The organism is Paenibacillus sp. FW101-FHT12H11, from assembly GCF_058790355.1.
The window spans coordinates 256,212-343,011 of record NZ_JBYTCO010000011.1 but is presented as its reverse complement, the minus strand read 5'-3'; the positions used below and the strand labels follow the sequence as shown (position 1 = coordinate 343,011).

At 47.8% G+C, this 86,800-nt stretch carries 82 protein-coding genes, 3 tRNA genes, 1 other RNA gene and 1 riboswitch (1 of these 87 running past the window's edge); of the genes, 66 read left to right on the top strand and 20 right to left on the bottom strand.

Annotation, left to right across the window (positions count from 1 at the left end; translation table 11 throughout):
* Together AC3WTJ_RS31585 and AC3WTJ_RS31580 are read left to right on the top strand one after the other, a co-directional pair.
* A tRNA-Tyr gene (locus tag AC3WTJ_RS31585) sits at window positions 1-74 on the top strand.
* Window positions 75-83: 9 nt separating this feature from the next.
* Window positions 84-156 (top strand) — tRNA-Lys (locus AC3WTJ_RS31580).
* Window positions 157-267: 111 nt separating this feature from the next.
* Here AC3WTJ_RS31580 and AC3WTJ_RS31575 read toward each other — a convergent pair.
* The 4 genes from AC3WTJ_RS31575 to AC3WTJ_RS31560 form a co-directional block, all read right to left on the bottom strand.
* Window positions 268-570 carry an MTH1187 family thiamine-binding protein gene (locus AC3WTJ_RS31575; protein ID WP_127458386.1) on the bottom strand — a complete coding sequence of 101 codons (303 nt, stop codon included), beginning with the start codon at window positions 568-570 and terminating at the stop codon, window positions 268-270.
* 93 nt (window positions 571-663) lie between these two features.
* Window positions 664-2,226, bottom strand: a complete 1,563-nt coding sequence (locus tag AC3WTJ_RS31570; RefSeq protein ID WP_492525051.1) for a GMC family oxidoreductase — start codon at window positions 2,224-2,226, stop codon at window positions 664-666.
* Complete coding sequence (locus tag AC3WTJ_RS31565; protein WP_492525050.1) at window positions 2,223-2,819, bottom strand: gluconate 2-dehydrogenase subunit 3 family protein; 597 nt, start codon at window positions 2,817-2,819, stop codon at window positions 2,223-2,225. The genes AC3WTJ_RS31570 and AC3WTJ_RS31565 overlap by 4 nt, the downstream gene beginning before the upstream one ends.
* A 6-nt stretch (window positions 2,820-2,825) precedes the next feature.
* Window positions 2,826-3,218, bottom strand: a complete 393-nt coding sequence (locus AC3WTJ_RS31560) for a hypothetical protein (protein ID WP_492525049.1) — start codon at window positions 3,216-3,218, stop codon at window positions 2,826-2,828.
* 235 nt (window positions 3,219-3,453) lie between these two features.
* Here AC3WTJ_RS31560 and AC3WTJ_RS31555 point away from each other — a divergent pair, with 235 nt between their 5' ends.
* The 24 genes from AC3WTJ_RS31555 (at window position 3,454) to AC3WTJ_RS31440 (ending at window position 27,367) form a co-directional block, all read left to right on the top strand.
* Window positions 3,454-4,305 carry a C40 family peptidase gene (locus AC3WTJ_RS31555; RefSeq protein WP_492525048.1) on the top strand — a complete coding sequence of 284 codons (852 nt, stop codon included), beginning with the start codon at window positions 3,454-3,456 and terminating at the stop codon, window positions 4,303-4,305.
* Window positions 4,306-4,435: 130 nt separating this feature from the next.
* Entirely contained in the window at window positions 4,436-5,551 is a 1,116-nt protein-coding gene (locus AC3WTJ_RS31550) for a PucR family transcriptional regulator (protein ID WP_315955110.1), read from the top strand.
* A gap of 113 nt (window positions 5,552-5,664) precedes the next feature.
* Window positions 5,665-6,786 (top strand): ABC transporter ATP-binding protein, encoded by a 1,122-nt coding sequence (locus AC3WTJ_RS31545; RefSeq protein WP_157323753.1) that lies wholly within the window; start codon window positions 5,665-5,667, stop codon window positions 6,784-6,786.
* A 192-nt stretch (window positions 6,787-6,978) separates the two neighbouring features.
* Complete coding sequence (gene hprK, locus AC3WTJ_RS31540) at window positions 6,979-7,920, top strand: HPr(Ser) kinase/phosphatase (RefSeq protein ID WP_145668175.1); 942 nt, start codon at window positions 6,979-6,981, stop codon at window positions 7,918-7,920.
* Window positions 7,921-7,962: 42 nt separating this feature from the next.
* On the top strand, window positions 7,963-8,940 hold the full coding sequence (lgt, locus tag AC3WTJ_RS31535; protein WP_407870208.1) for a prolipoprotein diacylglyceryl transferase: 978 nt from the start codon (window positions 7,963-7,965) through the stop codon (window positions 8,938-8,940).
* Window positions 8,918-9,577: a pyrophosphatase PpaX gene (gene ppaX / locus AC3WTJ_RS31530; RefSeq protein ID WP_492525047.1), complete on the top strand. Its 660-nt coding sequence runs from the start codon at window positions 8,918-8,920 to the stop codon at window positions 9,575-9,577. The genes lgt and ppaX overlap by 23 nt, the downstream gene beginning before the upstream one ends.
* A complete protein-coding gene (locus tag AC3WTJ_RS31525; protein WP_127458376.1) occupies window positions 9,574-10,050 on the top strand; it encodes an acyltransferase in 477 nt (158 codons plus the stop codon). The genes ppaX and AC3WTJ_RS31525 overlap by 4 nt, the downstream gene beginning before the upstream one ends.
* Before the next feature lie 232 nt (window positions 10,051-10,282).
* Window positions 10,283-11,494 carry an ATP phosphoribosyltransferase regulatory subunit gene (locus AC3WTJ_RS31520; protein ID WP_492525046.1) on the top strand — a complete coding sequence of 404 codons (1,212 nt, stop codon included), beginning with the start codon at window positions 10,283-10,285 and terminating at the stop codon, window positions 11,492-11,494.
* Window positions 11,495-11,567: 73 nt separating this feature from the next.
* Complete coding sequence (gene hisG, locus AC3WTJ_RS31515; RefSeq protein ID WP_492525045.1) at window positions 11,568-12,206, top strand: ATP phosphoribosyltransferase; 639 nt, start codon at window positions 11,568-11,570, stop codon at window positions 12,204-12,206.
* Window positions 12,207-12,224: 18 nt separating this feature from the next.
* On the top strand, window positions 12,225-13,511 hold the full coding sequence (hisD, locus tag AC3WTJ_RS31510; RefSeq protein WP_492525044.1) for a histidinol dehydrogenase: 1,287 nt from the start codon (window positions 12,225-12,227) through the stop codon (window positions 13,509-13,511).
* On the top strand, window positions 13,512-14,120 hold the full coding sequence (hisB, locus tag AC3WTJ_RS31505) for an imidazoleglycerol-phosphate dehydratase HisB (protein ID WP_492525043.1): 609 nt from the start codon (window positions 13,512-13,514) through the stop codon (window positions 14,118-14,120).
* Between the two features lies 1 nt (window position 14,121).
* Complete coding sequence (hisH, locus tag AC3WTJ_RS31500; RefSeq protein WP_492525042.1) at window positions 14,122-14,727, top strand: imidazole glycerol phosphate synthase subunit HisH; 606 nt, start codon at window positions 14,122-14,124, stop codon at window positions 14,725-14,727.
* A gap of 48 nt (window positions 14,728-14,775) precedes the next feature.
* On the top strand, window positions 14,776-15,534 hold the full coding sequence (gene hisF / locus AC3WTJ_RS31495; RefSeq protein ID WP_492525041.1) for an imidazole glycerol phosphate synthase subunit HisF: 759 nt from the start codon (window positions 14,776-14,778) through the stop codon (window positions 15,532-15,534).
* A complete protein-coding gene (hisIE, locus tag AC3WTJ_RS31490) occupies window positions 15,531-16,187 on the top strand; it encodes a bifunctional phosphoribosyl-AMP cyclohydrolase/phosphoribosyl-ATP diphosphatase HisIE (RefSeq protein ID WP_492525040.1) in 657 nt (218 codons plus the stop codon). The genes hisF and hisIE overlap by 4 nt, the downstream gene beginning before the upstream one ends.
* Before the next feature lie 26 nt (window positions 16,188-16,213).
* Window positions 16,214-17,020, top strand: coding sequence for a histidinol-phosphatase HisJ (hisJ, locus tag AC3WTJ_RS31485; protein ID WP_492525039.1), 807 nt, complete (start codon window positions 16,214-16,216; stop codon window positions 17,018-17,020).
* Window positions 17,021-17,095: 75 nt separating this feature from the next.
* Complete coding sequence (locus tag AC3WTJ_RS31480) at window positions 17,096-18,046, top strand: ribose-phosphate diphosphokinase (protein WP_127458367.1); 951 nt, start codon at window positions 17,096-17,098, stop codon at window positions 18,044-18,046.
* 103 nt (window positions 18,047-18,149) lie between these two features.
* Window positions 18,150-19,886 (top strand): tetratricopeptide repeat protein, encoded by a 1,737-nt coding sequence (locus AC3WTJ_RS31475; RefSeq protein WP_157323741.1) that lies wholly within the window; start codon window positions 18,150-18,152, stop codon window positions 19,884-19,886.
* Between the two features lie 101 nt (window positions 19,887-19,987).
* Window positions 19,988-20,935: a thioredoxin-disulfide reductase gene (gene trxB / locus AC3WTJ_RS31470; protein ID WP_492525038.1), complete on the top strand. Its 948-nt coding sequence runs from the start codon at window positions 19,988-19,990 to the stop codon at window positions 20,933-20,935.
* Window positions 20,936-21,089: 154 nt separating this feature from the next.
* Complete coding sequence (locus AC3WTJ_RS31465; RefSeq protein ID WP_157323796.1) at window positions 21,090-22,037, top strand: ROK family glucokinase; 948 nt, start codon at window positions 21,090-21,092, stop codon at window positions 22,035-22,037.
* Window positions 22,038-22,120: 83 nt separating this feature from the next.
* The gene (gene rapZ / locus AC3WTJ_RS31460; protein ID WP_127458363.1) at window positions 22,121-23,008 is read left to right on the top strand and encodes an RNase adapter RapZ; all 888 of its coding nucleotides are present in this window, start codon (window positions 22,121-22,123) and stop codon (window positions 23,006-23,008) included.
* A gap of 31 nt (window positions 23,009-23,039) precedes the next feature.
* On the top strand, window positions 23,040-24,023 hold the full coding sequence (locus tag AC3WTJ_RS31455; protein ID WP_127458362.1) for a gluconeogenesis factor YvcK family protein: 984 nt from the start codon (window positions 23,040-23,042) through the stop codon (window positions 24,021-24,023).
* 5 nt (window positions 24,024-24,028) lie between these two features.
* Window positions 24,029-24,961 carry a DNA-binding protein WhiA gene (whiA, locus tag AC3WTJ_RS31450; protein ID WP_127458361.1) on the top strand — a complete coding sequence of 311 codons (933 nt, stop codon included), beginning with the start codon at window positions 24,029-24,031 and terminating at the stop codon, window positions 24,959-24,961.
* Window positions 24,962-25,109: 148 nt separating this feature from the next.
* Window positions 25,110-25,379, top strand: a complete 270-nt coding sequence (locus tag AC3WTJ_RS31445) for an HPr family phosphocarrier protein (protein WP_028555561.1) — start codon at window positions 25,110-25,112, stop codon at window positions 25,377-25,379.
* Between the two features lie 218 nt (window positions 25,380-25,597).
* On the top strand, window positions 25,598-27,367 hold the full coding sequence (locus AC3WTJ_RS31440) for a stalk domain-containing protein (RefSeq protein WP_492525037.1): 1,770 nt from the start codon (window positions 25,598-25,600) through the stop codon (window positions 27,365-27,367).
* Window positions 27,368-27,803: 436 nt separating this feature from the next.
* Here the strand turns inward: AC3WTJ_RS31440 and clpP are convergent, their stop codons facing one another.
* Window positions 27,804-28,385, bottom strand: coding sequence for an ATP-dependent Clp endopeptidase proteolytic subunit ClpP (gene clpP, locus AC3WTJ_RS31435; RefSeq protein ID WP_157323735.1), 582 nt, complete (start codon window positions 28,383-28,385; stop codon window positions 27,804-27,806).
* 224 nt (window positions 28,386-28,609) lie between these two features.
* Window positions 28,610-28,681: transfer RNA gene (locus AC3WTJ_RS31430), tRNA-Arg, on the bottom strand.
* A gap of 234 nt (window positions 28,682-28,915) precedes the next feature.
* On the opposite strand from AC3WTJ_RS31430, the gene AC3WTJ_RS31425 reads away from it, so the two are divergent.
* The 20 genes from AC3WTJ_RS31425 (at window position 28,916) to AC3WTJ_RS31330 (ending at window position 52,059) form a co-directional block, all read left to right on the top strand.
* Complete coding sequence (locus tag AC3WTJ_RS31425) at window positions 28,916-29,938, top strand: sugar-binding transcriptional regulator (protein ID WP_407870216.1); 1,023 nt, start codon at window positions 28,916-28,918, stop codon at window positions 29,936-29,938.
* A gap of 78 nt (window positions 29,939-30,016) precedes the next feature.
* The gene (gene gap / locus AC3WTJ_RS31420) at window positions 30,017-31,021 is read left to right on the top strand and encodes a type I glyceraldehyde-3-phosphate dehydrogenase (protein ID WP_127457105.1); all 1,005 of its coding nucleotides are present in this window, start codon (window positions 30,017-30,019) and stop codon (window positions 31,019-31,021) included.
* Between the two features lie 136 nt (window positions 31,022-31,157).
* Entirely contained in the window at window positions 31,158-32,339 is a 1,182-nt protein-coding gene (locus tag AC3WTJ_RS31415; protein WP_492525036.1) for a phosphoglycerate kinase, read from the top strand.
* A gap of 27 nt (window positions 32,340-32,366) precedes the next feature.
* Window positions 32,367-33,119 carry a triose-phosphate isomerase gene (gene tpiA, locus AC3WTJ_RS31410; RefSeq protein WP_492525035.1) on the top strand — a complete coding sequence of 251 codons (753 nt, stop codon included), beginning with the start codon at window positions 32,367-32,369 and terminating at the stop codon, window positions 33,117-33,119.
* Between the two features lies 1 nt (window position 33,120).
* A complete protein-coding gene (gene gpmI / locus AC3WTJ_RS31405) occupies window positions 33,121-34,659 on the top strand; it encodes a 2,3-bisphosphoglycerate-independent phosphoglycerate mutase (RefSeq protein ID WP_492525034.1) in 1,539 nt (512 codons plus the stop codon).
* A 37-nt stretch (window positions 34,660-34,696) separates the two neighbouring features.
* Complete coding sequence (gene eno / locus AC3WTJ_RS31400) at window positions 34,697-35,989, top strand: phosphopyruvate hydratase (RefSeq protein ID WP_127457101.1); 1,293 nt, start codon at window positions 34,697-34,699, stop codon at window positions 35,987-35,989.
* Window positions 35,990-36,077: 88 nt separating this feature from the next.
* The gene (locus tag AC3WTJ_RS31395; protein ID WP_492525033.1) at window positions 36,078-36,794 is read left to right on the top strand and encodes a M50 family metallopeptidase; all 717 of its coding nucleotides are present in this window, start codon (window positions 36,078-36,080) and stop codon (window positions 36,792-36,794) included.
* Window positions 36,795-36,906: 112 nt separating this feature from the next.
* Window positions 36,907-37,143 carry a preprotein translocase subunit SecG gene (gene secG, locus AC3WTJ_RS31390; protein ID WP_029196004.1) on the top strand — a complete coding sequence of 79 codons (237 nt, stop codon included), beginning with the start codon at window positions 36,907-36,909 and terminating at the stop codon, window positions 37,141-37,143.
* 75 nt (window positions 37,144-37,218) lie between these two features.
* Window positions 37,219-38,016, top strand: a complete 798-nt coding sequence (locus AC3WTJ_RS31385; protein ID WP_492525032.1) for an alpha/beta hydrolase — start codon at window positions 37,219-37,221, stop codon at window positions 38,014-38,016.
* Between the two features lie 44 nt (window positions 38,017-38,060).
* Window positions 38,061-41,009, top strand: coding sequence for a ribonuclease R (gene rnr, locus AC3WTJ_RS31380; protein ID WP_492525031.1), 2,949 nt, complete (start codon window positions 38,061-38,063; stop codon window positions 41,007-41,009).
* A gap of 94 nt (window positions 41,010-41,103) precedes the next feature.
* Window positions 41,104-41,586 carry an SsrA-binding protein SmpB gene (smpB, locus tag AC3WTJ_RS31375; RefSeq protein ID WP_127457097.1) on the top strand — a complete coding sequence of 161 codons (483 nt, stop codon included), beginning with the start codon at window positions 41,104-41,106 and terminating at the stop codon, window positions 41,584-41,586.
* A 171-nt stretch (window positions 41,587-41,757) separates the two neighbouring features.
* Window positions 41,758-42,122, top strand: a transfer-messenger RNA (tmRNA) gene (ssrA, locus tag AC3WTJ_RS31370).
* A 653-nt stretch (window positions 42,123-42,775) separates the two neighbouring features.
* Window positions 42,776-43,477, top strand: a complete 702-nt coding sequence (locus tag AC3WTJ_RS31365) for a DUF2711 family protein (RefSeq protein ID WP_492525030.1) — start codon at window positions 42,776-42,778, stop codon at window positions 43,475-43,477.
* Window positions 43,478-44,273: 796 nt separating this feature from the next.
* Window positions 44,274-44,376: riboswitch (purine riboswitch) on the top strand.
* A gap of 218 nt (window positions 44,377-44,594) precedes the next feature.
* Window positions 44,595-45,407 (top strand): 5'-methylthioadenosine/S-adenosylhomocysteine nucleosidase, encoded by an 813-nt coding sequence (locus tag AC3WTJ_RS31360; RefSeq protein WP_492525061.1) that lies wholly within the window; start codon window positions 44,595-44,597, stop codon window positions 45,405-45,407.
* 259 nt (window positions 45,408-45,666) lie between these two features.
* On the top strand, window positions 45,667-46,416 hold the full coding sequence (locus AC3WTJ_RS31355; RefSeq protein ID WP_492525029.1) for a hypothetical protein: 750 nt from the start codon (window positions 45,667-45,669) through the stop codon (window positions 46,414-46,416).
* 160 nt (window positions 46,417-46,576) lie between these two features.
* Entirely contained in the window at window positions 46,577-48,319 is a 1,743-nt protein-coding gene (locus AC3WTJ_RS31350; protein WP_492525028.1) for an SWIM zinc finger family protein, read from the top strand.
* A 31-nt stretch (window positions 48,320-48,350) separates the two neighbouring features.
* The gene (locus tag AC3WTJ_RS31345; RefSeq protein WP_492525027.1) at window positions 48,351-49,163 is read left to right on the top strand and encodes a helix-turn-helix transcriptional regulator; all 813 of its coding nucleotides are present in this window, start codon (window positions 48,351-48,353) and stop codon (window positions 49,161-49,163) included.
* A 120-nt stretch (window positions 49,164-49,283) separates the two neighbouring features.
* Entirely contained in the window at window positions 49,284-50,297 is a 1,014-nt protein-coding gene (locus tag AC3WTJ_RS31340) for an ABC transporter substrate-binding protein (protein ID WP_492525026.1), read from the top strand.
* A 171-nt stretch (window positions 50,298-50,468) separates the two neighbouring features.
* Complete coding sequence (locus AC3WTJ_RS31335; protein ID WP_492525025.1) at window positions 50,469-51,455, top strand: hypothetical protein; 987 nt, start codon at window positions 50,469-50,471, stop codon at window positions 51,453-51,455.
* Between the two features lie 70 nt (window positions 51,456-51,525).
* Window positions 51,526-52,059: a DUF3231 family protein gene (locus AC3WTJ_RS31330; protein WP_492525024.1), complete on the top strand. Its 534-nt coding sequence runs from the start codon at window positions 51,526-51,528 to the stop codon at window positions 52,057-52,059.
* A gap of 81 nt (window positions 52,060-52,140) precedes the next feature.
* Here the strand turns inward: AC3WTJ_RS31330 and AC3WTJ_RS31325 are convergent, their stop codons facing one another.
* From AC3WTJ_RS31325 to AC3WTJ_RS31315, 3 genes are all read right to left on the bottom strand, one after another.
* Window positions 52,141-53,004: a DNA-primase RepB domain-containing protein gene (locus AC3WTJ_RS31325; RefSeq protein WP_492525023.1), complete on the bottom strand. Its 864-nt coding sequence runs from the start codon at window positions 53,002-53,004 to the stop codon at window positions 52,141-52,143.
* Between the two features lie 217 nt (window positions 53,005-53,221).
* Entirely contained in the window at window positions 53,222-53,620 is a 399-nt protein-coding gene (locus AC3WTJ_RS31320; RefSeq protein ID WP_281282282.1) for a CHRD domain-containing protein, read from the bottom strand.
* Between the two features lie 336 nt (window positions 53,621-53,956).
* Window positions 53,957-55,225 carry an MDR family MFS transporter gene (locus AC3WTJ_RS31315; protein ID WP_492525022.1) on the bottom strand — a complete coding sequence of 423 codons (1,269 nt, stop codon included), beginning with the start codon at window positions 55,223-55,225 and terminating at the stop codon, window positions 53,957-53,959.
* A gap of 233 nt (window positions 55,226-55,458) precedes the next feature.
* Between AC3WTJ_RS31315 and AC3WTJ_RS31310 the strand changes: the two genes are divergently transcribed.
* From AC3WTJ_RS31310 to AC3WTJ_RS31290, 5 genes are all read left to right on the top strand, one after another.
* Window positions 55,459-55,950, top strand: coding sequence for a CcdC protein domain-containing protein (locus AC3WTJ_RS31310; RefSeq protein WP_492525021.1), 492 nt, complete (start codon window positions 55,459-55,461; stop codon window positions 55,948-55,950).
* A gap of 177 nt (window positions 55,951-56,127) precedes the next feature.
* The gene (locus tag AC3WTJ_RS31305; RefSeq protein WP_492525020.1) at window positions 56,128-58,782 is read left to right on the top strand and encodes a hybrid sensor histidine kinase/response regulator; all 2,655 of its coding nucleotides are present in this window, start codon (window positions 56,128-56,130) and stop codon (window positions 58,780-58,782) included.
* Window positions 58,783-58,866: 84 nt separating this feature from the next.
* Window positions 58,867-59,841: an ornithine cyclodeaminase family protein gene (locus AC3WTJ_RS31300; protein WP_492525019.1), complete on the top strand. Its 975-nt coding sequence runs from the start codon at window positions 58,867-58,869 to the stop codon at window positions 59,839-59,841.
* Window positions 59,842-59,853: 12 nt separating this feature from the next.
* The gene (locus AC3WTJ_RS31295) at window positions 59,854-61,020 is read left to right on the top strand and encodes a dipeptidase (protein ID WP_492525018.1); all 1,167 of its coding nucleotides are present in this window, start codon (window positions 59,854-59,856) and stop codon (window positions 61,018-61,020) included.
* 12 nt (window positions 61,021-61,032) lie between these two features.
* Window positions 61,033-63,195 carry a CocE/NonD family hydrolase gene (locus tag AC3WTJ_RS31290; RefSeq protein ID WP_492525017.1) on the top strand — a complete coding sequence of 721 codons (2,163 nt, stop codon included), beginning with the start codon at window positions 61,033-61,035 and terminating at the stop codon, window positions 63,193-63,195.
* Between the two features lie 92 nt (window positions 63,196-63,287).
* Here the strand turns inward: AC3WTJ_RS31290 and AC3WTJ_RS31285 are convergent, their stop codons facing one another.
* On the bottom strand, window positions 63,288-64,097 hold the full coding sequence (locus AC3WTJ_RS31285) for an MBL fold metallo-hydrolase (RefSeq protein ID WP_492525016.1): 810 nt from the start codon (window positions 64,095-64,097) through the stop codon (window positions 63,288-63,290).
* A 203-nt stretch (window positions 64,098-64,300) separates the two neighbouring features.
* On the opposite strand from AC3WTJ_RS31285, the gene AC3WTJ_RS31280 reads away from it, so the two are divergent.
* A complete protein-coding gene (locus AC3WTJ_RS31280; RefSeq protein WP_407870235.1) occupies window positions 64,301-65,590 on the top strand; it encodes an NCS2 family permease in 1,290 nt (429 codons plus the stop codon).
* Between the two features lie 40 nt (window positions 65,591-65,630).
* Here the strand turns inward: AC3WTJ_RS31280 and AC3WTJ_RS31275 are convergent, their stop codons facing one another.
* A complete protein-coding gene (locus tag AC3WTJ_RS31275) occupies window positions 65,631-66,434 on the bottom strand; it encodes a hypothetical protein (RefSeq protein ID WP_492525015.1) in 804 nt (267 codons plus the stop codon).
* A gap of 228 nt (window positions 66,435-66,662) precedes the next feature.
* On the opposite strand from AC3WTJ_RS31275, the gene AC3WTJ_RS31270 reads away from it, so the two are divergent.
* From AC3WTJ_RS31270 to AC3WTJ_RS31260, 3 genes are all read left to right on the top strand, one after another.
* Window positions 66,663-67,427 carry a GTP pyrophosphokinase gene (locus AC3WTJ_RS31270; protein WP_492525014.1) on the top strand — a complete coding sequence of 255 codons (765 nt, stop codon included), beginning with the start codon at window positions 66,663-66,665 and terminating at the stop codon, window positions 67,425-67,427.
* A gap of 84 nt (window positions 67,428-67,511) precedes the next feature.
* A complete protein-coding gene (locus tag AC3WTJ_RS31265) occupies window positions 67,512-67,739 on the top strand; it encodes a DNA-binding protein (RefSeq protein WP_127457084.1) in 228 nt (75 codons plus the stop codon).
* Window positions 67,736-68,176 carry a DUF6526 family protein gene (locus AC3WTJ_RS31260; protein ID WP_492525013.1) on the top strand — a complete coding sequence of 147 codons (441 nt, stop codon included), beginning with the start codon at window positions 67,736-67,738 and terminating at the stop codon, window positions 68,174-68,176. Before AC3WTJ_RS31265 ends, AC3WTJ_RS31260 begins: the two co-directional genes overlap by 4 nt.
* A 59-nt stretch (window positions 68,177-68,235) precedes the next feature.
* On the opposite strand, the gene AC3WTJ_RS31255 is transcribed toward AC3WTJ_RS31260, so the two are convergent.
* The 5 genes from AC3WTJ_RS31255 to AC3WTJ_RS31235 all read right to left on the bottom strand — a co-directional run bounded on the left by AC3WTJ_RS31255 (window position 68,236) and on the right by AC3WTJ_RS31235 (window position 72,636).
* Complete coding sequence (locus AC3WTJ_RS31255) at window positions 68,236-69,177, bottom strand: FecCD family ABC transporter permease (protein WP_492525060.1); 942 nt, start codon at window positions 69,175-69,177, stop codon at window positions 68,236-68,238.
* Between the two features lie 50 nt (window positions 69,178-69,227).
* Window positions 69,228-70,241: a FecCD family ABC transporter permease gene (locus AC3WTJ_RS31250; protein WP_492525012.1), complete on the bottom strand. Its 1,014-nt coding sequence runs from the start codon at window positions 70,239-70,241 to the stop codon at window positions 69,228-69,230.
* A 4-nt stretch (window positions 70,242-70,245) separates the two neighbouring features.
* Window positions 70,246-71,223: an ABC transporter substrate-binding protein gene (locus tag AC3WTJ_RS31245; protein ID WP_407870240.1), complete on the bottom strand. Its 978-nt coding sequence runs from the start codon at window positions 71,221-71,223 to the stop codon at window positions 70,246-70,248.
* Window positions 71,224-71,332: 109 nt separating this feature from the next.
* Window positions 71,333-72,130 carry an AraC family transcriptional regulator gene (locus tag AC3WTJ_RS31240; protein ID WP_492525011.1) on the bottom strand — a complete coding sequence of 266 codons (798 nt, stop codon included), beginning with the start codon at window positions 72,128-72,130 and terminating at the stop codon, window positions 71,333-71,335.
* Between the two features lie 227 nt (window positions 72,131-72,357).
* On the bottom strand, window positions 72,358-72,636 hold the full coding sequence (locus tag AC3WTJ_RS31235) for a hypothetical protein (RefSeq protein WP_127457079.1): 279 nt from the start codon (window positions 72,634-72,636) through the stop codon (window positions 72,358-72,360).
* A 516-nt stretch (window positions 72,637-73,152) separates the two neighbouring features.
* On the opposite strand from AC3WTJ_RS31235, the gene AC3WTJ_RS31230 reads away from it, so the two are divergent.
* The 4 genes from AC3WTJ_RS31230 to lepB all read left to right on the top strand — a co-directional run bounded on the left by AC3WTJ_RS31230 (window position 73,153) and on the right by lepB (window position 75,803).
* Window positions 73,153-73,614 carry a hypothetical protein gene (locus AC3WTJ_RS31230; RefSeq protein ID WP_492525010.1) on the top strand — a complete coding sequence of 154 codons (462 nt, stop codon included), beginning with the start codon at window positions 73,153-73,155 and terminating at the stop codon, window positions 73,612-73,614.
* Window positions 73,615-73,673: 59 nt separating this feature from the next.
* On the top strand, window positions 73,674-74,444 hold the full coding sequence (locus tag AC3WTJ_RS31225) for a hypothetical protein (RefSeq protein WP_492525009.1): 771 nt from the start codon (window positions 73,674-73,676) through the stop codon (window positions 74,442-74,444).
* A gap of 71 nt (window positions 74,445-74,515) precedes the next feature.
* On the top strand, window positions 74,516-75,169 hold the full coding sequence (locus AC3WTJ_RS31220; protein ID WP_492525008.1) for a hypothetical protein: 654 nt from the start codon (window positions 74,516-74,518) through the stop codon (window positions 75,167-75,169).
* Window positions 75,170-75,242: 73 nt separating this feature from the next.
* Window positions 75,243-75,803, top strand: a complete 561-nt coding sequence (gene lepB / locus AC3WTJ_RS31215) for a signal peptidase I (RefSeq protein WP_407870247.1) — start codon at window positions 75,243-75,245, stop codon at window positions 75,801-75,803.
* Window positions 75,804-75,860: 57 nt separating this feature from the next.
* Here lepB and AC3WTJ_RS31210 read toward each other — a convergent pair whose 3' ends face one another.
* Window positions 75,861-76,502, bottom strand: coding sequence for a response regulator (locus AC3WTJ_RS31210; RefSeq protein WP_492525007.1), 642 nt, complete (start codon window positions 76,500-76,502; stop codon window positions 75,861-75,863).
* 158 nt (window positions 76,503-76,660) lie between these two features.
* On the opposite strand from AC3WTJ_RS31210, the gene AC3WTJ_RS31205 reads away from it, so the two are divergent.
* The 4 genes from AC3WTJ_RS31205 to pdaA all read left to right on the top strand — a co-directional run bounded on the left by AC3WTJ_RS31205 (window position 76,661) and on the right by pdaA (window position 80,639).
* Window positions 76,661-78,214: a sensor histidine kinase gene (locus AC3WTJ_RS31205; protein WP_492525006.1), complete on the top strand. Its 1,554-nt coding sequence runs from the start codon at window positions 76,661-76,663 to the stop codon at window positions 78,212-78,214.
* Complete coding sequence (locus AC3WTJ_RS31200) at window positions 78,207-78,635, top strand: response regulator (protein ID WP_492525005.1); 429 nt, start codon at window positions 78,207-78,209, stop codon at window positions 78,633-78,635. Before AC3WTJ_RS31205 ends, AC3WTJ_RS31200 begins: the two co-directional genes overlap by 8 nt.
* Window positions 78,632-79,750, top strand: a complete 1,119-nt coding sequence (locus AC3WTJ_RS31195; protein WP_492525004.1) for an HD-GYP domain-containing protein — start codon at window positions 78,632-78,634, stop codon at window positions 79,748-79,750. The genes AC3WTJ_RS31200 and AC3WTJ_RS31195 overlap by 4 nt, the downstream gene beginning before the upstream one ends.
* Window positions 79,751-79,898: 148 nt before the next feature.
* Window positions 79,899-80,639, top strand: coding sequence for a delta-lactam-biosynthetic de-N-acetylase (pdaA, locus tag AC3WTJ_RS31190; protein WP_157323793.1), 741 nt, complete (start codon window positions 79,899-79,901; stop codon window positions 80,637-80,639).
* Window positions 80,640-80,737: 98 nt separating this feature from the next.
* Here pdaA and AC3WTJ_RS31185 read toward each other — a convergent pair whose 3' ends face one another.
* Window positions 80,738-81,667 (bottom strand): peptidyl-prolyl cis-trans isomerase, encoded by a 930-nt coding sequence (locus AC3WTJ_RS31185; protein WP_492525003.1) that lies wholly within the window; start codon window positions 81,665-81,667, stop codon window positions 80,738-80,740.
* 352 nt (window positions 81,668-82,019) lie between these two features.
* Between AC3WTJ_RS31185 and trxB (AC3WTJ_RS31180) the strand changes: the two genes are divergently transcribed.
* The 3 genes from trxB (AC3WTJ_RS31180) (at window position 82,020) to tpx (ending at window position 83,918) form a co-directional block, all read left to right on the top strand.
* Window positions 82,020-82,967 (top strand): thioredoxin-disulfide reductase, encoded by a 948-nt coding sequence (gene trxB, locus AC3WTJ_RS31180; protein ID WP_492525002.1) that lies wholly within the window; start codon window positions 82,020-82,022, stop codon window positions 82,965-82,967.
* Window positions 82,968-83,020: 53 nt separating this feature from the next.
* A complete protein-coding gene (trxA, locus tag AC3WTJ_RS31175; RefSeq protein WP_315955058.1) occupies window positions 83,021-83,332 on the top strand; it encodes a thioredoxin in 312 nt (103 codons plus the stop codon).
* 61 nt (window positions 83,333-83,393) lie between these two features.
* Complete coding sequence (gene tpx / locus AC3WTJ_RS31170) at window positions 83,394-83,918, top strand: thiol peroxidase (protein ID WP_492525001.1); 525 nt, start codon at window positions 83,394-83,396, stop codon at window positions 83,916-83,918.
* Between the two features lie 433 nt (window positions 83,919-84,351).
* Here tpx and AC3WTJ_RS31165 read toward each other — a convergent pair whose 3' ends face one another.
* Both AC3WTJ_RS31165 and AC3WTJ_RS31160 read right to left on the bottom strand, forming a co-directional pair.
* Window positions 84,352-85,254, bottom strand: a complete 903-nt coding sequence (locus AC3WTJ_RS31165) for a manganese catalase family protein (protein ID WP_492525000.1) — start codon at window positions 85,252-85,254, stop codon at window positions 84,352-84,354.
* An 83-nt stretch (window positions 85,255-85,337) separates the two neighbouring features.
* Window positions 85,338-86,800 carry the 3' portion of a UvrD-helicase domain-containing protein gene (locus AC3WTJ_RS31160; RefSeq protein WP_492524999.1) on the bottom strand. The gene runs 847 nt beyond the window's last position, so the window shows 1,463 of its 2,310 coding nt (coding positions 848-2,310); its start codon lies off the right edge, out of view — the gene reads right to left on this strand; its stop codon occupies window positions 85,338-85,340.

Genomic DNA, 86,800 nt, shown 5'->3' with positions numbered 1-86,800 from the left:
AGTGAAGTGGCTAAACACGGCAGACTGTAAATCTGCTCTCTCCGAGTTCGGTGGTTCGAATCCATCAGCCTCCATTTCCCTAAGAGCCATTAGCTCAGTTGGTAGAGCACCTGACTTTTAATCAGGGTGTCGTAGGTTCGAGTCCTACATGGCTCACTTTTATAAGTAAACACATAAGGCCGCAAGGGTCTTTTTTTGTTTTTATAATACCGATTACTTTTAACTGCTCTTAATACAAAGAAGCATCCCTGGCGAGGGATGCTTCTTTTATTTCAACTTTTCAGCAACCGACTGCATTTTTTGAGACATGGAGGCCGCTTTATCACGGCGATCGTCGATTTTAATGGAGGTGGATACACGCTGTGCGCCATTCGTGAAAGGAACCTCATGTACAGCGCGAATTACCTCTAGAATTCGATCTAAGGAGCCTTCCAGAATAGTTCCCATGGGTGTCATTTCGAAGGTAATATCCGCGTGTTTTTCTAGTTCTTTGTGAAGATCAGCCACGTATCCGCTAAGACTTGTTGTAGCTGTCCCGATTGGGATAATCGTGAATTCTGCAATAGCCATGTATGTTGATGCGCTCCTTTCGTCTTACCTGCTATGTTCTATTGTAGATGTTGGAATATAGGAGATGCAACTAAACGATAGAGCACCGCTGCCTCAAATGCTTGCAAGTTCAATAATATAATCTGCAGTCCTTGCAGCAAGGGCCATAACCGTGTTGGTCGGATTGCAGCCGCTGGAGGTCACGAAGAGACTTGCATCGCAAATGAAAAGGTTCGGTATATCATGGCTTTGGCCGAACGTGTTGACGACGGATGTAGCCGGGTTATTTCCCATGCGGCATCCGCCCATGAAATGCTGCGTATCCGGTACAATGAAGGCAATTTCGCCTCCAGCTGCTTTGAGGATCAGCTGCATGTTGTCTACGGCGTGATCAATGAGTTTGCAATCATTATCTCCGTAATTAAAGGTGACAGCGGCACGTGGCATGCCGTAGTCATCTTTTTCGTCAGATAAGGAGATATGGTTGTCCCATTGAGGAAGAACCTCCCCAACCATCGTGAGCCGTCCGTAGTGATTGTAGTTAAGCATAGCTTGTCTTAGCCCTGATCCCCAAAGAGGATCTTGTGTCGATTTGCTGATCCCTTCGGCCATATCTATAGGTCTGGAACCATGAGAATGAATCGTATAGCCGCGAGCATAACCACGCCGAGGATCCGTCTCATAGAAATCCTGAGTAGATGCTAGCACTGGAGTGCCTTTGTATAAACGAACCTCTTGCTCAAATTTGGCATACACATCGTTGCTGCTATGCGTCATAATTGCACGGCCTACCCATCCGCTAGAATTAGCTAGACCGTCTGGAAATTGCGGCGACGCGGAATGAAGCAGCAGACGAGGCGTTTCGACGGCATGTGCGCATAAAATAACCGTTTTGGCACGCTGCCGGTACTCCGTTCCCTGATGGACGAAGAGCACACCGCTGGCATGACCGTTTGCGTCAACTTCAATCTGAGTGACCATGCAATCGGGAAGAACCTCTGCCCCGGCTTTCACAGCTTTGGGGATGTGTACGGTCAAGGTGCTGAATTTGGCATTCGGCATGCAGCCCTGGATGCAGAAACCGCGGTTGATGCAGGGAGGACGACCATCAAAGGGAGCAGATAGAATGGCAAGCGGAGTAACAGCGGATTGAATGCCGAGTGCTTCACAGCCCTTTTGAAACAGATAGGCGTTGGGACTTAAAGGGTCTCGCTCCGGATAGGGATAAGGCCCCCGAAAGTTGCCCCATGGAAAGTGTTTAGGTCCGGAAACAGCAATTTCTTTTTCAATCCGATTATAGTAAGGTTCAAGATCTTTGTAATGAATGGGCCAGTCTTCTCCTACACCATCGATGGATTTGGTTTTGAAATCCGATTCATGAAACCGTAAGAAAACGCCCGTAAAGTTTTGCGTTCCCCCGCCGACTCCCCGTCCCGAGTTAGAGTAACCCATGCCTAGTGGAACTGTCCCGTCTACAAGCCGGGTATCTTCCCAACCCAACTGCCGCATGCTCAACTCGTCACTGGCAAAGTTCCTCTGAGGATCTCGCCAAGGTCCGGCATCCAATACAACGACACTGAGACCGGCTTCACTCAGTTCTTTGGCCAGAACGCCGCCAGCGGCGCCTGCTCCCACGATTAAGATATCAACCTCGTCTTGCTCGTATCTCCTTTTCATTGCTCCTTCACAGCCTCCCAGGGGTCAAGCTGGCCTGTTTCTGCGCGAACATAACCACGCGGATAGGCAGGACCGCCAAACCCGATCTCCGACCATACCAAAGGATGAGAATAATAAGCCTCGACACTAAGCTTCAGCAGTTTTTGAAACAAAGCTTTCTGCGGGACGCCGTCCCAATTTTCTGTCAGAGGGTAACTGCCGCTGCTGATTTGCAACATAATGTGTCGCTGTGACGTCTCATCCAGTTGAAAAAAAGGTTTGCTGCTGTCAATCCAGCCAGTTTCATCAATGGCTTTAAGCCCTTGACGTAAAAGCGTGCGCGAAGGGGGGACATTGATTTTTCGCTGCCCCTCGCCTTTGTCCTGTGTGAGAACCTCGTCGATATGACAGAGGACGTACTGAATGACTTCACCTCGATTATCATCCATAAGCAGCGAACACCAAGACCGCAATGTTTCTGCCTCTACCTGTGTGAGGAATTGATACATGGTTTCACGCTGTAAACGTGCATTTACGATAGCCCGAGTGTTGGCATCCCATTCCTTTTGCTCATCCATGACGTTATAAGTCGGATAATAGCTATAATTTGTCATCGTCAATCAACCTCCATAAATGGCAGTAAGGCCAAGAATACTTAAAAAAGAAAATAGTAGAGGCATCAGCACCGGCGGTCCTGTGAGAAAATTTCGTAAAGCAAAGCCGCCTACTCTTTTACTTACACCACTTAGATGAAAAGCAAAGCCGATTAATCCTTGAAGGACCCCAAGCCAAAAGATGAGATGCACAGCCGTATACCAACCATGGCGATTGACCAGCGTGCACAGAATGGAGACAAAACTGATAAGAAAAGACAGAATGACTGGACTCCACATTATTTTCTTATGAAAGTTTTGACGATAGTGCGATAAAGTCACTTGAATCCATAAGAGGAGATAGGCGACCCCGATCAAGAGTATAATGACTCGGTCCAAAGACCATTGCGTCCAAACCATATGTAGTACCTCCCTATAGGACGAATATCCCTTGTACAATTATTTCCAAAAAAACGAAGTTTATGAGCATGTTGTCCTTAATGAAGTACGGATGAAAGATTTGTTAGCATTACCAATCATGTGTGTGTAAGGAAACATTTTAGGAATGAAAGTCTTTTCATAGACATGGTAATCTTGTACTAGATTAAATGGACTTTTCCATATCTACTAACAAATACGTACTGGAGGATTTAAGATGATAAAGATTCTTGCAAGACGCACAGTTGGAATAACGGCAGCGGTAACGATTGCACTGTCAGCAACAACAGCTATTTCCGCATACGCCGCTAATGATGATATGGATGCAGTTTCACTAGCGAAGAAAATGGTAGGAGTCGACTATTCCAAAGGTAGCGAAACGCCTGGTGCGGGGTTTGATTCCTCGGGCTTGATTTATTATGTCTATCAAACGCTGGAATACTCGATTCCAAGAACGCTTGCGGATCAATTTAAATTGAATAAAAAGACAATCACGGATATGTCCAAAGCGGAACCAGGTGACGTCTTGTTCTTTGGCAGTGGTAAGAATCCATCTTTTGCTGGAATCTATGTCGGTCAAGGGAAAATGGTTATGTCTTCCCAAAGCAAAGACGAAGTCGTCACTCGTAGCGTAAATGACTATAAGAGCAGTTTCATTGGCGGGAAAAGTATTCTTTCCTCCAAGGATCGGTTGAAAGCTGAACTTATTTTGACCGCTCAGAAATACTTGGGTACACCTTACGTTTTTGGTGCGAAATATGGACAAACCAAAACGATGGATTGCTCGTCATTTGTGAAAACCGTATTTGCTGAGTACGACATCACGCTGCCGCGGGTATCTCGCGATCAAGCAAAAGAAGGTAAGTTTGTCAGCAAAAGCGATTTGCAGACCGGCGACTTAGTTTTCTTTACAACTGTGGATTCAGGTAAAAATATTGGACATGTCGGGATTTATGTAGGGGATGGCATGATGATCCATACGTATGGTGAAGGCGGCGTGAAATTCACCTCGATTAACAAAGAGTGGTGGGCGGATCATTATGTGACGGCACGTCGGGTTTTAAACTAGAAGAATAGCTACAATCAATGGAACCCTTATGCAGCCTAGTTGCAGAAGGGTTCTTTTCCATGAAACCTGCCAGATATGGTACAATAGGGAGATAGAGATAGAAGAAAGCTAGGACTAAGGAGAGACGCAGATGGATTGGGAGCGCATAAAAGAACGTTTGGAAGCGGTTTTACAGACACCTATGCACATTGGTTTGATCTCTGAAGCAGATTGGTTGCACTTATCCGAAGAACAAGCCGAACACCCGGCGAGCTTTTGTCGAAGTATTGAACGTGGGCAAGATGTGTTGTTTTATTTAGCTAAGGAACATAAGGATATACGCGTTTTACAGATAGCTGGAGCCAAGCTGACGGCATCTGAGCGCAAACTCGTTGAAATGACAGTTGAGTCCAAACAAACACAGGAAAAGAAACAACGTGGCATTTATCTGTCTGAAGATGAAAGAAGAGCTCATCAGTTAAGGGATTGGCTGCTACAGCAGATGGAACTCGGTTCGACTTATGCGGAGCTTCCAGATGCGCTTGCTTCACAATCCTCTCTGTATTCAACGAAAATTCCGCTGCTTTTATACGGGGATTACTCTCAAAGCCAGAGCGTTTCTTACGCGGAGCTAAAGAAGCTGCTGGAATCTTTCTTTGAATCGGAGATTATTCTGATTCCTCTCATGGATAAAGAATGGCTGATTCTAGCGCCGGAAGGTTTGCTAGCTAGCGGAAGCGAGGAGCGCGAGGGTGACGAAGAAGAAAGTGTAGAACAAATTCTAGATGCCCTGGGTTCAGGTTTATATGAAATGCTCGCGAATGAGTGGGTGGGAGAATGCCATCTAGCCATCGATTATCCGGTGAAACCCGCGAAATCGTTGTTTGCTACGATTCTCAAACTAAGGGAAACGATCATGCTGGGCCGCTCTTTCCACGTAGGCAGCTTCATTCATCTTCGTTGGGAGCTTCGTTTGGAAAAGCTGCTGCACCTTATTGAGGAAGAGGAGAAAGCGGAATTCCTGGAGCAGGTGCTGCGCGGCACCGACCATGCGTTGGACGCAGAGACGGTTACAACCCTTGAGCATTTCTTCACACTAGACTGCAATGTTAGTGAAACCGCGAAGAAGCTTTATATTCATAGGAACACGCTATTATATCGATTGGACAAGTTCAAAAATGAGACCGGACTGGATGTCCGAACGTTTAATCATGCGGTATTAGTGAGACTTGCACTATTATTGTACAAAGTAACGAAAAGAAAGTGATTTTTTTGTAGGTATTGTGCATAGTCAGTCCGGGCTTCGTGGGGTAAGATGAGTATAGTCAAAAGTTGATGAACAAGTAGTGTACATCGATAAACCGTAGGGGGAATGAACACATGGCAGGCGTACGTTTAAATCATATCGTTAAAAGATATTCTGGTGCAGAAGAATCTACAGTTAAAGATTTCCATCTTGAAATTGCAGATAAAGAGTTCGTCGTATTGGTTGGAGCTTCCGGTTGCGGAAAATCCACAACTCTTCGTATGATCGCAGGATTAGAGGAAATCACTGAGGGTGAACTTTACATCGGAGACCGCCTAGTTAATGATGTCGCTCCTAAAGACCGCGATATCGCGATGGTTTTCCAATCCTATGCCCTTTACCCGCATATGACTGTTTATCAAAACATGGCATTCGGTTTGAAACTTCGTAAATTCAAAAAAGCTGATATCGATGCTCGCGTTCGCGAAGCAGCGAAAATCTTGGATATCGTTCACTTGTTGGACCGCAAACCAAAAGCTCTTTCCGGTGGTCAACGCCAACGTGTTGCCTTGGGTCGTGCGATCGTTCGTGAGCCACAAGTATTCTTAATGGATGAGCCGCTTTCCAACTTGGATGCGAAACTTCGCGTACAAATGCGTGCGGAAATCACAAAATTAACAAAACGTCTTGGTGTTACGACAATCTACGTAACGCATGACCAAATCGAAGCAATGACAATGGGCGATCGCATCGTTGTTATGGATAAAGGTATCATTCAACAAGCAGCTACACCTGAAGAAATCTACAACTTCCCAGTGAATATCTTCGTTGCGGGCTTCATCGGATCCCCATCCATGAACTTCATGACAGGCACACTGTCGCAAGAAGGAAGCGGAATCTTCTTCAAAGCAGGTTCTGTTAACGTTGAAGTACCAGCTGGTAAAGCTCAAGTACTGAAAGACAAAGGATATGTTGGGAAAGAAGTGATTCTGGGAGTTCGTCCAGAAGACATTCACGAAGAGCCAGTATTCTTGGAAGCTTCCCCTAACACAGTATTCAACGTAAACGTTGAATTGACTGAGAACTTGGGTCACGAAATGTACTTGTACCTGAACGGTATCGGCGCTAACACAGTTATCGCACGTGTAGATGGCCGTTCCGGAATCAAAGAAGGCACAAACGTGAAATTAGCTTTGGATATGAACAAAGTTCATTTCTTCGATAAAGAATCCACTTTGTCCATCTTAGCGAAATAAGTTGGATCTGAAGGAACTGAAAGGCCAGCCCTAATCGGCTGGCTTTTTTGCTGTTTGGGGAGAAACAGGAAGTTTGCGAACACTTTAGTTGATTTCATTTTCGTATTCCTTTACGATGAAACTATTGGATAGAAATGAGTATGAGCAGATGAAGCAGGTTTTGCTCAGGCAAAACGCAGAGGAGATAGGACGATGGCCAAAAAGGTGAAGGTTTCCGAGTTAGTGGAACAACTCCATATGGAGGTTCTTGCAGGTGAATCTGGGCTCAAACGTGCGATAACAACCGGAGATTTGTACCGTCCGGGTCTCGAGATGGCGGGTTATTTCAATTATCATCCGAGAGAACGTATCCAAATGCTAGGGAAGACAGAAATCACCTTCATGGAGATGTTAACGACAGGTGTTCGCAGAAACCGGGTAGAGCAGCTATGCGCTCCGGAGGAAACACCTTGCATCATCGTGACACGGGGGCTGGATATTCCAACGGAGCTGTTGGAAGAAGCGACAAAACGTGATCTTCCCGTGCTTCGCAGTCAAATGTCGACAACCATTTTCGCAAGCCGATTAACAGGTTTTTTAGAAAATAAATTAGCGCCAAGCACGACGATTCATGGCGTTCTTGTCGATGTCTATGGGATCGGTATGCTGATTACAGGCAGCAGCGGGATCGGAAAAAGCGAAACAGCGCTTGAGCTTGTAAAACGAGGGCATCGCTTAATTGCTGATGATGCCGTTGAAATACGCCAAAACGGAGATAAAGTGCTGACAGGAAACGCGCCGGAATTGATCCGGCATTTGCTCGAAATCCGCGGAGTCGGTATTATCAATGTGATGACATTGTTCGGAGCTGGGGCGGTTCGTAATGTGAAGAAAATATCTGTCGTGGTCAAATTGGAGAATTGGCAGCAGGACAAGCAGTATGATCGGTTAGGCTTAGATGAGGAGCTCACACGCATTATTGACACCGATTTGCCGCTCGTAACGATTCCAGTACGACCAGGACGAAATTTAGCGGTTATCGTAGAAGTGGCAGCGATGAACTATCGTTTGAAGCGAATGGGATACAACGCGGCGCTGCAGTTTACGAATAAACTGACGGAATCGCTGAACGAAGATTATGAGGATTTTGATTGAGATCTGGCTAGAAAGATAGTTAACATCTGAAGGAGTGAAACTATGTTAGAAAGCGTTGCGTTCTCCCTTGGACCGATTCATGTCCGATGGTATGGCATTATTTTAGGTACAGCAGCATTAATCGGGCTACTATTGGCCATTCAAGAAGGAAAACGATTCAAGATTATTCCTGATTTTTTCATGGATTTGTTGCTGATTGGCGTGCCTTCTGCCATTGTTGGGGCAAGAATATATTATGTGGCCTTCCAGTGGTCGGATTATAAGAATAACTTGGCTGAAATTTTCATGATCTGGCACGGTGGGATCGCCATCTACGGGGCGTTAATCGGCGCCATTATCGGTGTGTATTTCTACGTTAGAGCAAAAGGCTACGGTTTCTTGCGGATTGCAGATATTTGCGCGCCAGGTTTAATCGTTGGCCAAGCGATTGGGCGTTGGGGCAATTTCATGAATCAGGAAGCACATGGGGGCCCTGTTTCGGAGTCATTCCTGCGCGACACGCTGCATTTGCCTAATTTTATTGTGAATCAAATGAACATTGAAGGCACGTTTTATCACCCGGCGTTTCTGTATGAATCTTTGTGGAACATTGTAGGATTGTGTGTGCTTCTATGGCTTCGCCGCAGACCATTCTTACGGGCTGGAGAGCTCTTCTTCGGTTACTTCATCTGGTACTCCATAGGAAGATTCTTCATTGAGGGCTTGCGCACGGATAGTTTGGATTTCACAGGTCCTGCATGGCTGGCTTCCTTTGTTAATGCACTTTGGTCTCCGATGAAAGTTGTCTTTGAGCCGGGTGTAATGACGTATGGCGGCAATGTGAGATTCTCGCAGCTGTTAGCGCTTTTGCTTGTCGTAGGAATGGCCATTTTAATTATCGTTAGAAGGAAAAAAGGGTATGCCACTGTTCGTTACGCGGACCCGATTGTTTCCTCAAAAATAGTAGATAAAAATAGCGTAGTGCAAGATCAAGAGCAGCGAGATAAAGGAGCAGATTATGATTCAAACCGTACTGTTTGACCTGGATGGCACCATTGTGGATACTAATGAACTGATTGTGCAATCCTTTTTGCATAGTTTGGAAGGCGAGACGCCAGAACCCGTAGGCCGGGAGTTAATCATTCCGAATATGGGGCGGCCGCTTGTCGAGCAAATGGAGTTTTTTACAGGAAGAAAAGAAGTGGAAGAGCTAATCAAGAAATATCGAACATTCAACCTGTCCAAACATGATGAGCTTGTTAGAGAGTTCCCTAACGTGAGAGCGGTTATGAAGAAATTGCATGAGAATGGGATCAAGATCGGCATTGTAACAAGCAAAATCAGACAAACCACGCTAATGGGCCTGAAATTGTGCGGACTAGACGAGTTCGTGAGCACGATCGTAACAGTAGAAGATGTGAAGGAAGCGAAACCGCACCCGGAAGGCATTCTCGCTGCACTTAAGGTGCTGGGAGGAACGCCGGATAAAGCCGTGATGGTGGGAGACAGCCATTATGACATTGAAGCCGCGAAAAATGCGGGTGTCATATCAGTTGGCGTGACATGGTCATGGAAAGGCCGCTCTTACTTGGAGGAATATAGTCCGGATCACCTGATTGACGATATGTTCGATCTGCTGCCTATCGTGGGTCTCGCGTCGGATGTGGATGCTCATTGAGAAAAACGGACAGGTACCCGGTAGAGGGTCCTAATGCTTTGTGGCAAATCTATCATACCGTCAGCAAATGGAAGGCGATTCGCAATTTCGTATTCATCCAGATTACGCGATATTCGCCTTCGCTGCGGATGAAAAACTGGATCTATCGGCATATCCTTGGGATGACGGTAGGGGAACACACAGCATTTGCCTTGATGGTCATGGTGGATGTGTTTTTTCCAGAGAAGATACATATTGGCAATAATACGATTATTGGCTATAACACGACGATATTGGCTCATGAATATTTGACTAAGGAATATAGGCTTGGCGATGTTCATATTGGGTCCCATGTGATGGTGGGGGCGAATACGACGATTCTACCAGGTGTAACGATTGGGGACTACGCAATCATTGGCGCAGGTTCGGTCGTGCACAAAGATGTAGCCCCGCATAGTTTTGTCGCAGGAAATCCGTTGCAAACCATACGTTAATTTCAAATTGAGAAATAAGAGTTGTGAGCTATTGAGCTGTACAGCTCTTTTTCTTTGCCAACGTAAAGAACTTGTAAATGTAGGGAACTAGTGAAAGAGGCAATTGACGGTCCTAGGGTTACGTGATAAAATAGCCGTACATTCTTTATTTTGGTAGTATGGTAGCACGTTAACGCGATAAAGTAACGAGAAAGAAAAATAGAACTGAATTTATAGATGTTGAGGTGAGACGGTGTCAAAGCCAAAAGTATTTGAAAAGCCGTTAGGGGTCAAGGATTACTTGCCCGAAGCGGTCACGAAGCTGCGCAACATAGAATACCGTGTACTGGCTTGTATGGAACGCTGGGGATATAACCAAATCCTAACGCCTACACTTGAATATTACGATACCGTTGGGGTGGCAAGCTCCACGGAAGATAAGAAGCTTTTTAAACTGTTAGATCGCAAAGGTCAAACGCTGGTATTGCGTTCTGAACTGACAGCTCCTATTGCACGTGTAGCTTCATCTCTATTGAAGGAACATGCGTTCCCATTGCGTTTATCCTATCATTCGAACGTGTTTCGCGCGATAGAGGAGGAAGCAGGACGGGATTCCGAGTTTTACCAAACAGGTGTTGAACTCATCGGGGATGCTTCGTCAGAGGCTGACGCCGAGGTTGTGGCCTTGGCGGTTGCTTCGCTGCAAGCGGCTGGGGTTGGAACATTCAAAATTGCGCTCGGCCATGTAGGTTTCTTGAATGGATTGTTCCAGGAAACACTGGAAGGCCGCAGTGATGCTCAGCTGAGCTTGAAGGAACATTTGCTCGCTCGTGATTATGTCGGATATCGTGAAGCCATCAAGTCACTTGCCCTTACGCCAGAGGTGGAGCGGGAGCTAATCGGCGTGTTAAGGCTTAGAGGCGGAGATGAAATTTGCGAGCAAGCTCGGATGGTCTCTCAGCACCCTATCGCGCAGGATGCGATTCGACACCTATGTGAAGTGTGGGATGTTCTGAAAGCTTATGGTGTAAGCGAACACGTTGTTATCGATTTAACGATGATTGGAGATTTCTCCTACTATACAGGCATGACATTTGAAGGATATGCAGCAGACCTTGGCTTCCCTGTGTGCAGCGGTGGCAGATACGATAATCTGCTGAGCCAGTTCGGGCGGCCTGCGCCTGCGACGGGTTTTGCGCTGAAGACGAACCGCATTCTGGAAGTGAACGGCGGAGAAGCTGTAGCGACACCTAAGCGCGTGTTGATTGCTTACGATGCTGAGCATCGTGAAGAAGCGCTCCAACTAGCCAAAGCTAAGCGGGGCAGCGAGGAGACGGCTGTGGTAATTACGCAGCTGGTGGACGATCCAGCAGCTTGGTCGAAGGCACGACTTGCGAAAGAAGACGGTACTTATGAGGTGCGTGGCATCGCATATCAGGAAGTCATAGCGCTGTTAGCGCAATAAGGCAAACAAAAAGCAGGAAGGAGAGCGCAGATTAAGCGTTTTTCCTCCGGCGATCGGAAGGTAGGTTGGAACGGTGGATGAAATACTTAAAGTAGCGATGCCGAAAGGCCGTATTTATAAACAGGCAGCGAAGCTTTTTCATAAAGCGGGGCTGCCGATTCCGGAGGATTTGGAAGAAGGACGCCGGTTAATTATTCCCGTACATGAAGCGAAAATGGAATTCATTTTGGCTAAACCTGTGGATGTCCCGACCTATGTCGAATATGGGGTAGCGGATATCGGGGTTGTCGGCAAGGATGTGTTAATGGAGGAAAACCGTAACGTTTACGAGCTGCTGGATCTGGGGATTGCACGCTGCCGCATGTCGGTGATCGGGCTGCCGGATTGGAAGCAAGTCATCAATCCAAGAGTGGCGACGAAGTATCCGAACGTGGCATCACAATATTTCCGCGAGCAAGGGCAGCAGGTAGAGGTCATTAAGTTGAACGGCTCCATCGAGCTGGCGCCGCTCATCGGTCTTGCTGACCGTATTGTGGACATGGTGGAGACGGGACAGACGCTCAAAGAGAACGGACTCGTGGAGCAAGAAGAGATTTTTCAAATTACGAGCCGCTTAATTGCGAATCGGGTTAGCTACCGCATGAAGAACGAATCCATTCAGCGGTTGTGTGATATGCTGCAGGCGGTACTTCCTGCGCTGACGAAGATTTAGAAAGAAAGGGAGATAGCTATGCGGATACTACCCGCCTCGGAATTTGAATTGAAACGCGAGGTCGAATACGGTTCACCGGAGCAAAATGAAACCGTCCGCCGCATCATCGATGAGGTGCGTCAGGACGGCGACGCCGCGCTGCGGCGCATGGCGCGCGAGTTTGACCGCGTCGAAGTCGCTGAGCTGCGTGTCAGCGACGAAGAGATCCAGGCGGCGTACGCACAGGTCGACGCCGAGTTCTTGGCGGCGCTGCGTCAAGCGGCCGCTAATATTCGTGCGTTTCATGAGAAGCAGAAACGCACGTCATGGATGGACCTGCAGCCGGACGGCAGCCTGCTGGGCCAAATCATCCGACCGCTGAAGCGGGTCGGCTTGTATGTACCCGGAGGGAAGGCGGCGTACCCGTCCTCCGTGCTGATGAATGCCATCCCCGCGATCGTGGCGGGGGTGCCGGAAATTGCGATGGTGACGCCTCCGGCCACCGCTGGGGAAGAGGGCATCAACCCGCATATCCTCGTGGCCGCAGCCGAAGCGGGTGTGAAAGAGATCTACCGCGCCGGCGGGGCGCAGGCAGTAGCCGCGCTGGCCTACGGCACGGAATCGATCCAGCCGGTCGATAAAATCGTCGGCCCCGGCAACATCTACGTCGCGCTGGCGAAGCGCTTCGTGTTCGGCGTCGTCGATATCGACATGATCGCCGGGCCAACGGACATCGTCGTGCTGGCGGATGAGCACGCCGATCCTGAATACGTGGCGGCGGATTTGCTGGCGCAAGCCGAGCATGATGAGATGTCACCGGCCATTCTGGTGACACCGTCGCAGGAGCTAGCCGAATCGGTTCGGCTAGAGCTATGGCGGCAGCTGGACGTGCTGCCGAAGAAAGCGATCGCTGCCGTTTCCACGGCGACCAGAGGAGCCATTCTCCTCGTGGACAGCTTGGACGAGGGCGTTGACGTTGTCAACCGTTTGGCGCCAGAGCATTGCGAGCTGTTGGTGCAGGAGCCTTTTAACCTGCTACCGCGCATTGAGAATGCTGGTGCTATCTTCTTGGGCGCGTACAGCACAGAGCCTGTCGGCGATTATTTCGCCGGGCCGAACCACGTGCTGCCGACGAACGGTACAGCCCGTTTCTCATCCCCGTTGAATGTGGATGATTTTCTGAAAAAATCAAGCGTTATTCACTATAGCAAGGAAGCGCTCATCGCGAACGGCGATATGATTATGACTTTGGCCCGCAATGAGGGGCTGGAAGGTCATGCAAGAGCGGTGGAAGTACGACTCAAGAAGGAAGGGAAGTTGAAATAAATGGCTGAACAGGATAATGGGAAGGGCCGCTCGGCAAGTGTAGCCCGCAAAACGAATGAAACGGATATCAAACTATCGTTCCAAGTGGATGGGACAGGGATCTCGGAAATTCAAACGGACGTTCCTTTCTTGAATCATATGTTGGATTTGTTCACGAAGCATGGACATTTCGATCTGAACGTTGACGCTAAAGGCGATATCGAAATCGACGATCATCACACGGTCGAGGATATCGGGATTTGCTTAGGCCAAACGTTACGAGAAGCGTTAGGTGATAAAAGAGGGATCAAACGTTATGCAAGCGTATTTGTCCCTATGGATGAGGCGCTCGCGCAGGTCGTTATTGATATCAGCAACCGACCGCATTTTGAGTATCGCGCTCAGTATCCTACGGCCAACGTGGGCAGCTTTGAAACGCAGCTTGTTCATGAGTTTCTATGGAAGCTGGCGCTGGAAGCTCGCATCACGCTTCATGTCATCGTACATTACGGGCACAACACTCACCACATGATTGAAGCGGTGTTTAAAGCGCTAGGTCGCGCAATCGATGAAGCGACAACGATTGATCCTCGCGTTCAGGGGGTTCCTTCGACGAAGGGAGTGCTGTAGAATGATCGTGATTATCGATTATGGCATGGGGAATTTACATAGCGTCAGCAAAGCCGTTGAGCGGCTTGGTTATGAAGCTGTGGTTACAGGTGATACGGAACGGATTCTTGCTGCTGAGGGAGCGATTCTGCCAGGAGTAGGAGCGTTCGGCGATGCGATGGAGCAACTTCGCGAGTCCGGTCTGGGCGACGTGGTGAAACGGTATGCGGAGTCCGGCAAGCCGCTGCTCGGCATTTGCCTTGGCATGCAGCTGCTGTTCGCTTCCAGCGAGGAGCATGGGGATCACGAAGGGCTGGGTCTTCTGCCCGGTTCGGTTGTGCGCTTTCGCGGCGACTATAAGGTGCCGCATATGGGTTGGAACAAGCTGAGCTACAAGCAAAGCGCGAGTCCGATTTTCCAAGGGATTGAAGAAGGACACGTGTACTTTGTGCACTCTTATCACGCGAAGCCGGAGCGCGAAAGCGACCTACTGGCAGTGACGGACTATTATCAGCCGGTGACGGCGATTGTGGGTAGAGACAACGTGTACGGCATGCAGTTCCACCCCGAGAAGAGCGGAGATATCGGCATGCAGCTATTGAAAAATTTTCTGGCGATGTGCAAGTAGGCGGATAGGTTTTCTTTCTTTCTGCTAAGTCAAGAAGGAGGTGCCATCATGTTAGCCAAAAGAATTATTCCTTGCCTCGACGTCAAGGATGGCCGGGTGGTCAAAGGCGTAAATTTTGTGAATTTACGTGATGCGGGCGATCCCGTGGAGCTAGCAGCGATTTATGATAAAGAAGGAGCGGATGAGCTCGTTTTCCTCGACATTTCGGCTTCCGTCGAAGGAAGAGCAACGATGGTGGAGGTTGTCCGGCAAACGGCGGGGGAAATCACGATTCCTTTCACGGTTGGAGGAGGCATCTCCAGCGTAGATGATATGAAACGCCTGCTTCGGGCAGGAGCGGATAAAATCGGGATCAACACGGCGGCGGTTCGCAATCCTCAGCTAGTGTCCGATGGAGCGCGCAAATTCGGCTCCCAGTGTATCGTCGTGGCGATTGATGCGAAGTTCAACGCGGAGTGGGGCGAGTGGGAAGTGTTCACACACGGCGGCCGCAATGCTACTGGCATTAAGACGCTGGAGTGGGCGAAGCGCATGGAAGAGCTTGGCGCCGGCGAAATCCTGCTGACGAGCATGGATGCGGACGGTACGAAGGACGGGTTCGACTTGAAGCTGACACGCGCTGTTTCCGAGCTGCTCACCGTTCCTGTCATTGCTTCCGGCGGAGCGGGCAGAACGGAACATTTCTACGACGTATTCACCGAAGGCAAAGCCGATGCAGGGCTCGCTGCTACAATTTTTCACTATAAAGAGCTATCGATTCAAGGGGTCAAAGCTGACCTGAAAGGTAAAGGGGTTGAAATTCGATGACATTTTCACTGGAACAGATTAAATATGATGCACACGGACTGGTACCTGCCATTGTACAGGATGCCGTCAGCAAAGAGGTTCTTATGCTGGCCTATATGAACAGCGAATCTTTGCAACGTACGATTCAAACCGGAGACACTTGGTTCTGGAGCCGCTCCCGTGAGGAGCTTTGGAACAAAGGCGCTACTTCGGGTCATACGCAAAAAGTGAAGGCTCTGCGCTATGACTGCGATGCGGATACGCTGCTAGTGCTCGTAGAGCAAGTAGGACCGGCTTGCCACAACGGCACTTACACTTGCTTCACGGAAAGCATTCCGGTCGAAGGGACGGCGCAAGAAGGAACGGAGCCTGCGGTATCCGGAGATCGATTTGCCATCCTTGGCGAGCTGGAAGCCGTTATTGCTTCACGTGATGCTGAGCGTCCGGAAGGCGCTTATACGACCTACCTTTTCGAAAAAGGCGTTGATAAGATCCTCAAAAAAGTAGGCGAAGAAACGGCGGAAGTCATTATTGCAGCCAAAAATAAAGACAACGACGAGCTTCGCTATGAAGCTAGCGATCTCATTTTTCACTTAATGGTTCTTTTACGTAATAATAAACTGCCATTGGATGATATTATGAAAGAGCTTGCGAATCGGCATGTTAAAAAATAAATAAGACGACCTGGAGTGATATCACGATGTTGATTGATTATCATACACATCATGTGCGCTGCGGTCACGCCTCTGGGGAACTAGAGGAATACGTCAAACGCGGCATCGAGATCGGGCTCACGCAATTAGGGCTGTCTGATCATATGCCGCTTTTGCATGTGGATCCGCAGACCTATTGGCCAGAGATGGCTATGCCAATGGAGGAACTGCCTCGCTATGTCGAGGAGTGCCTGCATCTGAAAGAGAAGTACAAGGATCTAATTGATATTCGTGTCGGTCTCGAAGGCGATTATATTGAAGGTTATGAGTCAGAAATAGCGGCCATTATTAAAGCGTATCCATGGGATTACGTGATTGGCTCCGTCCATTTTTTAGGCGAGTGGGATATTTCTGATTTTCGTCAGATCGCTGGTTGGGAAGGTAAGGATATTTATGAGGTTTATACCCAATACTACGAGGCAGTGAAGAAAGCAGCCCGTACAGGACTGTATGATTACCTGGGTCATCTCGATATGATCAAGCGGTTTGGTTATGTGCCGGATCGCGATACATGGGAGTTGGAGAAAGCCGCGCTGGACACGGTGAAGGAGTGTGGGCTTGCGATTGAGTTGAATGCATCCGGGCTGCGTCATCCTTGCAAAGAGATGTTTCCTAGCCGCCGCATGCTGGAATATTGCCATAAGGTGGGAATCCCGGTGACGCTTGGATCGGATGCTCATCAGCCGGAGCGGTTAGGCCAATATTTGGATGAAGCAAGATCGCTGCTCAAAATGATTGGATTTAACGAAATAGCCACATTTCATGCACGAAATCGACAACTTGTGACTTTTTAAATTCGACACCTTTCATGTATAATGAGTAGGGCGTGAACAATCTATTTAATGAACCTTCGGAGGTAACCATTAACCATGCATAGCGACAATGTTAAAATTTTTTCCGGATCTTCGAATCCGAAGCTTGCGGAACGTATTTGTAAAGAGCTCGGCCAGCCGCTTGGACAAATCAAATTATCCCGTTTTAAAAGCGGAGAAATCTACTGTCTCTACGAAGAAACGATTCGTAACTGTGACGTATTCCTGGTACAAACCTTCTCCCATCCGATTAATGAACATATGATGGAACTCTTGGTCATGATGGATGCGGCAAAAAGAGCTTCTGCAAAAACGATCAACCTTGTCATCCCATATTATGGTTACTCTCGTCAAGAACGCAAGGCTGCTCCGCGTGAGCCGATTTCTGCTAAATTAGTCGCTGACTTGTTCAGTGCGGCAGGCGCACACCGTGTTGTTACGATTGACCTGCATGCACCGGCGATTCAAGGCTTCTTCAATATTCCAGTTGACCATCTGACGGCACTTGACGTTATTAGTGATTGCATTAAAAAGAAAAATCTGCATAACCCGATCATCGTATCTCCAGATGCAGGCCGTGCAACAACGGCTGAGAAAATGGCGAACATCCTGGATGCACCTTTCGCGATGATGATCAAGAAACGACCGGAACACAATGAGTCCGTGATTACTCACGTCATTGGTGATGTTGTCGGCCGTACACCGATTATTATCGAGGATCTGATTGATACAGGAACGACGATTGTTAACGTTGTAGAAAGCTTGAAAGAAAGAGGCGCGCACGACGTTTACATCTGTGCAACGCATCCTGTTTTCTCAGGGCCAGCTCTGCAGCGCTTGGATCACCCGAACATCAAAGAAGTGATCATTACGGACTCCATCGCGATTCCGGAAGGACACTCCGATAAATTTAATGTGCTTTCCGTAGCTCCATTGTTATCCGATGCAATCCGCATTATTAATGATGGCGGTTCCTTGTCTTCCTTGTTTAAATACGGCGGCGTATAAGGAATTTGTGTAGACCAGATCTTACCTTCGGATAATGTTTTTGGCTTCCAAGCGATCTATGGTATAATTTGAGTTGTAATCAAATTGCCGGAGGTGTCTTGCTATGGAAAAGATTAAGCGTGTGTCCGATGCGCCAAAACCTAAAGTAATCTCAATAAATATGGATGCCGCATTCTTTTTCGAGAGAGCGGTTCAATCTTTGGATCGGTTTCATTATGATAAGGCATTGAAATATTTCCGGCGGGCTGCGGAGTATGAGCAGGATAACCCTGTGAATCACTGCAACCTCGCGGGAGTTCTCTCCGAAATGGGCAATTACGACGAGTCGAACCAAATTTTGCAGCATATCCTTGAAACGATCGATCCCGAGATGACGGAATGTCACTTTTATATGGCGAACAACTACGCCAATATGGAAAATTTCGAGCAGGCAGAACAAGCATTAGTTCGGTATTTAGAAACGGACCCAACAGGTCAGTTTATGGACGAATCCGAAGAAATGATGGAAATGCTGAGCTACGAGCTTGAACGGCCCGCCCCTCTCACTAGCATCAAGAGTCGAGAAGGGCTCTTCGAGCATGATAAAGCCCGCGCTCTTCTGGAAGAAGGGAAATTCGCCGAGGCCGTGAGGCAGCTGGAGAAGCTGGTGAAGAATCAGCCTGAATTCACGGCAGCACGGAACAACTTGGCCCTCGCCTATTATTATATGGGCCAATTCGATAAGGCGATGGAAACCATCCGCGCGGTGCTCGAAATTGATGCTGGGAATTTGCATGCCCTGTGTAACATGGCCATCTTCCATCAGCATTTCGGTAATAAGAAAGAGCTGGCGGAGTTAACGGAGCTCTTATGCAAAACGTATCCGTTTCAGCAGGATCATGTCTTTAAGCTTGCTACGACGATGGGGATTCTTTCTCAACATGAGAAAGCGTACCATCTGTTCAAGCGTCTGCTGAAAGCTGGTGACGGTGCAGCAGATCCCTGCTTGTACCACTATGCAGCGGTAGCGGCTTGTCATCTGGGGCGGTTCGATGAAGCCTATCGGTACTGGAAGCAAACACAGAAGCTGGATCCCGGCGCTGAGATCTCCAAGTTTTACTTGGATCAACTGCGTACAAGAGAGAAGGCAGAAGGTCCATTAACTTGGAGCTATCATTACCATCTACCCTTTGAAGAGCAATTCCGTGTGTTGGAGAAATCCTCGCAAGGCATTCCTGATCAGTTGAAGAAAGATCCGCTTGTGCGCTCCTCCTTCTTCTGGGCATTACGTCATGGAGATATCGAAACGAAGCTGCAGGTTATTCAAGCCTTTGGTCTGATTGCCGACGGTGAAGTGAGAGATGCGCTGCAGGACTTCATTCTGGATCGCCATGAAGATGACTATTTGAAGAAAGTAGCCATTTTTGTTCTTCGCAGCATGGGAATTAGGGAGTCCATTCCTGCTTTTCTTGAAAATGAAGAAATTATGGTGGAGGCTTCTCCCTACTCGCCGCACTTGCCTATTTGGGATGTCAAATGGCAAAGCGTCATGGAAACAGCGCTTTCCCACATGCATAAGCGCTACGATATGGTGCAACAGTATGATTTAGAAATCCTGTGGGTGGAATTTCTGACGAAGATGTATCCGTCTGTGCCCAAAATTCAGAAATCGGAAGGCTGGGCAGCGGCGTTAGAATATTTGATTGCCAAGATGCATCGCCGCGCAATTTCGTATCAAGAGGTCTCTGCGCGTTATGGCGTGACGGTCTCAACAGTCAGCCGCAATGTGAAACTGATTGATGATACTTGCGGCCTACGCGAGAAGATGGAAGCTATTTTCGACAAATTTACGAGCATTTGATAGCTGGGTTTTTGCCGTGTCGTGAGACCCGGCTTTCATACATAGATGTATGCATACTAAAGATAGCTTTCTTGGTGGAAAGCAACTAGGAGGGAAACCAAATGTACAAATCAGTCGTCGTAGGAACAGGACCATCCGGTCTAACAGCAGCCATTTATCTAGCTCGTGCTAACCTTAGCCCACTTGTTATTGAGGGTCCGGAGCCAGGCGGGCAATTGACCACTACCACCGAGGTAGAGAATTTCCCAGGTTTCCCTGAAGGCATCATGGGTCCTGAATTAATGGAGAACATGCGCAAACAAGCGGAACGCTTTGGCGCTGAATTCAAAACAGGTTGGGTCAATTCCGTTGAACTAACCAATCGTCCATTCAAATTGCAAGTTGAAGGTCTGGGCGAGATTGAAACAGAAACATTGATCATTTCCACCGGCGCTTCCGCTAAATTGCTCGGGATCGGCAATGAGAAGGAAAATATCGGACGCGGCGTAAGTACTTGCGCAACGTGTGACGGCTTCTTTTTCCGCGGCAAAAAGATTATCGTCGTGGGCGGCGGAGACTCCGCTATGGAAGAGGCGAACTTCTTGACTCGCTTTGCTTCCGAGGTACGCTTGGTTCATCGTCGCGATGAGCTACGCGCTTCCAAAATCATGCAAGATCGCGCGCGCGGTAACGAGAAAGTGAAATGGGCGCTGAACAATACACCGCTTGAAGTTGTATCCGGCGAGAAGGGTGTTACAGGTCTGAAAGTGAAAAATAATACCACTGGCGAAGAAGAAATTATCGAAACAGATGGTATTTTCGTAGCGATCGGTCATACACCGAATACGAAGTTCCTAGGTGGACAAATTGATACCGATGAGCTTGGCTACATCATTGTGAAGCCAGGCACGATGGAAACGAATATTCCTGGCGTTTTCGCTTGCGGCGACGTACAAGATACCAAATATCGCCAAGCGATCACAGCAGCGGGAAGTGGCTGTGCAGCAGCCCTTGAAGCTGAGAAATTCCTTGAAGGCCATATCGTACACGATTGGAGTCAATCGCTGTAAGAGGGTACAGAAAACGTGGAAGGCTATGCTTTCCACGTTTTCTCATTTCATTGGGGAATAGTTGAATCTTGACCTGTATACAGGGTTGTCTTATAGTTTAAACAGGAGCATATGCCCGAAAATTTTAATGATTATTCATGAGGTGACCTTGCAAATGTCAAATCAGATTTATATCGGTGTAGATTTAGGCGGTACCAACATTAAAGTCGGTATCTGCGACGAGCAGGGGAAGCTGCTGCAAACGTTAGAAGGGCCTACAGGCGCAGAGAATGGCGCTGAGTCAGTCATTGGTCGAATTGCGGCGCAAGTGCGACAAATTGTCGAAGAATCCCCTTATGAGTGGGAGCAAGTTGCGGGTATCGGCGCGGGGTTAGCCGGATTCATGGATATTCCGGAAGGATTCGTCAAATTCTCTCCAAATTTGAATTGGCATAATGTCCCTGCCAAGAAAATGTTGGAAACGCTTCTGGGCAAAACCGTGAAAATCGACAACGATGCCAACGTGGCAGCGTTAGGCGAAGCATGGGCTGGAGCAGGTGCGGGGATTCCGAATGTAGTTTGCTATACGTTGGGAACAGGTGTTGGCGGCGGTATTATTATTAACGGTAAAATCTATCAAGGTTCTGCGGGTATGGCTGGCGAGCTTGGACACATGTCGGTTGTGCCGGATATCGAAGCGATTCAATGTGGATGCGGACAAATGGGTTGTTTGGAGACGGTATCCTCAGCAACAGGTATCGTTCGTATGGCCAAAGAAGCGGTTGAACGCGGAGAGCGTACTTCTCTTGCGCTTCATGAGAAAATTGAAGCGAAGCATGTCTTCGACGCTGCAAAAAGCGGAGACGAAGTGTCTCTTCGCATCGTGAACCGTGCTGCTTACTATCTTGGACGCTCTATGGCGGCACTCGCTGTCGTTGTTAACCCGAAACGTTTCATCATCGGCGGTGGCGTATCCAAAGCAGGCGAAATTCTGTTCCAACCAATCCGCGATACATTCAAGAAATACACACCGGAAGCGGCCGCTGAAGGCGTAGAGATTGTTGCCGCTACACTTGGTAATGACGCTGGTGTCGTAGGCGCTGCCGGTTTGAACTTGCGTTAGAATGCTAGACTGACAAGTACGGTTCGCATGGCTGATGGCAGGGACTTCGGCCTGCGAAAGCACTCCAAAGGAAGGTGTCATTCATGGAAGAGAACCACCCTTTAGCGAAACTGGTCATTATTACAGGAATGTCGGGTGCTGGAAAGACAATTGCGGTGCAGAGCCTCGAGGATCTCGGATTCTTCTGCGTCGATAATTTACCGCCTGTCCTTATTCCGAAATTCGCTGAGTTGATCGTACAGTCGATGGGGAAAATCGGCAAAGTCGCACTGGTGATTGATTTGCGGGGGCGTGAATTTTTCACTGCACTTCAGGAGTCGCTTCGATATATCCATGAGAATTACACGCTAAGTTATGAAATTCTTTTCTTAGATGCTACCGATGCGACACTTGTTCAACGCTACAAAGAGAGCCGACGCCGGCATCCGCTTGCGCCCGAAGGTGCACCACTCGAAGGCATTGGGCTTGAACGCAAGTTGCTGGAGGAGCTCAAAGGTCTGGCTACACAGGTTATTGACACCAGTACTTTGAAACCAGTGCAGCTCAAAGAAAGAATTATTTCCCGGTTTACCAATTTGGAAACCAACCGCATATCTATAAATGTAATCTCTTTCGGATTTAAGTATGGTGTACCCATTGATGCTGATTTAATCTTCGATGTTCGCTTCTTGCCGAATCCCCATTATGTGGAACAGCTTCGCCCGCAGACAGGTCAAGACCCCGATGTGTACGACTACGTGATGAAATGGACCGAGACGCAAGAGTTCCTGACAAAATTGCTTGATATGCTGAACTTCTTAATGCCTCAATACAAGAAAGAAGGCAAAAGCCAGGTGGTTGTGGGGATAGGCTGTACAGGAGGGAAACATCGTTCCGTAGCCATTACCGAATACCTGGGTAAGGTTCTGGGGAACAGTGAAACGGAAGCTGTGCGTTTGAGTCATCGAGATGCCGAGCGGGACCGGGTATAGGCGTCCTAACGATTAAGAGGGTGAATGAAGGATGAAATATGAAAAATCACAGCGCACTCCCAGAATAGTCGTAATCGGCGGCGGCACAGGTCTTTCCGTAATGCTTAGAGGTTTGAAGGAAAAGCCAGTTGATATTACTGCTATCGTTACGGTAGCGGACGACGGAGGAAGCTCCGGCATTCTCCGCAATGAGATGCAGATGCCCCCTCCAGGGGATATTCGCAACGTATTGACCTCACTTGCTGATGTCGAGCCGCTGCTGTCTTTAATGCTGCAGTATCGTTTTCAGGTGGGAACAGGTTTAGCTGGGCACAGTCTGGGAAATCTAATATTAGCGGCGCTCACTGACATTACCGGTGATTTCGTAACGGCCGTGCAAGAGATGAACCGGGTATTCGCGGTTCGGGGGCGTGTTATTCCGGCTTCCAACCAAGCGATCGTGTTGAAAGCGATAATGGAAGATGGTACTTTAGTCATAGGGGAATCCAAAATTCCCAAAGCGGAAGGGCGCATTAAGCAAGTGTTCATAGAACCAGCGAACGTGACGCCGCTGGCGGACGCAATTCTGGCTATCCGCGATGCGGATGCGATTCTTTGCGGCCCAGGCAGTCTATACACCAGTTTGCTGCCGAATCTGCTTGTTCCGGGTATTGCGGAGGAGATCGCCAAATCGAAAGCAGTGAAAATGTTCATTTGCAATGTCATGACGCAGCCTGGGGAAACCGATGACTACTCCGTCAGCGATCACCTTGATGCGGTATATGATCATCTCAAGCGGCATTTGTTCGATTATGTGATCGTAAACAATGGCGAAATACCACCGCAAGTTCAGGCGAGATATGCCGAAAAAGGTTCAAAAGCGGTTCACTTGGATTTGGATGAAGTCACGAAAAGAGGGTATCGGGTCATTGCTGACCGCCTCGTGCTATTCCGCACGTACCTTCGACATGACGCTGAGAAATTGAGTGACCATATTTATCAGCTTGTCGAAAGCTGGATGTCAAGGAAGAAGTGAGTCTCATGTCCTTTGCGGCAACAACCAAAAAAGAATTGACCTTAATAACCGAAGCGGAAGCGTGTTGTGAAAAAGCGGAGTTATCTGCTTTAATTCGCATGAATGGATCGGTTCAGTTAACGAACCAGCGCGTTGTTCTCGATATCTCTACCGAAAACGCTGCTATCGCCAGACGTATATACTCCCTCATCAAAAAGACGTACAAACTGCACACCGAACTGCTCGTGCGCAAGAAAATGCGTTTGAAGAAGAATAATGTATATATTGTTCGAGTACCTGGTCAAGTGCAAGAGCTGCTCAGTGATCTGAAAATCGTTTCTGAAGGATTTATCTTTACGACAGGAATCAACAAAGAGATTATTAAGGGCAACTGCTGCAAACGCGCTTATCTCCGCGGAGCTTTCATGGCCGGCGGCTCGGTGAATAATCCCGAAGGATCTTCCTATCATCTTGAGATTGCCTCGATCTATGAGGAGCATTGCAAGGCGCTGGCGCACCTAGCCAACAAATTCGACTTGAATGCCCGCTTTATCGAGCGTAAGAAAGGGTTCGTCCTGTACATCAAGGAAGGCGAGAAGATTATTGAGTTTCTCAGTATCATTGGGGCTCATCAAGCGCTGCTGCGCTTCGAGGATGTCCGGATCATGAAGGATATGCGGAACTCGGTGAATCGGATTGTTAATTGTGAAACAGCGAATCTGAACAAGACGATCGGAGCGGCGGTGAGGCAGATCGAGAACATTCGGCTTTTGCAAAGAGAGGTTGGACTTGACAGTTTGCCAGAGAAATTGAGAGAGGTTGCCGAAATCAGACTTCAGCATCCTGATCTGAATCTCAAGGAAGTTGGCGATATGCTCAAGGGCAATGTCAGTAAATCCGGCGTCAATCATCGCCTGCGAAAAATTGACGAATTGGCTGAAAAACAGCGGAATTCTTAGTTTTTACGGGACTGAACACGATGTAAATAAGTTTTTCTCATTTTTTCTAGTGTACTTGAGGGAAAAATGGTATAATGTTATAACATAAGGAATAGCACTGTTATCAGTAGTAATTCATATAAGCGCCACACTAGGGGGAATTAGTTCCATGTCCAGACGTCCAGTCGTTGTGAAGTTGAGAACAGGACTTCATGCCAGACCTGCGGCATTGTTTGTTCAAGAGGCGAATAAGTTTTCATCTGAGATCTTCGTTGAGAAAGATGAGAAGAAAGTGAATGCCAAGAGCATCATGGGAATTATGAGTCTCGCGATCAGCACAGGGACCGAAGTCTTCATAAGTGCAGAAGGTTCGGATGCAGAGCAGGCTGTAAACGCTTTAGTCACGTTAGTTAGCAAGGAAGAATTGGAAAACCAATAATCCTTCAAAAGCTTCCTTTCGAGGAGGCTTTTTTGCAATTGACCGCTGCTTTTGGCAGTTACGGTCAATAAGTGTCAATCTTGTTAACATTTGAATAGACTAGCAACCTTTTTCTCTTGGCGGCGTCTAATGAACGTGGTCAATGAAGGAAAGGGCTATTTGCTTTGCCCTCTATCTCGCATACCTCGCATACTAAGGCAAAAGGAGTTAGAGAAAGAATGAAATGGAATGCTTTAAGGAAAGAGATTACTGTTATGCTCGCTTTACTAGTGTTTCTGGCTAGTGCGATTTCAGCACCAGCAGCGCATGCCGTATCGGCGAGTTCGTCCTTTATTTTACTTTATATCGATAAGTCAGAAGCTTTCGTGAATGAGGATCAGATTCATTTGGAGTCGCCAGCTACGATTATCAACGGCAGTACTTTTGTTCCTGCCAAGTTCTTGGGCGATACCATGGGCTTCAAAGTGGAGTGGAATAATGATTCCCGGACGATTCAAATGACACCTCCAGGCTACAACATCGTGTTGGATGCTGACCATAAGACAGTTACGACCAATGGCGTGGATACGCCTTTTAACTCGGTTGCTGCGATTGTGAACGGGAAGCTTCTGGTCAAGCTGACATGGCTTGCGGATTACATGGGCGCGAAGTACACGTACAACAGTGAATTGCGTCGCGTAGAGATTGTCCATTTTAAGACACCTGAGGGCATCTATATTGATCAAGACAGCAATTCCCGACCTGTAGCCAAGTTTGCAACTGCGAAGCCTACTTACCGCCTTGGAGAGCCTGTGAAGTATGTGGATTTGAGCTACGATCCAGATGCGGAAGGTATTGCATCCTATGATTGGGTTGGCAAAGAAGAAGCGTTCTTCAAACCAGGCAAATATCCGGTCACTTTGACCGTGAAGGATCGCCATGGACACGAAAGTAAATTATTCAAAAGTTATGTAACGGTTGAAGACGTGCCTTATTTGAGCCAAGTGGAGTACCCGATTTATACAGCTCCTGTGGGCAGTTTCATCAAATCGGACTGGGGTACCATTTGGTCCCATTTCAACGAGCTGCCGATGCTTCCTAAGAAAGTAACGGAGCTTACTGACCGCACATTGCTGGTAAGCGATAGTCCCGAAGAGTTTACGGAAAAAGGAATTCTGTATCAGGACAAAATCAATGGGAAAGCGCGTTTGTATGCTGACCATATCAACGGTACGAAACAAATCATGACAATGGCGATTTTCGCCACGAATAATACGGATAAACCGGTAACCATCAAGACGACGAATAAAGGTGAGGTTTACCCTTCCGTTTACGCTAACTTGATCGGCAGCGAAGCTTCTGTAGACTTCTTGTTGAACAATGTGTACACAGATACAATGACGGTTGCTCCTCATGAGACTTATGTCTATGCGAAGCTTCCAGACTTTTATCCAGGGCAAGGCGTGAACTTGTTCTATGATGTCGAAACAGATGGCGAGTTACAAATGTCTTTCGCTGTTACGGATCAAAGGTTAACGTCGAATACTGTGAAGGAACTTCCTTTGTTGGCTTTCAATGGTCATGTGAGGGGGACTTTCCCGGTATCCGAAATCAAGTGGGATATTGATGCGGCGAGTTTCGCCAAAACATCGGTGTTGACGATAGGCGATAATAAGACCGACCCATTCGTCAAAGGTTATGACGTGATGCGCAAGGAGAACGTAGAGAACGGTGGAAACTATGGTGTGGTTTATAAAATCCATTCGGATAAGCCGCGCAAAATGGCTGTTATGATTATGGCTAGAGGCGGCGTGTTCAAAGGGCCGTTCAAAATTAACGGCGAGATCATTCCGGTTCCGAGCTCCGGTGTTATTACCGCGTTTGACGGCATGGAAGTGCTGGCTCGCACGACGGGCAAGGAAGACGCGCTGGATATCGAGTTCACGCCTCCGGCGGGCTCAGCGTTCCCGATTGACCTTATTTTCTACCCATTGGATGAGAAAAAGTAAGTGATTGTTAAGAGCCTTGGAGATTCTATTGCTTCGCTTGGAAAATCTGCAGATTTTCGGGTGGATAGGAGCCTCTGGGGCTCTTTTTTTGCTTTGCAGCAGGGTAACGGGCGGCGGCTTGCTTGCAGCTGGTAGCGGTAGTCGAACGCGGGGCGCGGCAAGAAGTATCGATGTGTAACGGACTCACGGGCCGTTATTCTTTGCTATTTGCCAGCAGCTAGACAGCTAACGGACTGTGGTGACGTTATTTAACAGGTTTTCTCCGTTGCTGGGCTATTTATGGAAATTAACGGCTCTGGTGTCCGTTAAATTGAATTTGGAGCCTAAAATCGATAAATAGAGGTTGTGAAGTCCGTTAAAGAGCAACCAGCCCACCAACAAAAAAACCAGCCGCAAGGCCGCTCAGAAGAGCAGTCATGCAAGCTGGTTTTTTGTATTAGACGCGCTCGATTACTTTATCGATGAGTCCGTAGTCGGCTGCTTCAGCAGCACTCATGAAGTTGTCGCGGTCTGTATCTTTTTCGATGCGTTCGAACGTTTGTCCTGTGCGCTCTGCAAGGATTTTGTTCAGGTTGTCTCGCATTTTCAAAATGCGCTTCGCGCGAATTTCGATGTCGGAGGCTTGGCCTTCAGCGCCGCCAAGCGGCTGGTGAATCATGACTTCGCTGTTCGGAAGCGCGTAACGCTTGCCTTTGGCGCCAGCTGTCAGAAGGAATGCGCCCATCGAAGCAGCCATACCGACGCAGATCGTGGAGACATCCGGCTTGATGAACTGCATCGTGTCGTAGATCGCCATACCGGCTGTGATAGAACCGCCAGGGCTGTTAATGTATAGCGAGATATCTTTATCAGGATCTTGTGCGGCCAAGAATAGTAACTGAGCAATGATGGAGTTTGCCACAACATCGTTGACACCCGTGCCTAAGAAAATGATGCGGTCTTTCAGCAAGCGAGAGTAGATGTCATATCCTCTTTCACCGCGTGCGTCCTGTTCGACGACCATAGGGATAAAACTCATGAGAATGACCTCCTTGGGGTGGGTAGATGGTTTTAAAATTGGTGCCTGGGGCCAATGTCATGCTATGAGTTATGAAATTGATCTCCCGCGTACATACTATTTACAGTATCTACAAGTATGATAACGAAAAAACCTTCGAAGGTCAAGAAAGGTCAAACTAACAATAAAAAAAATCAGTCAACCGACTGATTTCTCTAATGTTTCTCTTATTTCCATGTCATTTACGCGCCCGAAAGGAATCGAACCTTTATCTCAGGCTTCGGAGGCCTACGTCATATCCATTGGACCACGGGCGCATGTTTCAAAAAAAGCGAAGCAAGGGTTATTATATGTCACCTCCGCGCAAAAAGCAATACCGTAAGCCCTTACAGCACATTTTGTTGAAATTGTTTGAACAATTGTTGAATGTTCAAACGTTATTGGTTATAATAAACGTGTAAGGCCATTTTTTTTCACCCGGGTGGGACGCAAAATGTATACCCGGGACATAAAACGTCCATCACTGGATCAGGAGCGTCGAACGTCGTTATATGAGAGAAATTCTAGACATTCAGAAAAAGCTCTTGCCGGATCTCATGGACATCATGAAGAAGCGATATTCGATTCTGCATCATATCTTAATCTCTGGTGTTGTCGGACGTAGAACGCTAGCTTCTTCGCTCGATATGACGGAGCGGGTGCTCCGCGGAGAAGTAGACTTCCTTAAGGAGCATGGGCTTTTGGAATCGGACGCCTCTGGGATGAAGATCACGGAGTCCGGCCGTCAATTGCTCGAGGATATGCTGCCGATCATTAAGATCGCTTTTGGATTGACGGATTTGGAAGAAAGCATCGCGAAAGCGTACGGTCTCTCGCAAGTCATTGTGGTTCCTGGCGATACGGACACTTCGGTCTTCACGAAGAAGGAGCTTGGACGCGCCGGCGCAGCGGCACTGCGCAAATATGTGGCCAAGGGCGACATTATTGCAGTAACCGGCGGCTCAACAATGGCGCAGATTGCGAATAACCTGACGATTTCCTCTTCCATGAAAGGCAATTGGTTCGTACCGGCTCGCGGTGGACTCGGCGAAAGCGTGGATATGCAGGCAAATACGATCGCGTCTATTATGGCCAAGAAGACAGGCGGGAAATACAGGCTGCTTCATGTGCCGGATCATTTAGGCGAGGAAGCGTATCAGACGCTTATCCAAGATCCGCAGATTCAGGAAGTTGTTGACGCTGTTCGCAGTTGTCGCATCGTAGTTCACGGTATCGGAGATGCTATGGTCATGGCTCGAAGGCGCAAGGTGGACGCCGAAACGACTCGCAGCTTGCAGGACGATGGGGCTCTGGCAGAGGCATTCGGGTACTATTTTGACCGCCAAGGAAATGTCGTGCACAAGATGCCTACAGTCGGGCTTCGTCTGGAGGATCTGCATCGGACAGAGGTCGTGATTGGTGTAGCAGGCGGTAAAAGCAAGGGTGAAGCGATCGCTTCCGTTCTAAGGCACGGGCAAGAAGATGTGTTGGTCACGGATGAAGCGGCGGCACTTGAAATTATGAAACATGTGTAATTGGACATCATAACGTGGGCTTGTACCAGCTGCGTTTTGAAATAAATAAATCTTTTTTAATCTTAGGAGGAATTCGCTATGGTAAAAGTAGGTATTAACGGTTTCGGACGTATTGGTCGTAACGTGTTTCGCGCAGCTTTGAACAGCTCAGAAGTACAAATCGTTGCAGTAAATGATTTGACTGACGTTAAAACACTGGCTCACTTGCTTAAATATGACACAACTCATGGTAAACTAGACGCAACAGTTGAAGCTGGCGAAGGCGAATTGATCGTTAACGGTCGTTCCATCAAAGTTTTTGCTGAGCGTGACCCTGGGAACCTGCCATGGGCATCTGTAGGCGCAGAAATCGTTGTTGAATCCACTGGTATCTTCACAGCGAAAGAAAAAGCATCCCTTCACTTGAAAGGTGGAGCTAAGAAAGTTATCATCTCCGCTCCTGCTTCCGACGAAGATATCACAATCGTACTTGGCGTAAACGAAGACAAATACGATCCAGCAGCTCACACAATCATCTCCAACGCATCTTGTACAACAAACTGCTTGGCTCCTTTCGCGAAAGTTATCAACGATAGCTTCGGAATCGTAAAAGGTATGATGACAACTGTTCACTCTTACACAAATGACCAATCCGTGCTTGACGTTCCTCACAAAGACCTTCGTCGTGCTCGTGCAGCAGCTGAGAACATCATTCCTTCCAGCACTGGCGCAGCAAAAGCAATCGGTCTTGTTCTTCCAGAACTTAAAGGCAAATTGAACGGTATGGCTATGCGTGTTCCTACACCTAACGTATCCGTAACTGATTTGGTTGTTGAGCTTAAAGTTAACGTAACGGTTGACGAAGTAAACGCAGCTCTGAAACAAGCTTCCGAAGGCCCTCTTAAAGGCATTCTGAACTACACAGAAGAGCCGCTTGTATCCAGCGACTTCAATGGTGACCCAGCATCTTCCACAGTAGATGCATTGTCCACAATGGTAGTTGGCGACAACATGCTGAAAGTAGTTTCCTGGTACGACAACGAGTGGGGTTACTCCAACCGTGTAGTTGACTTGGCTGCTTTCATCGCTAAAAAAGGTCTGTAATTTCATATAACACACACTAACAACCACATGAAGAGGAGAAGCGATTCTCCTCTTTATGTGCGATTGTTGCCTATATAAGTTGATCGGAAACAGGAAGTACGGAAGTAAACCATATACGTTCAGGAGGCTTTAACTTATGAGTAAGAAAAGTGTTCGCGATGTTGAAGTAGCTGGTAAAAGAGTATTCGTTCGCGTTGATTTCAACGTACCTGTAGAGAATGGTCAAATCACGGACGATACACGTATCAGAGAAACGATCCCTACGATTAAATACTTGGTAGAGCAAGGCGCTAAAGTTATTCTTGCTGCGCATTTTGGCCGTCCAAACGGACAAGTGGTCGAAGAGCTTCGTTTAACACCGGTGGCTGTAAAATTGGCTGAGCTTCTTGGCCAAAACGTGATCAAAGCGGATCAATCCGTTGGTGAAATCGTGAAAGCACAAGTGGATGCGCTTGAAAATGGCGACGTTCTTTTGCTTGAAAACGTTCGTTTCAACGAAGGCGAAGAGAAAAATGATCCTGAATTGGCAAAAGCTTTCGCTGATCTGGCTGATCTGTTCGTCAATGATGCATTCGGTGCAGCTCACCGTGCACATGCTTCAACTTCAGGCATTGCTGCGTACATACCGGCTGTTTCCGGTCTTTTGATGGAAAAAGAGCTTGATGTTCTAGGCAAAGCACTGAATAACCCTGAGCGTCCTTTCACAGCGATCGTCGGCGGTTCCAAAGTAAAAGACAAAATCGCAGTCATCGAAAACCTCCTGAACATTGCAGACAACGTCTTGATCGGCGGCGGTCTGTCCTATACATTCTTGAAAGCACAAGGCTACGAAATCGGTAAATCACTTCTGGACAACTCGAAGCTTGATTTGGCGCTTAGCTTTATTGCAAAAGCCAAAGAAAAAGGTGTTAACTTCCTGCTTCCTGTAGATATCGTTGTTACGGATAAATTCAGCGCAGACGCGAACACGCAAATCGTTGATATTGACAGCATTCCTGCGGATTGGGAAGGCATTGACATCGGACCTAAAACACGTGCACTTTATGCTGACGTTATCGCGAAATCCAAACTGGTTGTTTGGAACGGACCGATGGGCGTATTTGAAATCGAGCCTTTCTCCCATGGTACACGTGCAGTTGCTGAGGCTTGCGCAAAAACAGAAGGCTACACAGTAATTGGCGGCGGCGATTCTGCTGCAGCAACGGAGAAATTCCACTTGGCTGAACAAATGAACCACATGTCCACAGGCGGCGGAGCTTCCTTGGAGTTCATGGAAGGTAAAGCATTGCCAGGCGTTGTAGCTTTGAACGATAAATAATTTATTATCAAAGGAGAGCATATCCGAATGAGCAGAAAACCGATTATCGCGGGTAACTGGAAAATGTTCAAAACTGTTTCCGAAGCTGTTAGCTTTGTAAACGAAGTAAAAGGCAGCACGGTAGAAGGTGTAGAAAGCGTAATTTGTTCTCCATTCACAAACCTGCCTGCATTGGTTGAAGCAGTAAAAGGCACAGACGTGCACGTAGGCGCACAAAACCTGCATTTCGAAGACAATGGCGCGTTCACAGGCGAAATCTCCGGCGTTATGCTGAAAGATCTTGGTGTGGAGTATGTCATTATCGGTCACTCCGAGCGTAGAGCTTACTTCGCTGAGACGGACGAAATCGTAAACAAGAAAGTCGCTGCGGCTTTCAAACACGGCTTGAAACCGATCCTGTGCGTAGGCGAGAAGCTGGAAGAGCGCGAAGCGGGCCAAACCAAAGATGTTTGCAAAGTGCAAACAGAAGCAGCTTTTGCTGGCCTTAGCGCAGAGCAAGCAGCACAAGTGGTTATCGCTTACGAGCCAATCTGGGCGATCGGCACTGGCAAATCCTCCACAGCTGCTGATGCACAAGACGTTATCGGCTACATCCGTGAACTTGTGAGCGGCCTTTACGGCGCTTCCGTAGCAGACGCGGTTCGTATCCAATACGGCGGAAGCGTGAAGCCTAACAACATTGCTGAATACATGGCGCAACCTGATATCGATGGCGCACTTGTTGGCGGAGCAAGCTTAGAGTCTGCTTCGTACATCCAACTCGTCCAGGGGGCGAAGTAATATGTCCAGACCGAAACCGGTAGCACTCATTATTCTCGATGGCTTCGGACTTCGTTCGGAAGAGCAGGGGAACGCCGTTGCTCATGCCAAAAAGCCGAACTATGACCGTTACTGGTCAAGTTATCCACATACAACTCTAACAGCTTGCGGTGAAGCTGTAGGTTTGCCTGAAGGCCAGATGGGGAATTCTGAAGTAGGACACCTGAATATCGGCGCAGGCCGTATCGTTTATCAGGATCTGACGCGGATTTCCAAATCGATTCGTGACGGCGAATTTTACGACAATGAAACAATCGTAGGCGCTGTACGTCATGCCAAAGAGAACGGCAAAAAGCTGCACCTTTACGGGCTGCTTTCCGATGGCGGCGTGCACAGCCACATTGAGCATTTGTTCGCTTTGCTGGACCTAGCTAAAAAAGAAGATTTCCATGAAGTGTATATCCATGCGTTCCTCGACGGCCGCGACGTAGCTCCAGATTCTGCGAAGAGCTACATGGAGCGCCTTCTGAAGAAAATCGCTGAAGTTGGCGTAGGTAAAATTGCGACCGTTCAAGGACGCTATTATGCAATGGATCGCGACAAACGTTGGGAGCGTACGGAGAAATCCTACCGCGCCATGGTTTACGGTGAAGGTCCAGCCTACACCGATCCGATGAAAGCTATTGTTGAATCTTACGAAAAATCCATCTTCGACGAGTTCGTTATGCCAACGGTTATCGTAGGCGAGGATGGCAAACCTGTAGGTCTTGTTGAATCCGGCGATGCCGTTATCTTCTTCAACTTCCGTCCGGACCGTGCGATCCAGCTTTCGCAAGTCTTCACGAATGAAGACTTCCGTGGTTTTGACCGTGGTCCTAAAGTGGCTAAAAACTTGTACTACGTATGTCTGACGTTGTTCAGCGAGTCTGTTGACGGTTTCGTAGCTTACAAACCGAAGGATCTCGACAACACGCTTGGCGAGGTGCTGGCTCAGAACGGCTTGAAGCAGCTTCGTGCAGCTGAAACCGAGAAGTATCCGCACGTAACGTTCTTCTTTAGTGGCGGACGCGACGCGGAACTACCAGGCGAAACTCGCTTGCTTATTCCTTCGCCGAAAGTTGCGACCTATGACCTGAAGCCAGAGATGAGCGCTTATGAACTGGCTGATGCTGTTGTTAAAGAGATTGAAGCGGAACGTCATGACGCGATCATCCTGAACTTCGCAAACCCTGACATGGTTGGCCATTCCGGCTTGCTGGAGCCGACGGTGAAAGCGATCGAAGCGACAGACGAGTGTCTGGGCAAAGTGGTGGAAGCGGTTCTTGCCAAAGGCGGAGTTGTCTGCATCACAGCCGATCACGGGAACGCCGATGTCGTCACGAATGCGGACGGTACACGCAATACGGCGCATACAACAAATCCGGTCCCTTTTATTGTTACGGACAAATCTGTTACACTAAGAGACGGCGGAATTTTGGCAGATATTGCCCCAACATTGCTGGACTTCTTAGAGGTTAAACAACCGGAACAAATGACCGGGACTACAATCCTTAAGAAATAGCAACCAAATTAATTATATAAAAGGAGTGTTTTCTACAATGACTATTATTTCTGATGTTTATGCACGCGAAGTATTGGATTCCCGCGGTAACCCAACGGTTGAAGTTGAAGTCTATCTAGAGTCCGGCGCATTTGGCCGCGCTATCGTTCCATCTGGCGCATCCACAGGCGCGTACGAGGCTGTTGAGCTTCGTGACGGTGACAAAGGCCGTTACCTTGGTAAAGGCGTTCTGAAAGCCGTTGACAACGTTAACGAAATCATCGCTCCTGAAATCATTGGCTTGGATGCACTTGATCAAGTTGGTATCGATACTAAAATGATCGAGCTAGACGGTACTCCGAACAAAGCAAAATTAGGCGCTAACGCAATCCTGGCTGTTTCCATGGCTGTAGCTCGCGCTGCTGCTGACGCTTTGGATGTTCCTTTGTACACATACCTTGGTGGATTCAATGCCAAAACACTTCCAGTTCCAATGATGAACATCATCAACGGTGGGGCGCATGCCGACAACAACGTTGACGTTCAAGAGTTCATGGTTCTACCAGTTGGCGCACCTACTTTCAAAGAAGCTCTTCGCATTGGCGCAGAGATTTTCCATAGCTTGAAATCCGTATTGAAAGACAAAGGCCTTAACACAGCTGTTGGCGACGAAGGCGGATTCGCTCCTAACTTCACGTCCAACGAAGAAGCGATCACAACTATTCTTACAGCGATTGAAAAAGCTGGTTACAAACCAGGTGTTGACGTATTCTTGGGTATGGACGTTGCTTCCACAGAGTTCTTCAAAGACGGTAAATACGTACTTGAAGGCGAAGGCAAAACATTCACATCCGCTGAGTGGGTTGACTTCCTTGCTGCATGGGTTGATAAATACCCAATCATCACAGTTGAAGACGGCTGCTCCGAAGATGACTGGGAAGGTTGGAAATTGCTTACTGAGAAATTGGGTAACAAAGTTCAACTCGTTGGTGACGATCTGTTCGTTACGAACACTGAGCGTCTTTCCACAGGTATCGAGCAAAACATCGGTAACTCCATCTTGGTAAAAGTAAACCAAATCGGTACGCTTACTGAGACTTTTGATGCGATCGAAATGGCAAAACGCGCTGGTTACACAGCGGTTATCTCCCACCGTTCCGGTGAGAGCGAAGACAGCACAATCGCTGACATCGCGGTTGCTACAAATGCCGGTCAAATCAAAACAGGTGCTCCTTCCCGTACAGACCGCGTTGCGAAGTACAACCAACTTCTTCGTATCGAAGACGAGTTGTTCAGCGTAGCTCAATATGCGGGTAAAAAAGCTTTCTACAACTTGAGAAACTTTAAATAAGTTGCTTCGTAGTAAATAACTAAATAACAGCAGAGCCGGATAGTGACTTGTGTCATTATCTGGCTGTGCGACCGAGGGGGTCATTGTATTGAGCAATTGGGTGAAGACTATTTTATTTCTGATAGGTTCTGCCTTGCTTACACATTGGATCCCCTCATCTTTTTTTCGTAACCTGGATACAATGGTTCACGAGTTTGGGCATGCGGTGGTAACGTTGGCGCTGTCTGGTCAAGTGCAGCGAATTGAGCTGTACGCCAACCACAGCGGTGTCACGCTTTCGGCGATTTCCCAAGCCAGATCGTGGTCGATTATTCCTGTAGCTTTGGCCGGATATACGACAGCTTCCGTATTTGCTTGGTTCCTGTTCTCAGCCTTTGCCAGAGGGAAGCAGCAGGTCGGTTTTCTGGTCATGATTGCGATATCCGCCATTTCCTTGCTCTTATTCGTTCGGAATGGCTTCGGGATCATGTTCTTAATCGGTTTTATTGCGTTGACGATCATTATGATGGCTATTCCACTGAAATGGCTGCGCAATTTTTATTACTTGCTGCTCGCTTTTCTATGCTTGGAGGAGTCCGTATTTGGACCGATTTACTTGATCCAAGCTGCGTCGCGAGATGCACGGCAAGCTGGGGATGCCACGAATTTAGCGCTTCATACAGGGGTTCCGACCATGGTGTGGGCGATTATCTTTACACTCTTCGCGTTGTGGTGTGCGAAGCAAGCGGTTCAGGCTTTTCTTGGGCGAAATAAGAGATCAAGAAGCGCCAATCGCCAATCATCGGCCTATTCCTACCGTGATTAAAACGTAGCAAAACGTCCAAACACCTCTTTTGTTGTTTTCTAGGACGAACTGTGTTAAAATACTCATGCTAGTCATATAAGCAAAAGTACAGGCAATTGGGGTGCTAATAAACATGGTAATCTTTATGAAAATTTTGTTGATCATAGCTTCAGTCGGATTAATTGCGATTGTTCTTCTACAAAAAGGTAAAAGCGCAGGGTTGTCCGGTGCCATCTCCGGTGGTGCGGAGCACTTATTTGGTAAACAAAAAGCACGAGGTTTAGAACTTTTCTTGTCCCGTTTCACGATGGGGCTTGCTGCTGCATTTTTCATTCTTTCCATTGTCGTAGCATACGTAGTGAAGGCCTAACACACATAAAACGATAACAGCAGGGGAAATCTACTCCTGCTGTTTTTTCATTTTAAACGGGCCTATAGGTAGGAGATGTTTACCATCGAAAGCAGAGTTTACAAATCCACGGAGCCTTTTTTCTGGACAGGCAAAGGGACGAAGCAAACAACAGGCATATTAATGATTCACGGGTTCACGGGATCGCCCTCCGAATTTCGACGGATTGGGTATGAGCTGGGGGATGAGGGCTACACGATCCAGGCAGTGAGGCTTCCCGGACATGGAACGTCACCGGAAGATATGCTACGAACCGGATGGACGGATTGGTATGGGCATGTGCTGGAGAATTATGATGAGCTTGCGGCTAAATGCAAAAGTGTCGTCGTGATGGGGCATTCGATGGGCGGACTGTTGGCCCTGAAGCTGGCGGTTGAGCGTCAAGTGGCAGGCGTGATCTCGCTGGCTACGCCGATCTTTCTGACGTCAAGAAAATCGGCGCTGGCGGTCATTATGCAGTATTTTATCAAATACATAAATAAGAAGCCCAAAACACTCTCCACGCTATTAGATGAGTCATGTGCATATACCAAAACGCCGATTCGCTGCGTCGTTAGTTTGCGAAAACTTTTGAAACATGTAAAAGGTTTGCTGCCTCAAGTAAAAGCGCCGATCTGGATCGGGCAGGGGGGCAGGGATGGTGTCGTCCATCAGGGAAGCGCAGCGTTTTTATATGAACGCACTCGCTCTGAAAGCAAAGAGCTTCGTTATTATGCGAAATCATCGCACGGTTTGCTGCTGGATCAAGAGAGAGAGCTTGTTTATGCCGATATTGCGGCGTTTATCCTTTCTCTACAAGTGGCATACTATGGAGTAAAGGAACGGGTACGGTGAGTGTAGGACGAAGCTCAACAACAACAAGAAGGTGAAGAGTGTATATGACAACAGATCAAGATATTATTAGTTTGATGCGAGATGAGGCTTATAAGCCTATGTCTTATAAAGAGCTCGAAAAGCATTTCAGGATTGCAGGAGCGGAAGAGTTCAAGGAGTTTATTAAATTATTAAATCGTTTAGAGGAAACCGGTCACGTGGTTCGAGGCGGGAATGACCGTTATGGCGTGCCGGAGCGCATGAACTTGGTAAGAGGAAGACTGCAAGCCCATGCGAAAGGCTTCGCGTTCTTGATTCCGGAAGACCGGGAGCACCCGGATGTGTACATCAATGCACATGATTTGAATACGGCTATGAACGGTGACATTGTTTTCGTGAAAATAACGTCCAGAAGCCAAGGCGGGGGCCGCTTGGAAGGCGAAGTTGTGCGGGTCATTACTCGCGCCAATACGCAGATTGTGGGCGTTTTTCAGGGACAGGATACGTATGCTTTCGTTATTGCTGACGATAAGCGGATGACGAGAGATATTTTCATTCCTCAGCATGCTTTTAATGGCGCAGTGACGGGGCAGAAGGTTGTAGTCAAGATTGTGAACTACCCAGAAGGTCGCTCTGCGGCTGAAGGGGAAGTTATTGAGATCCTTGGCCATAAGGACGATCCAGGTGTTGATATTCTGGCGATTGTGCGCAAGTTCCAGCTGCCGGAGGCTTTCAAAGAGGAAGTGCTGGAAGAAGCAGATGCAGCACCGGATTCGATTACGGAAGATGAGATTGTTAGCCAGGGGCGCCGCGATCTTCGCTCGAAGCGGATCGTCACCATTGATGGTGAAGATGCCAAGGATTTGGACGATGCGGTTAATGTAGAGCTTTTGGAGAATGGCCATTATAAATTAGGCGTTCACATCGCCGATGTAAGTTACTATGTTCGGGAAGGCACGGCGCTGGATATTGAGGCTTATAACCGCGGGTGCTCCGTTTATTTGACGGATCGTGTGATTCCTATGCTTCCGCATCGCTTGTCGAACGGGATTTGTTCGCTTAACCCCAAAGTAGACCGCTTGACGATGTCTTGTGAAATGGAATTCGATGAGAATCTTAAGGTTGTTAATCATGAGATTTTTACGAGTGTAATTAAGACTAGCGAGCGAATGACCTATACGAATGTGCGTAAGCTTTTGACGGGTGAGGCTGAGCCTGAGCTTGTGGAGCGTTACGCGTATTTGATGGAAGATTTTAAGCGGATGGAAGAGCTGGCAGCTAGACTTCGCGGCAGACGGATGAAGCGCGGTGCGATTGATTTTGATTTTGAAGAGTCTAAAATTCTGGTAGATGCAGACGGTAAACCGACCGATATCGTGAAAAGAGAGCGCTCTGTCGCGGAAATGATGATCGAAGAGTTCATGCTGGCTGCGAATGAAACGGTTGCTGAGCATTTTTCGTGGATGAAAGTACCTTTCTTATACCGTGTTCATGAAGATCCTGATGCTGAGAAGTTGATGAATTTCATGGAGTTCGTGACGAACTTCGGGTATTCAGTCAAAGGGAAGGGCAATTCCGTACATCCACGTGCGCTGCAAAGCTTACTCGAAGACATTAAGGGGACGCCAGAAGAGACTGTTCTTAGCAAAATTATGCTTCGCTCGATGAAACAGGCTCGTTATGATGCTCAAAGTTTGGGGCATTTTGGCTTGGCGGCGGAATTTTATTCCCACTTTACCTCTCCGATTCGTCGTTATCCCGATCTAATCATTCACAGGGTCATTCGCGAAGTGTTGGAAAACGGTACTTTGTCTGATGCCCGCCATGAATATTTGGCTTCCCGCATGAGCGATATTGCGCAGCAATCATCGGAACGCGAGCGTGTAGCTGTAGATGCAGAGCGTGAAACAGAGGCACTCAAGAAAGCTCAATATATGCTGGATAAAGTGGGCGAAGAGTTCGAGGGCATTATTTCGAGTGTAACCGGCTTCGGGATGTTCGTTGAATTGGACAATACCGTTGAGGGCTTGATCCGTTTGAGCGATTTGACCGATGATTACTATAACTTCCATGAGAGACAGTTTGCTCTCGTTGGAGAGCGCACATCCAAGATCTACCGGATTGGCGATGAAATTAAAGTCCGTGTAGCTCGCGTAAATATGGAAGAGCATACGATTGATTTTGAGTTGCTGGATATGAAGCCTCGCAAAGAAGGTAGTTATAGCCGAGGCGGTGGAGGCGGCAAGCCGTTCAAAGGAGCGGCAGGCTTCAAGGGCTTCCGTGGCGGCAAAGGCAAGCCGGAGAAGGGCAAGGGCGGCTATACGAAAGGTAAAGGTGGCTTCTCTAAGTCTCAGGGTGAGAGTGCGGGGCGGAGACGCAACGATGGAGGTCTTGTGGGTACGGCTGATGGAGCTCGTGTAGGAGCGGGTCGTGGTCGAGGAGAAGGTAGTGCTGTTGGTGCAACTGATGGGGCGCGTGCGGGCCGTGATGGTGGGGCTGCTGGGCGTGTGAGATCGGGTCAAGAACGTATAGAAGGCGCGGCTAGACGTGTGAAAGAAGGTCAAGAGCGAAGTGAAGGCGCAGGTCGTGCGAGAGCAGGTCAAGAGCGAGGCGAAGGTGCTGGTCGTGCGAGAGCAGGTCAAGAGCGGGAAGGCGCTGGGCAGGGCAAATCGCGCCGCGGGAAAGGTGGTAACACGCCGTGGAGCGAAAACCGCGGCAAAGCCGGCGGTGGTCGCGGGAAGGCGCGTGGTCCTAAGCTGAGCGAAGGCGGCAGCTTGAGCTCAAGGCTCGAATCTGTCGGCGCAGGCCGGACAGACAGCGGTGCTGGCCGCGGCGAGAGCAAGCGCGGCCGCGGAGGTATTGCGCTTGGGGGCGAAGCCCAAGCGGGCGGTGGCTCTGCTGCTGATCGCAGCAGCGGCGGCAGTGATTGGGCGAGCGGCGTGAACGCGCTCGCCAAGGGTGGTCGTCGCCGGAGTGACGGCGACGGTGGCGGTAGCAAGAAGCGGCGGAGATAACGCCGCTTCTTGCATTTCGGGCTTGATCTTGCTACAATAGGATGCACATTGTAGCAGTATTTACCTGCAGGAAATTGCGGGAGGAGGATCTCACGTGGCAACGAAGAAGGCAGATGGCAAGGTGCTTGCCCAGAATAAAAAGGCTTCACACGATTACTTTATTGAAGAAACGTACGAAGCAGGTCTTGTCTTGACCGGCACGGAGATCAAATCCTTACGGGCAGGTAAAGCGAACATTGGCGATAGCTTTTCGACGATTCGTAATGGGGAAGCTTTTGTCCATAATATGCACATTAGCCCTTTTGAGCAAGGTAACCGAAGTAATCCAGACGATCCGACACGGACGCGGAAGCTGCTTTTGAAAAAGGTGCAGATCGCCAAGATGTTGGGCCAGGCAAAGCAAGAAGGTTACACCCTTGTGCCGTTGAAGGTGTATATCCGCAATGGATATGCTAAGCTTTTAGTCGGCATCGGTAAAGGGAAGAAGCAGTACGACAAGCGTGAATCGGCAGCGAAAAAAGATGCACAACGCGACATTCAACGTGCGCTGCGCGAGAAGCAGAAGATTGCCAGGTAACGTGGCAAGGGTATTGGTAAGCAGCACCTTGGCTTCCACAAACCTGAGCGTTCATTTTTGCACAGCTTGTGTTATACTAGGTCTACAGCAATTGATTCAGTTTCAAAGAGCAATTTCGCTCTGACAGCTCGTCTTTTACCTTCTCCGCTCTAGCGGAAATGAAGGCAATCCGGGGGTGTTCTTGGATTCGACGGGGATAGTTCGAGCGCGGGTTGCGGGTAGTGGGGACGCGTCCGCTTTAACAACGCTAAAGCCTATTAAATGGCAAACAAAACAACAACTTAGCTTTCGCAGCTTAATAACCTGTGAGCTAGCTCCTCCCTCGCATCGCCCATGTGCTAGGATAGGGGCCCAACCTTAGTGGGATACGACGTTTGGTCTCCGCCTGGGGTCGGACGTAGGAAGACAATCAGGCTGACCCAACGCAGAGCGGGTTACGGCGCGCTGCTCGGGTGACATCAAAACTGTGACTACACCCGTAGATGCCTGTGTGGCGATATTTTCGGACAGGGGTTCGACTCCCCTCACCTCCATACAAAAGAAAGAAGAAAGAAGCACCCGTGAGGGTGCTTTTTCTTTTGTATTAGGAGGTACGGGGGTAGAACCCCTAGTGGGTTCGCCCGCGCGGACTGGAGCGTGAGCGGAGGGAGCACGGCATTGAAATGTACGGCTAATGTAGTCGTCGTTGAGTGTGCTTCGTTAGCAAATTAGATGGACATTTCAATACTCCCTTCACCTCCATACTAGGAACCCGCTCAGTAAGCGGGTTTTTACCTGTCTAAGGGTGGAATTGTAGACGGATAGTAGACATGAAGTGTTAAAATTGCAAATCGATTGTAATTTGTAGACGAGATGTCTACAGAGAAAAGTTTGAGATTTAAGATTTCTCATTAACTCTAGCGTGTCGTATGCAGAGCAAGCAGTTGTTGAAAATATGTCATTGAAAGAAACAATTTTCTTATTACTACCGATACGATAGCTAATTGAAAAGATGAAAGCCTTTATTAAGGGGCTATTTTTACGTTAACCAGCAATATGTCTTGTCATTCACAAAAGAGTTCTATCAATATCCTTAATTTGTAAGCTGATGATATAATAAGAAGGTAGCGAAAGGTAGCTATACGTTGTTAAGAAAAGAATGATTTTATCGAGACAAATTTTAACTGAAAATAAGGGTGATGATAATTTGGTGAGCAAAACAAAGGTACTACCTGAGCCACATAAATATGCAGTTTGTTGTCCAGCAGATATGCCGATAAAAACTTTCTATAAGGGGATTTTTGAAGAAGTTTTTATTTTTTTTCACCCTTTTATCAAACCTGTCACAATTGATATAGAATCGTTTTTCAATGACACATATCCTTGTAAAAATGAGGTTATCAGAACATGCGATTTGGTTACATGGTCAGAATTTTTAAAACTATCTGGACTTGGTGACTTTAACCACTTAGATATAGGATTACGAACGTTGATTTTGGGGTTAAACAAGCAATTTGCAAATGAAAACTTAGCTAGAGTGCTTAAAGATACTTGTGAACTAAAAAAATTAGTTACTCCAATAGAAGGCTGTTTCCCTGAATTGTTGACAAATAAATTCTTGCAAGCAATAAAGAATGAGGGGCATGACTGGATTTGGGTTGGAGATGAATTTTGTACTGAACGAAAGTTAGAATACATCGATGATTTGGTTAATGATAAAAATCCTTTTGGCACTCAACATCTAAACCTATTTACTCACAACAATAACATTTTGTTTACTACTCATTGGGATAGTCATTTTTCAATGGTATGTTCTGACAGAAATACAATAGACAGAATTGTTACTTTCAGCAACTTGGAAGGATTTTATTGTAATGACCAAACAGAGATTTATTGGAGTTTAGGTAATTAATAAATAAGTGCCTAAATGAAAGCACGATTTGATTGAAAAGGGGGTTCGTAAGACTATCCTCAATATGAAAATGGATAATATGCCCTTGCTGTGGTTTTCAGTCAGGTTTTGATGATGATGCAATGGACAAACCTGAAACAATAGAAGAATATAGGGTTCGTTGGGTAAAAGCAGATGCTGTCTGGTTTGCATCAAATCCAAAGCAACCGACGGACTTTAATCTTAGGCTACAGTTAAGAAATATTGATTTAAAGTTGGAGGATTTTCAGTAAAAGAGCAATTTTATAAGTTAGGTGGTCATAGATGTAATGGTTCGCTGCTTTTTCCACTGGTATAGATATAACCAAAGCTGATTTGCCAAACGTAATAATTGAGTTGCGACAAATCAAAGAATGGGCAGTATCAAATCTAAATGAGGAACAGTGAAGTCATATTTTTGAAAGAATTGATCTGTTACTTAAAAAATTGCCGTTAGCATTTCAAAGAGAAGATGCCGTTGTATTTATTGGATAATCATTCATATAAAATATGGATTTTATTGTTTTTATAAAATGGGGAGTAAGTAGTTTTTAGCAAAGGGGTTTTTAAAGTGAAGTTATTATGGATACAAATTACCTGTTAGACTTTTATAGATAGGTATGTGGTAGAAATGCTTATCATTGAAAAACCGGTAGTTTTTCATATGGTCTCTATTTTCTCACTTAAATTTGATTTCATTTACGAACATTTAACAAATGTAATCAAATATCATTCGTCTTTCCCTTGAGATTCCTCTGTGAGTTTGCTATACTTTCAACATAATAAAAAATGGATAACTCGTATATGCTCGGTAATATGGTCTGAGCGTCTCTACCCAGCTCCCTAGAATGAGCTGGACTTCGAGTTAAAGTATAGGGTATTTGGTTTGTGACCAACGCATCATTGAATTTGGCAAAACTTTATTTTGCTTTATTTTATACTTTTGCTCTCTAAGTCTAGCTCCCGTTCCGGGTCTAGTGTAGAGGGCATTTTTTATTTGTAGATTTTTGTTGGGCTTAATTCATCGAGTGTATCGAACATCAAGGGGGAAATTAATTTGTTTAAGAAGTTTGGGTTGTTAGGAGTAGTTGGCACATTACTGGTAACAGGAGCTGTAGGCTGTAGCTCTGCTCAAAAGACTAGCGCACAAAAACCTATTATTATTGAGGGTCCAATGCCAATTGAAGCTGAGAAGTTTGCTAAAAGATTGGAAAATGTTACGGAAGAAAAATCGGGAAGTTTTGTATTTTATAAAGGGACTGTAGATAATTATCCTGTTATCGTTGCAAAAACAGGCAAAGGAATGGAAAATACGGCTGCTGCTACGGCATTGGCTATTGAAAAATATAACCCTATAGCTATTGTTAACCAAGGAACATCAGGGGGACATGATCCAAATTTAAATGTTTTTGACATCGTTCTAGGACAAAGAACAACCAACATCGGTTCATTTAAAGCGGCAGACAAGGGTGTAAATCAGGGCATTGATCCAACATTATGGAAACCTATGGATTTGATGGCCTCTGAAGGAAGTGCAGGGGAAGATCCGAACGCCGAAAAACCTCGTTTTTATGAGGGAGATAAAAATCTATTGGCAGCAGCCAATGCCGTCAAAGATAAGTATACGAAAGGAAAGGTCGTTGAGGGTACAATTGGTTCAGGGGACTTCTGGAATAACGAGGTTGATCGAATTAAATGGCTGCATGACAAATTTGGCACGTCCGTGGAGGAAATGGAAGGTGCCTCGGCAGCGCAAATTGCTAATTCGTATAGTGTGCCATTCCTGGGGATCAGGGTTCTCTCTAACAATAAGACAAACGGTGGAAAATATGATCCAACTACAGCAGAGGGATGTCAGGAATATGTGTATGAAGTGGTCAAAAAATACATTTCCACATTGCCGAAGAAATAATAGAGCGGTGCTGAAGGAAAGCAGTTGAAGAATTGGAAAACGCCATTCTCGGATATGAAGTTGGAGGGATTGGTTAAGAGATTATTGCAAAAACCAGGTCTGATTTAAGCGGATAAGAGAAGCCGTTGTGAATAATTGGTTAAATGTGATATGATTTCATTATATAATATCCAATAACACGGAAGCACCGTGCCTGTAGAAGTCAGTTTTCTGCTCGCATGTGTGCTTTTTTTATCTGCAATTTGAGGAGGAAGATATCGTGTATCCGCAAGTTAGCTCACCCCAAAAAGTAACGGAGAGATGGCTTAATCAGGCATTTGCTCCGCTGAGTGATTATTTGGACCGGGAGCACCCGGAAGAGGCCCGCAACATTATGGCTTATATGACATTCATGTGCAATGAAGATCAGCGATTTTATTACAAAAATTGCATATCAAATGATTCTATCGTTCTCAATCAATTAGGGGAGCTGGTTTTCTGCGGCAAGGAAGCACTTCGCTATAAATTCGAGTACCCGGAAAGCATTTGGGTGGATCGTCCGTCAAAAGAAGAGCGTTTTGTTCACCCGAATGTTACTAAATGGATGGCAAAAAGCCTTAATAAAAAGGCTGAGGAGAAATACGGTGAGGAGGTAAGCATTTTTCTTCAGGAGCTGTGGGGACCGATTGTGAACTTTGATTTTAGCGATCTGAAAGTGGGCTATCCTATAAAACGAGCTAAAACGCGTTACTGCCTCTACCTCTACCCCTCTGAATTCCTGACGAAAATTGCCATCCAATTTGTTGGAGACGAAATCGTAGAGAGAAGATGCAGCTACTCGCAATATTCCGAATACGAGAAACAAGTACGTAACCTAAACTATGAGGGATGGCAGGTGATTACTGTCATTCGCGAGTTTCTTGATAGGAATCTCGACCAATTCCGGCTGTATATATCTAAAGCGGTTGAGCTGGCTGAGCCTAGGGATCCGATGTACATGTTAACCGAATTAGGCCGGAGGGAACAATGAAAGTAGCCCGTAAAAATTTTTGATTTTGCGGTAGTGGAGTAAGATGAACAAATCGAGCTTTTCTCTGGAACAGATCCCGGATATATGCATTGGAAACACTTTTGTGGTTTGATATAGTGATTGTAACGGCAATTGTGTTTACCAGGAGGATGATTCACGGATGCATATTCTATCATTTGAAGAGCAAATAAGCAGTGTTATTATAAACCGCGGTTACAATTATTACATGGATGATCTTGTTTCTACTATAGAAGAAATTAATGAGAATCTCTTTGCAGCAACTATTGAGGGAAGTGATGACTATAATGTTATCATCGCCTTGAAGGAAGATGGCGAGATACATTCTCATCATTGCACATGCCCGTTCGAGGGGCCAGTTTGTAAGCATCAGGTTGCTGTGTTTTATGAACTGCGTGCTGTGTGGGAAGAAAATATGTTTGACGGAAAGGAGAGTCAAGTCGAGACGACTTTCTCCAATAAGAGCAAGGATAGTGCTGTAAACGACGGTAAAGATACAAAGGTGAAACGGGATATCAGCTCCATTTTGGCAGAGCAAAGCAAAGAAGACCTGGTTGAATTTATACTCTTGATGATTCAGAAGGATCAGGATATTGCAAAGCAAGTCCAGCTGCACTTTGAGCGTGGTGACGTTAAGACAGAACTATCGACTTGTTATGAGTTGATTCGCAGCCACATCAAGAAGCATGTAGATCGTCACGGGTTTATCGCTTATGGGAAAGTCTCCAAAGCCATTCGTGGTGGTGAACTTGTGCTGGAGCGCGCAATTGATGATTGGCGAGATGACGACCCACTGTCTGCTATTCATTTCTGTTTTTGTGTCGTGCATGAAATGATTGAGCTGCTGCAGGCCGCGGATGATTCGGATGGAGCTATCGGAGGGTTGATTGAGGAGAGCTTGGAGACGGCCACTCGTTTTGATCTCGATGCCATGAGGCCGGACAAACAGGCGGAAATCTTCCGTGTTTTGCTTGCGGAAGCGATGGCATCGCGCTACGACGAGTGGTCCGATTGGCGTCATTCGTTGCTCGACGCTTGTGCGGACTTGTCGCAAACACAGGAATTGCGCGAGGCGCTGAAGCAGGCCATTACGCAACTCGAATTGCGCACAGTTCACTCGCATTACGAATGGTCAGCCAATCATGAGCGTGAGGCGCTCGCTAGACTGCGTTATAAGTTGCTAGATGAGGCGGAGAAAGAGGCTTTCCTTCTCGCGCAATTGGACAAGCCTTCCTTTCGCAAGGAGGCCATACGGCAAGCGATAGATGCGCAACGCTATGAAGATGCCATCCGCTTGGCAGAGCAAGGCGAGCATTCGGATCAGGAGCGAGGTCTGCCAGGGCTTGTGACGAAATGGAAGATGCTGCGCTATGAGGCATGTGCAGCTGCGAGTTACACGGAACAGATGAGAGAACTGGCTTTCGATTTGACGATTGATGGGGATTATACTTACTATCTTGAGCTAAAACAGCTTTATTCGGAGGCGTCCTGGCAAGAGGTGTATGATCGGCTTATGCAGCAACTGGGACAGAAAGATTATAATTTTAATAACGTGTACATTCGAATCATGCAGGATACCAATGATCATGCCCGTCTCCTTAAGTATGTACAGGGGCGACCTTACGAAATTGTGGATTATTACGCCGATTTGGCGGAACATTATCCGGATGAAGTACGTCAACTATTCCGCGGGTATATCGAACTACAAGCGAGTAATGCGAATAATCGTAGTCAATATAAGCGTGTGGCCAAGTTGCTTGTCACATATAAACAAGCCTGCGGACCTGACCATGCAGAAGCGCTGCATCGGCAGTTTTTAAGCGGATATGTACGGAGGACGGCGTTTTGTGAGGAGTTACGGAAGATAACCTCAAAAATCGTGTAAGTTAGGATATGTCCAAGAAAGGGGGATCTGTGTGGGAAATCAATACGATGCGTTAGCCGGATTTTTTCTGCAGGTGCCCATCGACATATTCGGTGTATTTCAAACAAATCTCCAGCATGGCAGGTATCAAGGCCACAAGGCGCAGCCGACTACGAAGGGCGGAGTTCTCATCGCGTTGAAGGGTGAAGCCAATTTTGCCTACGATGGGGTAAGCTATCTGATGAGTCCGGGGAAGGCCATTATCGGCGGGTATAACCGGCACTTTGAAATTGCTGTAAACTCTGCGGAGTTTGAATATTTTCTTGTTCATTTTTTACCGGTGGCTCCTAATGAGGACAAGGCTAATCTGGTGAGAGAGGTATATCTGCTTCATATCGACATGGATGCTGGGCTACTGCAGGTGATGAAGCAATTGAGGCGGTACTCCACTGAACTGGGGCAAATTGAGCTGCTTGAGAAGAAAACATTATTTTACCAGCTAGTGAATAAGACATTGACGTACGAGCGCTACCTGCAAAATAGAGAGAGCCATTCGATGATGGAGCAGACGATTGAGCACATTCGGCAGCATTATATGGAGCCGATCACGCTGGAGGGTTTGGCGGAGCAGCATGGGATGAAGGGGAAATATTTTTCGCATCTGTTTCAAAAATATACAGGAATCGGTCCTATTCATTATTTGATTGAATATCGCATGAAGGTTGCTTATGAACTTCTGGTGACGACCCCTTTTGCTGTGAGGGACATTGCCCGAAATGTGGGGTACCCGGATGCGTATTATTTTAGCAGGCTGTTCAAAAAGCATTACGGCATGTCACCAACCGCGCTGAAAAGGGGTGAATGAGGAATAAATCCATCAGCACATCGGGAAAATCTCCATTTGCGGGAGTCGGTCAGAGTGGTAATATTAGTTCGATAATGATAATCGTTATCACTCACTTGGTTTACGAGAGGAAGATTCCTGATGAAAAAACAGTATATGCCGCTGCTGACAGCGTGCTTGATGATCTTATTTCTTTTACTAGCCAGCGCATGTTCCAGCAGCTCCAGATCTCACACAGCGAGCAGCAGCCCTAGCCCGTCCGCGACACCTGCAGCTAGTACATCGACGGCGAGTGCCAGTTTTCCAAGAACGATAACAAGCGCCAAAGGCGAACAAGTGACGATTGCGAAAAAACCGGAAAAAGTTGCGCTTGTTCATTGGGGATTGACGGAGGATCTATTGAGTTTTGATATCCCATCCATCGGCATAGCGCTTCCATTTGCGGAGAAGCAGTCCCTGCTCAGCATCGACTTGTACAAGCCTTACATGGATAAGCATAAGGAAGTAACGATTGTCGGTGAGAATACGGATGTGAATATGGAAAGACTGCTGCAATATGGTCCTGATCTCATCATCGCAGGTACGGAGACGAATCAAAAGGTTGCGGACCAGTTGTCGAAGATTGCGCCGACGATTTTCATTGATGAAACGAAGACGGATGTTTGGAATGACTGGCCGGGCGTGATGACGAAGTTCGGTGAAATCCTTGGACAAGAAGATATTGCGAAGCAGAATATCGACAAGTTCAACAGTACAGTTACGGAAGCGAAGGGCCAACTGAAAGGTGTGCAAGGTAACGTAGCCTATCTCCAGGTGAGGGATAAAACGATGTGGCTGCAGGGTACCCAATACGCCGGTCATTACTATGAGCCGCTGGGTCTAAAAGCGCCGGAACAAGCGAAAGGCGAAGGTGCAGCGATTACGCTTGAAGGACTGGTTCAGATCAATCCGGATTATATTTTCCTGGGTTACTTTAATTACAGGGATAAATCTCTGCCTGCTCTTGCAGACGAGTGGGAGAAAAGTGATGTTTGGAAATCGCTGAAAGCTGTGAAGGATAATCATGTGTATAAAATTGACGGGGAAGTTGCTTATGGATTTGGTCCGATCAGCAGGATGTTTGGGACGAACGCCATTGTGAAGGCATTGAAGTAACCGCTAAGTCGTAGATTTGAAAAAATGCAAGGAGCTTGTCACTGAAATTCAGTGTAGGGCTCCTTTTTGCGTTTACACGTTGTAATCGTGGCGATCGTCCACATATTCCAATTCCGCCGGTTCATACTAATAAGCGACTGTGTTTGCTTGGAAATGTGGAATGAGAAAGGAATGATGAGCACAATGACGACATCTGGTTTAACGTTCGGGATTTATCCGCTAAGTGTAGCGGGCACACCGACCGGATTAGCTGTTGGACCAAAGGATGATTACGGTAAAATTCAGGTTGCACTCAATGAGCTCCGAGGTTCGAAGCAATTGTTTCCGAGGAACTACCTCGTTTATACCGGGCCCGAATCGGAGCCAGCGTTATTTTCCTTTGCGGACCGACTTCTTCAATTCGGACTGTTAGGTGATCTGACCGCCGGATGTATGCAGGAGTCTGACAACGATATGGCAAGATGGGTCGATTTTATTCGCAAAATCATTAGGAAGTATGGTGCCCGTCTGGCCTCTCTTCAAATTACGAACGAACCGAATTTATCGTTTATGGAAGGTTCAAAGCCTTACGCCATACAAGCGCTTGTGGAAGGGGTAAAGGCAGCCAAACAAGAAGTGCGCGACCAAAGCCTTCAGGTACAGATCGGTTTCGGTTCCGTGCCGGAGGGGCCTATGGCAGTTCCTCATTTCTGGGAAAGCCTCGCTGAGCTTGGAGGGAAGCTGTTCTTGGATTCTCTTGATTTTGTGGGACATAACTTCTATGTCGATGTCTTTGAGGAACCGCTTCATTTGGATGAAATTGCGGCTTCTGTAGAACGCATTTTGCGCAATTTAAGGGAAAGCAGTTTGGTTAAGGCCGGAATACCCGCGTCGATTCCCATTCGCGTTACGGAAAATGGTTGGCCGACGGGACAGAATCCTTTTACACAGAACGAAAGAACGTATGAGCATCAAACGATTGTCCTCGAAAAGGTCATCCAAACCGTCTACCGTCTTCATCCTGAGCTTCATATTACGCATTATGAGTTGTTTGGACTTCGGGATGCCGACAGTTCTAACGTGAACATCTTCTATCAATTTGGCATTTTGCGTGACGATTATTCAGAGAAACCCGCATATACAACTTTCAAGCGTTTGATACTGGAGCTTGGAAGCTAGGAGGACTTCTGTTAGCGCCCTTATAAAATAGATGCCAATGGGTACGCTATAAGCAAAAGGAGCTGGGAATATGAATATTATGGAGGTATTCGGCGATGCGATAAAGCCGTTTCTGGATGGCGAAAAGCCTCCTTTAAATGTCGGAGAAGTCATGAATCTGTGGTTTTATTTCACGGCAACCGATCAAACGATGCGGGGGGAACAGGTCTCTTTTAATATTACGGAGGATCCTGAACTGAAAGAAAAGCTGCAAGAGGTCATTAATGATGTGCATCGGCCAATACTCGACGAGATAACGGCATTTTTGAAAAAGGAAGGTATCCCGATGCCAGAGGCGTCGCCGGATAAGCCGGTTGGCGATTTTCGACATATTCCTGTGGGGTCGAAGTTGTCAGATGAGGAGATAGCAAGTCTGCTCAGCTTTAATTTAGTATTGGGAATCAATTATGGCTGCCGGGGATTGACAGAGGCCGTTCGGCCGGATGTGGCCGCGCTTTTTGCCAAGTTTCAGATGAAAAAGATGATCTTTTCGTTAACGTTTAAGGATTTATTGATGCGAAAAGGGTGGTTGAAGACCCCGCCGTATTTTAGACCGGGAGCATGAGACGATCAGAAACGGTCAGAGAAACCGCGGCCACTGCTTATAAAGAAAGAAGCACCTGTGTAGGGTGCTTTTTTTCAATCCTTATGGTCTTAACATTAGTGTCTGGATAAGCTCCTCTTGTGTGAAAGGCTGCTTCCTTCCTGAATGAATGACCCTGACAAGGTAAGGCTTATCCGGATTTTTCATATGATAAAAGCCAGGAATTCGCATGACCCTCGACAGGTTTGTAATCATCGGATCTGAACCAAATTTGCTGGCTAGGGCCTTTTGAATAGGAACGAATTTGGATATGGATCCGTTTTGAATGACCCAATAGATGTGATAGCCGTTTTTTGTTTCGACGATCATGGCATTTTTAATCTGCGACCAGTGCTTTTTGAGGAAGGTTTTTTTCAATTGAGCAACCTGCTCTTCAGCGCGATGAGCTCTAAGCAGGTATTGCCCTTGTTTCCCTTTTTTAATTGTGATGGATTGGATCCGCTCTAAGGGGTCAGATTTGAGTTGTTTGATTCGTGCTTTTAATTGTTCTTTGGTTTGGAATTGTTCGGATATTTTATTGAGATCGACATCGATAAACTGTGCTCTGATTTCTTTGATTTCGCGGCTCTTTTCATCTCTGCGATTAATTTCCATGAATACGGCGTAGCCTTTGGCATTTTGACTGAGCAAATGAATGGATTTGTTATTTTTAGAGATCAGCTCGATGTGAGGGACTTGTTTTTCCAACAGCAAGAGGGGTTTATGCAGCAGGATGGCTTGTTTGTCGTTGGATGAATTCAAAGAGTGTGCAGAATTAGCGTTAGTTGGCTTTGAGCGTTCAGCATCGTGAACTAAGATAAAATGAAGTTTTTCGTCTCCTTTACGGCAAATTTTATGAAGGAATTGATGCATATGGCTGGAACTGCGTTGAACCAGGGTGGAGTATTGCGTGGGTTTATTTTTCATCTGGCCACATCCCTTTGTCTAGGTTTCCGACACCAAAGTGATTGGTATTCTAAACATTCATATTCTGAAAGGATAAGCCAAGTGTAAACTTTTGAACCTATTTTCATGGGGAGTAGGGATGTTCGCTCATGAAAAGAAAGACACCCGGAGAGGGTGTCTTTTCAGTGACAAACGCGCTCGTCCAAAGGACGACGCAATCGTTTATCCTAGCATAACTTTAAGGCTGTTTGACTTGGCCGCGAATTTCACCTTCCGAATTACGGTTGGTGTGCACGTTGACGTAGGCATTACCGCTTTCGAATTCAGTGATTAAGTCTTTAAGCGTCTTTCCTTGCAGTGGACCGACTAAGTCTTGATTCGTTAAAATGCCGCGAATGGCGCCTCGTCTGACAGAAATGCCAAATTGGTTGGGGCCAAACAGGCATGCAGCAATGGGACCGCCCCGTCCTGGTCGCGCAAGATGAATATGGGCTTGGGTGGCGCGGGACATATTTCGCATGATCAAGGCGAATCTTAACTGGCTGCCGCTGCTGTTCAACTCGAATATGGCATCTCCGGTTGACAAAGTTTGTACGGGGGGCACTTCGTTTTTACCGTTTAGAAAGGCTTTGTATATGGTTGGAATAGGTCTTCACTCTCCTTATCTAGTAATACTTCTATGTATTCATAGATTGAGAGATTTGCTTGTTGATAGGCCTAAATGACAAGAATTTCATCGTGCGATAGGGCGATAGGGGGTGCTTGGGGAACTATAGTCCGTTATTTTGGCGAGAAATGGAGTTCTGGATAAGTCGAGGGAACTGTGTTCCTCTATTTCGCTGTTTTTGCCTGAAATGACGGCTTCAAGCAGAAATAAGGCCCTGCAGTTCCGCTAGAGGAGGAAAGTGCTCGATTTCCTTCAAATAGCGGACTCCAGTTCCGTTAAAAGGACTCACTGCCTGGCGGGTACGATTTAAGCAGCCGTCTGACGGTCATACAAGTTGAACATGATGTTGTACAGGACTGCGGAAATCACAGCTATGCCCGCAAGCAAAATGAACGTCCATGTGAAGCCAATCCACGACGAGATCGGGATGGACAGCGGCGCCAAGGTGCGCCCAAGCGTATACCGCAAGCTGCCTGCGGCAAAATATTGGCCGCGCATATGCTCGGGAGCCAGCCGGGAGACGAAAGCTTGCTGAGGGCCCGCGGACATTAGCTCAGCCAGTGTGAATACGGCAATCGCGAGGGTGAAGCCCCAGAAGGTGGACATGTGGCCGAACAACACAATGCCAAGTGCATAGAAAAGCGCACCGCCGATGAATACGTAGCGGTCACGGTAAGCGAGCATCCATTTGGTTACAAGGACGGTAAAGAGGGCTACGAACAAGCCGTTCTCGGATACAATCAGGCCGAATAACTGCTTGCCGGATAATTGCAAACTCCAGTCTCCGTAGGAGAAGATCGTTGATAACTTCACGGTTTCCTCCATAAAAACGGGGAACAGTAAATCCAGCTGCATGAAGGTTTGAGACAGCAGCACACCGGCTAGGATGAACAGTAAGAAAACACGGTCAGCTGCAATGATTTTGTAGTCGCGCAGCTGCGCGGCGAGGAACCGATACCAGGGTTCACCGGTTGTGGAGCGGTTGCGCTCGGCAAGTTTCTCCGGCAGCGTTTCGTATAAGGTGCGGCTCATCGTCAAAGAGAGGAGAAGACAGAACACCGAAGCCGCGAAAAGCACAATATACGGATTATCATCGTAAGTGATAGACCCGAGAAGCGGGCCGACAACGACCGACACGTTCGCGGCTGTATAGAAGATGGCAAAGACGCTGGAGCGGTGCTCCTCTTTCACAACGTCCGCGACCATCGCTTGGCTGGCAGGCCAATAGATGGAACCGGACATGCTGGCGAAGCTGAACCCGATGAAGCCAAGAACGGGCATCGCGAGCAGAGGCGAAGCGGCAAGCGCGAAAACGCCGTATCCGACGCCTTGTCCGCATGCCGCGAGGACCATCATCCGTTTGCGTCCGAAACGGTCAGCGCAGTAACCGCCCATTAAGTTGGCGAAAACGGACAACGTTTGTGACAAAATCAGGAGGACGCCCGTCCAGCCTTTGCCGAAGGAGTTCGCAAAATAGATCGATAGAAACGGAAAAAAGGTCCAAAAAATAACGTTAAAAGCAGTCTCTCCGCCAAGGCGGATTTTTAAATTAATATCCCAATCTCTCATTCTCATCTGGCTGTTACCTCTAGTTGATAGTGTTTACTTACATACTACCATTCTTGCTACATAAACAAAACGAAGGAAGGACATGCGGATAATCGGATTAGCGAGGCGACAATGAAGGGTTTGATCCGGGAGAACGTATCCGCCTGAAGACCGAGAAGGAATATGACCTGCGTCTGAATGAATTTCGTGATTGATCGTGTATACTGATATAAAAAGCAGCAACAGGAGGAAATTTTATCATGAATGCTGGAACATGGATCGGGTATGGCATTGGCGCAATGGTTATCATACTGGTAATATGGCTCAGAACCCGGGGCAAAACACGTCCGATCAAAAATAAAGGTCTGGGAATATTAATTCCCGTCATCATACTGCCTATTCTATTTGGTTTTTCCATCTATTCGTTAACGAAGATCCCTGATCATCCTTTTCATTTACCTGTGATCTGGGAGATGTTGTGTGCGATGCTGCTGGGCGTCGGGTTAGGCAGTATTATGCTGTATCATACGGGCTACGAGAAGCGGGAAGACGGGTATGTGTACGCAAAGCCAAACAAGAATTTCAAGTATGTCATCATTGCCGTGCTGGTCATTCGTATCGCACTTTCGCAGTATTTCAAAGGGCTGGATTATACGGAATTTACCGTTCTTACGATGTTAATGGCATACTTATATATTTCAGTTTGGCGAATTGGCAGTTTCATGAAATATCGCAAAGCGAGTGTGAACTAAATTACGGTAGAAAAGTACCTAGGCTGCTAGCAGCTTGGGGCTTTTTTATTTTGGCGAAAAGGGCAGGCTCTCACGATATATCAGTAGAAGATACGAACTGAATGTTGTAATATATAATAGACAAGAAATGACAATTTTTTCACGCAGTGAGTAGGTAAAATGGGGGTGAGGTGTCACATGAAATTTCTGTTCTATTTTGCACAATGCAGTGCATTGATCGTGACTTTTGTTTTTCTATTAAGATGGCTGTACCCCTATTATGTAAAATGCTCCAAAAGAGCGCAGTCGCTCATTTTTGGAATCGCTTTCGGAATCTTCGGTCTGCTTATTATGCAAATGCCGTTACATGTCGCGCATGGGTTGCATATGGATGTCCGCTTTGTAAGCGTTATATTTTCGGCTGTTTTTGGTGGTCCACTATCTGCAATCGTTACAACTCTGATGGTTGGCGCTTATCGCATCATGCTTGGCGGAGATTTGCTTTTTCCACTAGGTTCTCTTGTGACTACGACATTGATCAGTATAGTTGTCCATCGATGGACTGTGAAACGTAGAAAGCTTATGGAGAGACACGGTTGGCTGCTAGGGCTGGTTATCAGTTTGCAGACAGTAGGCTGGGCGCTGCTTGCCCCTCAGGAAACGATGAACTATTTTTTGACAGAGTTTGCAATAAGCTATGTGATTTTTCATACGGTAGCCATCCCACTTTACTACTCATTGATCGCTTATGAAATTAGAGGCTATGAAACGGAGATCAAGCTGCGCGAGAGCGAGAGCCGGTATCGGACGCTGGTGCAAAACTCACCTGACCTCGTCTACTGCTGCGACCTGGACGGGACGATTACTCAGGCTAATAACAAGATGTCGCATTTCTTAAAAACGAACGAACGTGATTTACTCGGGCAAAATATGTTGAATATGATGGCATCTGAGAAGACTCGCGAACAATGGAAGCAAGCGCTTAACGAAGTGCTAAGCACCAAGGAATCCAAGTCGTTTGAAGCGGAAAGCCTGCTGCCTTGCGGTGATAATAAATGTATGCACTACACGATTTCGCCGATTTTTAATCGGAACAGGGAGATCGTGGAAGTGACGGGAACCGGTCATGATATTACCGAACTAAGGCAGCAAGAGAAGGCGCTTCACCAATATAAAGGCCACCTCGAGGAATTGGTGGAGGCTCGCACGTCGGAGCTCGCGGAAGCGAAGGAAATGGCCGAGTCGGCGAATCGCGCGAAAGGCGAGTTTCTGGCAAATATGAGCCATGAAATTCGCACGCCGCTCAATGCGGTGATTGGTCTAAGTTATTTGCTCCAGCAAACAGAGCTTTCAGAGCAGCAGCAAGTCTATGTGGATAAAACGATTATTTCCGCCAAAAATTTGATTGCACTCATCAATGACGTTCTGGATTTCTCGAAAATCGAGGCCAAGAAGCTGGTCATCGAGCAAGTCGATTTTGACCTGTATGATGTACTCAACCAGATTTCGAATCTCATAGGAATGAAAGCGTATGACAAAGGGTTAAAGCTGCATTTCTCCATTCATCATGAAGTTCCGCAAATGCTTGTCGGCGATCCTTTCCGTTTGAATCAAATTTTAATTAACCTGTCGAATAATGCTGTGAAGTTCACGGATAAGGGCGAAATTTCTTTTGAAATCTGCCTTTTGTCCAAAAGTGAAAGGGGTGTCACTCTCGGATTTACGGTTCGCGACACCGGAATCGGGATTACGGAAGAACAACAGGAGCAGTTGTTCCACCATTTTACACAGGCAGATATGTCGACAACCCGGAAGTATGGCGGGACAGGGCTTGGTCTTGTGATCAGTAAAAATCTTGTCGAGCTGATGGGCGGAGCGATAGGTGTAGAGAGTCAAGCCGGGCAGGGCAGTTCATTCTCCTTTACTGCGGATTTTGGTTATAGTACGGGATCGCGGCTCACGTCGATGAATCAAGACTCACAGTTGAAATTGCTTCGCGTGCTGCTCGTTTGTGATGACGGGGATATGCAGCTTGTTCTCAAAAATCAGCTCGAACAATTCCAGTTTATTGTCAACACAGCAGATTCCGAGAATGGCGCAATTGAACAAATTTACCGCAATGGACGTTATGATTTGGTGATCGTAGATTGGAAGCTGAGGGAATCGGTTGCCGTTCCGCTTGCTGAACGCATCCAGCTCGAATTCTCCTCGCCGATGCAGGTCATTGTGATGGTTACGGCGTATCATGAGCCGGAGCTTCAAACGCGCATTCGTTCGCAAGCCATAGATAAGGTGTTGTATTACCCAATCAGCCAATCGCAATTGTATAACGAGCTTATCAGTTTGTTTCAGCAGCATTTTGTGGCCAAGCAGGTTACAGGGCCTGATCCGGATAAGTCGGAGCGTTTCAAGGCGCTGCAGCATGCGAACATTTTGCTCGTGGAGGATAATGAAATCAATCAATTGGTTGCTACGGAAATGCTAAAAGAAGTCGGCGTGGTAGTCGAAGTGGCTGAAAATGGTCTGGAAGCTGTCTCCCGCGCGAAGCTGAGACGGTATGATGCCATTTTGATGGATTTGCAAATGCCTGTGATGGGCGGTTACGAGGCGACCAAACAGATTCGCCAGTTGGAGCATGCCAAGGATATTCCGATTATTGCGATGACGGCGGATGCGATGAAAGGCGTGAAGGAGGAAGTACTCGAAGCCGGTATGAGCGGCTATATTACAAAACCGTTCGATCCCATTCAGTTGTTCGGTTTGCTCCAGCGGTTAATTCAGACTTCGAGAGTGAAGGGATATAAACAGATCGCGGCATCGTCTGAGACGACAGGCGGGCCGGATGTGAAATAAAAACGTACTGCGTTGCAAGCCATGGGGAGGGCGTTTTGCTATAATGTAAAGGCAAGTACTAACGAAGCGGGTGATCAATCAGATATGCTAGTCATCAATCAACGCGAGGTTCTGGAATTGCTGTCCATGTCAGCTTGCATGGAAATCATGCAGGCTGTTTTGGCAGATTTGACGAATGGAGATGCCGTTCAATCGCTAAGAAGCGTTGTTCCACTGCAGGGGAGTCATGTTATGGGACTCATGCCGGCTTACTTGAAGCGGGAAGAGCGAGTGGGTGCCAAAGTGATTACCGTGCTGCCGGATAATCATGCGAAAGGGATGCCTTCGCATCAAGGGTTTGTTTCTTTGTTCAATTCAACCAACGGTCAATTGGAAGCCATTGTTGATGGTACCAAAATCACCGCGATCCGCACAGCGGCCGTCAGTGCGGTGGCGACTCGGCTGCTGGCGAGACCGGACGCCAGCACGCTGGCGATGATCGGGACAGGCGAGCAAGCCAGAACCCACATCGAGGCGATGATGCTGGTTCGCCCGATCGAGAGAATTACGGTATGGGGGCCGAACCAGGCCCATGCCCGGAAGTTGAAGGAAGAGACGGAAGAGCGGTACAACCTTTCGGTCGAGGCCCTATCCATTGCGGCGGATGCCGTACGGGACGCGGATATTATTTGCACGGTGACGGCGTCGACGACGCCTATTCTGCAGGGAGCGTGGATCAAGGAAGGCGCTCACATCAATGCTGTCGGTGCCTGCCGGGCGAAGGACCGAGAGCTGGATACCGAACTCGTGCGTCAAGCGGAGTTGTTCGTCGATCGCCGGGAGTCCGCCGTGAACGAAGCGGGGGATTACTTGATTCCCCTGAGCGAAGGGGCGATCGGGGAAGATCATATTTTAGGAGAAATCGGAGAACTATTGATCGGGCTTAAGCCGGGTAGGAGTTCGAGCGCAGCGATTACACTTTTTAAATCATTGGGGCTAGCCTGTGAGGATCTGGCAGCTGCTCATTATATTGTGCAAGAAGCGGTTCGTAAGAATAAAGGCATACAAATTGCATTTTAGGAGCGAATGTCGATGAATATCAATCTCACGGAAGGCTTGTATCCTTTTCACTTAACGCCAGAGCAGGAGGACCGTGCGAGCCGGCTTCATGAAAACAGCATCCTTATTGATCTGTTGTTTCAAGGTCCATTGTCGCCCCAGGCAATTCCTGAGCAGATCTCCGAAAATATCCGTGAAGCCTGCGAGCCTTACCGGGATGAACCGATGGTGTACAGCGGCATGCCGAGCAAAATCATTCACGATATGGCGGCACGCGGGGAACTTCCGGCATTCAAGGAGGAATGGTATCGTTCAGGTATTACCGCGGGTAATCGCCAATTGGACATATCCGATATAGAGGGTCTTGTGACCAGCATGGGCGAAATACAGCGCCAATTCGACGCGAATGATTGGTTGGTCAAAGTCCTTAAGGCGGAAGATATTCGCGCCGCCAAAAGCAGCAATAAAAAAGCGGGCATCGTAACCGCGCAGGAAACAGATGGCTTGGGCAAAAATCTCGCTTTGCTTGACGCGCTCTATCATTTCGGTTTGCGTGTTTTGCAGCTCACGTATAACAATCAGAACTACATTGCTTCCGGCTGCGCGGAGCAGGCCAATGGCGGTGTCAGCAATTTCGGTGCACGCTTCATTCGCAGAATGAATGAGCTGGGCATCATCGTCGACACCAGCCATTGCGGCAAGCAAACGACGCTGGACGCATGCCGGCTTTCGACGGCGCCGGTGATCGCTTCTCATACTGGCGTAGAGGCTCTCTTTGGCCATATGCGCTGTAAAAGCGATGAAGAGCTCCAGGCGATTGCTGGAACCGGCGGCGTCATCGGTGTATTTGCGATGCCGTGGTTCGTTTATCAGGACCCGAATGAAACGACAATCGAACATGTGCTGGATCATATCGATTATGTGGTTCGGCTGGTCGGCGTTGACCATGTTGGCATTGGTACGGATTGGCCGATGAGCGATGTGGAGTGGTCTTTGGTGTATTTTAAAGAGCATATTGCACCGAGAATTGGCTTTGCCAAAGGGGACGGGCCGTCTACCGAAACGGTGAAGGGACTGGAAAAGTACAGTTACTTTATCAATTTTACCCGTGGCTTGGTTGCAAGAGGGTATAGCGATGAAGACGTTCAGAAGATTATGGGCGGCAATTGGCTGCGTGTTTTTGAACAAGTCTGGGGATAGGAGTTAACGGGGATGAGCACATATTTTCAGTCAACAACGTTTAATTTGTATTGTGCAGGTGTGTATGAGGGGAAAATCCGTTTTGCCGAAAAAGCGATTATGCACGCCAAAGTGGATTCTCGCAGGAGAACACAAATGCAGGAAAATGTCCTTCCGGAGAAGACGCCATACATATTGCCTCTTGCCAAAATAATGATGTCCTTGGCGCATTATGAGCAAGCCATTTGGCAGGGAGACGAGGTTACGCTTGGCAATGGCGACCTTTATACACGGCATGTGAGCTATACGGCTGTGGCTGGCGTGGCGGGACGAGCGGGACAAGCGGTAGGAACAGAGCAATCAGGGCAAGAGGTGACATCTCAAGTTTGGGCGATGCGGAAGGATACGGCGCTCGACATCGTGACCGTAGATGGACGCATCATCGCATTCGTGGCGCCGAACCGATACGGCATGGAAGTGCTCGTGGCGGAAGGGTACGAAGCGTTGACCCCGCTTGTGGTGTACGAAGATCCGTTTCTTTCGAAGCCGGAGTTCGGCGTGAACGATCTGGGCACCTTCCTCGTTCTGATGCGGGACGGCGTACGTCTGGCAACGGACGTGTACCTGCCTGAGGGTGCTCAATCCCCGCAGGGGCTGCCGACGATACTCATTCGCACCTGCTATGATCGCAACTTGCGTAAAGAGTTTTTCAAGCGTTGGGCGAATAAGGGGTACGCCGTCGTCAATCAGGATGTTAGAGGGCGCGCAGATTCCGAGGGAGAACTGATTCCGTTCTTTTATGAGCGGGATGACAGTGCGGATACGATCGACTGGATCGTGTCGCAAGAATGGTCAAACGGCAGCGTCGGCATGTGGGGCGCCTCCTATCTCGGATATGTTGTGACCGCAGCATCTACGAGCGGCCATCCGAATTTGAAGGCGGTCGTTAATGAAGTGAACGTAGGCTCGCCATTTGTGGATACGGTACGTAAAGGCGGAACCGTATGCTCTTGGCCGTTGCTCTGCTGGACGCTTGCGCAGTCCGTTGGAACAAGGACGGATTTTGATATTTTTGCGGGTAAAACCGTTGATCCGGAGAAAGCCGTAGACGCCAGACCGATCACGGAGGTTCCCCAGCAGATGATTGGCAGAGCTTCTGGACCTTGGGATCTGTGGAGTGAGCACCCGGAATATGATGAATTCTGGAGAAATTGTACCTTTACGGAGCGTGGCGATCAGGTTAAGGTGCCGATGTTCGTCATCTCCGGTTGGTACGACGGAGACAGCGCAGGCGTATCGGAGACATGGAGGATGCTGACCAAGCATGATGTCCCCAACCGGAAAATATGGCTCGGACCGTGGGAACACGGCCCTAACCGAGCAAGAGATCTGCTCGGCACCAGCTTCAGCAACGATGCGGTTGTTTACGATTATGACGTAAACGTGCTGCGCTGGTTCGACAGGTTCCTGAAGGAGCTGCCCAATGGCATTGATCAAGAGCCAAGGGCGAAGTATTACGTTGTTGGAAGCAACGAGTGGCGAACGTCCGAGGACTGGACGCCTGCGGAGGCGCAAATCAAGAACTTTTATCTGGGGAGTAAAGGGCGGGCCAACTCCAGTCATGGAGACGGCGTGCTGGTGGAGGCCCCTTCTCAGCAAAGTCCTGCGGATACATTTGTGTATAACCCCGAGGATCCTGTTGCTGACAGTGGTGAAAGAGAGCCGGAGAACATGCGGAAGCATGAGCTGCGCAGCGATATTCTCGTATATTCGAGCGCTGTGCTGGAGCGGGATTTAACCGTAGCGGGCGAGTTATCTTGTGAACTATATGCGGCAAGCACCGGTGTTGATACAGACTGGGTCGTTACTTTGAGCGATGTCGATGCGCAGGGTAACTCGATTAAGCTTTCCAATTACATCGTACGGGCGAAGTACCGTGGTGGATTGGATAATCCAAAGCTGCTTACGCCTGGTAAGGTGGAGAAATACGCGATATTCATGCAAAATATCGCCCACACGTTCCGCGAAGGCCACCAATTGCGGTTCACGGTGACATCATCGAGCAAGTTTATCGCGTTTCCTAACACGAATACCGGCATCAACCCGTATGAGGATCCGAAGCCAGTGATCGTGCAGCAAACGATTTTCCACTCGGAGGAATATCCGAGTCATGTGAAGCTTCCGATTATTTTGTAATCGGGAGAGAATAGCGGGGAAGAGAAGACACCTGAAGAGGTGTCTTTTCATTTATGCAAGAGAACGATAATCCGCGTAAAACCGAATTACAGCTAGAGCTCCACAATCAAACCGTCATAAGCAACCTCAATCCCATGAGGCTGAAAAATGCCAACCAAATCCTCATGCAGCAGCCCCGCATTATGAGAGAAGTGTGTCACGTAGATTTGTGCACCCGGCTTCAATACGCCGACTTCATCCATCCATGTTTTCGTTTCGAGTACGGCATCCACGTTCATATGGTTGTTTCTGTGCCCCACTCGGCCTGTTGTGCATTCCAGGATAACCAAGTCGAACTGCTTATTCTTCAGCCAAGCCCACGTTTCATCCGGGAACCACCCGCTGTCGTTGCCATACAAGATGGTTTTCCCATTCTTCTCGATGGAATAGAGCAAGCAGGTTTCGAGAGGATCATGATCCGCCAGCAGCGGAACGATGGTCGCCGTTTGCGTCTCTACAGGCTGGAACGGAATCACACGGTGGAATTGATAATTGTGCTTCAGTCCATTCAGTGCTTGAAAGATGAGGCGGAATGGAAGGTCATGTCCGTAAACATGTATGGTTTCTTCGCCTGATTGGGCGTAGCCTTTCGCGCGAATGGCCATATCCTCAGCATATAGATGGTCTGAGTGTGAATGGGTGATGAGCAGGTCCTTTACGCTGTTCATATCGATTCCGTACTGCAGCGAGTGCATCAAGGTATCGGGAGGAAAGTCGACTTTCAAGTCATGGTCAAACATGACGGAAGTGCGGGAACGAATATTTTTTCCTCCGCGTTCGCGGGCTTGTTTGCAGGTGAGACATTGGCAGAAGAGCGAGGGGACGCCCTCATATGCCGCTGTTCCCAGAAAATGAACCTTCATGGATGAAGCCTCCTTAGCGCGTAGACACTGTTGTTTCATGATAACTTAGTGTTGTTTATTGTGTGAAAGTTGTTGGATTCTTGTTGTTTATTGCCAATTGTATCCCCGCTTGGCAGCGCTGTCAATGGAGAAAAATGATTACTAAGGTTCCAAACAAAGGGAAGAATAAAAAAACAAATCCCGTTGGTTGGAGGTCATCAACAATGTTTAAATTGAAAGAACGGGGCACGACGGTGCCGACGGAACTCATGGCAGGGGTCACGACGTTTTTGACGATGGTTTATATTGTGATTGTGAACCCGGGGATTCTAAGCAAGGCGGGGATGGATTTCCACGGGGTGTTCATTGCGACGGTGTTGGCAAGCATTGTGGCGACGCTGATTATGGGGCTTTTTGCGAATTACCCGATTGTGCTTGCGCCGGGAATGGGGTTGAATGCGTATTTTGCTTTTAGCGTCGTAGGAGGAAGCGGTGTCAGTTGGCAGACTGCGCTTGGTGCTGTTTTTGTCGCCGGAGTCTTGTTCATCGTGTTATCGTTGACTTCTTTCCGATATATGCTGCTGGACGCGATTCCTACAAGCTTGAAGCATGCCATCACTGCGGGGATCGGCTTGTTTATCACATTTATCGGCCTGCAAAATGCCAAGGTCATCGTAGCTTCTCCCTCAACGCTGCTAACATTAGGAGATCTTAGAGAACCCATGACCGCATTGACGATCATTGGCCTTATCGTCTCGCTGATCCTGATGGCCTATCAGGTGCGCGGCTTTTTGTTCTTCGGCATGTTGATTACCGCTGTATTGGCTTGGATTATGGGACTGTTGACTATGCCGGAGACATTTGTTGCAGCGCCAACGGGGCTGTCTGCGACGGCTTTTCAGCTAGACATCAGTGGTGTTTTTTCGGGCGGGATGTACGCTGTCATTTTTACATTTTTACTGATTACATTATTTGATACAACGGGTACGATGCTTGGGGTCGCCGAGCAAGCGGGGCTTCTCAAGGACAATAAATTTCCGCGCTCAAGAGGCGCGCTGCTGGCCGATGCGATAGGGACCTCGACAGGGGCCTTGCTTGGAACGAGTCCCACCTCCGCGTATATTGAGTCCAGTTCCGGCGTTGCTGTAGGCGGTAGAACCGGACTGACGGCCATCACGGTGTGCGTCTTGCTGGCTTTAACCTTGTTCTTCTCGCCAATCATTGCCGTGCTTGCCAGCATTCCGGCGATTACTGCGCCTGCGTTAATTATCGTGGGTTTCCTTATGATGAATGTGCTGCGCAAAATAGAGTGGCAGGACTTGGAGGAAGCCTTTCCGGCTTTTCTTATCGTGGTGTTAATGCCCTTGACGTATAGTATTGCAACAGGAATCGGCATCGGATTTATCGTATATCCGGTATTAAAGCTGCTCCGCGGAAAACGAAGCGATGTGCATCCGATTTTTTATCTATTTGCGGTGCTGTTTTTTATTCAGATTGTGTTTTTCAGTCATTGAGCAAAAAATTTACCTATTAAATAAATGTAACAGAGGCACCTTAACCGGTGTCTTTTTTTATAGTGGCTAGCTTATCGCGGACGGAGGTCTCCAGCTTATAGATTCGCTGTTTCTCGTCATTGATTTGACGCAAGAGGGAAACCATGGAGCTTAGGGTACTTTGGACCCCGATCGCATCCCCTTTCTTGGCGCTTTTTTTAAAAGCGCTCCATAGCGGTGACAGGCTTTTGCGAGAGGATTGGGCAGCGCTCAATTTGGCTTTTATCTGCACGTTAGTCGGATTGATGTCATCGAGCCGTTCACGTATGCCTTTCGTTGCTTTGGAGGCTTTATCTTTGGCAGCCCGGTGGGCTTTCTCCTTCGATTGAATGTCTGCGCGCGCTAGTTGGGCGGGAATTTTCAAAGCCGTGGCCTGAAGGCGGAGCATGGTGTTCAAGCTTTTGTTTTTGAGCGGCCGCACATCTTCGATTTGTTTATTAATTGCGGTGTAACGGGATAATAATGGTTTGTAGCGCTCCCTTGTTCGCAAAACATCCTCTTCCAGCTTGGCTAGTTGAGCAGCATCGATTGCTTTAGCCTGCTTGCTTCGCGCTGTCAATGCCTCTTTATTTTGGTTGTGCTGGAGTGTAATTGAATGATCCCATTCTTGTTCTTGTTTCTGAAGGGTGAGCAGCTCATCTTGCAAAGCGTGAATACGATTGGTTTGAACTTGAGTGGAAGCGGTTAGCGTTTTATCCAAGAGTCCGGCCGTGAAATTGAACGGAGCTGCTGCAGACGCCTCCCCCGGAAGGGCTGAGACTAGAACAAAAGCGGCGAGAAGCAAAGTGAATAGGTTCAGATACAAGCCTCCTTAATTTTCGAGGAAAGACAAAAAAAGCACCAGCAAGAAAAGGCCTAAGCCTTATCCTACGGGTGCTTCCCATCGTAAGTTTTCACTCGAAATATGATAAATGTACTATATCAAGCGACCGCGCAAAGTGTCAATACGAACACCAAAATTTGCTCACGGACCTTTCGTACTTTACACTAGATAAGACTGGTAAAATAACCACGACTAAAGGATGGAACTGCCATGATGACTCAACTTTCTATGAATGATTTGAAACGATTTAAGCACGAAATTACAAGGTTTATGATGACGTACAAATTCGCTTTGGACGCCATGGAAACCCGCGTAGAAATCTTAGTGCAGGAATTCGAGATGCTGCATGAATATAATCCTATCGAGCATACCAAATCCCGCTTGAAATCGCCCGAGAGTATTTTTCATAAGCTCAGCAGGAAGGGAGGGGACATGTCTTTTGACGGGATCAAAGCATGTGTGAAGGATATTGCCGGCATGCGGATTACATGCTCATTCGTCTCGGACATCTATGCCATTTCCAATATGCTCAAAAACCAAAGCGACCTGAAGGTGTTGGGGGAGAAAGATTACATCAAGCATCCGAAACCGAATGGCTACCAAAGTCTTCATTTGCTGGTTGAAGTGCCGGTGCATTTGACGGATCGGCAAGAAAGCGTGTGTATTGAAATTCAAATTCGCACCATCGCAATGGACTTTTGGGCCAGCCTGGAGCATAAAATATTTTATAAGTTTAATGAAGGCAATCAAGCTGTGCCTGCGCGATTGTTGGAAGAGCTTAAACAAGCGGCTATGGCAGCATCTGCGCTAGATCTGCAAATGGAACGTCTGCATGCGGAAATCGAAGAGATCAAAGAAGAGCAGACGTCCGACATTTTGGCCAATGACACGCTCAATAAGATCGTCATTAACAATCAGCAGTTTGCGCTGCCGCAGGCATTACTGGAGCTTTTGAGTGATGATGACGGTAAGTAAGATTGCATCCTACAAATGGATGCTTTGTCTGCGTACTTCTGTGCTATAATGAAAGGATTGGAACAGAAGGGTGTTGCTTCGGACATGCAGGTATTTGAGGATTGGAATCAAAAAGTGAAAACAACGTTCAACGCGACAAGTAATGAAGTTGTATTGACGGTGATGGAAGCTGGGAAATCGCTAGGTCTGACCAAGGATCAGATGAAGCAGTATGTAGACAAAAACAATTTAACCAAGGTGCCAATTATGAGAAGTGTACATCGCTACTTGCTTTTGAAAAGCGAGATTGATGAGATTGTGGGGAAATCATGAAAAACGGCGAACAAACGTATGCCAATCACCGCAGAATGCATCCATTGTTTCATTATGTGTTCTCTTTGTTAGCGTTAATTCTACTGGTTGCGTCGATCGTAGAGTTAATTAGATCCCTGCAATCAGGGGATCAGTTGCTGCCTTCCTTTCTTTTTCTACTCATTTCTATCATTGTGATCATTGTATTTCTGCTGATTCGTACTTATCCGTTGAAAGCACAGGATCGTGCGATTCGTGCAGAAGAGAATCTCAGGCACTACGTATTAACTCAAAAGCTGCTGGATACGAGATTAACAGTGGGTCAGATCGCTGCGCTGCGCTTTGCCTCCGACGAAGAGTTTCCTGCTCTATGCCAGAAGGCGGCTGACGGGCAATGGTCATCGGATACGATTAAGAAATCCATCAAGAGTTGGAGAAACGACGATTATCGCATTTAGGCTTTAAAATTGAAAGGGGCTTCCCAGAAGGGTCATATCTGACCTCTGGGAAAGCCCCTTTATTTGTTGCGCAGACGTTCCTTGCGCAGCAGGTAAATAAAATACGGAGCGCCGATCACGGCCGTCATGATCCCTACAGGCACTTCCCGCGGGAGGATGATGATGCGGCCAAGAAGGTCGCCGAGCAGCATCAAATCCGCGCCGATGACAGCCGCCAGCGGGATCAGCCACTGATGCCGGCTGCCGACGAGGCTGCGCGCGATGTGCGGGGCGATCAGGCCGATGAAGCCGATCGCGCCCACCGCCGACACGGAGATGCCGGCCAAAGCAACGGCAAGAAGTAGCAGCAGGAAACGCTGCTTCACGATGTTGAGGCCCAGCGAGGCGGTGATGTCATCGCCAAGCAGAAATACATTCAGCTTCGCAAAGTTCGCCCATACGATGGGCAGGAGCACTGCGATCCACGGCAGCAGGGTGTAGACATCGTGCCAGCTGCGGCTCCACAAGCTGCCGGAGAGCCAGAGCAGCGCCATGTTGATATCGCTGGGGTGCCTGACAATCAAGTACTGTGTGCCGGCTTGGAACACAGTACCGATCGCTACGCCCACCAAGGCTAATGTGGAGGGGCTGAGCGTTAACCGGCGGCTGAGCAGCAGCAGAAGCAGGAAGGCTATGAAGGCGCCGGCAAAGGCCGCAATCGGCAAGACATAGCTTGGCGATTTGGGGAATAGAAAGAGCACCGCTGCCGCCATAAAACCGGCCCCTTTCGTAATCCCTACGACGTCAGGGCTGGCCAGCGGATTTCGCACTAAGCCTTGCAGAATGACGCCGCCGGCAGCTAACCCGAAGCCCGCTAAAATCGCAACTAACACGCGGGGCAAGCGGACTTGATGCACGATGAAGTAAGACTGGCTTTGTGCATCCGTTAACCCGGACCACACGTCGCCAAAAGGAATGCGCACAGCGCCTACATGGACATACAGGGCCGTTAATACAAACATGATAATCAGAGCCACAATCAGTGAAATGGAAGAGGTGTTTGTGTATTTTCTCACTTCGCACCTCCTTGCTTACGGGCCAAATAAATGAAATATGGTGCACCGATCACCGCAGTCACGATACCGACCGGCGATTCGAAGGGAAAAGCAATGAATCTGCTGAGAAAGTCGGCGTAGACAAGTAGGATTCCTCCGAGTAGAGCCGTCATCGGGCCTAGAATATGCAGGTTCGGCCCAATCATCGCGCGGGCGATGTGTGGAACAAGCAAACAAATGAAGCCGATCGGGCCGCATAAGGCAACGGCGGATCCGGCGAGCAGAAGCACAAGCACGATACTGATGCCGCGCACGATGTTGACGCGCTGGCCTAAGCCCGCCGCAATGTCATCATCAAGCAGCAGCAGCTTGAACGCTGGCAGCATAAGGCTGAACAACGCCATCCCCCCTATGAAGAAGGGGAAAATGATTCGCACGTCCGACCACCCTGCTTGATTCAGGGAGCCGACAAGCCAGAAAATCATGCTATCCGTGGCATGCTGATTCATAATGATGAAGCCTTCCGTCAAGGAAGACATAAGGAAGTGGATCGTGATGCCGGCTAGCGCCAGGCGCACATATTGCTGTCGTCCTGCGCCCGCTAACGACCAGATTAGCAGCGCGCTCAGGGCGGCCCCGACAAAGGCAAAGCCGATGAGCCCAAAGTTTCCAAAATGGGGCAAGATAACAAGCCCGATCACAACGGCTAATGCCGCCCCGGCATTAATCCCGAATATGTGCGGGGATGCTAGAGGGTTTTTGGTTGTAATTTGAGTCAACATACCCGCCAAAGCTAGCTGCATCCCAACGATGCAGGCCATGATGGCGCGTGGCAGGCGAAGCGTTTGGATGTACAGATGGGCTTTGTCGCTGCCCTGGTAAGTCACCGCTTCGTACAAAGTGCGCCAGGAGACATAGGCCTGGCCCCATTTCAAATTGCAAATCACGCCGATCAGCATCACAAGAACAGCGGCAGAAAATAGGAAGAGCAGAGGCCATTTCTGGCTCTGCTTCTCAGTTATAGGCATCATTGGACTATTGCCCCAAATTCTTCACGATATCATCAAGAATTTTCTCGGATCCGAGGAATCCGCGCGATAGAGACCAGTCACGACGCTCTACAGTAAATACTTTCTTGTTAGCTACAGCATCAATTTTTTGCCATAGCGGATTTGTTTCCCATTGTTTAACAATTGTTTCTTTCTCCGTTGGCATCAGGAACAGCACTTGCGGATTCGCCTCAACGAGCTGTTCAAGTGTAATTTGCGGGTAGGCAGCCGCATTTTTAACTGGATCCGTGTAACCAAGCATCGCTAGGAAGGAACCGCTGTAAGCGTGATCCGAATGTGCGAAGAATCCTTTGGGATTCACAACCGCTGGAAGTACGCGAAGGTTTGTTGCCGTCAGTTTCTTTTTCACCTCATCAACTTTAGCTTGGTGTTCAGCCAGACGTTTCTTGCCTTCCTCTTCTTTACCGACAGCTTTGGCGATGATGCCTACGTTTTTCAGCATTTGATTGTAATCGGCTTGGAAATCATCCAATACGAGAACAGGCGCAATACCTTTAAGTTGAGCAATGGCATTCTTATGTTTGTTAATGTCAGCAATGATCAAATCTGGTTTCAGTGAGGAAATCAGTTCAATGTTTGGCTCGTAACGGGACCCTACGGACTTGTAGGTTTTGAGTTGAGCTTTAACAGAATCCATCAATAGATCCGGGCTGTCATCATCTGCAACACCAACGGGCTGCACGCCTAGTGTGACGAGGATGTCCGTGAATCCGAATTCCATAGCTACGATGCGTTCCGGTTTCTTAGGCAGTTCAAGTGTTCCTGTAGCATCCTGTACAGTGATTTTACCGTCCGCTTGAGCGGCTGGTTTCTGGCTAGCTGCGGCAGGCGTTGTTGTTGCTGCTGCGGTTTCGGTATTCGTCGATTTGCCGCAAGCCGCTAGGCTCAGTGCAAACACGGTGATCAATGCGAGCAGGCTAAAACGAGTAAAAAAGTGTTTCATTTTGTTGACTCCCCCATGACAATGATTATTATTCTCGTTTGAAATAATACGCTCAATTTCCGCGTAAGGACATGTCTGATTTGCATAATTAGCATGTCTGATAATTAGATTAATTTTGATTGGCGACGAATTCCGACGGGGAGGTGCCGGTCTTCTTTTTGAATACTTTGCTGAAATGGAAATAGTCGATGAATCCGACGCGTCCTGCCACTTCTTTGGCCAGTAGATCGGTGTGAAGAAACATTTGCTTCGCTTTCTCAATACGCAGGGTATACAAGTAATTCATCATCGTCATCCCGGTTTGTTTTTTAAAAAGAACGGTAAAATAGCCGACACTCATGCCTGCCCGTCTAGCCAGCATCGGAAGCGAAAGCTCCAACATATAATGCTCGTTCATATAGGAAAGGATCTCTTCAATGGATTCGCTGGACGACTTCTTGTCCTGTGTTAAATGAGATTCATATAGATAAATGAAAAGAATACGCTCCAGCATCATGCGCTTGCGAATCGCTTGAGCGGCTATTTCCTCTGCCGACAGTGGATGGATGTCCTCCGTTGTCCGGAGCAGCTCATCCAACATATAGTGGATTTTGATTTCGCTCAAGGTTGTGAGCGGGCCATGCAAGGACCATGTGTACCCGTCAGGTATCATCCTGTAGGTGATAACGATGTATTCGGCGGTTTTGGTTTTGGGAACTTGTATGGTGTAGGGACCATGCTCGGGATGGCAAGCATAAGCTTGCGAACAAACCGATGGTTCCTGGTTATTTTGATGCAGCGTTATATGACCGCGACGAACAATAATAAGCTGATACATGCCAGCTGGACATCCGAGTGTAAGGGAGGTGCTGCAGGTTTCGATCTGCTCAATGAGCGGGACGAGGGGGATAAGCTGTTGAAAATTCATATTCGGAATCCTTTCCAATCCTAGAGAATGCTTTCTTTGATAGTGACACAGAAAGGGGCTTGCAACAAGTGGAGAAAATTTGCAGATGGGGGCGAGTTCCAGGCGAACTTGTCGAAATAACGTCTCCTGAGTCCGTTACAGAGTGGTGGCTACTTGGCGAACCAGCAAACATGAAAAAAGCCGTCTCAAAAGTAGAAATCTCTACTTTCGAGACGGCTCTCGCGTGATTATAAGGCATAGACGCTTCTAATAATAATTTCGGGCAGTTCAGCTTGCTGAGCATAGTACTGCTCAGGTGTGATACTGCCGCTGGACAGGCGCTCGTTGAGCTGTTCGATGAGCTCAGCGAGCTGAAGATCAATTACTTTTTGCACATCGACCTTATTCGCTTCAGCGATATCGGCCAGTGACAGCCCATTATATTGGGCGTTGTAGATGTCTTCCTCGGAAGCTAGCCCAAGAACGTGGAGCAGGTCATATTTTGCGGCTATAAGTTGTTTTTCCATCTTAGATACCACCGTAGACAGGTTATAGTCCAGCTGTTGGATTCAGCTGGAGGTTGTGTTCCCAAAAGGGTCCTGCTCCAGTATATGCAGGGGTTCGCGATATGGCTTGGGGACTTACCTTATTACACCAGTTTGGTGTGATTGAATCACGGAAAAAGAAAAAAAGAGCTATCCCCCAATCTTGCAAGCAAGATCACGAGGGGATAGCTCTTTATCGTTTTTTCTACCCTTCCCAAGCACCTATAATGATGCCGCCGATGATATAGGCCACCAAGTGGTAGCCGACGGTGATGAAGTATAGCGGGAGCTTCGCGTTTTCAGAGAGATACTCAGACCGATTAACGCGCCGACCGGTTGTAAATGGAGTTTCTCTTCGATCTGGTACGAAAGTATACCATCGCCCCCCCACCAATGTAGCAGAAATAAATTACTCTTGTGTGGGAAGGCGCAAAGTGTATGCTGAGCTACAATAAATTTGTAAGCAAGTGCAGAACACGAAGGAGGCAGGGCAGCGCGATGATCCGTTTAAAACGAAAAGTGATGATCGGTTCATTGAGCCTCTCGACTTTCCTCATCATGAGTACGGCCTATGCCTACTCCGATGCAAGTTTGCCGCTGCAAAACTGGTATAAGGCGAGTTTCCAGACGGGCAAGAGCGAAGTGGACAGCAGAGCTATGCGTGCTTTGAACGAAAGCAGACAAGCCATGCAAGCAGGGGCGGATGAGATCCGCTCAAGCAATGCCGCCAAACTGAAGCAGGCTCAGGACGCTCAGAGCCAACAAGCGAGGAACCGCGTAGAGGAAGCTACCCAAGACTACGCAAATCAAATTGAAAGCATAGCGGAAGAGTTGACGAAGACCGAAGGGCCGGCGCAATTTGACAAGTATGTGCTTGCTTCGAACGAGAAGCTGGACCGTGAAGTAGATCAATTGGCTGTTCAGGTGCTTCAGGAATTAACGTTAACATCAGGGAAGTAGACCATCTTTGTGAATTATGATTCAACAAATAAAATGATGCCAAGGGAGATTGATGAACGATGAAAGCATTGAAAAGTAAATTAGCAGTTGGGGTTATCGCAACAGGATTAGTAGCGGGTATGGGAACAGCTTTTGCAGCAACAGACGCGGGCGGACAGCTTCAAAGCTGGTATAACAGCGCGTCTAAAGTAACAAAAGCTTTAGTAGCTGGAGACGTTGCAAGCTTCGTTGCTTCCAATAACGACAAGATGGTTTCGGATTACAAAGCGATCAACAATGGTGCTGTGAATGATGTGAAAACAGCGGGTACAACAGAAACGACGCAAACGCAAGGTGCTATCAACGGCCAAGTAACGGCGTACTCCAATGCCATTGATGCGAAAAAAGGAAGCATTGTAGCTAACATGCCTGGCGAGTACGACAAAGTCGTAAGTGATGCCAACAACTTTAACAATGGTGTTATCGATGGGCTTGGATTTGCTGGCAAACTAGACATCATCCACGATGTAAACGAGCAAGGCAAAAAATCTTTGAATGCGCTGGAAGCTGGCGTTGCAACAACGCAAACGCAAGCAGCGGCGACATTGACTACAAAAATTGAAACGACAAAAACAGAGCTGAACAACTTGCTGAGCCAAGAAAGAACAGCAGCATCCAAAGAGATTAAAGATAACTTAACAGCTAAAATTGCAGCTAAATTGGCAGAACTTCAAAAGCTTGCTGATGAGTTGGAAGCAGCTAACATTAAAACAATTACGGATAAAGGCGACGCTCTTGAAGCTTCAGGTAAAACAGCTCTGGAGAACATCGTACTTAACGGTTTGAAATAATAAAATGCCTTAAGCGGACGGGCCCCGGTTTCGGGGCCATACGCTTACTTTGAGAAAAGGGAGGAATGGACATGATGAGCAGAAATGAGAAGAAGCGTAAGATGAAGTCCAAGCGAATTGTCGCAGCCGGAATTGTTTCTTTAACTGTCGTTCTCACGGCGTCCGCTGGAATTTCCTATGCAGATATGGATATTGCCGGTGCAATGGCTTCTTGGTTTAACAAGAAGACGGAGCAGGTCATCCAAGGATTGGATCAATCCATGAAATCAGAGACGGATGCGCAGAAGGAAATGTTAAAGAAAGAATTGCAGCTTCGACTTGAAGCGTCCACTAGAAGTCTTCAATCTTTCACAGATACGCAGAAACAGCTTCATCTGCAGGCACTCGAACAGCATGCACAAAGCCTGCTTGCCGGCACGGAGGTCAAAACGGAGCAGGACCGCAAACAAATTTTGGATAAGCTGCAAACCATTCTCGACAGCGCCAAAGATGCCATGGATTCATTAGCAGGCAGCTACGTACCGCCGGCTATGGTATTCACGCAGAGCCCGCCAATCATTTTGGTAGCGCCGCCACCTAGCGCACCAGCGATACCGCCTGCAGCACCACCGACAACACAGCCTGTAGTACCGCCGTCAGTAGTACCACCTTCAGTACCACCTGCGACACAACCGGAGATCCAACCGCCAACGGTCATTTCGGATGTCTATGGGCAACAGAGATAAGATGCAAGTGTTAGTCATGTCACGTACAATCAATCATATTTTAGCGAGAAGTTAGCGAGGGTGGGAAAGTATCATGGCAGATGAAGTTTTGGCACGTAAGAAGCCGGCAGCGACTAAGCATAAAAGTGAATTCTGGGGTTGGGTTCGATTCATTTTACTGCTCTCTCTAGCCTTTATATTGATTAATAACATGATAGGACTGACGAGGGTTTCTGGTAATTCCATGAATCCGACGCTGCAAAGCGGCAATGTTCTGCTGATGAATAAAGTATCGCTATTTTTTAAAACGCCGAAGTACGGCGATGTCGTTGTAATCAAGGATGATCGGTTAGAATTCAGCATTATTAAACGTGTCATTGCCGTTCAAGGCGATCGCGTATTCATTCGAGATGGCGTCATCTACGTCAACGAAACACCGCTGCCTGAGCTGTATACAGCCGGCAAGTCGGAAAATATGGACGTACAGACGATTCCAAGCGGCTACCTGTTCGTAGTTGGAGACAATCGCAACTTAGGCGAAAGCAAGGATAGCCGTGACCCCTCGCTGGGTCCTGTACACATCAAAGATGTGAAAGGTTATGCCGTCTTCTCGCTGCTGCCGATGCATCGGATTGCTGAGCCTCTTGACCTGTAAAGCCAAAAAAAAGATCCGGCGGGTTATCCCGGCGGATCTTCCTTTATGTATAGGTGATTAACGCTGCATTTCGAATTGAACCAACCCTTTGGACAAGGCATATAAAGCGGCTTGCGTCCGATCCGCTAGTTCTAACTTGGCCAGAACCTGGCTCACGTGCTTCTTGACGGTAAACTCCGTAATAAAGAGGGCGTTAGCGATTTCTTTGTTCGAGCGGCCTTTACCGAGCGACATCAACACTTCAAGTTCTTTGGGAGTCAATTCAGACAACTCTTGCTTTTCCCTGCCTGATTTATGTTCCATGATCGACCCCATCAACACCGGATCGTAGTACTTACGACCGCGAGCGACAACTTCAATGCCGTACAACAAATCTTCTGGAAACGCTTCCTTTAAACAGACGCCTTCAATTTGCATGGACTGTGCGAGCTGAAGCTCACTTTGCGTGATAGATGAAGTTAAAATGATATATTTACAAGCATGTCCAGCCCTGCGTGCCTCTTGAATGAAATCGATGCCGTTCTCATTTCCCAAATTCAAATCTACGAGCACAAGATCGGGGTTTGTCTGATCCAGAAGCCTTAGAGCTTCTTTCGTATTCGCTGCTTCCCCAACAATATTCATGAACTGACCAGATGAAACAATGGTACAAATGCCTTTGCGAACAAGCGGATGGTCATCAAGGATAATCATATTCATCGATTGGTTTCCCTCCAAATTGATGCGATCTATGATATACTGAAACTAGGTATAATTTCCTAGTGCTTTTTACCTATGATTGTTGTTGACTGCTTCATTGTATAACAAATGTAGTCGAAAGACCATTAAGAATTGATAAAGTTTAGGAGTATTTGTCGATGTTTCTAACTACCAAATCGAGCTTGTATGTATTTTTTGGAGGCAGATGGGTGCTGCTGTTGATGGGGCTCCTGATTTATACCAAATCGGGGAACGTGACGCCGGGATTGTTGTTGGCAGCGGTACTTTTTCACACGGCCTACAGTCTGTTATATCTTTTTAAAATGGGTAAAAAAGCCACGATTGCAGCATCTGCTGTTGATATCGGTTTTGGGATTTACCTGCTTTGGCTAACAGGAGGGTTGTCCTCACCGTTCTTAATCTACTGTTTTACCGGCCTATTAATGGTCAAACGGTTCGTGACATGGCGGGGGTTTTACCGGCTCTCTTTTTGTTATGCGCTTTTACTCCCGTTCATCTTTGCGCTGACTTCTGAGAGGGCTGCGTACATCTATCTGCTGAACCATTTTGATTATAGCTTTGTTGTTCTCGGTTACTTTTGTTTGATAAGTTTTGCACATTACGCCATCCAAGCAGTACGTAAACAATACCGCAAGCTGGTGATGATTTATTCCTCTCGTTTTATGGCGCGACAGCCGAGGAAGCAGGGGGGCATTCTTTATTTAGAAGGGCTGCTCAAGAAAATTTTGGATGAGCGTGAAGTCATTCTCTGTATGGAAAGCGATAGACAGAACGAGAAAGCGCTGAGTTGGAAGCATACCTATTTCACGAACTATATGAAGCAAAATACGTCACTGCACGGTCAGAGGATGTACGCACAATTGCCATCTCCCACAGGTGAACTAGAGTCGCTGTACATCCAGACACTGCTCGATCGGGACGGGAAATCGTATGGCTGGCTATTGGTGAAGGCGGAGAAAAATGAATTATCTATCCTGCACAAAATGTACATCCAGTTCCTTCTTATGAGGCTGGAAGCCATTCATTTCAGCGACGAGGAGCTGCTGGAAGCTGAGGAAGCAGCGGTCGCGATAGAGCGCAATACAATCGCACAGAACATTCATGACGGCATCACACAAGAGCTGTTCTTTATTTCTATTCAGCTGTTTCAGCTGAAAAATGCCCTGCCCGCGCATGCGCGGGATGAAGTGCTCCCTTATGTAACCGAGATCGAGAAGAAGGTGAAAGAAAGCCACCGCGATATCCGGCAATTCATTACCGAGCTTAAGGATGAAAAGAGAACGCTGAATCTCCATTACGCGATTGAAAAAATGCTGCAGCGCATCACGGAGCACACGGGGGTAAAGCCGGCTTTTGAACATATCGGTTGGGTTTCGCAAGAACAGGTGGACGTCGAAGGCGCGATTTATCACTTGGTGGAGGAAGCGGCCAATAACGTCATCAAACACGCAAAAGCGAAGCATCTTCACGTTACGATTGAAGTTACGGTCGTGCAATGGACGGTAATGATTAAGGATGACGGAATCGGAATGAAGTCCGTGGAAAGGCATCAAGAGGGAAGGTTTGGATTAGGCGGTATGGAGAGCCGGATCAGAGCTTTGAATGGCTCAATTACATTCCAATCTGAAGAAGCTATGGGAACAACAGTTACCGCATATATACCGCGCGAAAGGAGTACAGCTTATGTATAAAGTCATTATTGCTGATGACAGTTCCATCGTAAGGGCAGGCCTCCGAATGCTGCTTGGTAGCTGTGGCACTTACACGGTAATGGGAGAAGCCTCCAATGGCAGTGAAGCGATTGAGCACGCCCTCTCCATCGTGCCGGATCTGCTGCTGACGGATCTCAAGATGCCCGGCATCCCGATTATTGAAGGTGCGAAGGCGCTTAAGAGCATCTATCCGCAGATGAAAATTATTATCCTAACCGCATTTGATGAAAGTGAGGATATTTATCGTGCTTTTCAAGCCGGCGTAGACGGTTATTTAATGAAGGATACGAGCCCAGAGGCCATATTGTCGACCATTGATGAGGTTATGAAAGGAATTTCTTATTTCCAAGGCAAAGAGTTCGGAACCTACCCAGCCTCCAAAAGGAGTTCGTTTATATGAACTTGCAGCGCCTCGGGAATCAGCCCGTCGATCAACTGATGATGTTCATCATCGCAAGTATGGCTTCGTTATGCACGATTGGCGGGATGTTCTACTGGCTCGTTATCCGAGACTCGGAATCATATCTTTATATGGTAACTTCGCTCACGGCGTCGCTTTTCTGTTGGGGAATTCTTGTCATTCAAAAGAACTTGCCCAAAGAGAATGTGTATACAAAGCTCATATCTCCAATGATCATCTTCGTTGTTGTTGTCGTGACTACGCTGTACAACCCTTTGTCGTTGTGGCACATGTGGGTGGCGATTGCCTTTTGTCCCATTCTGCTTAGTTTGCTGGTAGATACCAAAATATATGTATACGGCTGCCTCATTGTTATGCTGTACGTCGTGCTTCTCACCATATTCGGGCCAACTTCTGTTATAGTTGGAGACATTTCACCGATTATTGCTGCCATAACCAGAGGTGTGTATACATTTGGAAGTGCGATCTTGGGGGGAGTCATCCTTGTTTCACGCAACCAGTTCAAAAAACGTGTCGAAGCTTTGGCTTTCCAGCAGCAGAAACAGCAGGTGATTAACCTTCTGCAAAGTTTTATTCCCGTTGGAGAGCGGAAAACCCAGACCTCGCGGAAAGAAATCGGAGAGATGAGCATGCTGCTCAAATCACTGGTGAAGGTTTATGGGGGAATGAGCGTACAGGACTGGGAGATTGATCTGCTGTCGCTTTTGCATTTTGTTAGCAGGGTCAAGCTGCCGGATTATATGTTCGAAAAGGAAGGCAAGCTGTCCGAATTCGAATTCGAAGTTGTTCAGGAGCACTGCTACATGGCCAAGGAATTATGCGAAGGCATCCCTGACTTTCAAGAGGTGGAGAAGGCATTCCTGTATCATCATGAAAAAGTGGACGGCACCGGCTACCCGTATCAGCTTGCTGGGGACCAAATCCCGCTGCTATCGCAGATGCTAGGATTAGTGGAAGTATTCCTGGCGCTAACGACACCGCGTTCCTACAGGCAAGAGATGTCCCAACGGGAAGCTTATGCCGAAATTCAAAAGCTGGTGGGGCATTCGTTCCGCTCGGATATCGTGGAGATTTTCGGGAAAGTCATTGATTGAATAACATCCAATATTACCCTGCTCGAATCACGCCTACTCCAGCCTTTTCTGTGGAATAGTAGTAACAGTCTATGAAGGCTGAACTCAACCACAGAAGGCAAGGAGTGAATCTGCACCCGTGAATTACATCCGTATCCTTACCGTCGTGATGGCGATGCTGTTCGGACAGGCCATGCTCGTATCCGCTGACGGGTCTTATCATTTCGGCTTCAAAAAAAGCACCAAAGGACAACGTCCCTCCATTGATGAAGAAGGCTTCAAGAATCTGTTGAAGCAGCATGGGGCTATTTTTACAGGTGATCTAACGGTCAAAGAATTGTACCTGACGTTTGATAATGGGTATGAGCAGGGGTATACCGGCAAAATTCTGGACGTGCTAAAAGAAAAGCAAGTGCCAGCGATCTTTTTTGTGACCGGCCATTATATCAAAACCGAGCCGGAGCTGCTTAAGCGCATGGCGCAAGAGGGCCACTTGATTGGCAACCATTCTTGGAGCCATCCGGATATGAGCCAAATTTCCGCTGAGCGGATCAAGAAAGAGCTTGATCAAGTGAGAGATGGCGTGAGCGCGGTCACTGGACAGAAGGAGATGCATTATTTGCGCACGCCGCGGGGCATCTTCAATGGTCAGTCGCTAGCCGTCAGCCAGCAGATGGGCTACACGAACGTGTTCTGGTCCATTGCGTACCGCGACTGGGAGCCCAAGCAGCAAAAAGGCTGGGAGTATGCGTATAGAAATGTGATGGCGCAGCTGCATCCTGGCGCGGTGATTTTGCTGCATTCCGTATCCAAAGATAACACGGAGGCGCTCGCCAAAATCATTGACGACGCCAGAAGTCAAGGTTATCAGTTCAAGAGCTTGGACGAAATGAAAACTCGTACACCATAAAATGAAAAAAGGATGCCCCTTGGGCATCCTTTTTTGGTGCTGTTCGTGGAGGCAGCCGCCTCTGGCTCCACGTTCAGTGGAATAGATGGAAGAATCCATTAAGCTCCTGCAGGCTTGCTTAAATAGTTCTCAACCGTCGACTGGGATTTTTTATCCTGCAGCCATGTGGTGGAGAGGGAAGCCAGTTTCTGAGTCGTGATCGCCGACTTAATATCCTCCTTTTTCTCCTCCATGGTAGGGGTAGAAGCTGCTTTGTGGTCTGTTACTTTAATGATGTCGTAACCCGTGCTTGTCTTAACAGCGCCGCTGGTTTCGCCAACTTTTAAAGCAAAGGCCGCGGTATCGAAAGCTTCGTCCATATTGCCGCTAGAGATGTAGCCAAGGGATCCGCCATTATCTTTGGTAGCTGTGTCTAAAGATTTGCTTTTAGCCACCGTGGCAAAGTCGGCCCCATTTTTCAAATCGGCTACAATAGCATCTGCCTCTTCTTTCGTCGCTACGGAGATATGAGAGGCTTGAACTTGCTCAGGAACCTTCAAAGTTTCGAGGTTTTCATCGTAATATTTTTTGATTTCATCATCTGTAATTGTGATTTGAGGCGTTAATATTTTTTTCAAAAGGACCTGCGATTTCATGCTTTTCTTGAGATCGTCGATGGTCATACCGTAAGAAGTGAGTGCCTGCTGGAACTCAGCGTCAGAACCATAAGAGCCTTTTACATTGGCAACTTCTTTATCAATATCTTCGTCGGTGACGGTGATGCCTGCTTTTTGACCTTCTTGATTAATGAGCTCCTCGGAAATCATGGAATCAAGAGTCTGCTGACCGCCGCTTGCGAGCATAGCTTGATATAGCTGTTCGGAGTTGATGCTGACGCCATTGACTTTGGCGACGGGTTCTATTGTTCCCGCGCTGCCCGCAGCGTGCTTAGTTGGTGGGTAGAAAGCGATATATGCGATAAGGCAGATCAGCAGGACAGCTGATACCCATTTCCATGTGCGATTAGATCTGATTTGTGTTTTAGTCATAATTGCTCCTTCAGTGTGTGTCTCTGGATGACATGCTTCTATTATGCCTATGGAATCTGAAGCCCACATGAAGTCTAACTGAATGTTTTATGAAGGCTTAACCGGTTTTTGGAAGGAGAAAAGGTTTCTATTTTGAATTTAATTTGTATACAATTTAATTGTTGACAAATTTAAATGAAGTTGATATGATCTATTCATAAGGTTTGCATCAAATTAATTTGCTAACAAAATAACGGTGAGAAATAAGAAACTAGAAATAAGAATTAAGAGACAAAGAAATACGAAATAGACAACAAGCACAATCAACAATATGAAATCAACAAATATCGATCAATAAAAGGAGGCATTTTCTATGCACCACAAAGCGATTATTATCGGAACAGGACCGGCCGGATTAACGGCTGCGATCTATTTAGCGAGAGCGAGCATGGAGCCGCTTGTCATCGAAGGCATACAGCCTGGCGGCCAATTAACCACTACAACGGAGGTGGATAACTTCCCAGGTTTCCCGGACGGTATTATGGGCCCTGAACTAATGGATAACATGAGGAAGCAGGCGCTGCGCTTCGGCGCTAAGATTCAATCGGGGCGCGTAACAGAAGTGGATATGTCGAAACGGCCATTCACGTTATTTTTAGAAGGTGGGGGCCAACTGACTGCGGATTCTATCATTATCTCTACAGGCGCTTCGGCTAAGAAGCTGGGCATCCCTGGCGAATCCGAGAACATCGGAAAAGGTGTCAGCACTTGCGCCACTTGTGACGGATTTTTCTTCAGGAATAAGAAAATTATCGTGATTGGCGGCGGGGATACCGCGATGGAAGAGGCACAATTTTTGACCAGATTCGCTTCGGAAGTACGCGTCGTGCATCGTCGTGATGATCTGAAGGCGTCAAGAATCATGCAGGATCACGCCCGCGGCAATGAGAAAGTGGCCTGGAGCCTGAACCGCACGCCGCTGGAAGTAGAGGCAGGACCGCTTGGGGTCAAAGGACTTAAAGTGCGCAACAACGAAACAGGCGAAGAAGAATTACTTGAAGCAGATGGCATTTTCCTTGCAATCGGTCATACGCCGAATACAGGATTCTTAGGTGGTCAACTGCCAACCGACGAGCTCGGTTACCTGCAGGTTATCCCGGGAACTTCCAAAACAGCAATACCAGGCGTATTTGCCTGCGGCGACGTGCAAGATCACATTTACCGTCAAGCCATCACTTCAGCAGGCAGCGGTGCTATGGCGGCACTCGATGCAGAACGATATATTTCGGAACATGCCGCAGCTCTTGTCAGCAGCAAATAATCAGCAGATAACCATCAAATTTAAAATAACTTAAATTCTAGGAGGAATTAGCCATGTCAGTTAATCAAATTTCCGATGCAACCTTTCAAAGTGAAACAAGTAGTGGAACTGTACTCGTCGATTTCTGGGCGCCATGGTGCGGCCCATGTAAAATGATCGCTCCGATCTTGGATGAACTCTCCGCCGAGGTTGGCGACAAAGCCAAAATCGTAAAAATCAACGTGGACGACAATCCGGAGTCCGCTGCTAAATATAACGTTATGAGCATTCCAACTTTGCTGGTTTTCAAAGACGGGCAAGTGGTGGATCAGCTGGTAGGCGTGCAACCCAAAGAGAAACTTAAAGCAGTAATCGAGCAAGCTTAATCCCTTTTCCCGGCATCAAAACATATGAACGACATCAACCATTCAGGAGGAACGAACTATAATGACACAAGTACAAGAACGCACAGGAGTAGCAACAGTTGGAGGAAATCCCGTCACTCTGCTAGGGCCGGAGATTAAAGTTGGCGATAAAGCACCTGATTTTAAGGTGAATAAAGATCTTATGACAGAGGTGAGCCTGTCGGATTATGCGGGTAAAATTAAGCTGATTTCCGTTGTTCCTTCCGTCGATACGGCAACTTGCGATGCGCAGACGCGCCGATTCAATGTGGAAGCAGATAAACTGGGGGATAACGTTGTCATCCTGACGATTTCCGTGGATCTTCCTTTTGCGCAAAGCCGTTTCTGCGGAGCTGCCGGAATTGATAAAGTCATCACACTTTCCGATTACAAACATCGTAACTTCGGCCAAGCGTATGGCGTATTGATTAAAGAGATCCAGCTTGATCAACGGGCGATCTTCCTTGTAGATGCTGACGATACAGTTCGTTATGTTGAATATTTAACGGAAATGAAAGAGCATCCGAATTATGATGCGGCGCTCCAAGCTTTGAGAGAGCTTGTTTAAATAATAAAAGGACGAGGCAGGTGATTCCTGCTTCGTCCTTTTTTTGACGTTTTGGGGTAAGCGAAGCTTACCTTTGATTCAGTGGCGTGCCCAACAGCACGCATGATCTAGTTGGTGAAAGCCCAACCAAGCGAGGGACCCAACGTATGGCGAAGTCTGTGCGCAAAAGCGCATCGGCGAAACCTCCAATGGCTCCTTCCACCCCAGCGAGGGGAACTACAGGGCACTATTTCATCGAAATAGGCTCTTTTTCGCGTAGAGGGGAACTGTGGGACGCTATTTATCCGTTTTTTTGAAGAAAACGGGCTGAGCGGTCAAATAAGGTCCTGTGGTTCCGCTGAACGCGGAAACGGGCTGAATTTGCTAGAATAGTGGCCTGTGGTTCCTCAAGGATGAATATTGACCAACCTAACGCTAGGATGAAGTCCCCCGTTTATACGTGAATGCCAGCAGACTGCTGAAGTCTTGCGGCAATTTTCATAAAGTCCTCCGGGAATATGCCAGGGGCGAACTCTTCCGGGGTATCTGCATACTCTGGAATCGGGCCGCCTTCCGGGATGCCCTCCTTGACGATCAAATCGCCACCGTCTTCAGGGTGTGTGCCTTTCCAGATCTGTTCCAGGTCGCGGTAGTCCTCATCGCTGAAGCGGTACAAAACCCGGTGAACCCCTTTTTCCTCATACTTGCGAGTTTCGTTGAACGCTCTGTTATCCAAGCTCGGAATGGGTATAAGTTTGGTCACGTCCGCACCGGTAGCCACTTCAAGCGCTTTGGCGTAAGCGACAACGTGAACGCCTCCCCGAACCAGCAAGTAGCCGATCATCGCGCGAGCGACGGGGTGCGTGGTCATTTCGTAGACGCGCATCTTGTGTGTGCGGGCTCCGCACTCCAAGAAGAAGTTGTGCAGCAAATCGAGGATGAGATTACCGCTGTTGAACACATTCTCGCCAGTCCAAGCTTTGCCCATGGAGTCCACGGGAAGCGCATTTTGACCGGCAAAGATGAAATGCTGCGTATTGCGCACATCCTTGGCAGCCGCCAAAGGTGTTGAATCCGGATCACCGGGATTCGTTGCACCGGCCAAACACAGGTTAATCGTGTGTGAAACAAGCTCAACATGGCCGAATTCCTCAGCAGTGATGCTGGAAATAAGGTCGTAGAAAGGTTTCAGCTTCGTCTTATTCTTGAAATTAAACGACTGAAACATGTAATTGTTCAGCGTGGACATTTCTCCGAATTTACCGCCAAGCAGCTCTTGCACAGCGGCGGCTGCGTTTGGATCGGCTGTTGTCGGCTGTGGCAGTTCAATAGCCAAGCGATTGAATCTTTTGATCAAAATGATCCCCTCCAACTGGTCAGATACGGATGTATTCTAACCAAGCCGGCGGCATCTCATGCAAGCCGCCACGAGCTAGCGAGCTAGCGGGCGAGCGGGACGAGCCTGCTGCCCTTGACCATGGCCCCGCCGCACAAGGGGCACGTCTTCGCCGTTCGCCGCGATTCCTGCGGCGAAGAAATGCGCGACCAGGCCTTGCAGCCGGCCTGGCCGCAAACCCACGCCGCGACCGACTCCGTCGCGGTTGGCTTCGCAGCCGCCGTCCGCGGCGCGGCTGCCTTCGTCACAGCCGCCGCCACAGGCTTGCGGCTGACCATCCCGTCCGCGTCAGGGAACGCGGACAGCAGGAAGCGGGAAGGCTCCGCCTTCTTCCCGCGATAATACACCGGCGAGCTGATCAGCAGCTCGGCCTTGGCGCGCGTGACGGCGACGTAGGCGAGTCGCCGTTCTTCCTCCAGCGCGGCGGCGGTTTTGTCGCGCGCGGTGACGCCGGCCAGCTGAACATCGTTCAGCTGGTTCGCTTCCAGTGCCGAGCTATGCGGCATGTTACCCTCGATTGCACAGAGCAAGTAGACCACCTTGAACTCAAGGCCTTTGGATTTATGAATCGTCATGAGCGAAATTTTGTTCGCGGCATGGTCTTTTGGCAGTGCGCTCATTTCCATGCGTTTTTCTGCGACTTCATGGATAAAATAAAGGAACTGCTCCACCGAATCGAAACGCTTGGCAGAGGACTCCAGCTCGTCGAGCGTCTCCTTCAGCATCTCCCGGTGATGTGTCAGCTTGCTTCGCTTATTCGTCTCCAGGAAGGCGTCGTAGAAGTCTTTGCGGATCGCCTGGATGGCTTCCAGCGGCTTCATTTCGGCAAGCGACTTGATCAGTCGGATGCGGCTTTTAAGCTTTTCTTTCTGAAAATCCTTCAGCTGCGGCAAGCCCAGAAGGTGGATCAACGGCCACTTTTTAGCCTGAATCGCCTCCTGCTCCTGAATAATCCGCATGCCTTGGTCACGCCCTATATATAATGAAGGTAGGACACCCTCTATCGCTTCAAAATTGCGGCGTTCATGAGCAATCCGAAGATGATCGATTATCGGCTTGACCATCCACTGTTCATAGAAAGAATCGCTGCTGCCATAGTCGACAAAAGGCAGATTATGCAGTATCAATTGCTCAATAATGGCCCTGCTGTTGCTTTGGGTACGGTACAGAATGGCAAAATCCCCAAACGCGCAGCCACCTTCAGCGACCTTAACGCGAATATCGTTGATCAGCCAATCGGCTTCATCATCGCTGCTGGCGGGCCTCACATACAGCGGTTTCGTTTCACTTTGTTTGGTGGCGAGCAGTGTCTTGCTCTTGCGCTGAACGTTATGCCGAATAATGGCATTGCCCAGTCCCACGATACTCGAAGTGGATCGATAGTTAATATCGAGCGTGACTGTCGTCGCAGTAGGATACTGTTCATGGAATTGTAAAATAAATGCATTCCGAGCTCCATTAAACGAATAAATGGTCTGGTCATCATCGCCGACGACCATCAAATTTT

Bases quoted from the DNA above. Each gene is read 5' to 3' on its own strand.
- rnr (WP_492525031.1), top strand. From the start codon at position 38,061: ATGACAACAGATCAAGATATTATTAGTTTGATGCGAGATGAGGCTTAT.
- AC3WTJ_RS31295 (WP_492525018.1), top strand. From the start codon at position 59,854: ATGAATATCAATCTCACGGAAGGCTTGTATCCTTTTCACTTAACGCCA.
- rapZ (WP_127458363.1), top strand. From the start codon at position 22,121: ATGGAAGAGAACCACCCTTTAGCGAAACTGGTCATTATTACAGGAATG.
- AC3WTJ_RS31245 (WP_407870240.1), bottom strand. From the start codon at position 71,223: ATGAAACACTTTTTTACTCGTTTTAGCCTGCTCGCATTGATCACCGTG.
- tpiA (WP_492525035.1), top strand. From the start codon at position 32,367: ATGAGCAGAAAACCGATTATCGCGGGTAACTGGAAAATGTTCAAAACT.
- AC3WTJ_RS31545 (WP_157323753.1), top strand. From the start codon at position 5,665: ATGGCAGGCGTACGTTTAAATCATATCGTTAAAAGATATTCTGGTGCA.
- AC3WTJ_RS31260 (WP_492525013.1), top strand. From the start codon at position 67,736: ATGAAAAACGGCGAACAAACGTATGCCAATCACCGCAGAATGCATCCA.
- trxB (WP_492525002.1), top strand. From the start codon at position 82,020: ATGCACCACAAAGCGATTATTATCGGAACAGGACCGGCCGGATTAACG.
- pdaA (WP_157323793.1), top strand. From the start codon at position 79,899: ATGGCGATGCTGTTCGGACAGGCCATGCTCGTATCCGCTGACGGGTCT.
- tpx (WP_492525001.1), top strand. From the start codon at position 83,394: ATGACACAAGTACAAGAACGCACAGGAGTAGCAACAGTTGGAGGAAAT.
- AC3WTJ_RS31235 (WP_127457079.1), bottom strand. From the start codon at position 72,636: ATGGAAAAACAACTTATAGCCGCAAAATATGACCTGCTCCACGTTCTT.
- gpmI (WP_492525034.1), top strand. From the start codon at position 33,121: ATGTCCAGACCGAAACCGGTAGCACTCATTATTCTCGATGGCTTCGGA.
- clpP (WP_157323735.1), bottom strand. From the start codon at position 28,385: ATGAGTTTTATCCCTATGGTCGTCGAACAGGACGCACGCGGTGAAAGA.
- AC3WTJ_RS31325 (WP_492525023.1), bottom strand. From the start codon at position 53,004: ATGAAAAATAAACCCACGCAATACTCCACCCTGGTTCAACGCAGTTCC.
- AC3WTJ_RS31550 (WP_315955110.1), top strand. From the start codon at position 4,436: ATGGATTGGGAGCGCATAAAAGAACGTTTGGAAGCGGTTTTACAGACA.
- AC3WTJ_RS31240 (WP_492525011.1), bottom strand. From the start codon at position 72,130: ATGAATTTTCAACAGCTTATCCCCCTCGTCCCGCTCATTGAGCAGATC.
- AC3WTJ_RS31570 (WP_492525051.1), bottom strand. From the start codon at position 2,226: ATGAAAAGGAGATACGAGCAAGACGAGGTTGATATCTTAATCGTGGGA.
- gap (WP_127457105.1), top strand. From the start codon at position 30,017: ATGGTAAAAGTAGGTATTAACGGTTTCGGACGTATTGGTCGTAACGTG.
- hisF (WP_492525041.1), top strand. From the start codon at position 14,776: ATGTTAGCCAAAAGAATTATTCCTTGCCTCGACGTCAAGGATGGCCGG.
- AC3WTJ_RS31350 (WP_492525028.1), top strand. From the start codon at position 46,577: ATGCATATTCTATCATTTGAAGAGCAAATAAGCAGTGTTATTATAAAC.
- AC3WTJ_RS31385 (WP_492525032.1), top strand. From the start codon at position 37,219: ATGTTTACCATCGAAAGCAGAGTTTACAAATCCACGGAGCCTTTTTTC.
- AC3WTJ_RS31465 (WP_157323796.1), top strand. From the start codon at position 21,090: ATGTCAAATCAGATTTATATCGGTGTAGATTTAGGCGGTACCAACATT.
- lgt (WP_407870208.1), top strand. From the start codon at position 7,963: ATGTTAGAAAGCGTTGCGTTCTCCCTTGGACCGATTCATGTCCGATGG.
- AC3WTJ_RS31425 (WP_407870216.1), top strand. From the start codon at position 28,916: ATGAGAGAAATTCTAGACATTCAGAAAAAGCTCTTGCCGGATCTCATG.
- AC3WTJ_RS31290 (WP_492525017.1), top strand. From the start codon at position 61,033: ATGAGCACATATTTTCAGTCAACAACGTTTAATTTGTATTGTGCAGGT.
- AC3WTJ_RS31445 (WP_028555561.1), top strand. From the start codon at position 25,110: ATGTCCAGACGTCCAGTCGTTGTGAAGTTGAGAACAGGACTTCATGCC.
- AC3WTJ_RS31255 (WP_492525060.1), bottom strand. From the start codon at position 69,177: ATGTTTGTATTAACGGCCCTGTATGTCCATGTAGGCGCTGTGCGCATT.
- AC3WTJ_RS31300 (WP_492525019.1), top strand. From the start codon at position 58,867: ATGCTAGTCATCAATCAACGCGAGGTTCTGGAATTGCTGTCCATGTCA.
- AC3WTJ_RS31225 (WP_492525009.1), top strand. From the start codon at position 73,674: ATGAAAGCATTGAAAAGTAAATTAGCAGTTGGGGTTATCGCAACAGGA.
- AC3WTJ_RS31200 (WP_492525005.1), top strand. From the start codon at position 78,207: ATGTATAAAGTCATTATTGCTGATGACAGTTCCATCGTAAGGGCAGGC.
- trxA (WP_315955058.1), top strand. From the start codon at position 83,021: ATGTCAGTTAATCAAATTTCCGATGCAACCTTTCAAAGTGAAACAAGT.
- AC3WTJ_RS31415 (WP_492525036.1), top strand. From the start codon at position 31,158: ATGAGTAAGAAAAGTGTTCGCGATGTTGAAGTAGCTGGTAAAAGAGTA.
- hisD (WP_492525044.1), top strand. From the start codon at position 12,225: ATGCGGATACTACCCGCCTCGGAATTTGAATTGAAACGCGAGGTCGAA.
- AC3WTJ_RS31205 (WP_492525006.1), top strand. From the start codon at position 76,661: ATGTTTCTAACTACCAAATCGAGCTTGTATGTATTTTTTGGAGGCAGA.
- AC3WTJ_RS31330 (WP_492525024.1), top strand. From the start codon at position 51,526: ATGAATATTATGGAGGTATTCGGCGATGCGATAAAGCCGTTTCTGGAT.
- AC3WTJ_RS31335 (WP_492525025.1), top strand. From the start codon at position 50,469: ATGATGAGCACAATGACGACATCTGGTTTAACGTTCGGGATTTATCCG.
- AC3WTJ_RS31250 (WP_492525012.1), bottom strand. From the start codon at position 70,241: ATGATGCCTATAACTGAGAAGCAGAGCCAGAAATGGCCTCTGCTCTTC.
- trxB (WP_492525038.1), top strand. From the start codon at position 19,988: ATGTACAAATCAGTCGTCGTAGGAACAGGACCATCCGGTCTAACAGCA.
- AC3WTJ_RS31575 (WP_127458386.1), bottom strand. From the start codon at position 570: ATGGCTATTGCAGAATTCACGATTATCCCAATCGGGACAGCTACAACA.
- AC3WTJ_RS31230 (WP_492525010.1), top strand. From the start codon at position 73,153: ATGATCCGTTTAAAACGAAAAGTGATGATCGGTTCATTGAGCCTCTCG.
- ppaX (WP_492525047.1), top strand. From the start codon at position 8,918: ATGATTCAAACCGTACTGTTTGACCTGGATGGCACCATTGTGGATACT.
- AC3WTJ_RS31555 (WP_492525048.1), top strand. From the start codon at position 3,454: ATGATAAAGATTCTTGCAAGACGCACAGTTGGAATAACGGCAGCGGTA.
- AC3WTJ_RS31185 (WP_492525003.1), bottom strand. From the start codon at position 81,667: ATGACTAAAACACAAATCAGATCTAATCGCACATGGAAATGGGTATCA.
- hisH (WP_492525042.1), top strand. From the start codon at position 14,122: ATGATCGTGATTATCGATTATGGCATGGGGAATTTACATAGCGTCAGC.
- AC3WTJ_RS31310 (WP_492525021.1), top strand. From the start codon at position 55,459: ATGAATGCTGGAACATGGATCGGGTATGGCATTGGCGCAATGGTTATC.
- AC3WTJ_RS31480 (WP_127458367.1), top strand. From the start codon at position 17,096: ATGCATAGCGACAATGTTAAAATTTTTTCCGGATCTTCGAATCCGAAG.
- AC3WTJ_RS31560 (WP_492525049.1), bottom strand. From the start codon at position 3,218: ATGGTTTGGACGCAATGGTCTTTGGACCGAGTCATTATACTCTTGATC.
- hisB (WP_492525043.1), top strand. From the start codon at position 13,512: ATGGCTGAACAGGATAATGGGAAGGGCCGCTCGGCAAGTGTAGCCCGC.
- whiA (WP_127458361.1), top strand. From the start codon at position 24,029: ATGTCCTTTGCGGCAACAACCAAAAAAGAATTGACCTTAATAACCGAA.
- eno (WP_127457101.1), top strand. From the start codon at position 34,697: ATGACTATTATTTCTGATGTTTATGCACGCGAAGTATTGGATTCCCGC.
- AC3WTJ_RS31265 (WP_127457084.1), top strand. From the start codon at position 67,512: ATGCAGGTATTTGAGGATTGGAATCAAAAAGTGAAAACAACGTTCAAC.
- AC3WTJ_RS31440 (WP_492525037.1), top strand. From the start codon at position 25,598: ATGAAATGGAATGCTTTAAGGAAAGAGATTACTGTTATGCTCGCTTTA.
- hprK (WP_145668175.1), top strand. From the start codon at position 6,979: ATGGCCAAAAAGGTGAAGGTTTCCGAGTTAGTGGAACAACTCCATATG.
- AC3WTJ_RS31455 (WP_127458362.1), top strand. From the start codon at position 23,040: ATGAAATATGAAAAATCACAGCGCACTCCCAGAATAGTCGTAATCGGC.
- AC3WTJ_RS31285 (WP_492525016.1), bottom strand. From the start codon at position 64,097: ATGAAGGTTCATTTTCTGGGAACAGCGGCATATGAGGGCGTCCCCTCG.
- AC3WTJ_RS31565 (WP_492525050.1), bottom strand. From the start codon at position 2,819: ATGACAAATTATAGCTATTATCCGACTTATAACGTCATGGATGAGCAA.
- AC3WTJ_RS31475 (WP_157323741.1), top strand. From the start codon at position 18,150: ATGGAAAAGATTAAGCGTGTGTCCGATGCGCCAAAACCTAAAGTAATC.
- AC3WTJ_RS31195 (WP_492525004.1), top strand. From the start codon at position 78,632: ATGAACTTGCAGCGCCTCGGGAATCAGCCCGTCGATCAACTGATGATG.
- AC3WTJ_RS31305 (WP_492525020.1), top strand. From the start codon at position 56,128: ATGAAATTTCTGTTCTATTTTGCACAATGCAGTGCATTGATCGTGACT.
- lepB (WP_407870247.1), top strand. From the start codon at position 75,243: ATGGCAGATGAAGTTTTGGCACGTAAGAAGCCGGCAGCGACTAAGCAT.
- AC3WTJ_RS31210 (WP_492525007.1), bottom strand. From the start codon at position 76,502: ATGAATATGATTATCCTTGATGACCATCCGCTTGTTCGCAAAGGCATT.
- hisIE (WP_492525040.1), top strand. From the start codon at position 15,531: ATGACATTTTCACTGGAACAGATTAAATATGATGCACACGGACTGGTA.
- AC3WTJ_RS31280 (WP_407870235.1), top strand. From the start codon at position 64,301: ATGTTTAAATTGAAAGAACGGGGCACGACGGTGCCGACGGAACTCATG.
- secG (WP_029196004.1), top strand. From the start codon at position 36,907: ATGGTAATCTTTATGAAAATTTTGTTGATCATAGCTTCAGTCGGATTA.
- hisJ (WP_492525039.1), top strand. From the start codon at position 16,214: ATGTTGATTGATTATCATACACATCATGTGCGCTGCGGTCACGCCTCT.
- AC3WTJ_RS31340 (WP_492525026.1), top strand. From the start codon at position 49,284: ATGAAAAAACAGTATATGCCGCTGCTGACAGCGTGCTTGATGATCTTA.
- AC3WTJ_RS31270 (WP_492525014.1), top strand. From the start codon at position 66,663: ATGATGACTCAACTTTCTATGAATGATTTGAAACGATTTAAGCACGAA.
- AC3WTJ_RS31220 (WP_492525008.1), top strand. From the start codon at position 74,516: ATGATGAGCAGAAATGAGAAGAAGCGTAAGATGAAGTCCAAGCGAATT.
- AC3WTJ_RS31315 (WP_492525022.1), bottom strand. From the start codon at position 55,225: ATGAGAATGAGAGATTGGGATATTAATTTAAAAATCCGCCTTGGCGGA.